The sequence below is a fragment of the Rahnella woolbedingensis genome, from assembly GCF_003602095.1.
GTDB classification, from domain to species: Bacteria; Pseudomonadota; Gammaproteobacteria; order Enterobacterales; family Enterobacteriaceae; genus Rahnella; species Rahnella woolbedingensis.
Genome location: NZ_RAHH01000007.1, coordinates 1 through 115343, shown reverse-complemented (window position 1 = coordinate 115343; position 115343 = coordinate 1). Strand labels below are relative to the sequence as shown.

99 protein-coding genes, 1 tRNA gene and 2 pseudogenes (1 of these 102 running past the window's edge) are annotated in these 115343 nt (G+C 53.3%); 80 read left to right on the top strand and 22 right to left on the bottom strand.

What is annotated here, in order from left to right; translation table 11 throughout:
* From D6C13_RS07440 to D6C13_RS07430, 3 genes are all read right to left on the bottom strand, one after another.
* Positions 1–735 carry the 5' portion of a tyrosine-type recombinase/integrase gene (locus tag D6C13_RS07440; RefSeq protein ID WP_120132157.1) on the bottom strand. It extends 543 nt beyond the left edge of the window, so only the first 735 of its 1278 coding nucleotides appear in the window; the start codon lies at positions 733–735; its stop codon lies off the left edge, out of view.
* 185 nt (positions 736–920) lie between these two features.
* A tRNA-Arg gene (locus D6C13_RS07435) sits at positions 921–995 on the bottom strand.
* A 90-nt stretch (positions 996–1085) separates the two neighbouring features.
* Entirely contained in the window at positions 1086–2003 is a 918-nt protein-coding gene (locus tag D6C13_RS07430) for a formate/nitrite transporter family protein (protein ID WP_120132156.1), read from the bottom strand.
* Positions 2004–2251: 248 nt separating this feature from the next.
* Between D6C13_RS07430 and ccmA the strand changes: the two genes are divergently transcribed.
* The 10 genes from ccmA (at position 2252) to mlaA (ending at position 10277) form a co-directional block, all read left to right on the top strand.
* Entirely contained in the window at positions 2252–2893 is a 642-nt protein-coding gene (gene ccmA, locus D6C13_RS07425; protein WP_120132155.1) for a cytochrome c biogenesis heme-transporting ATPase CcmA, read from the top strand.
* A gap of 21 nt (positions 2894–2914) precedes the next feature.
* Positions 2915–3574 carry a heme exporter protein CcmB gene (gene ccmB, locus D6C13_RS07420; RefSeq protein ID WP_120132154.1) on the top strand — a complete coding sequence of 220 codons (660 nt, stop codon included), beginning with the start codon at positions 2915–2917 and terminating at the stop codon, positions 3572–3574.
* Positions 3575–3778: 204 nt separating this feature from the next.
* Complete coding sequence (locus D6C13_RS07415; protein WP_113877006.1) at positions 3779–4516, top strand: heme ABC transporter permease; 738 nt, start codon at positions 3779–3781, stop codon at positions 4514–4516.
* Complete coding sequence (gene ccmD, locus D6C13_RS07410) at positions 4513–4773, top strand: heme exporter protein CcmD (protein ID WP_120132153.1); 261 nt, start codon at positions 4513–4515, stop codon at positions 4771–4773. Before D6C13_RS07415 ends, ccmD begins: the two co-directional genes overlap by 4 nt.
* The gene (gene ccmE / locus D6C13_RS07405) at positions 4770–5264 is read left to right on the top strand and encodes a cytochrome c maturation protein CcmE (protein ID WP_112287137.1); all 495 of its coding nucleotides are present in this window, start codon (positions 4770–4772) and stop codon (positions 5262–5264) included. Before ccmD ends, ccmE begins: the two co-directional genes overlap by 4 nt.
* Positions 5261–7234 carry a heme lyase CcmF/NrfE family subunit gene (locus D6C13_RS07400; protein ID WP_120132152.1) on the top strand — a complete coding sequence of 658 codons (1974 nt, stop codon included), beginning with the start codon at positions 5261–5263 and terminating at the stop codon, positions 7232–7234. The genes ccmE and D6C13_RS07400 overlap by 4 nt, the downstream gene beginning before the upstream one ends.
* Positions 7231–7782 (top strand): DsbE family thiol:disulfide interchange protein, encoded by a 552-nt coding sequence (locus tag D6C13_RS07395; protein ID WP_095922896.1) that lies wholly within the window; start codon positions 7231–7233, stop codon positions 7780–7782. Before D6C13_RS07400 ends, D6C13_RS07395 begins: the two co-directional genes overlap by 4 nt.
* Positions 7779–8264: a cytochrome c-type biogenesis protein gene (locus D6C13_RS07390; protein ID WP_120132151.1), complete on the top strand. Its 486-nt coding sequence runs from the start codon at positions 7779–7781 to the stop codon at positions 8262–8264. Before D6C13_RS07395 ends, D6C13_RS07390 begins: the two co-directional genes overlap by 4 nt.
* A complete protein-coding gene (gene ccmI, locus D6C13_RS07385) occupies positions 8261–9475 on the top strand; it encodes a c-type cytochrome biogenesis protein CcmI (protein ID WP_120132150.1) in 1215 nt (404 codons plus the stop codon). Before D6C13_RS07390 ends, ccmI begins: the two co-directional genes overlap by 4 nt.
* Before the next feature lie 34 nt (positions 9476–9509).
* On the top strand, positions 9510–10277 hold the full coding sequence (gene mlaA / locus D6C13_RS07380) for a phospholipid-binding lipoprotein MlaA (protein ID WP_120132149.1): 768 nt from the start codon (positions 9510–9512) through the stop codon (positions 10275–10277).
* A 112-nt stretch (positions 10278–10389) separates the two neighbouring features.
* On the opposite strand, the gene fadL is transcribed toward mlaA, so the two are convergent.
* Positions 10390–11667 carry a long-chain fatty acid transporter FadL gene (fadL, locus tag D6C13_RS07375; RefSeq protein ID WP_120132148.1) on the bottom strand — a complete coding sequence of 426 codons (1278 nt, stop codon included), beginning with the start codon at positions 11665–11667 and terminating at the stop codon, positions 10390–10392.
* A gap of 417 nt (positions 11668–12084) precedes the next feature.
* Between fadL and D6C13_RS07370 the strand changes: the two genes are divergently transcribed.
* From D6C13_RS07370 to sixA, 4 genes are all read left to right on the top strand, one after another.
* Positions 12085–12417: a YfcZ/YiiS family protein gene (locus tag D6C13_RS07370; protein ID WP_120132147.1), complete on the top strand. Its 333-nt coding sequence runs from the start codon at positions 12085–12087 to the stop codon at positions 12415–12417.
* Between the two features lie 204 nt (positions 12418–12621).
* Complete coding sequence (gene fadI / locus D6C13_RS07365) at positions 12622–13935, top strand: acetyl-CoA C-acyltransferase FadI (RefSeq protein ID WP_120132146.1); 1314 nt, start codon at positions 12622–12624, stop codon at positions 13933–13935.
* Complete coding sequence (gene fadJ, locus D6C13_RS07360; RefSeq protein ID WP_120132145.1) at positions 13932–16145, top strand: fatty acid oxidation complex subunit alpha FadJ; 2214 nt, start codon at positions 13932–13934, stop codon at positions 16143–16145. The genes fadI and fadJ overlap by 4 nt, the downstream gene beginning before the upstream one ends.
* 416 nt (positions 16146–16561) lie before the next feature.
* Complete coding sequence (gene sixA / locus D6C13_RS07355) at positions 16562–17050, top strand: phosphohistidine phosphatase SixA (protein ID WP_120132144.1); 489 nt, start codon at positions 16562–16564, stop codon at positions 17048–17050.
* A 259-nt stretch (positions 17051–17309) separates the two neighbouring features.
* On the opposite strand, the gene smrB is transcribed toward sixA, so the two are convergent.
* Positions 17310–17849 carry an endonuclease SmrB gene (gene smrB, locus D6C13_RS07350; RefSeq protein WP_120132246.1) on the bottom strand — a complete coding sequence of 180 codons (540 nt, stop codon included), beginning with the start codon at positions 17847–17849 and terminating at the stop codon, positions 17310–17312.
* Positions 17850–18052: 203 nt separating this feature from the next.
* Here smrB and prmB point away from each other — a divergent pair, with 203 nt between their 5' ends.
* From prmB to D6C13_RS07320, 6 genes are all read left to right on the top strand, one after another.
* Positions 18053–18985 carry a 50S ribosomal protein L3 N(5)-glutamine methyltransferase gene (gene prmB / locus D6C13_RS07345; protein WP_120132143.1) on the top strand — a complete coding sequence of 311 codons (933 nt, stop codon included), beginning with the start codon at positions 18053–18055 and terminating at the stop codon, positions 18983–18985.
* Between the two features lie 82 nt (positions 18986–19067).
* Entirely contained in the window at positions 19068–20153 is a 1086-nt protein-coding gene (gene aroC, locus D6C13_RS07340; protein WP_120132142.1) for a chorismate synthase, read from the top strand.
* Positions 20154–20160: 7 nt separating this feature from the next.
* On the top strand, positions 20161–21012 hold the full coding sequence (mepA, locus tag D6C13_RS07335; protein ID WP_167457994.1) for a penicillin-insensitive murein endopeptidase: 852 nt from the start codon (positions 20161–20163) through the stop codon (positions 21010–21012).
* A gap of 45 nt (positions 21013–21057) precedes the next feature.
* Complete coding sequence (locus tag D6C13_RS07330; RefSeq protein ID WP_120132141.1) at positions 21058–21858, top strand: sulfite exporter TauE/SafE family protein; 801 nt, start codon at positions 21058–21060, stop codon at positions 21856–21858.
* Positions 21859–21957: 99 nt separating this feature from the next.
* A complete protein-coding gene (locus D6C13_RS07325; RefSeq protein WP_120132244.1) occupies positions 21958–22515 on the top strand; it encodes an elongation factor P hydroxylase in 558 nt (185 codons plus the stop codon).
* 24 nt (positions 22516–22539) lie between these two features.
* Positions 22540–22818, top strand: a complete 279-nt coding sequence (locus D6C13_RS07320; RefSeq protein WP_120132140.1) for a YfcL family protein — start codon at positions 22540–22542, stop codon at positions 22816–22818.
* A gap of 74 nt (positions 22819–22892) precedes the next feature.
* Here the strand turns inward: D6C13_RS07320 and mnmC are convergent, their stop codons facing one another.
* Positions 22893–24935: a bifunctional tRNA (5-methylaminomethyl-2-thiouridine)(34)-methyltransferase MnmC2/FAD-dependent 5-carboxymethylaminomethyl-2-thiouridine(34) oxidoreductase MnmC1 gene (mnmC, locus tag D6C13_RS07315; RefSeq protein ID WP_120132139.1), complete on the bottom strand. Its 2043-nt coding sequence runs from the start codon at positions 24933–24935 to the stop codon at positions 22893–22895.
* Positions 24936–25104: 169 nt separating this feature from the next.
* Between mnmC and fabB the strand changes: the two genes are divergently transcribed.
* The 4 genes from fabB (at position 25105) to D6C13_RS07295 (ending at position 29801) form a co-directional block, all read left to right on the top strand.
* Complete coding sequence (gene fabB, locus D6C13_RS07310; RefSeq protein WP_095922883.1) at positions 25105–26325, top strand: beta-ketoacyl-ACP synthase I; 1221 nt, start codon at positions 25105–25107, stop codon at positions 26323–26325.
* 132 nt (positions 26326–26457) lie between these two features.
* Positions 26458–26937, top strand: coding sequence for a DUF2946 domain-containing protein (locus tag D6C13_RS07305; protein ID WP_120132138.1), 480 nt, complete (start codon positions 26458–26460; stop codon positions 26935–26937).
* Positions 26938–27022: 85 nt separating this feature from the next.
* Complete coding sequence (locus D6C13_RS07300; RefSeq protein WP_120132137.1) at positions 27023–28498, top strand: PepSY-associated TM helix domain-containing protein; 1476 nt, start codon at positions 27023–27025, stop codon at positions 28496–28498.
* A gap of 175 nt (positions 28499–28673) precedes the next feature.
* A complete protein-coding gene (locus D6C13_RS07295; protein WP_120132136.1) occupies positions 28674–29801 on the top strand; it encodes an SLC13 family permease in 1128 nt (375 codons plus the stop codon).
* Here D6C13_RS07295 and pdxR read toward each other — a convergent pair.
* On the bottom strand, positions 29794–31272 hold the full coding sequence (pdxR, locus tag D6C13_RS07290) for a MocR-like pyridoxine biosynthesis transcription factor PdxR (RefSeq protein ID WP_120132135.1): 1479 nt from the start codon (positions 31270–31272) through the stop codon (positions 29794–29796). The genes D6C13_RS07295 and pdxR overlap by 8 nt on opposite strands.
* A gap of 100 nt (positions 31273–31372) precedes the next feature.
* Between pdxR and D6C13_RS07285 the strand changes: the two genes are divergently transcribed.
* A complete protein-coding gene (locus D6C13_RS07285; RefSeq protein WP_120132134.1) occupies positions 31373–31828 on the top strand; it encodes a rhodanese-like domain-containing protein in 456 nt (151 codons plus the stop codon).
* Positions 31829–31844: 16 nt separating this feature from the next.
* On the opposite strand, the gene flk is transcribed toward D6C13_RS07285, so the two are convergent.
* Both flk and D6C13_RS07275 read right to left on the bottom strand, forming a co-directional pair.
* Positions 31845–32894 carry a flagella biosynthesis regulator Flk gene (gene flk / locus D6C13_RS07280; RefSeq protein ID WP_120132133.1) on the bottom strand — a complete coding sequence of 350 codons (1050 nt, stop codon included), beginning with the start codon at positions 32892–32894 and terminating at the stop codon, positions 31845–31847.
* A 254-nt stretch (positions 32895–33148) separates the two neighbouring features.
* Entirely contained in the window at positions 33149–34045 is an 897-nt protein-coding gene (locus D6C13_RS07275) for a DMT family transporter (protein ID WP_120132132.1), read from the bottom strand.
* A 182-nt stretch (positions 34046–34227) separates the two neighbouring features.
* Here D6C13_RS07275 and D6C13_RS07270 point away from each other — a divergent pair, with 182 nt between their 5' ends.
* From D6C13_RS07270 to hisP, 15 genes are all read left to right on the top strand, one after another.
* Positions 34228–34965 carry an AraC family transcriptional regulator gene (locus D6C13_RS07270; RefSeq protein ID WP_244212649.1) on the top strand — a complete coding sequence of 246 codons (738 nt, stop codon included), beginning with the start codon at positions 34228–34230 and terminating at the stop codon, positions 34963–34965.
* A gap of 100 nt (positions 34966–35065) precedes the next feature.
* Complete coding sequence (pdxB, locus tag D6C13_RS07265; RefSeq protein ID WP_120132130.1) at positions 35066–36193, top strand: 4-phosphoerythronate dehydrogenase PdxB; 1128 nt, start codon at positions 35066–35068, stop codon at positions 36191–36193.
* Positions 36194–36307: 114 nt separating this feature from the next.
* Positions 36308–37318, top strand: a complete 1011-nt coding sequence (locus tag D6C13_RS07260) for an aspartate-semialdehyde dehydrogenase (RefSeq protein WP_120132129.1) — start codon at positions 36308–36310, stop codon at positions 37316–37318.
* Between the two features lie 2 nt (positions 37319–37320).
* A complete protein-coding gene (gene truA / locus D6C13_RS07255; protein WP_120132128.1) occupies positions 37321–38151 on the top strand; it encodes a tRNA pseudouridine(38-40) synthase TruA in 831 nt (276 codons plus the stop codon).
* Between the two features lie 59 nt (positions 38152–38210).
* Positions 38211–38879 (top strand): DedA family protein, encoded by a 669-nt coding sequence (locus D6C13_RS07250; RefSeq protein ID WP_120132127.1) that lies wholly within the window; start codon positions 38211–38213, stop codon positions 38877–38879.
* A 262-nt stretch (positions 38880–39141) separates the two neighbouring features.
* Entirely contained in the window at positions 39142–40056 is a 915-nt protein-coding gene (gene accD / locus D6C13_RS07245; protein WP_120132126.1) for an acetyl-CoA carboxylase, carboxyltransferase subunit beta, read from the top strand.
* 187 nt (positions 40057–40243) lie between these two features.
* A complete protein-coding gene (gene folC, locus D6C13_RS07240; RefSeq protein WP_120132125.1) occupies positions 40244–41530 on the top strand; it encodes a bifunctional tetrahydrofolate synthase/dihydrofolate synthase in 1287 nt (428 codons plus the stop codon).
* A complete protein-coding gene (dedD, locus tag D6C13_RS07235; RefSeq protein WP_120132124.1) occupies positions 41520–42311 on the top strand; it encodes a cell division protein DedD in 792 nt (263 codons plus the stop codon). The genes folC and dedD overlap by 11 nt, the downstream gene beginning before the upstream one ends.
* Before the next feature lie 346 nt (positions 42312–42657).
* Complete coding sequence (gene cvpA / locus D6C13_RS07230; protein ID WP_112288114.1) at positions 42658–43149, top strand: colicin V production protein; 492 nt, start codon at positions 42658–42660, stop codon at positions 43147–43149.
* Positions 43150–43179: 30 nt separating this feature from the next.
* Positions 43180–44697 carry an amidophosphoribosyltransferase gene (purF, locus tag D6C13_RS07225; RefSeq protein WP_120132123.1) on the top strand — a complete coding sequence of 506 codons (1518 nt, stop codon included), beginning with the start codon at positions 43180–43182 and terminating at the stop codon, positions 44695–44697.
* Positions 44698–44826: 129 nt separating this feature from the next.
* Positions 44827–45399 carry a UbiX family flavin prenyltransferase gene (locus D6C13_RS07220; RefSeq protein WP_120132122.1) on the top strand — a complete coding sequence of 191 codons (573 nt, stop codon included), beginning with the start codon at positions 44827–44829 and terminating at the stop codon, positions 45397–45399.
* Positions 45400–45721: 322 nt separating this feature from the next.
* Positions 45722–46504, top strand: a complete 783-nt coding sequence (argT, locus tag D6C13_RS07215; RefSeq protein WP_120132121.1) for a lysine/arginine/ornithine ABC transporter substrate-binding protein ArgT — start codon at positions 45722–45724, stop codon at positions 46502–46504.
* 106 nt (positions 46505–46610) lie between these two features.
* Positions 46611–47297 (top strand): histidine ABC transporter permease HisQ, encoded by a 687-nt coding sequence (locus D6C13_RS07210; protein ID WP_120132120.1) that lies wholly within the window; start codon positions 46611–46613, stop codon positions 47295–47297.
* Positions 47294–48010, top strand: a complete 717-nt coding sequence (locus tag D6C13_RS07205; protein WP_120132119.1) for an ABC transporter permease — start codon at positions 47294–47296, stop codon at positions 48008–48010. Before D6C13_RS07210 ends, D6C13_RS07205 begins: the two co-directional genes overlap by 4 nt.
* Before the next feature lie 29 nt (positions 48011–48039).
* On the top strand, positions 48040–48813 hold the full coding sequence (hisP, locus tag D6C13_RS07200; RefSeq protein ID WP_095922859.1) for a histidine ABC transporter ATP-binding protein HisP: 774 nt from the start codon (positions 48040–48042) through the stop codon (positions 48811–48813).
* Between the two features lie 52 nt (positions 48814–48865).
* Here the strand turns inward: hisP and pepT are convergent, their stop codons facing one another.
* Positions 48866–50098: a peptidase T gene (gene pepT / locus D6C13_RS07195; protein ID WP_120132118.1), complete on the bottom strand. Its 1233-nt coding sequence runs from the start codon at positions 50096–50098 to the stop codon at positions 48866–48868.
* A gap of 158 nt (positions 50099–50256) precedes the next feature.
* On the opposite strand from pepT, the gene D6C13_RS07190 reads away from it, so the two are divergent.
* On the top strand, positions 50257–51852 hold the full coding sequence (locus tag D6C13_RS07190) for an ABC transporter substrate-binding protein (protein WP_120132117.1): 1596 nt from the start codon (positions 50257–50259) through the stop codon (positions 51850–51852).
* A 248-nt stretch (positions 51853–52100) separates the two neighbouring features.
* Here the strand turns inward: D6C13_RS07190 and D6C13_RS07185 are convergent, their stop codons facing one another.
* Together D6C13_RS07185 and yfcG are read right to left on the bottom strand one after the other, a co-directional pair.
* The gene (locus D6C13_RS07185) at positions 52101–52997 is read right to left on the bottom strand and encodes a TIGR01777 family oxidoreductase (RefSeq protein WP_120132116.1); all 897 of its coding nucleotides are present in this window, start codon (positions 52995–52997) and stop codon (positions 52101–52103) included.
* Between the two features lie 151 nt (positions 52998–53148).
* Positions 53149–53775 carry a GSH-dependent disulfide bond oxidoreductase gene (gene yfcG / locus D6C13_RS07180; RefSeq protein WP_120132115.1) on the bottom strand — a complete coding sequence of 209 codons (627 nt, stop codon included), beginning with the start codon at positions 53773–53775 and terminating at the stop codon, positions 53149–53151.
* A 316-nt stretch (positions 53776–54091) separates the two neighbouring features.
* On the opposite strand from yfcG, the gene yfcD reads away from it, so the two are divergent.
* Positions 54092–54706 carry an NUDIX hydrolase YfcD gene (gene yfcD, locus D6C13_RS07175; protein ID WP_120132114.1) on the top strand — a complete coding sequence of 205 codons (615 nt, stop codon included), beginning with the start codon at positions 54092–54094 and terminating at the stop codon, positions 54704–54706.
* A gap of 41 nt (positions 54707–54747) precedes the next feature.
* Here the strand turns inward: yfcD and D6C13_RS07170 are convergent, their stop codons facing one another.
* Entirely contained in the window at positions 54748–55764 is a 1017-nt protein-coding gene (locus tag D6C13_RS07170) for a LacI family DNA-binding transcriptional regulator (protein WP_113877039.1), read from the bottom strand.
* Positions 55765–56117: 353 nt separating this feature from the next.
* Between D6C13_RS07170 and D6C13_RS07165 the strand changes: the two genes are divergently transcribed.
* The 5 genes from D6C13_RS07165 (at position 56118) to D6C13_RS07145 (ending at position 60311) form a co-directional block, all read left to right on the top strand.
* Positions 56118–56561, top strand: coding sequence for a PTS sugar transporter subunit IIA (locus D6C13_RS07165; RefSeq protein WP_120132113.1), 444 nt, complete (start codon positions 56118–56120; stop codon positions 56559–56561).
* A 126-nt stretch (positions 56562–56687) separates the two neighbouring features.
* Positions 56688–56969, top strand: coding sequence for a PTS sugar transporter subunit IIB (locus D6C13_RS07160; RefSeq protein ID WP_120132112.1), 282 nt, complete (start codon positions 56688–56690; stop codon positions 56967–56969).
* Positions 56970–57018: 49 nt separating this feature from the next.
* Positions 57019–58395 (top strand): PTS ascorbate transporter subunit IIC, encoded by a 1377-nt coding sequence (locus D6C13_RS07155; protein ID WP_120132111.1) that lies wholly within the window; start codon positions 57019–57021, stop codon positions 58393–58395.
* Between the two features lie 136 nt (positions 58396–58531).
* A complete protein-coding gene (locus D6C13_RS07150; RefSeq protein WP_120132110.1) occupies positions 58532–59365 on the top strand; it encodes a transketolase in 834 nt (277 codons plus the stop codon).
* Entirely contained in the window at positions 59358–60311 is a 954-nt protein-coding gene (locus D6C13_RS07145; RefSeq protein WP_120132109.1) for a transketolase family protein, read from the top strand. The genes D6C13_RS07150 and D6C13_RS07145 overlap by 8 nt, the downstream gene beginning before the upstream one ends.
* An 87-nt stretch (positions 60312–60398) precedes the next feature.
* Here the strand turns inward: D6C13_RS07145 and pta are convergent, their stop codons facing one another.
* Together pta and ackA are read right to left on the bottom strand one after the other, a co-directional pair.
* Positions 60399–62543 carry a phosphate acetyltransferase gene (gene pta, locus D6C13_RS07140; protein ID WP_208642868.1) on the bottom strand — a complete coding sequence of 715 codons (2145 nt, stop codon included), beginning with the start codon at positions 62541–62543 and terminating at the stop codon, positions 60399–60401.
* 177 nt (positions 62544–62720) lie between these two features.
* The gene (ackA, locus tag D6C13_RS07135) at positions 62721–63923 is read right to left on the bottom strand and encodes an acetate kinase (RefSeq protein ID WP_120132107.1); all 1203 of its coding nucleotides are present in this window, start codon (positions 63921–63923) and stop codon (positions 62721–62723) included.
* Between the two features lie 520 nt (positions 63924–64443).
* On the opposite strand from ackA, the gene yfbV reads away from it, so the two are divergent.
* The 4 genes from yfbV to D6C13_RS07110 all read left to right on the top strand — a co-directional run bounded on the left by yfbV (position 64444) and on the right by D6C13_RS07110 (position 68219).
* Positions 64444–64899 carry a terminus macrodomain insulation protein YfbV gene (gene yfbV, locus D6C13_RS07125; protein ID WP_120132106.1) on the top strand — a complete coding sequence of 152 codons (456 nt, stop codon included), beginning with the start codon at positions 64444–64446 and terminating at the stop codon, positions 64897–64899.
* A 195-nt stretch (positions 64900–65094) separates the two neighbouring features.
* Entirely contained in the window at positions 65095–65589 is a 495-nt protein-coding gene (locus D6C13_RS07120; protein ID WP_120132105.1) for a YfbU family protein, read from the top strand.
* 27 nt (positions 65590–65616) lie between these two features.
* On the top strand, positions 65617–66270 hold the full coding sequence (locus D6C13_RS07115) for a sugar phosphatase (protein WP_120132104.1): 654 nt from the start codon (positions 65617–65619) through the stop codon (positions 66268–66270).
* Between the two features lie 116 nt (positions 66271–66386).
* On the top strand, positions 66387–68219 hold the full coding sequence (locus tag D6C13_RS07110; RefSeq protein WP_120132103.1) for an SLC13 family permease: 1833 nt from the start codon (positions 66387–66389) through the stop codon (positions 68217–68219).
* On the opposite strand, the gene yfbR is transcribed toward D6C13_RS07110, so the two are convergent.
* Positions 68220–68819 carry a 5'-deoxynucleotidase gene (yfbR, locus tag D6C13_RS07105; RefSeq protein ID WP_120132102.1) on the bottom strand — a complete coding sequence of 200 codons (600 nt, stop codon included), beginning with the start codon at positions 68817–68819 and terminating at the stop codon, positions 68220–68222.
* Positions 68820–68929: 110 nt separating this feature from the next.
* Entirely contained in the window at positions 68930–70144 is a 1215-nt protein-coding gene (locus tag D6C13_RS07100) for a pyridoxal phosphate-dependent aminotransferase (RefSeq protein WP_120132101.1), read from the bottom strand.
* Between the two features lie 986 nt (positions 70145–71130).
* Here D6C13_RS07100 and lrhA point away from each other — a divergent pair.
* The 22 genes from lrhA to menE all read left to right on the top strand — a co-directional run bounded on the left by lrhA (position 71131) and on the right by menE (position 96395).
* A complete protein-coding gene (lrhA, locus tag D6C13_RS07095; protein WP_120132100.1) occupies positions 71131–72075 on the top strand; it encodes a transcriptional regulator LrhA in 945 nt (314 codons plus the stop codon).
* Between the two features lie 713 nt (positions 72076–72788).
* Positions 72789–73232 carry an NADH-quinone oxidoreductase subunit A gene (locus D6C13_RS07090; RefSeq protein WP_015696460.1) on the top strand — a complete coding sequence of 148 codons (444 nt, stop codon included), beginning with the start codon at positions 72789–72791 and terminating at the stop codon, positions 73230–73232.
* Between the two features lie 22 nt (positions 73233–73254).
* Complete coding sequence (locus D6C13_RS07085) at positions 73255–73929, top strand: NuoB/complex I 20 kDa subunit family protein (protein ID WP_120132099.1); 675 nt, start codon at positions 73255–73257, stop codon at positions 73927–73929.
* Between the two features lie 70 nt (positions 73930–73999).
* The gene (nuoC, locus tag D6C13_RS07080; protein WP_167457995.1) at positions 74000–75811 is read left to right on the top strand and encodes an NADH-quinone oxidoreductase subunit C/D; all 1812 of its coding nucleotides are present in this window, start codon (positions 74000–74002) and stop codon (positions 75809–75811) included.
* A gap of 2 nt (positions 75812–75813) precedes the next feature.
* On the top strand, positions 75814–76350 hold the full coding sequence (gene nuoE / locus D6C13_RS07075; protein ID WP_229905950.1) for an NADH-quinone oxidoreductase subunit NuoE: 537 nt from the start codon (positions 75814–75816) through the stop codon (positions 76348–76350).
* Entirely contained in the window at positions 76347–77708 is a 1362-nt protein-coding gene (gene nuoF / locus D6C13_RS07070) for an NADH-quinone oxidoreductase subunit NuoF (protein WP_120132098.1), read from the top strand. Before nuoE ends, nuoF begins: the two co-directional genes overlap by 4 nt.
* A gap of 189 nt (positions 77709–77897) precedes the next feature.
* On the top strand, positions 77898–80624 hold the full coding sequence (gene nuoG, locus D6C13_RS07065) for an NADH-quinone oxidoreductase subunit NuoG (RefSeq protein WP_120132097.1): 2727 nt from the start codon (positions 77898–77900) through the stop codon (positions 80622–80624).
* Positions 80621–81598, top strand: coding sequence for an NADH-quinone oxidoreductase subunit NuoH (nuoH, locus tag D6C13_RS07060; protein ID WP_120132096.1), 978 nt, complete (start codon positions 80621–80623; stop codon positions 81596–81598). Before nuoG ends, nuoH begins: the two co-directional genes overlap by 4 nt.
* Positions 81599–81612: 14 nt before the next feature.
* Positions 81613–82155, top strand: a complete 543-nt coding sequence (nuoI, locus tag D6C13_RS07055) for an NADH-quinone oxidoreductase subunit NuoI (RefSeq protein ID WP_120132095.1) — start codon at positions 81613–81615, stop codon at positions 82153–82155.
* 12 nt (positions 82156–82167) lie between these two features.
* Positions 82168–82728, top strand: a complete 561-nt coding sequence (nuoJ, locus tag D6C13_RS07050; protein WP_120132094.1) for an NADH-quinone oxidoreductase subunit J — start codon at positions 82168–82170, stop codon at positions 82726–82728.
* Positions 82725–83027: an NADH-quinone oxidoreductase subunit NuoK gene (nuoK, locus tag D6C13_RS07045; RefSeq protein WP_004936014.1), complete on the top strand. Its 303-nt coding sequence runs from the start codon at positions 82725–82727 to the stop codon at positions 83025–83027. The genes nuoJ and nuoK overlap by 4 nt, the downstream gene beginning before the upstream one ends.
* Positions 83024–84871, top strand: coding sequence for an NADH-quinone oxidoreductase subunit L (gene nuoL / locus D6C13_RS07040; RefSeq protein WP_120132093.1), 1848 nt, complete (start codon positions 83024–83026; stop codon positions 84869–84871). The genes nuoK and nuoL overlap by 4 nt, the downstream gene beginning before the upstream one ends.
* Before the next feature lie 97 nt (positions 84872–84968).
* Positions 84969–86498 carry an NADH-quinone oxidoreductase subunit M gene (nuoM, locus tag D6C13_RS07035; protein ID WP_120132092.1) on the top strand — a complete coding sequence of 510 codons (1530 nt, stop codon included), beginning with the start codon at positions 84969–84971 and terminating at the stop codon, positions 86496–86498.
* A 6-nt stretch (positions 86499–86504) separates the two neighbouring features.
* Entirely contained in the window at positions 86505–87965 is a 1461-nt protein-coding gene (gene nuoN, locus D6C13_RS07030; RefSeq protein WP_120132091.1) for an NADH-quinone oxidoreductase subunit NuoN, read from the top strand.
* A 205-nt stretch (positions 87966–88170) separates the two neighbouring features.
* Complete coding sequence (locus tag D6C13_RS07025; RefSeq protein ID WP_120132090.1) at positions 88171–88686, top strand: DUF1097 domain-containing protein; 516 nt, start codon at positions 88171–88173, stop codon at positions 88684–88686.
* 117 nt (positions 88687–88803) lie between these two features.
* On the top strand, positions 88804–89112 hold the full coding sequence (locus D6C13_RS07020) for a DUF883 family protein (protein ID WP_112289943.1): 309 nt from the start codon (positions 88804–88806) through the stop codon (positions 89110–89112).
* 230 nt (positions 89113–89342) lie between these two features.
* On the top strand, positions 89343–90680 hold the full coding sequence (gene menF / locus D6C13_RS07015; protein WP_120132089.1) for an isochorismate synthase MenF: 1338 nt from the start codon (positions 89343–89345) through the stop codon (positions 90678–90680).
* Between the two features lie 23 nt (positions 90681–90703).
* Positions 90704–92377, top strand: coding sequence for a 2-succinyl-5-enolpyruvyl-6-hydroxy-3-cyclohexene-1-carboxylic-acid synthase (gene menD, locus D6C13_RS07010; RefSeq protein ID WP_120132088.1), 1674 nt, complete (start codon positions 90704–90706; stop codon positions 92375–92377).
* Positions 92374–93171, top strand: a complete 798-nt coding sequence (gene menH / locus D6C13_RS07005) for a 2-succinyl-6-hydroxy-2,4-cyclohexadiene-1-carboxylate synthase (protein WP_120132087.1) — start codon at positions 92374–92376, stop codon at positions 93169–93171. Before menD ends, menH begins: the two co-directional genes overlap by 4 nt.
* Positions 93158–94015, top strand: a complete 858-nt coding sequence (menB, locus tag D6C13_RS07000; RefSeq protein ID WP_120132086.1) for a 1,4-dihydroxy-2-naphthoyl-CoA synthase — start codon at positions 93158–93160, stop codon at positions 94013–94015. The genes menH and menB overlap by 14 nt, the downstream gene beginning before the upstream one ends.
* Positions 94015–95016: an o-succinylbenzoate synthase gene (gene menC, locus D6C13_RS06995; RefSeq protein WP_120132085.1), complete on the top strand. Its 1002-nt coding sequence runs from the start codon at positions 94015–94017 to the stop codon at positions 95014–95016. Before menB ends, menC begins: the two co-directional genes overlap by 1 nt.
* A 5-nt stretch (positions 95017–95021) precedes the next feature.
* Positions 95022–96395 (top strand): o-succinylbenzoate--CoA ligase, encoded by a 1374-nt coding sequence (gene menE, locus D6C13_RS06990; RefSeq protein WP_120132241.1) that lies wholly within the window; start codon positions 95022–95024, stop codon positions 96393–96395.
* A 66-nt stretch (positions 96396–96461) separates the two neighbouring features.
* Here menE and D6C13_RS06985 read toward each other — a convergent pair whose 3' ends face one another.
* The gene (locus D6C13_RS06985; protein ID WP_167457993.1) at positions 96462–97895 is read right to left on the bottom strand and encodes a catalase; all 1434 of its coding nucleotides are present in this window, start codon (positions 97893–97895) and stop codon (positions 96462–96464) included.
* Between the two features lie 322 nt (positions 97896–98217).
* Here D6C13_RS06985 and D6C13_RS06980 point away from each other — a divergent pair, with 322 nt between their 5' ends.
* Positions 98218–98763, top strand: coding sequence for a YfaZ family outer membrane protein (locus D6C13_RS06980; protein WP_120132239.1), 546 nt, complete (start codon positions 98218–98220; stop codon positions 98761–98763).
* A gap of 126 nt (positions 98764–98889) precedes the next feature.
* Entirely contained in the window at positions 98890–100095 is a 1206-nt protein-coding gene (locus D6C13_RS06975) for a nicotinamide mononucleotide deamidase-related protein YfaY (protein WP_120132084.1), read from the top strand.
* 601 nt (positions 100096–100696) lie between these two features.
* On the opposite strand, the gene yfaE is transcribed toward D6C13_RS06975, so the two are convergent.
* The 4 genes from yfaE to ubiG form a co-directional block, all read right to left on the bottom strand.
* The gene (yfaE, locus tag D6C13_RS06970; protein ID WP_120132083.1) at positions 100697–100957 is read right to left on the bottom strand and encodes a class I ribonucleotide reductase maintenance protein YfaE; all 261 of its coding nucleotides are present in this window, start codon (positions 100955–100957) and stop codon (positions 100697–100699) included.
* Complete coding sequence (nrdB, locus tag D6C13_RS06965) at positions 100958–102088, bottom strand: class Ia ribonucleoside-diphosphate reductase subunit beta (protein ID WP_120132082.1); 1131 nt, start codon at positions 102086–102088, stop codon at positions 100958–100960.
* Positions 102089–102160: 72 nt separating this feature from the next.
* Entirely contained in the window at positions 102161–104443 is a 2283-nt protein-coding gene (gene nrdA / locus D6C13_RS06960; protein ID WP_120132081.1) for a class 1a ribonucleoside-diphosphate reductase subunit alpha, read from the bottom strand.
* A 511-nt stretch (positions 104444–104954) separates the two neighbouring features.
* Positions 104955–105686 carry a bifunctional 2-polyprenyl-6-hydroxyphenol methylase/3-demethylubiquinol 3-O-methyltransferase UbiG gene (gene ubiG / locus D6C13_RS06955; protein ID WP_120132080.1) on the bottom strand — a complete coding sequence of 244 codons (732 nt, stop codon included), beginning with the start codon at positions 105684–105686 and terminating at the stop codon, positions 104955–104957.
* Between the two features lie 259 nt (positions 105687–105945).
* Between ubiG and gyrA the strand changes: the two genes are divergently transcribed.
* The 5 genes and pseudogenes from gyrA to D6C13_RS06935 form a co-directional block, all read left to right on the top strand.
* Positions 105946–108597, top strand: coding sequence for a DNA topoisomerase (ATP-hydrolyzing) subunit A (gene gyrA, locus D6C13_RS06950; protein ID WP_120132079.1), 2652 nt, complete (start codon positions 105946–105948; stop codon positions 108595–108597).
* 405 nt (positions 108598–109002) lie between these two features.
* Positions 109003–110253, top strand: a pseudogene (locus D6C13_RS06945) (DUF2169 family type VI secretion system accessory protein).
* On the top strand, positions 110246–114523 hold the full coding sequence (locus tag D6C13_RS06940; RefSeq protein WP_120132078.1) for a PAAR-like domain-containing protein: 4278 nt from the start codon (positions 110246–110248) through the stop codon (positions 114521–114523). Before D6C13_RS06945 ends, D6C13_RS06940 begins: the two are co-directional and overlap by 8 nt.
* Entirely contained in the window at positions 114507–114938 is a 432-nt protein-coding gene (locus D6C13_RS25460; RefSeq protein ID WP_147408174.1) for a hypothetical protein, read from the top strand. Before D6C13_RS06940 ends, D6C13_RS25460 begins: the two co-directional genes overlap by 17 nt.
* A gap of 121 nt (positions 114939–115059) precedes the next feature.
* Positions 115060–115343: pseudogene (locus D6C13_RS06935) on the top strand (transposase); the annotation flags it as partial.

The window sequence follows — 115343 nt, the reverse complement described above, 5'->3', positions numbered from 1 at the left end:
GCTTGAACGTACAAATGTATGTAGAGAAAGTAACACTGCAAGTCTGGTGAGTGGTCTACCTGTATACGTTGCAGTTTTAGCCATCAATTCAGGTAGGCGATCCAGGGCAAGGGCAGGGCGGTGTTTAGTTTTGGGACTCGTTAAAGCACCTTTGAGATCATTAGCTGGATTGTACTCGACAACACCACGCTGAACCGCATAGCGGAAAACGCTACTCATCGTGGTCTTAACTCTCCCCGTCGTAGCACCGATGCCTTGTTCGTTCATGCTGATAAGTAAGGGCAATAGATCTCTTGTTTTTAGGCTGTCGATGGGTTTGCTACCGATAATAGGGAATATGTGGTTCTCCATCTCCCTCAGTATTTTATTGCGGGTGATCTCTTTCCATTCTGGATGGCCCATAGATCCGAAATGCCACTCGCGAGCGATAGTTTCAAATGACGGTGAAGTTGGCTCATTGCTTTCAGCTTTTTTTAGCTCGCGTGGATCTTTACCATCGGCCAGCAGTTGCCTGGCTTCATCTCGACGTTTACGGGCTGCTGCCAGCGGCACATCTGGATAAACACCTAACGCTAATGTCGCTTGCTTGCCGTCGAAACGATAATTCATACGCCAATATTTACCACCAGCTTTTTTTACCAACAAATACAAGCTGCCACCATCGGTTAACTTGTAATCGGCATTCTGTGGTTTGGCATTCTCGATCTGTTTGGGGGAAAGCTCATTTATAGCCATATGTGTACCCCTTGAGAGGCAAAATGATGGTATCTGGATATCGAACTGATGAGTACCATCATTTATACCATCATGACACTGTATTGTCATGAAGAGATATGAAAGCTACTTAACGTATGAATTTGCTGAGAGGCTTGGTATTACTGGGTTTTTGAAGTGAGCTGAAGTGATGTGAAATGACTTAATGGTGTCCCCTACAGGAATCGAACCTGTAACTAGCCCTTAGGAGGGGCTTGTTATATCCGTTTAACTAAGGAGACACGGACGCCTGTGGAAAGCGCCCGCGTAGTATACTCGTTTTTCTCCCAATAATAAGGCGTTAGCCGTCTGTTTGGTCGTTTCGTCGCCAGTCAGGGTTTTGCAGCCTCTTTCTTTGCCGCTTCCATTTCCTCTTTCTTGGCTTTGGCTTTCTTCTGATTACTCATGTCGTTACGGATCTGCGCATGGCTTATCAGCGCGAAGATAAAGGTGCCGCCGAAGATGTTTCCGGCCAGCGTCGGCAGGGCGAATGGCCAGATAAATTCGTACCAGGGGATGGCGCCCGAGAACACCAGATAGAGTACTTCGACCGATCCGACCACGATATGCGTCAGGTCGCCAATCGCCACCATGTACGTCATCAGCATAATCACCCACAGTTTGGCTGCTCCGGCTGAGGGGATCATCCACACCATCGTGGCAATCAGCCAGCCGGATACCATGCCGCCGACGAACATGCCTTCGGGGTCTTTCTCCATGATCTCCAGGCTGATGGTGCGAAACGCCTGGTCGGTGGCGGAATCAAAGAAGGGCACCAGATGAAAGACCAGCGCGGCCAGCCCGCCGCCGATGACGTTACCCGCCAGCACGATGCCCCACAGGCGCAGCAACAGCAGGACGTTTTTGCCGGTCAGTTTTTGCATGACAGGCAATACGGCGGTGACGGTATTTTCAGTAAACAGCTGCTGGCGCGCCATGATGACGATTATGAACCCGACGGTATAACCGATGTTTTCGATGAAGAAACGTTCGGGACTGTCGGGCAGACGGGCGTGCAGAATGCCTTTGGCCATCAGCGAAGCGCTGATCGAAAGCCCGGCTGCAATCGCGGACCACAGCAAAGCCTGTCCGTCACGCTCAAGTTCTTTTTCGCCTTCCATGCGGATGACTTCATGCACTGCCGCCGCTTTCGACGGTAAATTATCTTCTCCGGTTTCGATCTTCTTGCCCTGAGAATGTTCGTCGCTGTCGACATCTTTAATGTCGGAATGTTGTTTTTCTTCGTCCATCTTTATTCCCCAAAAGCCGTTCAAAATGGTGGTAAACAAGGTCTGAGGTAAGCATAGGCGAGGTGTGGAGATTATGATGAGATATACAAAAAAGTTACAAACCATTAACCCCTGAACCCTATGGGACATTTTGCGGATTGTTTGCTGGATTTCAGGGTTTTCAACCCTGTAAACTGTGGGCCCGTAAGCTGCGTCGCGCCTGACGCCTGTGATATGATGCGCGCTTGTGAAAAATGAGAGACATCACCATGTTTGAAGCCCTTAACCTGAGCTGTGTACGCGATGAGCGAACCTTGTTTAGCGGCTTAAGTTTCACGATCGAACCGGGTGAAATGGTGCAAATCGAAGGCCGCAACGGCGCCGGTAAAACCAGTTTACTGCGAATTCTTGCCGGACTGTCCTCCCCGGAAGTCGGTGAGGTCCGCTGGCAGGGCGTGAATACCCGCCGCCAGCGCGACGTTTTCCATCAGCAGCTTCTGTATCTCGGCCATCACCCTGGCGTGAAGTCAGTGCTTACTGCGTATGAAAACCTTGCCTTTTATCTGTCTATCAGCGGGCAGTCCGTAAATGGGACAACCGGTGCTGACGCTATTTATCAGGCGTTAGAAAATGTCGGATTGCTGGGTTATGAAGATGTCACGGTGGCGCAGATGTCCGCCGGTCAGCAGCGGCGTGTCGCGCTGGCGCGTTTATGGCTGAGCGAGGCTCCGCTTTGGATCCTTGATGAGCCGCTGACCGCCATTGATAAGCAGGGTGTTGCCACGCTGATAGAACTGTTTGAACAACACGCGCAGCAGGGCGGAATGGTCTTGCTGACCACGCATCAGGATTTACAGGGCGTTAACCGCGATGTGCGCAAAATTCGTCTGACCAGCGCTGAGCTGGCGTGACGCGAAAGGAAAATAAACGGAATGTTTACTCAGGTTCTGAGCCGCGAGCTGAAAATTGCCTTTCGCAAAAGTGCTGAAATCATCAACCCCCTGTGGTTTTTCCTGATAGTCATCACGCTGTTCCCGCTGGGAATTGGCCCTGAGCCGAAACTGCTGGCGCGAATTGCACCCGGTATCGTCTGGGTGGCGGCGCTGCTGTCTTCTTTGCTGGCGCTGGAAAGGTTGTTCCGCGATGACTATCTCGATGGCACGCTCGAGCAGCTGTTATTGCTGCCTTCGCCGCTGGCACTCACGGTTCTGGGGAAAGTATGTGCTCACTGGGTGGTGACCGGTTTGCCGTTACTTATCCTTTCCCCGCTGATTGCTTTGCTGCTTTCACTGGATTTTGAAACCTGGAAAGCCGTCGCGCTGACGATTTTGCTGGGTACGCCGACGCTGAGTTTTATCGGCGCGATTGGCGTGGCGCTGACTGTCGGGCTGCGCAAGGGCGGCGTGCTGCTCAGTCTGCTGGTGTTGCCGCTCTATATTCCGGTGCTGATTTTTGCCACCGGCGCGATTGATGCGGCGTCAATGTCGATGCCGATTGGCGGCTATCTGGCCATTCTCGGTGCGATGCTGGCGGGGAGTGCGACGTTAACTCCATTCGCCACCGCCGCTGCGCTGCGGGTAAGTATCCACTGACCCGCTAAGCCCTTAACACAGAATTATTTTACGTGTCGTTACAATAGAGAAGAAAAAGCGCAACCTTTGACTAACATCACACTTCTCTATAGTGAACAATAGAGACGCCGATAATAACTGCGGATGATTTCATACTGACCGCATAAGAGCCCGATGAGGCCCACGGCATCACACAGTGACATTTTATAGTGAGCAACGATAACAATGTGGAAATGGTTACATCAACTCGCAAGGCCTGAACGGCTTTACCACGTCTGTGGCCGGTTCATTCCCTGGCTCGGAATTTTGGGTATTGCCTGCCTGCTGATCGGCTGGGTGTGGGGCTTTGGTTATGCACCGCCGGATTATCAGCAAGGTAACAGTTACCGGATTATGTATATCCATGTTCCGGCGGCGATCTGGTCGATGGGCATTTACAGTTCGATGGCGATTGCGGCATTTATCGGCCTGGTGTGGCAGATGAAAATGTCCGATATGGTGGTGTCCGCGATGGCGCCGGTCGGTGCTGTTTTCACTTTTATTGCGCTGGTCACCGGCTCCGCCTGGGGCAAACCGATGTGGGGCACCTGGTGGGTATGGGATGCGCGCCTGACCTCCGAACTGGTGTTACTGTTCCTCTATCTTGGCGTGATTGCCTTATATAACGCCTTCGACGACCGCCGTCTGGCCGGGCGTGCCGCCGGTATTCTGGTGCTGGTTGGCGTGGTGAACATTCCTATCATCCATTACTCCGTACAGTGGTGGAACACGCTGCATCAGGGCTCGACCAACATGCAGCAAACCATCGACCCGAGCATGCGTTATCCGCTGCGCTGGGCGATATTCGGTTACCTCTTCTTCTTTATTACCCTGACACTGATGCGCCTGCGCAACCTGATTCTGGTTCAGGAACGTCTGCGCCCGTGGGTGGCCGGTCTTGTGAATAAGGAGCGCCGCGGATGAGCCCTGCATTTTCCAGCTGGCATGATTTCTTTGCGATGGGCGGCTATGCATTTTATGTCTGGCTGTCGGTCGCGGCGACGCTGATTTCCCTGATTGCGCTGGTGGCGCATACCTTTATTCAGCGTCGTCAGATCCTCGATGAAGTTCGCCGCCGTCAGGCACGCGAAAAGCGTATTAGTCAGTCTCAGTCTAAAAAACAGCAAGGCGCACAGACGTCAGCGCTGGAACCGGACACTTCCCCGGAGAAGTTATTGTGAATCCACGTCGTAAAAAGCGTTTGTCGCTGGCGCTGGTGGTGCTGATTGGCCTTGGTCTGAGCATTTCACTGGTGATGTACGCGCTGCGCTCGAATATTGATTTGTTTTATACACCCAGTGAAATCCTGCAAGGCAAAGGCGAGAACCATGAGATGCCGACGGTCGGCCAGCGCCTGCGTATCGGCGGCATGGTGATGCCCGGTTCGGTGAAGCGTGATCCGAAAAGCCTGCAGGTGAGTTTCAAAATTTATGACGCACGCGGCGCGATTGCTGTTACCTACAACGGCATCCTGCCGGATCTGTTCCGTGAAGGGCAGGGCGTGGTGGCGCAGGGCGTGATGGAGCCGGGAAATGTGGTGAATGCCATTCAGGTTCTGGCGAAACACGACGAAAAATATGTGCCGCCGGAAGTTGCCGACGCCATGAAAGAAAACCACAAAGGGCCGGCTTCGGCTTATGTGGGTAACGATAAAGGAAATGACCGCTCATGATGCCGGAACTGGGAACATTTGCACTCTGTCTGGCATTAGGTCTGGCGGTTTTACTGAGTATTTACCCGCAATGGGGCGCGGCGCGGCAGGATAACCGGATGATGGCGATGGCGCGTCCGTTGTCTTACGGCATGTTTGCCTGCATCGTGCTGGCGTTTGCCATTCTGGTTCATGCTTTTGTGGTGAATGATTTTACGGTCGCGTATGTCGCCAACAACTCCAACACCCATTTGCCGGTGTATTACCGCGTCGCGGCTACCTGGGGCGCGCACGAAGGCTCGCTGCTGCTTTGGGTATTATTGCTCAGTTGCTGGACGCTCGCCGTGGCGCTTTTCAGCCGCCGTATGCCGCAGGATGCGGTGGCGCGCGTGCTGGCCGTCATGGGGATGATCACCGGCGGGTTCCTGCTGTTTATCCTGCTGACGTCTAATCCGTTTATCCGTTCGCTGCCTAATTTCCCGGTAGATGGCAGTGACCTGAATCCGGTGTTGCAGGATATCGGGCTGATTTTCCACCCGCCATTGCTGTATATGGGTTACGTCGGTTTCTCCGTGGCGTTCGCGTTTGCGATTGCATCCCTGATGGCCGGACGACTGGATACCGCGTGGGCGCGCTGGTCACGTCCGTGGACACAGGCCGCGTGGGTGTTTCTGACCATCGGTATCGTGCTCGGATCCGCGTGGGCATATTACGAATTAGGCTGGGGTGGCTGGTGGTTCTGGGATCCGGTTGAGAACGCTTCCTTTATGCCATGGCTGGCCGGTACGGCGCTTATCCATTCGCTGGCCGTGACCGAAAAACGCGGCACCTTTAAAGCCTGGACCGTGCTGCTGGCGATCACCGCCTTCTCGCTGTGTCTGCTGGGGACTTTCCTGGTGCGTTCCGGCGTGCTGGTTTCGGTTCACTCGTTTGCCTCGGATCCGGCGCGCGGCATGTTTATTCTCGCGTATCTGGTGATAGTGATCGGCGGCTCGCTGCTGCTTTATGCCTTTAAGGGCAATTCGGTGCGTGCGCCAAGCCGTCATGAGTTACATTCCCGCGAAAGCTATCTGCTCGGCAACAACGTGCTGCTGGTTGCAGCAATGCTGGTGGTGCTGCTCGGTACGCTGTTGCCGCTCATTCATAAACAGCTCGGGCTGGGCAGTATTTCTATCGGCGAACCGTTCTTCAATACCATGTTTACCTGGCTGATGGCACCGCTGGCGCTGCTGCTAGGGATAGGACCCCTGGTGCGCTGGCGTCGTGATGAACCGAGCAAACTGTGGCGTCGTCTGGGCTTTGCCTTAGTGGTGACGCTGGTGTTGTCGATTCTTCTGCCGTGGTTGTTGCAGGACAAAATTGTCGGCATGACCGTGGTCGGTCTGCTGATGTCGGTGTGGGTGATTGTGCTGACGCTGATGGAACTGCACGAACGCGCCACTCATCGTCACTCGTTCTGGCGCGGTCTGACCAAGCTTTCCCGCAGTCACTGGGGCATGGTGCTCGGTCATCTGGGCGTGGCGGTCACGGTTATCGGCATCGCGTTTAGCCAGAATTACAGCGTTGAACGTGATGTGCGCATGAAGTCCGGCGATACCGTCGATATTCATGATTACCACTTTATCTTCCGCGATGTTCGCGACATCACCGGCCCGAACTATACCGGCGGTGAGGCGAATATTGATGTCACGCAGAACGGCAAAAAAGTCACCACGCTGCATGCTGAAAAACGCTTCTACAGCGTGGCGCGCAGCATGATGACCGAAGCGGCTATCGACGGCAATCTGGCGCGCGACCTGTATGCGGCGCTCGGTGAAGAGATGGACGACGGCTCGTGGGCGGTGCGTTTGTACTACAAACCGTTTGTCCGCTGGATCTGGCTGGGCGGCATCTTTATGGCGGCAGGCGGCGTGCTGTGTATTCTCGATCCACGTTACCGCATGAGCAAAAAACTCAAGAAACAAGGTCTGGCGGAGGCTGAAGAAGCATGAACCGTAAACTCCTCTTTATTCCGCTGATCTTATTCCTGGCGCTGGCGGCAGCATTTTTAGTGCAACTGACGCGCAATGCCAACGGTGACGATCCGACGCTGCTGGAATCGGCGCTGATCGGCAAACCGGTGCCGGTGTTCAAACTGGAATCACTGGCACAGGCCGGAAAAACCTACGATCAGTCCGTGCTGCGCGATGGCAAACCCATGCTGCTTAACGTCTGGGCTACGTGGTGTCCGACCTGTCGCGCTGAACATGATTATCTCAACACGCTGGCGGCGAAGGGCGTGCGCGTTGTGGGCCTGAACTACAAAGATGACCGGCAGAAAGCGGTGAACTGGCTGAATACGCTGGGCAATCCTTACATGCTGAGTCTTTACGATGGCGACGGCATGCTGGGATTAGATCTCGGGGTCTACGGCGCGCCGGAAACGTTCCTGATCGACGGTCAGGGCATTATCCGTTATCGCCATGCCGGTGATTTGAATGAAAAAGTCTGGCAGAACGAAGTGTTACCGCTGTACAAAAAATACGGAGGCAACGCATGAAGCTGATTTCTTCACTGCCTGCGCTGCTGCTGGGCATGATGCTGAGCTTCAGCGTCTTTGCGGCCATTGATACTTATCAGTTTTCCTCTCCGGCTCAGGAGCAGGAATACCGCGATATCACGGCCCAGCTGCGCTGCCCGAAATGCCAGAACACCAATATTGCGGCGTCGGATTCGATTATCGCTGCGGACATGCGCACCAAAGTTTTTCAGCTCCTTCAGCAGGGCCAGAACAAACAGCAAATCGTGGATTACATGGTCGCGCGTTACGGCAACTTTGTGACCTACGAACCGCCGGTTACGCCATCCACCTTTATTTTGTGGCTCGGGCCGGTGCTGGTGGTCATTATCGGTGCAGGCATGATTTTTATGCGTTCGCGCCGTGGCGAAGTGCGTTTGCGAAATACGACCGAAGAAATGTCAGAACAAGAGAGACAGCGCCTGGCGCAGTTACTTAAAGACAGCGACAGGAAAGGATCATGAGTATTTTTTGGCTGTGCATTGTAGTGATGCTGGTGATTGCACTGGCGCTGTTTATTGTGCCGGTTATTCGTGGCGACCGCTCGGAACACACTTCCCGAGATGCACTGAATAAAGCGTTTTATCATCACCGTTTGAGTGAGCTGGAAGAAGACGAAGCGCAGGGCGTGGTGGATGAACGTCCTGCGCATATTCAGGAATTGCAGGAAAACTTACTGACCGATATTCCTGATGGCCAGGCGCCTGCTGCTACCCAACCCATTGGCCGCTGGACGCTGGTGCCCGGTGCGATTTTGCTGGTCATTATTACGCTGGGTTTGTATCTCTACGCCGGTGGTCTGGGGCAGGTGAGCGCATGGAATCAGGTGATGCAGCATATGCCTGATTTACGCCACCGAATTGCCGATGACCACAGTGCGCCGCTGACCGCCACGGATGTGCAGGATTTAGGGCTCGGATTGCGTACCGATTTACAGGCCAATCCGGATAATGTGCAGGACTGGGTGATGCTCGGCCGCGTAGGGATGGCGCTCAATAATGCCGCGACCGCGACGCAGGCCTACGCGCATGCATATCAGCTTGCGCCGAATGATATGTCGGTAAAGCTCGGTTATGCCGAAGTACTGACACGATCGTCTGATCCGCAAGATAACCTTACCGGTGGCAATCTTTTACGCAGTATGCTGGAAAAATCTCAGGGCGATCTGCGTGTGTTAAGTCTGCTGGCCTATAATGAATATGAACAGGGTCATTACCCGCAAGCCATTGGCGCGTGGGAAGTTATGCTGAAGATTCTTCCGGCCAGTGATAAACGTCTTGAGATGGTGCGTGCAAGCATTGCGCAGGCAAAACAGAAAGCCGGTCTTGATCAGGTTAAACTGGCTGTCAACGTTACGCTTTCTTCTGCTGCTCAGCAGAAACTTCCACAGGATGGCACGGTCTTTATTTCGGTGACTGATGGAACCAGTCCGGTGCCGGTTGCGGTTAAAAAGCTGCCGCTGAGCCGCTTCCCGCTGGCGATTACCGTCGATGATAGCAACGCGATGATGCCGGAACGCTTGCTTTCTTCACTGCAGCAATTAAAAGTACGCGTTCGTATTTCACAAAATGGTCTGGCAACACCGGCCACAGGTGACTGGTACGGCGACAGTCCGCTGACTCATTTTGCCGGTAACGGGCAGGTCAGCATTGAGATTAATCAGCAGGTTCCTTAATCAGGAACCGACGATCAAAAACAGGGAGATATCCATGAACTTACGCCTGACTGGGCTGGCGTTTGCGACAGTTTTGCTGGTCGGTTGTGCCGGCACGTCCGGATCATCGGACAGCGAACCAAAAGGACGTTCTGATCCGCTGGAAGGTTTCAACCGTGCAATGTTCGACTTCAACTATAACTATATGGATCCGTACCTTGTGCGGCCTGTTGCCGTCGCATGGCGGGATTACGTGCCACAACCGGCGCGTAACGGGACCAGTAACTTCCTTAGCAACCTCGATGAACCCGCCAGCATGGTCAACTCCTTGCTTAAAGGTGATCCGTACCGTGCAGCGATTCACTTCAACCGCTTCTTCCTGAATACACTTCTCGGGATGGGCGGTCTGATCGACGTGGCCGGTATGGCGAACCCGAAATTGGCGCGCGAAGAAGCGCAGGGCTTCGGCAGTACGCTCGGTCATTACGGTGTCGGTTACGGTCCGTATGTGGTTCTGCCAGGTTACGGCAGCGCGACGGTGCGTGATGAAGGTGGCGACCTGGTGGATGATTTATATCCGATGCTCAGCTATCTGACGTTCTGGATGTCAGCCGGTAAATGGGTGCTGGAAGGCGTCGAAACCCGTGCAGAATTGCTCGATTCCGATGGCCTGATCCGTAACTCCTCTGATCCGTATCTGTTTATCCGTGAAGCTTATTTCCAGCATCACGATTTCCTGGCAAAAGGCGGTCAGCTGACGCCACAGGAAAACCCGAATGCGGCATTGATTCAGGGCGACCTGAAAGATATCGACTCGGAATAACGTTTCATGAGACATAAAAAAAGCGCCTTTCGGCGCTTTTTTCATCTCTGACTTCTGCGAATTCAGTGCATCAGCAGCGGTAATCAGTTCATCAGAAGTGATAGTCAGTTCATCAGAAATTATAGTTAAAGTTCGCGCCGTACAGCATTGCGGTCCCTTTAGCCTGGAATTCATAGTTCGGAACGCCGTTCGCCACTTTCTCGCTGATATTGACGGTCTGACCGTGCATATAGGAGATACCGACGTCAACGGAAGCATCTTTGTTGAAGGCGTAAGTGGTACCGGCGGACACCCAGAAGCGGTCCTGATCCGGGATTGAAATGGTGCGGTTATCTGCCGGAACCGGGCTATCATCGAAGGCAACACCGGTACGGAAGGTCCAGTTCTCATCGTAGTAATACGTGGTACCCAACGCGATGCGGTATGCGTCATGGTAGCCTTCATCTTTCTGGAATAAGGTCTGGCCGTTAGTGCCGGTAGCTTTCAACTCCTGGAACTGGCTCCAGCTGGTATAGGCCAGGCTGTAATGAACCGCCCATTTTGGCGCTACGCGGTTATAACCGGACAATTCCCACATTTCTGGCAGGTTCAGGGTTAACGCGCCCGGAACGGTCTGACCGCCGGTGCCGCCCAGAACCTGAGGAAGGTTGCTGCGGTATTCGCCGTCAAAGTCGACTTTCACTTCTGAACGATAGGTAAAGCCGTAACGGTTGTTATCATCCACTTCATAGAGGATACCCGCGTTCCAGCCATAGCCCCATTCGTTGCCTTTAAGCTTGGCGGCTTCGGTATCTGAAGGAACCTGACCACCGGTTTTCAGTGGTAACAGCTCACCGGCTGTGCGGGTGATTTTTGCTTTCGCGTAGACGGCATCAAAGCCCACACCGAAGCTGAAATTCTGGTTCAAACGGTAAGCAACACTTAAGTTAGTGTTGATTGTCGTCAGATCGGTTTCCCCGCCAATCGGGCCAGCCGGGTAATTATCGTTAAATTCTGTCGCCAGACCGTAGTTAGACGTTGCGGATGCGCCGATCGCCCACTGATCATCCAGCGGCATAATAAAGTGAATATTTGGGACCCACTGGCTTGGTGCGATGTTATTCGCATCTGTACTTGCGCCAGTGACCGGTGATTTGCCGGTGATGTTTACGTCAGGATCGACGTAGATTGCGCCCATAGAAAACGCCGGGCGGTTAAACATGGTCATGGTTGCCGGGTTGCGGCTACCGGACGCTGCTGTGTCAGCGATGGCACCTTCGCCGGAGAAGGAACGGCCTAAACCAGCGGCAGTGTATTCATTTAACTGAAAACCTGCTGCGTATACGTTGGAGGAAACAATTGCCACTGCAGCTGCCAGAGCTGATTTTTTTAACAGGTTTTTCTGGTTCATGACCAAAACCTCAATTTTATGTTTTTTATCAAACAATGTTACATCAAGTAACAATGAGCGCGGGATTGTAGGGTTCGTTAGCAGTCTGACAAATCAGACCAGTGAGCGAAGTATAGGTCTGACCTGTGGTGTAGTTGCAATGATGTTTCATTGATATTTATAAAATGATGCGAGAAATTGGATCCACTTAACAAAAAACCAACAATAAAAGTTCAATTAAGAAACGCTAAAGTGAGAACGATGACTTACTTTTAATCGATTACTTACATATACGTGATCTGGATCACTCCAAAGGCACATATTAAGTAAGTGCTAGTGTGTTGTCAGAACGGTGGCGTAAAATGCAGGCTGGAAATAAAACTTTATTCGCAAACAGGCCAGACGGTGGACGTTGCCGTTGATGCCGAGGAGAAAATTATGTCTGACGTAACCATGTCCTCTAAATCCACCCAACCTCTGCACTCCATCAACAAATGCGGCGCTGAAGAAACTGCGGCTTGCTGCTGTGTTGATGTGGGTACCATCATGGACAACACCGATTGCACCGCTTCTTACAGCCGCGTTTTTGAAAACGAAGCACAGGCCAAAGAAACGCTGGAAGCCCTGACTGAACGCGCACGTGGCGTTGAATCTGAGCCATGCGAAATCAAAAGCCGTATGGAAAAAGTGGATGGCGGCGTTGAGCTGAACATCGATTTCACTTTCAGCTGCCAGGCAGAAACCATGATCTTCCAGCTCGCGCTGCGCTAATCCCTGCTTTGTCAGAAATACCGCTTATCTAAGCGGTATTTTTTTGCCTGAAATTCCTTCCTGCTTCGTTTCTTCTTGTTCTGATTCTAAAAAATTTGCAGTTGCTCTCACTTCATAGCCTTTCGCTTTGCCAAATGTAAATACATAGTTAAAACTGAGTTATCAGGTCTGACCTCTTAAGACCCTATTTCTTCAGGAGCTTGTATGAACAAAGTCATTCCACTGGTCACGCGTGAAGGGGATCGCATTGCGATTGTCGATGGTTTGCGCACGCCATTCGCCAAACAGGCCACCGCCTATCACGGCATCCCCGCTGTGGATCTGGGCAAAATAGTGGTCAGTGAATTACTGGCGAAAAGTGGGATCGACCCGAAGGTCATCGATCAGCTGGTATTCGGTCAGGTGGTGCAGATGCCGGAAGCGCCAAACATTGCACGCGAAATCGTGCTCGGCACCGGTATGAATGTCTCCACTGACGCTTATAGCGTATCGCGTGCCTGCGCCACCAGTTTTCAGGCCGTCGCCAACGTCGCGGAAAGCATTATGAGCGGCACCATCAGCGTAGGCATTGCGGGCGGAGCCGATTCCTCTTCGGTACTGCCGATTGGCGTCAGCAAACGCCTCGCCCGTGCGCTGGTGGATGTCAATAAAGCGCGCACTTTGTCGCAGCGTCTGTCCATTTTCAGCAAACTAAAACTGCGCGACCTGATGCCGGTACCGCCTGCGGTGGCTGAGTATTCCACCGGCCTGCGCATGGGTGATACCGCTGAACAGATGGCGAAAAGCCATAATATTTCCCGCCAGCAGCAGGATGAACTCGCGCACCGTTCGCACACCCTGGCGGCAGAGGCGTGGGAACAGGGCTATCTGAATTCTCAGGTAATGGCCGCACAGATCCCGCCTTACCGTGAAGTGCTGCAAAAAGACAACAACATCCGCCTGAATTCCGAAATCGGGCAATACGCCAAATTGCGTCCGGCATTTGATCGCAAGCATGGCACTGTGACCGCCGCGACCAGCACGCCGCTGACCGACGGCGCGGCAGCGGTATTAATGATGAGTGAATCGCGGGCGCGTGAGCTCGGTCTGGAACCGCTCGGCTACCTGAAAAGTTTTGCGTTTGCCGCCATCGACGTCTGGGAAGACATGCTTCTCGGGCCCGCTTACGCGACGCCGCTGGCGCTGGATCGTGCAGGACTGACGCTGGGGGATTTAGATCTTATCGATATGCACGAAGCGTTCGCGGCGCAGACGCTGGCGAATATCAAAATGTTAGCCAGTGATGAATTTGCCCGCGAAAAACTCGGGCGCAGTCAGGCAGTTGGTGAAATAGACTGGGATAAATTTAACGTTCTGGGCGGTTCTCTGGCCTACGGGCACCCTTTTGCCGCTACCGGCGCGCGAATGATTACGCAGACATTGCACGAATTACGCCGTCGTGGCGGAAAATACGGGCTGACAACGGCCTGTGCCGCCGGTGGTCTGGGCGCAGCGATGATCCTGGAGGCAGCGCAATGAGAGACAATATGGAAAACCCAAACATTCCGGAAATCATTCCGGCAGAACCGGTTTCTGCTTTCTCACTGATGTTTACAGCGGAGCATGTCGGAATTATCACCATCGACGTTCCCGGCGAGAAAGTGAATACCCTAAAGGCTGAATTTGCAGAGCAAATCTGTACCATTTTGCAAAAAACCCAGCAATATCCGAATCTGAAAGGGCTGGTACTGGTTTCCGGCAAATCCGACTCTTTTATTGCGGGTGCGGATATCACCATGATATCGGGCTGCAAGACCGCGGCTGAAGCCAGCAATCTGGCGCAAAAAGGTCAGACGGTGATGTCGCAGATTGCCTCATTTCCAGTCCCCGTCGTTGCTGCCATCCACGGCGCCTGTCTGGGCGGCGGACTTGAGCTGGCGCTGGCGTGCCATTCGCGCGTCTGTTCGCTTGATGACAAAACGCAACTTGGCCTGCCGGAAGTCCAGCTTGGCTTGCTGCCGGGTTCTGGCGGGACGCAGCGTCTGCCGCGCTTAATCGGCGCGACGAAAGCGCTGGATATGATGTTAACCGGTCGGAGCATTCGCGCGAAACAGGCGCTGAGAATGGGGCTGGTAGATGACGCCGTTCCTTATTCTATTTTGCTGCAAACCGCGCTTGAGCGCGTAGCGAAAGGGCGTAAGTCACGTCCGCCGTTACCGTGGCAGGCGCGGCTGGCCGGTGGCCCGCTGGGTAAAAGTGTACTGTTCCATTTTGTACGTAAACAGACGCGGGCCAAAACGCACGGAAATTATCCGGCGACCGAAAAGATTATTGATGTGGTGAAAACCGGTCTCGATCAGGGCAGCGGTAACGGCTATCAGGCCGAAGCCAAAGCCTTTGGTGAACTGGTGATGACGCCGGAATCCGCAGCATTGCGCGGCCTGTTTTTCGCCTCCACCGCGCTGAAAAAAGAAAAGGGTGGCGATGCGCAACCGCTGCCGGTGCGGCGCGTCGGTATTCTGGGTGGCGGGCTGATGGGCGGTGGTATCGCCAACGTGACCGCGACCAAAGCCGGTTTGCCGGTGCGCATCAAAGACATCAATCAGGAAGGCATCCGTCATGCGCTGAAATACAGCTGGGATTTGCTGGAGAAAAAGGTACGCAGCCGCAGGCTGACCCGCAACGAGCAGCAACGGCAGATGATGCTGATTTCCGGCACCACGGATTACAGCGGCTTTGCGCAGATTGATATCGTGGTGGAAGCAGTCTTTGAAGACTTATCGCTCAAACAGTCGATGGTGGCGGAAATCGAGAAAAATGCCGCTCCGCACACTATCTTTGCTTCAAATACCTCTTCACTGCCCATCCATAAGATTGCAGAGCAGGCCAGCCGGCCTGAACAGGTGATCGGCCTGCACTATTTTAGTCCGGTGGATAAAATGCCGCTGGTGGAAGTCATTCCCCATGCGGGAACCAGTGCGCAGACCATTTCGACCACCGTTTCCCTGGCGAAGAAACAGGGGAAAACAGCGATTGTAGTGGGCGACAGCGCCGGATTCTATGTAAACCGCATTCTTGCACCTTATATCAATGAGGCGGCGCGCTGTCTGCTGGCCGGAGAACCTGTCGATCACATCGATAAAGCGCTGGTGAATTTCGGATTCCCGGTCGGGCCGATACAGTTGCTGGATGAGGTCGGTATCGATGTCGGCACGAAAATCAGCCCGATTCTGGTAGAGGCGTTTGGCGAGCGTTTCGCCGCGCCATCAGGTTTTGATGCGGTGCTGAAAGACGATCGTAAAGGGCGTAAGAACGGCAAAGGTTTCTATCTTTACGGGCAAAAAGGCCGCGCGTCGAAACAGAAACAGGTCGATCCCACGATTTACCGGTTGCTGAACGTGACGCCGAAAGCGCAGCTGTCAGAAGAAGACATCGCGCAGCGCTGCGTCATGCTGATGCTTAACGAAGCGGTGCGTTGTCTGGATGAGCAGGTTATCCGCAGTGCGCGGGATGGCGACCTGGGTGCGGTGTTTGGTATCGGCTTCCCGCCATTCAGGGGGGGGCCGTTCCGTTACATCGATACACTCGGTGCAGCGAACATGGTGAAAACGCTGGAACAGCTGGCGCAGCGCTATGGCGAACATTTCAAGCCTTGCGAAGGGCTGGTACGCCGGGCGGAGCAGGGTGAGTATTGTTTTCCGGCAGAAGGTCTGGCAGGCGAAGTAAGCGAAAAGGTCAGCAAAGTGTGACTGCTGTCACTGCTTATTTCTGAGTTTCGCGGGAATCTGGAATAGATCCTGCTTGTGGCCAGCCGAAGGCCTGCGGGATCTTTTTTATGGTGGGACTGACTTTGTACAGAAACGATCCCAACCGGTTGATCTACAACCCGAGTGGTTAAATAATCGCCTGAGCAGTTTACAAGCAGTAAGTGTTGGTGTAAAAAACAGCGTTTTCTTTACGTGAACTTTCAGGCAAAATGCCCGACCGCTGATACTTACCATGCAAAGCATGTGGGCACAGCCGGTTAAGTGGATGTACTGCCTTACAGCTATCTTGTAATGAGAAAGGTCATTTGAAACATGATGAAAAACAGCTGGGCAATGGGTAATACAGCACGCACGGCGTTTCTGTATAGCGCTATTTTTGTTAACAAAAGCGGTGCAATATGCAAGTTGTAATTATGCGTCACGGTGATGCAGTTCTCGAAGCTGCAAGCGATTCAGTTCGCCCGTTAAGCGAATGCGGATGTGACGAATCAGTACATATGGCGGCCTGGCTTAATGGCCGTGGTGTCAAAATTGATCGCGTTCTGGTCAGTCCGTACCTGCGTGCGCAGCAGACGCTTGAAAAAGTTCGCCAGTGTCTGTCTCTGCCTGAAAACGTAGATATTGATGTTCTCAAGGAACTGACGCCGGGCGGTGATCCTGCTCTGGTCGCCAGTGAGCTGCAACATCTGGCGCTGACCGGCGTCAGCGCTGTGCTGGTGGTATCCCATCTGCCACTGGTCGGTTATCTGGTTGCAGAACTGTGTCCGGGCGTTTGTCCGCCGATGTTTGCCACCTCAGCCATGGCCAGCGTCGAGCTGAACGGTGAAACCGGGCAAGGCACTTTTGACTGGCAGTTCAGCCCGTGCCAGGTGATGGCCAAAGTATAATCCCTGTCATACTTCGCATTGCAGATGCGTTGGCTGCGATAAATTACCCGAATCGCTTACCTGAGTAAGCTTATCGGGATCATTTTTCTTGCCGCGTTACTCAGCCTGCGGCTTCGCCCCTGAAGGGGCCGCTGCAAGCAGGTTTAGTCCTGCAATTCGAATTTTTTAGGGGATCTGTTCTGAGACAGACAGCTCAGCGACAGACAAAAGAAAGGCACAGCTCCGGCTGTGCCTTTCTCGTTTCTGAAATCGGGTGGGTTCAGCTGATTTTGTCGTCCAGTTCCACCAGCACCAGCAGGGCAGCGGTGCCGCCGAGTTCTTTCGGTGCCTGATGGAAGGCTTCGACGTCAGGATGCTGCGCCAGCCATAAAGGCGTTTGTTGCTTGAGAATATGTTTGCCGTGACCGTGCATGACGCAGGCGCAATGCACATGCTCGCGGCGGCAGGCGGCGATCAGCGCGCCCAGTTCCTGTTTGGCTTCTTTCTGTGTTAACCCGTGTAAATCGAGAAACAGCTCGGGTGAATAATCCCCGCGGCGTAATTTTTTCAATTCAAAATGGCTGACATCAGGGCGGATATGCCTGACCGGTCCCTCTTCCTGCAACATCGGCTGGAATTCATCAGAAAAATAATAACTCGCGTCCACCTGCTCCTGAATCAGCTTTTTAGGTGATAACTCTGCCACCTTTTTTCGCCGGGGGCGGTGCGTAATTGTATCGTTTTTCAGGCGCTTGACGCCCGGTACAGCCTCGCGGAATAACGCGGTTTCTTCCGGGCTGAGCAGGTGCTTTTTCTTCATCATTTCATCGTCATTTTCGCTCAATAAACACAGTGTACCTTCCGCCGCCCTGCGGTTTAAAGAAAACTCAGGGTTAAATTCTTCGAGACTTCGCGCAAGTGCGTTGACTAGCTGCTGATTTGTGGCGGGCTTCGTGGCAAACTATGCGGCAAATAATGGGTTAAACGTCTGTTAAAAACCCGTGCACTGCCTGGAGAATAAAATTGGACAAAATTTTCGTCGACGAAGCCGTCAGTGAACTGCATACCATTCAGGATATGCTGCGCTGGACCGTCAGCCGCCTGAACGCGGCCAATGTCTATTACGGTCACGGCACCGATAACCCGTGGGACGAAGCAGTGCAGCTGGTTTTGCCAAGCGTGTTTTTGCCGCTGGACATTCCTGAGGATATGCACACCGCGCGTCTGACTTCCAGCGAGCGCCACCTCATCGTTGAGCGCGTGATCCGCCGCGTCAACGAACGTGTTCCGGTCGCCTATCTGACCAACAAAGCCTGGTTCTGCGACATGGAGTTTTATGTCGATGAGCGCGTTCTGGTGCCACGTTCGCCGATTGGTGAGCTTATCAACAACCGCTTCGAAGGGATTTTGCAGGATAAGCCGCAGCACATTCTCGATATGTGTACCGGCAGTGGCTGTATCGCTATTGCCTGTGCTTACGCATTCCCTGAAACCGAAGTGGATGCGGTAGACATTTCTGCCGATGCGCTGGCCGTGGCCGAGCGCAATATCGACACGCACGGCATCGAAAACTGGGTGACGCCAATCCGCTCCGACCTGTTCCGCGAATTGCCTGCGTTGCAGTACGACCTGATCGTGACGAATCCGCCGTATGTCGATGAAGAAGACATGTCTGACCTGCCGCAGGAATATCGCCACGAGCCGGTTCTGGGTCTGGCTTCCGGCAGCGATGGTCTGAAACTGACCCGTCGCATTCTGGCCTGTGCGCCGGATTACCTGACCGATAACGGTGTGCTGATCTGCGAAGTAGGCAACAGTATGGTGCATCTGATGGATCAATATCCTGAGATCCCGTTCACCTGGCTTGAATTTGAAAACGGCGGCGACGGTGTCTTTATGCTAACTAAACAGCAGCTGGTCGATTGCGCCGAAGAATTCCGCGCATACCGCGACTGATTTACCCGTCATCGCTGACAATCATGACCGGTGCTATGCCGGTCATTCAAAAATCACTCTACATAATGGTTAAGGAGCCGTGATGGCAGGGAACAGTATTGGGCAGTTTTTCCGCGTCACTACTTTTGGCGAATCCCACGGTGTGGCACTGGGCTGTATTATTGACGGCGTGCCGCCGGGCATTGCGCTGACCGAAGCAGACCTGCAACATGACCTCGACCGTCGTCGTCCGGGCACGTCGCGCTATACCACTCAACGCCGCGAAGCCGACGAAGTGAAAATTCTCTCCGGCGTCTTTGAAGGCGTGACCACCGGCACCAGCATCGGTCTGATTATCCAGAACACCGACCAGCGTTCGCAGGATTACAGCGCAATCAAAGACGTATTCCGTCCGGGACATGCCGATTACACCTACGAGCAAAAATACGGCGTGCGCGATTACCGTGGTGGTGGCCGTTCTTCTGCCCGTGAAACCGCGATGCGCGTAGCCGCTGGCGCAGTTGCCAAGAAATACCTGCTGGAAAAATTCGGCGTGAAAGTGCGTGGTTATATGTCCCAGATGGGCGATATCACCTGCGAACTGAAAGACTGGGATCTGGTCGAAACCAACCCGTTCTTCTGCCCGGATGAAAGCAAACTGGAAGTGCTGGACGAACTGATGCGCGCGCTGAAAAAAGAAGGCGATTCGATTGGTGCCAAAATCACTGTCGTGGCAGATCACGTGCCGGTTGGTCTTGGTGAACCGGTGTTTGACCGTCTGGATGCCGACCTGGCGCACGCGCTGATGAGCATTAACGCGGTCAAAGGTGTGGAAATTGGCGACGGCTTTGCGGTTGTTACCAAACGCGGCAGCGAAAATCGTGACGAAATCACCCCGAACGGTTTCGAAAGTAACCATGCGGGCGGCATTCTCGGCGGGATCAGCAGCGGGCAGCCGGTTGTAGCCCATCTGGCGCTGAAACCCACTTCCAGCATCACCGTTCCGGGACGCACTATCAACCGTGAAGGCGAGCAGGTCGAGATGATCACCAAAGGCCGTCATGATCCCTGCGTCGGGATCCGCGCCGTGCCGATTGCCGAAGCGATGATGGCGATCGTGCTGATGGATCACTTATTGCGTCAGCGCGCCCAGAACGGCGACGTCAATTCTTCCGTACCACGCTGGTAAGCCACAGATGAAAACCTTACGCACAAATCCGGCGATAAAAGCCGTCTGCGGCAGTCTTCTGGCGCTGGCGCTTTGCGCACCTGCTCTGGCGGCAACGCCATGGCAGAAAATCACCCAGCCCATCTCGGGCACGCCTGAAGCCATCGGCAGCTATGCCAACGGTTGTCAGGTGGGCGCTCAGCCATTGCCGCTGAACTCACCGGATTATCAGGTGATGCGCACCGATCAGCGTCGTTATTTCGGGCAGCCGGATTTACTGGCATTTATCTCCCGTCTTGGCACTCAGGCGCAGCAAAAAGGTCTGGGCACCATGCTGGTCGGTGATATGGCGATGCCCGCCGGTGGTCGTTTCAGCAGCGGTCATGCCAGCCATCAGTCAGGGCTGGATGTGGATATCTGGCTGCAACTGCCACGCCAGCGCTGGAGCGAGCAGATGCTGCTAAAACCACAGCCTATCGACCTGGTGAGTGCGAACGGTAAATCCATAGTGCCGAGCCAGTGGCAGCCGCGTATCGAAACGCTGATCAAAATGGCCGCGCAGGATAAAGAAGTCGTGCGAATTTTTGTCAATCCGGCCATCAAGCAACAGCTTTGCCTGGATGCGGGAACGGATCGCGAATGGCTGCATAAAGTGCGTCCGTGGTTTGGTCATCGCGCACATATGCACGTTCGTCTGCGTTGTCCGGTCGGTAATCTCGAGTGTGAAAATCAGGCACCGCCGCCTCCGGGTGATGGTTGTGGCGCTGAGCTGCAAAGCTGGTTCCTGCCGCCGAAACCGGGCAGCGGAACCTCTGTGAAAAAAGCGCCGCCTCCGTTGCCGCCGTCTTGTCAGGCGTTGTTGGATAAACACGTTCTTTAACAGGTTTCACTCACTCTTCGCCACGCATAGCGAGCTGACAGAAAAATGGACTGGTTGATTGTTGCCCCGTGGGTTTTGGTTGTTTTATTTTTCGTTGCACTGTTTGCCGGTTTCATTGATTCCATCGCAGGTGGCGGCGGGCTGATCAGCCTGCCAGCGCTGCTCGCGGCGGGGGTTCCGCCAGCACAGGCGATTGCGACCAATAAATTGTCGTCGATTGGCGGATCCTTTTCGGCCAGCCTGTACTTTGTGCGGCGTGGTGTGGTGGATCTTAACGATCAAAAGCTCAATATCGCCTGTACCTTTATCGGTTCGGTGATTGGCGCGATCCTTATCCAGCACATGCGCGCAGATATGCTGCGTCAGGTGTTGCCGCTGCTGATCATCTGCATCGGTTTATATTTTTTACTGACGCCGAGACTGGGTGAAAGTGACCGGGCAAGACGTTTAAATGCGTTGCCGTATGCGCTGGTGGGCGGCGGTTGCGTCGGTTTCTATGACGGCTTTTTCGGTCCCGGTGCAGGGTCTTTCTACGCGCTGGCTTTCGTGACGTTATGCGGGTTTAACCTGGCAAAAGCCACGGCACATGCGAAAGTCCTGAATTTCACCTCAAACCTGGGTGGCCTGATCTTCTTTATACTGGGCGGCAAAGTGATTTGGGTGCTGGGATTTGTCATGGCGGCCGGGCAATTTATCGGCGCGCGACTTGGCGCACGCATGGTGCTGACCAAAGGCCAGAAGATGATCCGCCCGATGGTGGTCGCTGTTTCTGTGGTGATGAGCTGCAAACTGATTTATGACAATCATGGTGCCGAAATCCATCAATGGTTAAGCCTGCATTTATAATCTCAGGAGCAGCAAAATGCTTGCCTGAGGTCATGAAATCGGGTGTTTAAACAAGGGTATATTGTCGCCCTTTCTCACTTACTGAGTTTCACAGCTTTTATGTCTGATTCGACTGCAACACATAACTATCATCAATTGATCGACATCTTTGATTCCTGTTTCTTTGAGGAATTCAACGTTCGCCTTGTGAAAGGCGACGACGAACCGATCTATCTGCCTGCTGATGAACAAGAGCCGTTTAACCGCATTGTGTTCGCACACGGTTATTACGCCAGCGGCATGCATGAGATTTCCCACTGGTGCGTGGCCGGTGCTGAACGCCATAAGCGGGTGGATTTCGGCTACTGGTACTGCCCGGACGGTCGTGACGCACAAACGCAAAGTGAATTTGAGAAAGTGGAAATCAAACCGCAATCTTACGAATGGTTGTTCTGCGCAGCGGCAGGCTTTAATTTCAACGTCAGCTGCGACAATCTGAGCGGCGATTGCGAGCCGGATCGCGTGGGTTTCCAGAACAAAGTGCGAGAAGAAGTACTGCGTATGCTGGAGCAGGGCATTCCGGAAAGACCGGCGCGCTTTATTAAAGCGTTACAATCATTTTACAATACGGCTCCTTTGACGCCTGCAGATTTCCCTGCCTTGCAGCCGGTCGAATAAGCACTGAACACGAGAGGAAGAGTAATGATCGCAGAATTTGAAACGCGGATTTTAACGCTGATCGACGACATGGTCGAAAGCGCCAGCGACGATGAGTTATTTGCCAGTGGCTATCTGCGAGGCCACCTGACCGTCGCCGTGGCAGAAGCGGAAGAAAATGGTGAGCACACCGCCGAAGCACTGAAAATCCGTGTTCAGGAGGGTTTGAATAAAGCTATTCAGGCCGGTGAGCTTTCACCGCGCGATCAGGCTTTAGTGCAGGGGATGTGGGAAAATCTGTACCAGGCTTCCCTGCCAAAATAATCTCTGTTTCAGTAAAAAAAAGCGCAGCGACGGTTTCACCGGCTGCGCTTTTTTATTGCCTGAGGAAGGGCGGATTAATGCGATTCGACCGGACGGCCTTTCAGCAGTTTTCTGACCCACATGCGGTTCGGATTGAGTGCCGCCAGCGTTTCACTGTCCAGAGGTATTGGCTCACCGGCAATCTGCGCGGCCAGAATTTCTGCACCGAGCGGCGCGGAGCTCAGCCCGCGTGAACCGAGCGCACCAAACAGGAACAGATTTTCGTAATGCGGTGCCGCAGCGACCGGGCGGTGACGCTGAATATCCAGATCCAGCTTTTTATAGCTTTCCAGCAGCGCGTCGTAATCAGACACAGAGCCTATCATCGGCAGGTGATCCCGCGTTGCACAACGCACACCGTTGCGCGCTTGGCATTCACTGACATCCACGTCATGCGGCCATTGCTGCTCCGGCAGGCAGTTGATCAGGCGCTGGCGGTTTTCCTGCTGATCGTCGTCACGATAATCCGTACATTTATCTGCGCGGTGATAGCTTGCGCCAATGCAATGATGCTGGTTTTGCACACTGACCGGCGTCATATAACCGTCGTAGCACAGCACCTGTTTCAGCTTGCTCAGCGCCGGTGTGGTGGGAATATGAGAAACCTGACCGCTGACCGCGTAAACCGGCAATTTTTCAGTCTGGCTGAAATCCGTAATATCCGCGCCGTTCGCCAGTACTACCGCCTGATGACGGGCCGTATGGTCATCGGCAAAGGTCAGTGTCCATTGTGAATCTGCGTCAAAATCTAATGCAGTCACGCGCTGGCGATAATGCACCGTTAACCCCTGTGCTTCGCCCAGATTAATCAGCGATGCGGTCAGTTCTGCCGGGCACAGCCATGCACCGAGCGGATAGGTCACGCCGCCGCTGCCGCACGGTAATCCGCATAACGCTTCCACATCTTCTTCACTCAGTCCTTTTGCCAGTTCTTCCGGCCAGCCACTGCTGAGTATGCCGTCGATTTTGCCCTGGCTTTTTTCGTCATAGCCGAGCTGCGTTACGCCGCTCCAGCCGTGATCGAAAGGAACACCCAGTTTTTCAAGCTGTGCATACTGACGGCGGGCGAAAGTGAAGGCGTGCGCGAAAAAGTGTTCCAGCGTGTCGCCACGGCCATTGAGCAGCGGATACACCGCGCCCTGACGGTTACCGGAAGCGCCGAGCGCCGGTTTTTCATCAGCACAGTACAGCGTCACCGAATAGCCACGGCGAAGCAGCGCGAGGGATAATACAGCGCTGGCGACACCGCCGCCTGACACCGCAAATTCTGTGGCATTTTTCGCCGCCGGACGCACATACCACGGCGCGGGATGAGGTACGTCAATTCCTGCTGGCCTTTCTGCTGGTATAAAGCCAGCCAACATATGTCGTTTTTCGCCGAACCCCGGCACTTTACCGATGTCGAAACCGGCATCCTGCAATCCACGGCGCACGAAACCGGCCACCGTAAATGTCGCAAAGGTACCTTGCGGACGGGTCATTTTTGCCATGGAACGGAATAACTCTTCGGTCCACATGTCGGGGTTTTTGGAAGGCGCGAAGCCATCAAGAAACCAGGCATCGACCTGCTGATTCATACTGGTGTCACATGCCGGAAGCAGGGTAGTCACATCGCCGAACCACAGGTCGAGCGTGATGCGCCCGCCCGCCAGTAACAGGCGATGGCAGCCGGAAAAGGCCATCGGCCATTGCTCGCAAAGTTGCTCTGAATACGCAGCAAGTTCGGGCCATTGCTTATGCGCTGTTGCGAGATCCCGGGCGGACAGCGGGAATTTTTCGTAGCTGATGAAATGCAGGCGTTGCAGCGTGGCATCAGGGCTTTCGGCGTGAAACGCATCGAAGGCCTGCCACAGCGACAAAAAGTTCAAACCGGTGCCAAAGCCGGTCTCCGCGATAATACACAGCGGACGAGGGTGGGCGGCAAAACGCGCCGGAAAATGGTTGCCATTGAGAAATACATGACGGGTTTCCAGCAGGCCGCTCTGATTGGAAAAATAGACGTCATCAAAATGTCGGGAAACAGGTGTACCCTGTTCGTTCCAGCTTAATTCAGCGGGCGTGATCGGGTTATGGCTCACGTGAAACTCTCTCAGTTCAAGGCGATGCCGGAGTTTAACGCTGCGCCTGACCCTGCGCAAATTTACCACGATTTACATAAGGAATTGCTGATCGGACTTGTTCGGCGTACAACTGTACGCTAGAGTGCGTGACGAAATCCCAAATGGTGAATAGTACAAGAGGTATTAAATGAAACGTGCAGTGATTACTGGCCTGGGTATCATCTCGAGCATCGGTAACAACAAGCAGGAAGTTCTTGCATCTCTGCAGGAAGGTCGCTCTGGGATCACTTTCTCGCAAGAGCTGAAAGATGCCGGGATGCGTAGTCACGTCTGGGGTGATGTCAAATTAGACACCGCAGGCCTTATCGATCGTAAGATTGTGCGTTTCATGAGTGATGCTTCGATCTACGCTTACCTTTCCATGCAACAGGCGATTGAAGACTCCGGTCTGACCCCTGAAATGGTTTCCAACGAACGTACCGGCCTGATTGCCGGTTCCGGCGGCGGTTCTCCACGCAACCAGGTTGCGGGTTCTGACGGTATGCGTGCCAAAGGCCTGCGCGGCGTGGGTCCTTACATGGTGACCAAAGCGATGGCATCCGGCGTTTCTGCCTGCCTCGCCACTCCGTTTAAAATTCGCGGTGTTAACTATTCCATCAGTTCTGCCTGCGCCACCTCTGCACACTGCATCGGTAACGCGGTAGAAATGATCCAACTGGGCAAACAGGACGTTGTGTTTGCAGGCGGCGGTGAAGAACTGTGCTGGGAAATGGCGTGTGAATTCGACGCGATGGGCGCACTGTCCACCAGCTACAACGAAACGCCAGACAAAGCTTCCCGTACCTACGACAAAGCGCGCGACGGTTTCGTTATCGCAGGCGGCGGCGGTATGGTTGTTGTGGAAGAGCTGGAACATGCTCTGGCACGTGGCGCACACATCTACGCAGAAATCGTTGGCTACGGCGCAACGTCTGACGGCGCAGACATGGTAGCGCCATCTGGCGAAGGCGCAGTGCGTTGCATGAAAATGGCAATGAACGGCGTGGATACCCCAATCGATTACGTAAACGTGCACGGAACTTCTACTCCGGTCGGCGACGTGAAAGAACTGGGCGCTATCCGTGAAGTGTTCGGCGATAAAACTCCGGCGCTGTCTTCTACCAAAGCCATGACCGGTCACTCCCTGGGTGCCGCAGGCGTTCAGGAAGCCATCTACACCTTGCTGATGGCTGAACACGGCTTCATCGCGCCAAGCATCAACATCGAAAACCTCGATGAGCAGGCAGAAGGCATGGACATCATCACTAAACCGACTCAGCGCGAGCTGACGACGGTGATGTCCAACAGCTTCGGCTTCGGTGGCACCAACGCCACGCTGGTAATGCGTAAGCTGAAAAACGACAAATAATTCCCGTCGTTAAATCTTTATCCAAAAGCCCGTTTAATACGGGCTTTTTTGCGTCTGTCATTTATCCCTTCTGTTCTATTTCAACATTTCAGGTACAATTTCGCCGCTTCTTATTTTCACCTTGTTGACATAATGCTCTCACTCAGACACATCCATCATCGACATCTGCATGTTCCGGCCTGGCTCGGAATTGTGGCGATCCTGATGTTGTTTATTGCGCCGGTGATTTCTAAATCGCTGGTGGCTGAGGGTGCGCAGCATATGATGATGCCCGGCATGATGATGTCCGATATGGACATGCCGGACGCAGAGATGGCGGGTATGGAGTTGTCAGGCCATCACGCATCATCGATGGAACATTGTCAGAAGCAAACCTGTAAATCAGCGCCGCAGGATGCTGTGAAAGCCATGCTTTCCGGTGACATGAGCGATGCTGCGTGCGGTTATTGCGTGCTGCTGGTGCACTTACCGATGCTCGATTTACAGGCGATGCCAATGCAGTGGTCGCTGGATTTTTCCAGCCGTACCCCTCCGCGCGCTGTCATACAACGTCTGATCCCTTCACTGTTCTTCACGGATTCCCAACCCCGCGCACCGCCTGTTTTTCTGTAACTGCCTCTGAATCATATTTTTCAAGTTAACCGCGATTGTTATCGCTGTTGACGGCGTGCTATTTGAAATTCAGGAAATCAGCTTTATGAATCAACCTGCAAACCTGCCAGCCAGCGCGGGTAAAAAACTGCCTGCACAGGCAGCCTTTCTGGCATTGCTGCGCCGTGTGCATTTCTATATCGGTCTGTTCGTCGGCCCGTTCATTTTTGTCGCGGCACTCACCGGCACGTTATATGTGCTGACCCCCCAGTTCGAAAATTATCTCTATGCCGATGCGTTATTTACCTCGTCAAAAGGCGAAGCGCAGCCGCTTTCGCGACAGATTGATGCGGCGCTAAACGTTACCGGTCAGGATAAACAGATTTACGCGGTCCGACCGGCACCATCAGCGGGGGAAACTACGCGGGTAATGTTTTCAGACCCGCACCTCGGGGCATCCAAAAGCCGCGCAATTTTCATCGATCCGGTAACGCTGGCGGTGAAAGGTGACATGACGGTGTATGGCACCAGCGGCATTTTGCCTTTCCGCACCTGGCTGGATGATTTGCATCGCGGCCTGTTGCTGGGCGATGCGGGGCGTGTTTACAGCGAACTCGCCGCGTCATGGCTTTGGGTGGCGGCGCTTGGCGGCGTCATCCTCTGGCTGACCAGCCGCAAATCCCGTACGCCGCGCAAAGTAATTGAGAACATTGAGAAACAGCAGCGCAGTCGCCGCTGGCACAGCACGCTCGGCCTGATATTGCTGGCCGGATTGCTGTTCTTCTCGGCGACCGGTCTGACCTGGTCGCAATGGGCGGGCGACAATATTGGCGTGTTACGTGCTTATATGGGCTGGATGACGCCGGCGGTGAAGACCAATCTAGACCCGCTGGCAGAGGCGGTGCCGGCCGACGAACATGCAGAACATCATGCGCAGATGGCTGATATGCCAGATATGCCGGAAATGGACATGTCCGAACACGCGATGCCTGCTGCTCCGCAGGCCGCCACGGTTTCAGCTTCGGCATTTGATGCCGTGGTTCAGGCTGCGCGTGAATCGGGTATAGAGGCACATAAAATCGAAATTCGTCCGGCTTATACCACTGGTAAAGCCTGGACGGTGACCGAAGTCGACCGCAGTTGGCCGACGCAGGTGGATGCCGTGTCCGTTGACCCCGGCTCATTGCAGATTGTCGATCACGTGCGTTTTGCTGATTTCCCGCTGCTGGCTAAACTGACGCGCTGGGGCGTGGATGCACATATGGGGATCCTGTTCGGCGTCTGGAATCAGGCCATTCTGGTAATTTTTGGTACCGGGCTTTGCGTGATGATTGCCTGGGGATATCGCCTGTGGTGGCTGCGCAGAACTGTCAGCAGTGACGGTAATAATCCGGCCGTCACCCTGCTGCAAACCTGGAAATCCGTGCCGTTCAGCCTGCAATGCCCGATTTTTGTCATCACCCTCGGGCTGGCGATTTCATTGCCGGTGATGGGCGCGAGTCTGGTGATTTTCCTGCTGATTGATGTGTTCCGCTGGCAGAAAAACAGACGTGCAGTGAAAGTCGTTTCTGCGGTCAGTTAACCCTGCACAGAAGTGACATGAAATAATTTATTTGCGGGACGTTTCGCAACGTGATGACGGGGCTCTGTATGAGCCTCGTTTTTTTTGCGCGATGCCTCGGGGAAAACACTTTTGCAGTGGCAGAGGTTCGATTCTTCGGGTAACGTCAGCGCATCTTATTCAGCGAAGAATAAACATGTTGATAGCGGCGTTAGGCACGGTAGGTAAACCCTTTTTACGTGACAAATTTCTGCACCTTTTGGTTCTGCTGGGCGTCATTCTGACGCTGTTTCAGCCTGCAAAAATCACCCAATTTCCGCAGTTTGTTGACTGGGACACTATCGTCACGCTGCTGGGATTACTGATGCTGACCAAAGGCGTTGAAGTCAGTGGCTATTTTGATTTTGTTGGCCGCAAGATGATTAACGCCATCGATAATGAACGCAGGCTGGCGCTGTTTCTGGTGATGGCGGCGGCGGTGCTTTCCACGTTTATGACTAACGACGTGGCGCTGTTCATCGTTATTCCGCTGACGATCACGCTGAAAAAACTGACGTCACTGCCGGTGACGAGACTGATCATATTTGAAGCGCTGGCGGTGAATGCCGGTTCACTGCTCACGCCCATCGGCAACCCGCAGAACATCCTGCTGTGGAATAAGTCAGGTTTGTCGTTTTTGCATTTCATCGGGCAGATGGCACCGCTGGCGTTAATCACGCTGGTCGCGCTGCTGGTGGTTACCTGGTTTTGTTTCCCCTCGCACAGCCTGAAAAAGCTGGAAAGCAATCAGGGCTATCCGTTCCAGAAACGCTTACTGGTTTGCTGCGTGGCGCTGTATGCGGTGTTTATCGCCTGTGTGGATCTGGAGCTGGCGCTGTATGGCTTACTGGCGGTGATTTTGTGTTTCCTGCTGCTGGCGCGGGACGTATTGCTGCGCATCGACTGGCCGCTGATCCTGGTATTCATCGTGATGTTTATCGATGTGCGCCTGATTGTGGGCTTACCGGCTTTACAGCCCGCGTTCGCACAGATTCAAGGTTTGCCGGATTACGGACATTATCTGCTCAGCATCGGACTTTCTCAGGTGATCAGCAACGTACCGGCGACAATTCTGATGATCAACTATCTGCCTTCCGGCGCGTTGCTGGCTTACGCCGTGAATGCCGGCGGTTTCGGCCTGGCGATTGGATCGCTGGCAAATCTGATCGCGCTGCGCATGGCGAATGACAAAAAGATCTGGCTCAGATTTCATTATTACTCCTTCCCGTTTCTGCTGTTCAGTGGCGTGGCGGGCTGGCTGCTGCTGGCGCTGTTCGCTAAATAGCGGATATCTTCAGCGGGGCCAGACGGTTCACGGCAGCGGTGATTTCAGCAGGCGTTAATGCCGAGAACCCCAGCAACCAGCCGTCCTGATGCTGGCCGGAATTGCCGAGAAATAACGGTGAAAGGCGCGGGGTTTCAATGCCAGCCTGTGCGGCGAGCGTGCTGAAATATTGCTCCTGTCCGGCAGGAAGGTGAGCGGCAAGCTGTAATCCACCAGCAGCCACTTGCGGAGTGAGCCACTCAATTTTCTGTCTGATTTGCAAAAGCAGGTGGTCGCGGCGGCTGTGGTAAAGCTGTCGGGATAAACGCAGGTGTGAGGCGAAATGTCCGGCCTGCATGAATTCAGCGGTAACGGCCTGCATCAGCTGTGAAGAATGACCATCACTGACTGTGCGCAGTGTGACCATCGGCGTGACGAGGGCGGGCGGTAATACCATGTAGGCCAGCCGTAAAGACGGGAATAACACTTTCGAAAAAGTGCCGAGATAAATGACCTGCTGATGTTTATCCAGCCCCTGCATGGCAGGCAGCGGTCGCCCGTCATAATGCAGTTCGCTGTCGTAATCGTCTTCGACTATCCAGCAGCCGTGACGCTTTGCATAGTCGAGCAGATGCAGACGGCGTGGCAAACTCAGGCTGACACCGGTCGGATAATGATGCGAAGGCGTCAGATATATCAGGCGCGGCACAGGTAAATCGGGCTCCGGCGCCATTCCTTCCCCATCCACCGGAACAGCGCAAATGTCGGCTCCGGCACTGGCAAAAGCGTTTCGTGCGCCTAAATAACCGGGCTGTTCAATCCAGACGGTATCTTCAGGGTCGACAAGCAGCATTGCCAGCAACTGAAGCGCCTGCTGCGAACTGGTCGTAATGAGGATTTGTTCCGGGCTGCACAGTACGCCTCTGGATTGCTGCAAGTAGCTGGCAACCGCTTCGCGCAGAGGCCGATATCCCTGCGGATCGCCATATCCCAGCAATTTTTCGCCCTGAATCCGCAGTTGCCTGCTGGTGATCTGTTTCCAGATTTTCAGCGGGAAAGCACGCAGGTCAGGGGAACCTGCGGCGAACGCCACCGGTGACAGAGGATCGCGGCATCCGCCAGTGGTGACCATTTTTTGTCCCCGTGCGGACAGTCTTGAAAGCCCCGCCTGGGGGGTTTTATTGCTGCGCGATACGCTGGCGTGCGGCAACGAAGTGCTGACGAAAGTGCCTCTGCCGGTCTGTCGCTGCAAATATCCCTCGGCTTCGACCTGAGCATAAGCGGCTTCTACCGTGACGCGTGACAATTTGAGGTCGTTTGCCAGAATCCGGGAAGAGGGCAGTCTTTCCCCGCTCGCGAGTGCACCGGTCATCATTGCCTGTCGCAACGCCGCACACAGTCTGTCCCGTAAACCTGTGGAGGATCCTGAGGCAGTGGCCGCCGTGTTTTCGAAAAGCGTAATCAGTGCTGATGGCCGAAGTTGCGCTGGCATAATGGGTCTTAGGGTTGGCAGATAATTGGCATTAATCATAAGACCAAAAACAGCGATGATGGAACTGTTTTCAGTCACGTCACTTTATGAGGAAGCGTTTATGCAACAAGAGTCTTATGTTTTGGGATTTACCCCCCCGTCACCGGAAATCAGCGCTGCGTATCTGCTGTCGAAACTGAGTTTTTACACCGATGCCGCTGATGTCGCTGCGGATTTACAAAACGCTGTCAGCGGGATTGTGGTTATTGATACCCGTTCTGCTGAACATTATGCGCGCGGTCATGTACCGGGCTCGGTCAGTTTTCCACATAAACAGATGACGGCAGAAAGTACCCGTGAACTCAGTAAAGAGGTGGTGTATGTGACGTACTGCGATGGGATCGGATGCAACGGTTCGACGCAGGGCGCGTACAAACTGGCGAAACTGGGATTCAGGGTGAAGGAAATGATTGGCGGGCTGGACTTTTGGATCCGCGATCAGCACCCGCTGGCTGTGGGTGAAGAACGCGGAAACTATGCAAAAGCGCTGGCACCGGATGATTGTGGCTGCGCCTGATGTTTTGCTGCTGCGTTTAAAACAAGATCCACAGCAGAATAACGACGACCACGAACGCGATAAATAAGAGCGGTTTGCCGCCAATCGCCTGCATGGAAGGCGGCAGCATGGCGATCAGCGGATTCATGATCGGTTGCGGATCGGTGCGCGATACGGTCGTGAATACATCGTCAGTTTCATCCGCACGTGGTGAACGATCCACCCGCTGGCTGAACAGGACTCCGATCAGGTCACTGACCTGTGCCTGATTCAGCGGTGTGGATAACGTTGCGCTAAAGCGGTTGTCGGCATATTCGGTCAGTAGGTGAATTTCATGCGTACTGGCCGGTTGCTTGAGTACGCTGAGCAGCGTGGTCAGCGTCGGCGCCGTAGTTTGCTGGCTGAGTGAGGCTTTCACCTGCAAAAACTGACTCAGCAGCTGGAAATGCTTGGCCGGAATAGGCTCGCCGACTTTAACGCCCACCAGCGTAAACAGCGTCTGCCAGACTTTAACCGGCGCTTCGCCCGTCGCTGCGCTCAGACGTGTGACCAGTTGCTGCAAACTGTTGTGCTCGGCAGGCAGTAGAGGACGATCGGTGACCGGGGTCTGCTGGGGTAGCGGAATATTCATCTGACGGGTCTGGATCAGATCCAGCACCTGTTGCAGCTGCGGATGCGTTAGCTGGCTTAGTACGGTATGCCCGAAATTCTGGCGGATAAAATCACTGACCGCCTGACGGTTATTGCCCTGCGGCAACAGCTCGGTCAGTTGCAACATCAGCTGGCGAGACGCGTGGCTGTCCTGCGCCTGAGTCAGTTTTCCCTGTAACAGGGCTTCCGCCTGCGGGAACTGCTGCGAGGTGATTTCCGCACCATGCGGCAGCGAAAGTTCATGGCGCAGGCTAGCCCAGATTTCAGCAGATTTGACCGGCATCAGTGCCATCAGTTTGACGATCAGTTTTTCCAGCGTCGTGCGCTGTACCGGGGTTAAGGGCAGCTCAGCGCCTGGTTTTGCAGGAACGGTCTGACCCTGAGGTTGTGTTCTGTTGTCGCCAACCGGCATACCCGGGCCGCTCAAAGGTTGCATATCACCGTCCTTCGCTGGAAATTTAAAACGTCACTTTTACTCGAGTGAAAAGTAACAAGTACGGCGCAGTGCGCGGAAGCGCCTCATCATACCTGCAAAGTGTTTTTACCGACACCGCGAATAGCAGGCTGATAAAGATTCTTCAGGATATTGTTTCCTGAAACGGCAGATATAAACGTCTGGTGGGGCGCGAAAGCAAAAAGCAGGAAAGTCGCCACCCTCTTTTGGGAGGATGGCTGACCGCAATAGCGGATTTATTTTTGTTCCACAGAGGCAGGGCGGGAGTACAACGGTTTACGTAAACGCTGCGCAAGAATGACACCGGCAAGCGTGATGCCGCCGCCGATCAGGTGATAGCTGTGCAGCTGTTCATGCAGGAACAGTACGGCGATCACCGCAGTGAAAATTGGCGAAAGGTTCATGAAAATAGACGCTTTATTGGCACCCAGGCGAATAACGCCCTGGATCCACAAATAGGGCGCAATAATTGAAGCCGGGATCCCGGCGAAAATCACCAGCGGGATATTGTGCGCGTTCAGGCTGACATCACCGGCCATCAGGAAGTTCGGCAGCAGCAGTAATACGCCGAAAATGATCTGCACATATAAAGATTGCCAGTTTGGCAGCGGGATCGCCCAGCGCTTGGTTAACACGCCGTACAACGCATAAGACGCGGATGCCGCGAACATCATCAGTTCTCCCTTGCCGATGCCGTGCTGCAACAGTTGCGAAGGATCGCCCGCACTCACCAGCCACAGTAAGCCGCCGAGTGAAACAATACTGCCGAGCGCCACGCCCACGGTCGGCACGATGCTCAGCACCACCAGACCAATTAGCACGGTCAGCAGCGGGATCAGTGAATTGAGGATCCCCATAAACAGCGCGCTGACGCTGTGCGCCGCGTAATACGCCAGACTCTGATACAGCACCATGCCCAGCAGGCCGAGGATCAGCAGTTTCCACCAGTATTGTTTTACCGCTTGCAGGTTACGCAGCAGGCCCGGCAGCACAAAAGGAGTGAGCGACACTAAAGCCAGCAGCCAGCGGTAGAATGAGATGGCCGCCGGATCGATCGCGGAAGCCGAGGCTTTACTCACCACCGCATTCAGCGACCAGATGAGTACAGCAAAGAGAGGAAACAGCGCATTCATTGATTATTATCCCTAAGTAAATCGTCACGCTAGTGTACGGTTGTCTTATTTCTTAGATATAACGATAATCAGACAATGCATCGTGTAATTCAGACAACCCGCGCGTGGCTCACAGACAAAAGGTTTTTATGCTTCCTCCCCGCTCAGCGCCTCCCCGTTATTATCCGCCGGTCCCCGGGAAGATGCCGCTCACGCTGCTTTTTCGTGGCGAGATTGTGGAAGGGAATTCCGAATATGTGCGCCATTCACACCCGTGGAGCCAGATCATCTGTGTGAAATCTGGCGTTCTCGCCATGCTGGTGGCCGGGCAGCGTTATCTGGCGCCGCGTGAATTTGCTATCTGGGTGCCTGCCGGAGTGGAGCATTCAAGCTATAACCGCAAGACCACGCGGTTTTGCGCCATCGATATCGCGCCGGAACTCGATACAGATTTGCCCGCAGAGCCTTGCCTGCTGACGCCGACGGCCATTTTTAATGCGATTGCCGATGACTGTTTCTCACGAAATATGACAGAGCCGCAGACAGAAGCGGATCTGCGGATGTGTCGCGTTTTGCTGGATCAAATCAGTCTGGCACCGAGACAGAATACTTATCTGCCGACGTCTGAAAATAAACTGCTGGCGCCGGTTCTGAATGCGCTGGAGAAAAATCCGGCGGATAATACGTCGCTGGCGCAATGGGCAAAGCAGGTTTACACCACAGAACGAACTCTCTCGCGGCGTTGCCAGCAGGAGCTGGGAATGAGTTTTGCCCAGTGGCGTCAGCGGTTGCGTTTTCTGCATTCGATTTCCCTGCTCGAGCAGGGTAAAACGGTGCACGACGTTGCGCTCGATCTCGGTTACAGCTCGTCTTCAGCGTTTATCGCCATGTTCCAGCAGATTTCAGGAACCACGCCGCAGCGTTTTCGTAACGACAGGTAAAGCTGTGCCCTGAAAGTTGGGATCTGACTTCGTATCGTGGCAAAATCAATGCCCTCTTTATTTTCTATTCTTTCTTTAGGCCATGCTGCCGGAGACAAACGTGAAAATCCTGGTTGATGAAAATATGCCGTATGCCGTCGAGCTTTTTAGCCGACTGGGGAACGTGCAGGCCGTTCCTGGCCGTCCAATCCCGCAAGATGCCCTGAATGATGCTGATGCGCTGATGGTGCGTTCTGTGACGAAAGTGAACGAAAGTTTGCTGGCGGGAAAACCGGTGAAATTTGTGGGAACCGCCACGGCGGGCACCGATCACGTTGATGATGCCTGGCTGGCCAGCGCCGGGATCGGTTTCTCTGCGGCGCCTGGCTGTAACGCTATTGCCGTTGTGGAATATGTTTTCTCATCCTTGCTGATCCTTGCCCAGCGCGATGGTTTCCAGCTGCGCGACAAAACGGTGGGGATTATCGGCGTCGGCAATGTGGGCTCACGCCTGAATGCCCGCCTCGAAGCGCTGGGTGTCCGCACGTTACTGTGCGATCCGCCGCGTGCCGACCGTGGCGATGCCGGAGAGTTCTGGCCGCTGGAAAAACTGGTCGCTGAAGCGGATATCCTCACTTTCCACACGCCGCTGAATATGTCCGGCCCTTACGCGACGCATCATCTGGTGGATGCCGGTTTGCTGGCACGTCTTCCGGCTGACCGGATCCTTGTCAACGCCTGTCGCGGCGAAGTGGTGGATAACGCCGCGCTGCTGGACGCGCTGGACGGCAGTAAAAAACTGACGGCCGTGCTTGATGTCTGGGAGCCGGAACCTGATTTGTCGCTGGCGTTGCTGGATAAAGTCGCCATCGGCACCGCGCATATCGCCGGTTACAGCCTGGAAGGCAAAGCGCGCGGTACAACGCAGGTGTTTGAAGCCTTCAGCCAGTTTATCGGTCAGCCCCAAACGGTGCCGCTGGAATCCTTACTTCCTGCGCCGGAATTTGCCGAAGTGACGCTGAGTGGCGCGCTGAGCGAACCCAAACTGCTGCGTCTTATTCACTTAGTGTATGATGTGCGCCGCGATGACCGGCCTTTGCGCCGTGTCGCCGGGAAGCCGGGCGAATTCGATAAGCTGCGTAAGTTCTATGAAGAACGTCGTGAGTGGTCATCTTTACGGGTTATCTGTGACGATGCAGCAACCGCTGATGTGCTGAAAAAGCTGGGTTTCAACAGCCAGTTAGGTTGAGTTAAGCCTGCCTTAAGCTTCTTCGCCTACAGTGGTGCGATAACTATTTGAAAGCCGGGCGGTGATGTTCATCGCCCTTTGTATTTTGTACTTTTATTTCTGGAGAATACCAACATGTCTGATGGCTGGAATATTGCGCTGCTTGGCGCAACGGGCGCAGTCGGTGATGCGTTACTGGAATTATTGGCAGATCGTCAGTTTCCGGTTGGTGAGCTCTTCCCGCTGGCCAGCGAACGCAGCGCCGGTCAGACCGTCCGTTTTAACGGCAAAAGCCTGCGCGTGCAGCTGGCATCAGAATTCGACTGGTCGCAGGTACAGCTGGCGTTCTTCGTTGCCGGTGCCGAGGCCTCTGCGCTGTACGCTGAAGAAGCGGCAAATCAGGGCTGTCTGGTGATTGACAGCAGCGGCCTGTTCTCGCTGGAACACGATATTCCTTTAGTGGTGCCGGGTGTGAATCCGGACGCGCTGTCCCATTACCGCAACCGCAACATCGTTGCCGTGGCGGACAGCCTGACCAGTCAGTTGCTGACCGCTATCAAACCGCTGACCGAACAGGCCGGTTTGTCCCGTCTGCACGTGACCTCTTTGCTGTCTGTTTCTGCGCTGGGCAAAGCCGCTGTTGACGATCTGGCCGGTCAGAGTGCGCGTCTGCTGAACGGTATTCCGGCAGAAGAAGGTATTTTCAGCAAGCAGCTGGCTTTCAACCTATTACCGCTGGTCAGCGATGAAGAGGGCAGCGTGCGTCAGGAACGTCGTCTGGTTGATCAGGTTCGCAAAGTGTTGCAGGACGAGGGGCTGCCGATTTCCGTCAGCTGTGTGCAGTCGCCGGTATTCTATGGCCACGCTCAGGTGGTACATCTCGAAGGTCTGCGTCCGCTTTCAGCAGAAGAAGCACGCACTGAACTTGAGCGCATTGATGACATTAATCTCAGCGATGAAGATGACTTCCCGACGCAAGTCAGCGACGCCTCCGGCAACGCGAATCTGAGCATCGGCTGTATCCGTAATGACTACGGTATTCCTGAGTTACTGCAATTCTGGTCAGTGGCTGACAACGTTCGTTTCGGCGGCGCGCTGATGGCGGTGGAAACCGCAGAGAAGCTGATTAACGAGTACTGGTACTGATTATGTCCGAAGAAGTTATCGCTGACGTCAGTGCGGCTCCGATCGCCGGACGTGTAGCGTTAGGCGTTGAATATAACGGCAGCGCGTATTTTGGCTGGCAACGCCAGAATGACGCCGCCAGTGTGCAGGAATGTCTGGAAAAAGCGCTGAGCCGCGTGGCCAACTCGCCAATTGTTGTGCTGTGCGCCGGGCGTACTGACGCCGGTGTCAGCGCGACCGGACAAGTGGTGCATTTTGATACGCCGGTTCTGCGTAAAGATGCGGCGTGGACGATGGGCGTCAATACCCATCTGCCTAAAGATATCGCTGTGCGCTGGTGCGCGAACGTGAGCGAGGATTTCCACGCACGTTTCAGCGCCACCGCCCGCCGGTATCGCTACGTTATTTACAATAACCGCTACCGTTCAGCGATTTTGCACACCGGCGTGACGCATGTGCATATGCCGCTGGATGTGGAAAAAATGCAGCTGGCCGGACAGGCGTTACTGGGCGAAAACGACTTCACGTCTTTCCGTGCGTCTCAGTGCCAGTCGCGTACGCCGTGGCGTTATGTCATGCATCTCAACGTCAGCCGCCACGGTCATTACGTGGTGGTGGATATTAAAGCTAACGCCTTTGTGCATCATATGGTGCGCAATATTGTCGGCAGCCTGGTGGAGATTGGTGCAGGCAATCAGCCGGTAAGCTGGATGTCCGAGTTGCTGGCGGCGAAAGACCGTAATCTCGCTGCGGCGACCGGCAAGTCCGAAGGTTTGTATCTGGTATCTGTTGATTATCCTGAGAAATTTTTATTACCTCAGGTGAGTATGGGGCCACTGTTCCTGGAAGATTAAGGAACACTTTTAACGATTGCTAAAACAGCGTTTTTGACCAGGAAGAGGTGGAGTATCTAATGGGCTTTATTCACTTTGTCATTGATTTCATTTTGCATATCGATGTGCATTTAGCAGAACTGGTTGCGCAGTATGGCATCTGGGTTTACGGAATTTTGTTCCTGATTTTATTCTGCGAAACCGGTCTGGTCGTCACACCGTTCCTGCCGGGTGATTCGCTGCTGTTTGTGGCGGGGGCGCTGGCGGCATTGCCGGGCAATGATCTCAATGTTCATGTTATGGTCGCACTGATGGCCGTTGCGGCGATCGTCGGTGACGCCGTGAACTACACTATCGGACGGGTATTTGGTGAACGTCTGTTCAGTAATCCGGACTCTAAGATTTTCCGTCGTAGTTATTTAGACAAGACGCATAAGTTTTACGAGAAACATGGCGGCAAAACGATTATTCTTGCGCGCTTCGTGCCGATCGTCCGCACGTTTGCGCCGTTCGTGGCCGGTATGGGGCATATGTCCTACCGTCATTTCGCTGCGTATAACGTGATTGGTGCGCTGGTTTGGGTGCTGTTATTTACCTATGCTGGCTACATTTTCGGCGATCTGCCGATTGTTCAGGAAAATCTGAAATTACTGATCGTCGCGATCATCGTGGTTTCCATCCTGCCGGGTGTGATTGAAATCTGGCGGCACAAACGCGCAGCGGCGAAAGAAAAGCGTCAGCAGGATTAATTCCCGACGTTTTTTATGCGTGCGCTTTAAAATTTAAGGCATTAAACCAGAGGGTAAGACCAGTTTTTTATCCACAGTGTCTGGCCGTTATGGTTTAATGAGCGACAATTTATGGTCTGTTCCTGCGAACAACCCTTCTGTGGCGCGGTGTGTGAGGTTTTTCATCACCCCGCGTACAGGCGAATGTGGGTAGGTTTCAGGGGACTTGTTACAGCATGAACAGCGGACTGGCTTCGGCCGGGTTCAAACAGAAAGGTTATCGATGAGCTGGATTGAACGAATTCTTAGTAAGAGCACTGACTCGCAAACCCGTAAGGCAAGCATCCCTGAGGGCGTCTGGACTAAATGCGACAGCTGCGGACAGGTTCTTTACCGCGCCGAGCTTGAGCGCAACCTCATGGTGTGCCCTAAGTGCGACCACCATATGCGCCTTACCGCGCGTATGCGTCTGGCCACTTTCATGGACGAGGGTAGTGAGGTTGAATTAGGCAGCGAGCTTGAGCCTAAAGATATTCTGAAGTTTAAAGATTCCAAGAAATACAAAGATCGTCTGGTGGCTGCTCAGAAAGAAACCAACGAAAAAGATGCACTGATCGTCATGAAAGGCACCCTGTACGGTATGCCAATTGTGGTGGCGTCTTTTGAATTTGCTTTCATGGGCGGTTCAATGGCTTCTGTTGTCGGTGCGCGTTTCGTACGTGCGGTTGAACAGGCGCTGGAAGATAACTGCCCGCTGGTGTGTTTCTCTGCCAGTGGCGGCGCTCGTATGCAGGAAGCGCTGATGTCGCTGATGCAGATGGCCAAAACCAGTGCAGCATTGGCGAAATTACAGGAACGCGGCCTGCCGTACATTTCTGTACTGACTGACCCGACCATGGGCGGTGTTTCTGCCAGTCTGGCTATGTTGGGTGACATCAACGTCGCTGAGCCGAAAGCGCTGATCGGTTTCGCCGGTCCACGTGTTATCGAGCAAACCGTACGTGAAAAACTGCCGCCGGGCTTCCAGCGCAGTGAGTTCCTCATCGAAAAAGGTGCGATTGATATGATCGTACGTCGTCCGGATATGCGCGCCAAACTGGGCAGCGTTCTGGCGAAACTGACCGGGCAACCGGAGCCGAACGTGGTTGACGTCCATGTTCCTGTCAACGGTTCAGCCGCTGACAACCAGGACGCCTGATCTAACAGGGTAAAAGCCGGTCAGTGAGTCGGGCGGCCATCTGTTGTTGTGCCGCCCGCTGTTTTTCTGCAAAACAGGCAGCCCGTGCTTTTACTCTGTCGGTGAATTCTGACAAAGAGGGCATTGCCTGCTGTCACAGTCTGGTGATGTAGTGTCGAAGTGAACCTGATAAGGTTGAACGGGACTCATGCAAAATCAACTTATTCCCCAAGCCACGTCGCCTTTGGCCACGTGGCTTTATTATCTCGAACATCTCCATTCTCAGGCCATAGAGCTTGGCCTTGACCGGGTCAGAGCGGTTGCCGATAAACTCGATTTACTGACCCCTGCGCCACGTGTTTTCACCGTCGCCGGAACCAACGGCAAAGGCACGACCTGCGCAACACTTGAATCTGTTCTGATGGCTGCCGGATACCGTGTGGGTGTCTACAGTTCCCCGCATCTGGTGCGTTATACCGAGCGTGTGCGTATTCAGGGTGAAGAGTTGCCCGAATCAGCGCACTGCGAATCTTTTGCGGTACTCGAAGCCGGGCGGGGCGATATTTCGCTGACCTATTTCGAATACGGCACGTTGTCAGCGTTGCACTTGTTCAAACAGGCTAAGCTGGATGTGGTGATCCTTGAGGTCGGGCTGGGCGGGCGTCTGGACGCGACAAATATTGTTGATGCCAGCGTGTCTGTTGTCACCAGTATCGCACTCGATCACACTGACTGGCTGGGTTCTGACCGTGAGAGCATTGGCCGCGAAAAGGCCGGTATTTTCCGTGCAGGTAAACCTGCAGTGGTGGGTGAGCCGGATATGCCGCAATCCATTGCTGACGTTGCACAGGAAAAACAGTCTGATTTATACCGCCGCGATGTGAACTGGCATTTTTCTGCTGATGCAGGATACTGGCGCTGGGCAGCGCTCGACGCGGGCAAAGAAGTGAATGTTCTGGAAGCGTTGTCGTTGCCTAATGTGCCGCTGGCCAATGCGGCCACCGCGCTGGCAGCACTGCATTATTCCGGTCTGAATGTTCCTGAAGCCGCGCTGCGCAGTGGTTTGCAGCGTGCCGCTTTGCCGGGGCGTTTTCAGACGGTGAGTGAATCGCCGCGTCTGATCCTTGATGTCGCGCACAACCCGCATGCCGCAGCCTATCTGGCCGGACGCCTGGCGGAGCAGCCACGTAATGGCGGCAAAGTACGCGCTGTCGTTGGAATGTTGAAAGACAAAGATATTGCCGGTACGCTGGCTTGTCTGTCGCCTCAGGTCGATGAATGGTATTGCGCGCCGCTGGAAGGCCCGCGCGGTGCCAGCGTTGCCGAACTGACGGTACATTTACCACAGGCACGCCCATTTGATGATGTGGAGTCTGCCTGGAAACAGGCTATGCAGGAGGCGGCTCCACAGGATATTGTGATTGTCTGCGGTTCGTTTCATACCGTAGCTCACGTAATGGATGCTTTAGACACGGGGAAAACCAGTGGCAAGTAAGTTTCAAAATCGTCTGGTCGGGACCATCATTCTGGTGGCGCTGGGCGTCATCATTTTGCCCGGTTTACTCGACGGCAAGAAAAAGCATTACGAAGACGAATTTGCGTCGATCCCATTGGTGCCAAAACCGGGTGATGTTGAGGAACAAGATTCAGTGCCTCCGGTCACGCAATCGCTGCCTGCTCAGCCACCGGAAGGTGCAGATCAGTCCATGACGGGCGGGCAGAATGCTGACAGTTCTGCCAACAACACCAACGCAGCGAATCATGGCAATGTGGCACCTGGCAATACCACGGTGGAATCACCACCGCCGGTAACGACGATGCCTGAGCAGAAAAAACCGGTGCAGACCACGCCGGTCAAACCTGTGCAGCAAAAGCCTAAACCGATTGAACCGAAACCGATGGTGGAAGCCAAACCGACGGTGAAACCTAAACCGGTCGAGCAGCCGAAGCCGGTTGAACAGCCTAAAGCCGTTGCCGAGCAGCCAAAACCTGTTGAGCAACCTAAACCTGCGCCACAAGAGAAAGCGCCGGCAGGGCAGTCTTATGTTGTGCAACTGGGGGCGCTGAAGAACGCCGCGAAAGCCAATGAAATTGTGGCGAATCTGCGGTTGTCTGGTTTCCGCGCATACACTGTGCCAGCCACACCGGTTCAGGGGCAGATCACGCGTCTGTACGTCGGGCCGGATGCGTCGAAGCAGAAACTTGAAGCGTCACTTCCGCAACTGCAACAGCTGAGCGGATTGGGCGGGCAGGTTCGGGCATATTCTGCTCACTGATTTTATTCCTCCCCGTGCGAAGGGGGAGGCGGGGAGGGGGTTAGCAGGCAACTTCAGATTCAGAGTTGCCATTAATACCCCACCCCAGCCCTCCCCTTCGCAGGGGAGGGCGCTGATAAAACATAAAAAATTCCAAGGAGGGCACAAGCGATTTGTGCCCTTTTTCTATAAGATCCTCTGGTTGGGTTTTTATAGGTTTATGCTGCGATTGAGGTTTTTTTAATCGCTATTATTAATTTGTCTGACCGGCAGATTTCCTCTACGCAAACGTTTTCTTTTTCTGTTAGAATTCGCCGCGAACTGGATGCCGGGGTAGACGCGACTAGATTAGACACTGGAATAGTTAATGGTCTGGATTGATTACGTCATCATTGCGGTTATCGGATTTTCTGCTTTAGTCAGTTTGATCCGTGGCTTTGTTCGCGAGGCTTTATCGCTGGTAACCTGGGCTTGCGCCTTCTTTGTTGCCAGCCATTATTACCCTTATCTCGCCATCTACTTCACGCGTTTCGAAGATGAGTTAGTTCGAAACGGGATCGCAATTGCCATCTTGTTCATCGCGACGTTGATCGTAGGTGCAATTGTCAACTATGTGATCAGTTCGCTGGTGGAAAAAACCGGGTTGTCCGGCACTGACAGGGTGTTAGGTGTGTGCTTCGGCGCACTGCGCGGGGTGTTAATTGTCTCTGCGATGCTGTTCTTCCTGGATACCTTCACCAGTTTTTCACAAAGTGAAGACTGGAAACAATCTCAGTTGATCCCACAATTCAGTTATATCATCAGGTGGTTCTTTGACTACCTGCAGAGCACGTCGAGTTTCTTGCCAAAACATATTTAGTTCTGGCAGCGCTGAAGAGGAAAAGACAACATGTGCGGTATTGTCGGTATCGCCGGTTTCATGCCGGTAAACCAGTCGATTTATGACGCGTTAACGGTGTTACAACACCGTGGGCAGGATGCCGCAGGCATCGTCACCATTGATGCCAATAATAACTTCCGTTTACGGAAAGCGAATGGCCTGGTGAAGGATGTTTTCGAAGCCCGCCATATGCAACGCTTACAGGGCAACATGGGTATTGGCCATGTGCGCTACCCAACGGCTGGCAGTTCCAGCGCTTCAGAAGCTCAACCTTTTTACGTCAACTCTCCGTTCGGCATCACCCTTGCTCACAACGGTAACCTGACCAATGCTCACGAATTGCGAAGCAACCTGTTCGAAGGCCAGCGTCGCCATGTGAACACCACATCCGATTCAGAGATCCTGCTCAATATCCTGGCGAGTGAACTGGACCGTTTCCAGCATTACCCGCTGGAAGCCGATAACATTTTCGCTGCGGTTGCTGCGGTGAATCTGAAAATTCGTGGCGCTTATGCGTGTGTGGCGATGATCATCGGTCACGGCATGCTGGCGTTCCGTGACCCGCACGGTATCCGTCCGCTGGTTATCGGTAAGCGCACGCTGCAAGATGGCCGCAATGAGTACATGGTGGCGTCTGAGAGTGTGGCACTCGACACATTAGGCTTTGAGTTCCTGCGTGACGTCGCGCCGGGCGAAGCGGTGTATATCACCGAAAAAGGCCAGCTCTACACCCGCATGTGTGCTGAGAATCCACAGTACAATCCGTGCCTGTTCGAGTACGTGTATTTCGCGCGTCCTGACTCCTTTATCGACAAGATTTCCGTCTACAGCGCCCGTGTCCGTATGGGTGAAAAGCTGGGTGCGAAGATTGCCCGTGAATGGGAAGATCTGGATATCGACGTGGTTATTCCTATCCCGGAAACTTCCTGCGATATCGCGCTGGAAATCGCCCGGATTCTGAATAAACCGTACCGTCAGGGTTTTGTGAAAAACCGCTACGTGGGCCGTACCTTTATCATGCCGGGTCAGCAGGAACGTCGTAAATCAGTACGCCGTAAACTGAACGCCAATCGCGCTGAATTCCGTGATAAAAATGTGCTGCTGGTGGATGACTCCATCGTGCGCGGTACCACCTCTCAGCAGATTGTTGAGATGGCGCGTGAAGCGGGTGCGAGACGTGTTTATCTGGCGTCTGCTGCGCCGGAAATTCGTTTCCCGAACGTGTACGGTATCGATATGCCAAGCGCCAATGAACTGATTGCGCATGGCCGTGAAGTCAGCGAAATCAATCAGATGATTGGTGCTGATGCGTTAATCTTCCAGGATCTGAGCGACCTTATCGCCGCAGTGAAAGAAGACAATACGGATATCGAGAAATTCGAATGCTCAGTCTTCGACGGTGTTTACGTCACTAAAGACGTTGACCAGAACTATCTGGAATACCTCGAAGCCCTGCGTAACGACGACGCTCAGGCGTTGCGTGGCCAGCAGGAAGCGGAAAACCTCGAGATGCACAACGAAGGCTGATTAGCCGGTTGCTGACATCCGCCTAAGCGCGCTCCTCCGGTGAACTCCGGGCGGGCGCGTTTTTTTATGTCCGGATTTATGTCAGTATTGGCAGCATCGGGTCCGGTAACCTTCTCTAAGGCAGTGTTCATGAAACGACTTATCGTCGGTATTTCAGGCGCCAGCGGCGCAATTTATGGTGTCAGGCTTTTGCAGGTTTTGCAGAGCGTACCTGATATCGAAACCCATCTGGTGATGAGCAATGCCGCCCGCCAGACGCTGACCCTGGAAACGGATCTGACGCTGCGCGACGTTCAGGCACTGGCGGATGTCGTACATGATTCCCGCGATATTGCTGCCAGCATTTCTTCCGGCTCTTTCAAAACAGCGGGTATGGTGATTTTACCCTGCTCGGTCAAAACGCTTTCCGGCATTGTGAACAGCTATACCGATGGCCTGCTGACCCGCGCGGCGGACGTGGTGCTGAAAGAGAGCCGCCGTCTGGTATTGTGCGTGCGTGAAACGCCGCTGCATCTGGGCCATCTGCGCCTCATGACGCAGGCTGCTGAGCTTGGTGCCATCATTATGCCGCCGGTTCCGGCGTTTTATCACCGCCCGGCGACGGTAGACGATATCATCGATCAGACGGTCAACCGCGTTATCGATCAGTTTGATATTGAGCTGCCCGAGGACTTATTTGTTCGATGGCAGGGCAGTCGCTAATCTTTCTTCTCCCAATCCGCACTCATTTCGCGCAGTTCGGTTACATTGCACCAACAATGATCACAATTTGATTCATTAAGGTGCAGTGTTCGACGCCCCTTCAGCTATTCTTCCTTCAGACCTTTGAAAACTTTCATTATCCCGATGCTTTTTTGACCGGTTTTCGTTCTCACACAGCAGAAAATCGTTGTACTGAGAAACGGCACGAAAAGTGCATGAGAAAATCTGGCAAAAAGCCATTTGCATCGTTCAGCAAACTATAAAAAGACGTTCATTCACGCACACACAACCACAACAGATGAATAATCACTGAGGCTAATGTATGAAAAAGTTGTTCAAGGTTCTTCCGCTGGTTCTGGTCTTAGCCAGTGCGGGTAGTGCATTTGCTGCCGCGCCTAAAGCAATTAATATCGGTACTGATCCGACTTACGCCCCATTTGAATCTAAAGACTCCAGCGGCAAGCTGGTTGGCTTTGATATCGACCTGGCTAACGAGATGTGTAAACGTGCAGAAATCAAATGTACGTACGTTGAAAGCGATTTCGATGCGCTGATCCCATCCCTGAAAGCCAAGAAAATTGATGCGATAATTTCCTCGTTATCCATCACTGAAAAACGTCAGTTGGAAATTGATTTCACAGAAAAACTCTACGCCGCTAACGCCCGTCTGATCGCACCTAAAGGTTCTAAAATTCTGCCCACTCTGGACGCGCTGAAAGGCAAAAACGTCGGTGTGTTGCAAGGTTCTACTCAGGAAGCCTATGCCAACGCACAGTGGCAGCCAAAAGGTATCAACGTGGTGGCTTACCAGAACCAGGATCTGATTTATGCGGATCTGGCTTCCGGCCGTCTGGACGCGGCATTCCAGGATGAAGTGGCTGGCAGCGAAGGCTTCCTGAAACAGTCAGCGGGTAAAGACTATGCGTTTGCGGGCCCGTCAGTGAAAGATGATAAATTCTTCGGCGTGGGCACCGGTATGGGTCTGCGTAAGAATGAAACTGACCTGAAAGACGCGCTGAACAAGGCGTTTGACAGCATGCGTAAAGACGGTACTTACGACAAGCTAGCGAAAAAATATTTCGACTTTGACGTTTACGGCGGCTGATTCGCGCTGTGAGTTGTGCCAAGGGGAGCGGTGCGCCGCTCCCTGCGGTTCTGACGCAGGCCATCCTCAGGCCTGTGGCGGGATCTTCTGAAGACAGGAAAAAACCATGCTGTATGGGTATTCCCAGGTAATTATCCAGGGCACGTTGGTGACACTGGAGCTGGCGATTTCGTCAGTTATTTTAGCGCTGGTGATAGGGCTTATCGGGGCTGGTGGGAAATTGTCGAAGAGCCGGGTGATTTCCGGTTTTTTTGGATGCTATACCACCCTTATCCGCGGCGTACCTGATCTGGTTTTGATGTTATTGATTTTTTACGGATTGCAGATTGCCCTCAACAGCCTCACCGAATCCATCGGCATGACGCAGATTGATATCGATCCTATGAGCGCCGGTATCATTACGCTGGGCTTTATTTACGGTGCCTATTTCACGGAAACCTTCCGTGGTGCGTTTATGGCCGTTCCCCGCGGGCAAATCGAAGCGGCGACCGCCTTCGGTTTCAGCGGCTCACAAATTTTCCGTCGAATTTTATTCCCGGCCATGATGCGTTTTGCTCTGCCCGGTATTGCCAACAACTGGCAGGTTATTCTCAAAGCCACCGCGCTGGTGTCATTGCTCGGCCTGAATGATGTGGTTAAAGCCACGCAGCTTGCGGGCAAAGGCACGTATCAGCCGTTCTACTTTGCGATAGTGGCGGGTGTGGTTTATCTGATTTTCACCACGCTGTCGAACGGCGTGCTGGTGTGGCTTGATCGCCGTTATTCGCTGGGTGTGAAGAGGGCTGATCTATGATCGAAATTTTACAACAGTACGGTATGTCCTTGCTCTACAGCGACGGCTACCGTTTTACCGGTCTGGCGATCACCCTGTGGTTACTGATCAGCTCCGTGGTGATCGGCGGGCTGCTGGCGGTGCCGATGGCGGTGGGGCGCGTATCGTCCAACAAATTCCTGCGCTATCCGATCTGGCTGTATACCTATATTTTTCGCGGTACGCCGCTGTATGTGCAGTTGCTGGTGTTTTACTCCGGGATGTACAGTCTGGAAATCGTGCGTGGTACAGACTTCCTGAACGCCTTCTTTCGCAGTGGGCTGAACTGTACGATTTTGGCGCTGACGCTCAATACCTGTGCGTACACCACCGAGATTTTTGCCGGTGCGATCCGCTCCGTTCCGCACGGTGAAATTGAAGCGGCCAATGCTTACGGATTCTCACGTTTTAAGCTGTATACCTGCATTATTTTGCCGTCGGCATTACGCACGGCGCTGCCGGCTTACAGCAATGAAGTCATTCTGATGCTGCACTCCACCGCGCTGGCATTTACCGCCACCGTGCCGGACGTGCTGAAAATCGCCCGCGACATCAACTCGGCCACGTATCAGCCGTTTTATGCTTTCGGGATTGCAGCCGTGATTTATCTTTGTGTTTCTTTTGTCCTGATTGGTCTGTTCCGCAAGGCGGAAAAACGTTGGCTGGCGCATGTTAAGCCACAGTCAAGCCACTGATAAAAATAACCATTGCGGATATAAACATTATGCCAGAAAACAAATTAGCGGTTCTCGATCTCCACAAGCGCTATGGCGACCACGAGGTGCTGAAAGGCGTTTCATTGTCGGCCAATGCGGGAGATGTGATCAGTATTATCGGTTCATCAGGTTCCGGGAAAAGTACTTTCCTGCGCTGTATTAATTTCCTTGAGAAACCAAGCGAAGGGTCGATCAGCGTCAATAATCAGGATATCCGTATGGTGCGCGACACCGACGGTCAACTGAAAGTGTTTGATAAAAAACAGCTGCAACTGCTGCGTACCAAACTGACGATGGTCTTTCAGCATTTCAATTTGTGGAGCCACATGACGGTGCTGGAAAACGTCATGGAAGCACCAGTGCAGGTGCTGGGGCTGAGCAAAGCAGAAGCGCGCGAACGTGCGGTGAAGTATCTCGACAAAGTGGGCATCGACGCCCGCGCACAGGGTAAATACCCGGTGAATTTATCAGGTGGTCAGCAACAACGTGTGTCTATTGCCCGCGCGCTGGCGATGGAACCGGAAGTGCTGCTGTTTGACGAGCCGACTTCTGCGCTCGATCCTGAACTGGTCGGCGAAGTGCTACGCATTATGCAAAAGCTGGCGGAAGAGGGGAAAACTATGGTAGTGGTGACGCATGAAATGGAGTTTGCCCGTCATGTCTCCAGCCACGTTATTTTCCTGCATCAGGGCGTGATTGAAGAGCAGGGTGACCCGTCCGAAGTCTTCGGCAGCCCGAAAAGCGCCCGCCTGCAACAGTTCCTGTCAGGTGCGCTGAAGTGATTGAAACTCCTCCCCTTCGCACGGGGAGGAGCAAGACAAAGAGCGAGTCAAATCAACCCTTCGCCGCCAGCAGGCACAACTGAACGGTCAGTTCGTAGGATTTCACAAAGGAATTCACCGGCAGGAACTCAAATTTCGAGTGGAAGTTATGTGCGCCGGTAAAGTAGTTCGGCGTCAGTAAACCTTTGGCTGACAGCGCTGCACCGTCGGTGCCCCCGCGCATCGGGATCACTTTAGGCTCCACGCCAATCTCTTTCAGACCGGCAAAGATCAAGTCAATTGCCCGGCGGTCTTCCCCTATGGCGCTGCTGATATTGCTGTAGGTATCGCTGATTTCCACAGATACTTTTGCCGTCGGATACTGCGCGGCGATCTCCTTCGCGACATCCTGAATTTTTTGCTTACGTGCCGCAAAACTGGCGCTGTCGAAATCGCGGATGGAGGCTTTCAGTTCTGCGCCTTGCTGTGAAGCGCTCATGCCGTTGAACCAGACATAACCTTCACGGCCTTCGGTATTTTCAGGCGTTTCTGCACGATCAAAATGACTGATGAAATCCTGTGCCATCAGCAGCGGATTCACCAGCACGCCTTTGGCCGACATCGGATGCGCGGTCACGCCGGTAAAGGTGATTTCAGCCGCCGCCGCGTTGAAGTTTTCATACACCACTTCACCCAGTTCACAGCAGTCGATGGTATAAGCAAAATCCACATCGAAACGGGCGAGATCCAGTGCTTTCGCGCCGCGCAGGCCGATCTCTTCATCCGGCACAAACGCCACCACGATATCGCCGTATTCCTGATCAGCGGTCAGGTTTTCCAGCAATGTCATCACGACAGTCACCGCCGCTTTATTATCGGCACCCAGCACGCTGGTGCCGTCGCTGAAAATAATGTCTTCGCCTTTATAAGGCAGGATTTCAGGGCGTTCGGCAGGGCGCAGCCAGATATCCTTTTCAATATTCAGGCACACATCTTCGCCGGTAAACTGCAGCGTCTGCGGATGGATATCCGGGCGCAGGCCGACATCCACGGTATCAATATGCGTGATGAAACCGATGCGCGGGCCACCTTTTTTGGTGCCCGGCTTCACTGCGGTCACGGTCGCGTATTCATCAATCTGAATGTTTTCCAGCCCCAGATGATGTAACTCATCGGCCAGTAAACGCGCCATATCATGCTGGCCCGGTGTGCTTGGCAGGGTGGTCGCGCTGGCATCACTTTGTGATGTTACAAAGAGATAGCGGTAGAAACGTTCGGTAAGCTGCTTGGCAATTGTTGTCGACATTTTAACCTCTGAATGTGCGCAGATAGGGTTCCCTGTTATAAGATTTTCATATATAACAAAGTATTACTATGTGTTACCCAGATGTTAATCTGTTTTTGCTTTAGGTTCCACGCTGAAGAAGCTCCAAACACTCTCCGGACAGGGAAAAAGGGAAAATAATGAAACACAACATATTAAAAATAAGCACAGGTTTACTGGCGCTGGCCATCACCGGCGGCGTTTCTGCCAAAACACTGGTGTATTGCTCTGAAGGTTCGCCCGAGCAATTCAACCCGCAACTTTACACTTCTGGTACCTCTGTGGATGCCAGCGCTGCACCGATTTATAACCGTCTGGTGGATTTCAAAATCGGCACGACGGAGCTTATCCCAAGCCTGGCGGAAAGCTGGGATGTCAGTGCGGACGGTAAAACCTATACCTTCCACCTGCGCAAGGGCGTGAAATTTCAGAGCAACAAACTGTTCAAACCCAGCCGCGATTTCAATACTGATGACGTTATCTTCTCGTTCATGCGCCAGAAAGATGAAAATAACCCGTACCATAAAGTTTCAGGCGGCACATATCTGAACTTCGACAGCCTGAAAATGGGCGACCTGATCGGCAGCATCGATAAGGTGGATGACTATACGGTCCGCTTCAATCTGACCCGCCCGGAAGCGCCTTTTGTGGCCGATCTGGCCTGGTATTTTGCATCTATCCTCTCGGCCGAATATGCCGACCAGATGCTCAAAGCCGGAACACCGGAAAAAGTCGATCAGGATCCGGTCGGTACCGGGCCATTCGAACTGATGCAATACCAGAAAGATACGCGTCTGCTGTACAAAGCCTTCCCGGAGTACTGGCAGGGCAAATCCAAAATTGATCGTCTGGTGTATTCCATCACGCCGGATGCCTCGATGCGTCTTGCTAAACTCGAGAAAAATGAGTGCCAGGTGATGCCTTTCCCAAATCCGGCTGACCTTGAGCGTATGCGTGCCAACAAAGATATCAATCTGATGAGCAAGGCTGGCCTGAACACCGGTTTCCTTTCGTTCAATACGCAGAAAGCGCCGCTGGATAACGTGAAAGTGCGTCAGGCGCTGACCATGGCGATCAACAAACCGCAAATTATTGAAGCGGTTTTCCACGGCACGGGAACCGTCGCCAAAACGCTGCTGCCGACCGGTGTCTGGAGCTACAACGAGAAACTGGTGGATTACGATTATTCGCCTGAAAAAGCCAAAGCACTGCTGGCGGAAGCCGGTATGCCGAATGGTTTTGAGATCGATTTGTGGGCAATGCCGGTTCAGCGTCCGTATAACCCGAACGCCCGTCGTATGGCGGAAATGATTCAGGCGGACTGGGCGAAAATCGGCGTCAAAGCGCACATCGTCAGTTACGAATGGGGCGAATACCAGACCCGTATCCGTAACGGCGAGCACATGGCAGCACTGATGGGCTGGACCACCGCGAACGGTGACCCGGATAACTTCTTCGGCCCGCTGTTTACCTGTAATGCTGCGAAGGGCGGTTCAAACTCAGCGAAATGGTGTTATGCGCCGTTCGATAAACTGATCACCGAAGCGAAAGAAACCACCGATCATGCCAAACGCGTCGCGCTTTACGAACAGGCCCAGCAGATGATGCACGATCAGGCCCCGGCAGTGATGATCGCCCACTCCACCATTTTCGAACCCGTTCGCAAAGAAGTGACCGGCTATGAAGTGGATCCGTTTGGGAAACATGTGTTTTATCAGGCGGATGTGAAGGAGTAAATCCTGAACGGGGTTTGCACTTGAATTGTGAAAGTTTCGGTTTCTCAATAGCAGTTCTCACTCGGGCTATTTCGTCGAAACCGAGCAGAGGGGAAAGCTTTTCCCCTCTGCACTCCCCTGGCTTTTTCACTGCGCGCTGCCGCAGGAATGAAGGACATGTTCCGGCGCAGAAAGTCAAGTGATCTCAGTGAGTAAGAAACCGAAACATCCCCAATCTGGTTGAGCAGGGTTAAGGGCAGCAAGACCCTTTACCCCAGCAAGTCCTCCAGCGCTTCCTTCAACTCCTGATGCTTAAATATAAATCCTGCCGCTTCCAGCCTGCGCGGTACGGCCCGCTGGCCGCCCAGCACCAGCACGGCGGATTCACCCATCAGCAGGCGAACCACTGGCGCAGGTGCGCGCATGAAGGCCGGGCGGTGGAGGACTTCACCGAGCAGGGCGCTGAATTGTTCGTTACGTGCCGGATATGGCGACACCATATTGAACGGGCCGGAGAGTGTTTCGTGGGCGAGCAGGAACAAGATCCCGTCAACCATGTCGTCGATATGGATCCATGGCATGTATTGCTGACCATCGCCGATCGGGCCGCCGAGACCGGCGCGGAAGGGCAGCACGATTTTTGCCAGCGCGCCGCCTTTTTCGGCCAGTACGATCCCGGTTCGCAGCAAACAGACCCGCGTGGCCGGACTTTGTGCGGACAGTGCCAGTGCCTCCCAGCGGGCGCACAGTTGCCAGGTAAATTGCTTGTTCGGCGGCTCATCTTCAGGGACCAGCGCCTGGCCCTGATCGCCGTAATAACCCACCGCCGAACCGGAAATGAATACCGAAGGGGGCGTCTGACTGGCATTAATCAGCGTCGCCAGCTTTTCAGTGAGCTGCCAGCGACTTTCACACAACAGGGCTTTGTGCTCTTTCGTCCAGCGCTTATCCGCGATGGGTTCACCGGCAAGGTTGATGACGGCGTCGAAGCCGTCGAGTGTGGTTTTGCCTTCCAGTGTTTCCCAGATCTGAACCTGCGAACCTAGCAGTTTTGCCGCACGCTCAGGGGCGCGGCTCAGCGCGGTAATCTGATGAGATTGTTCAAGAAGCCGCCCGGTGAGTTTGCGACCGATGAGGCCGGTGGCGCCGGTGATTAAGATCTTCATATCGTGATCCTTAACTGTCTGAATTCGCGGATGAACTGTTTCTAATCATAGATGAGTCATCGTCATTAACTCGCGATATAGAGCACAATTAAGTGTTTTTATTTTGCGCAAGGGAAAACACCTCCGGCAAAGTCCGCAGGTGTCGGGAGGATTATGCCTGTGCTAACGCGTAGGCTTTTTGCGTCGCCGGACGGCTTTTCACCCGCTCACACCAGTTACGTACGGCCGGATATTCAGCCAGATCAATTCGCTGGCGTTCATGCGCCACCACCCACGGGTAAGTGGCAATATCGGCAATGCTGTAATTCTCGCCTGCGATATAGGCATTTTTCTCCAGCTGACGGTTCAGCACTGCATATAAACGCCGGGTTTCCTGCAGGAACCGTTCGATGGCATAAGGTACGGGTTGCGGGGCGAAGTGGTTAAAATGATGATTCTGTCCGAGCATCGGGCCAAATCCCGCAACCTGCCAGGTCAGCCATTCCAGCGTAAGCGTCCGTTCGCGCAGTTCCGGACTGAGGAATTTGCCGGTTTTTTCTGCCAGATACTGCAAAATTGCGCCAGACTCAAAGACACTGATCGGCGCGCCGCCATCCACGGGCTGATGATCGACAATCGCCGGGATTTTATTGTTGGGCGAAATAGCGAGGAATTCAGGCCTGAATTGCTCTCCGGCGCTCATATCGATGCGATACAGCCGATATGGCAGGCCACTCTCTTCAAGGAAAAGAGAAATTTTATGGCCGTTGGGCGTGGGTGCGTAATAGAGATCGATCATAGTGCCTCCTGCGTGGTGGTAATCAGACTCCGCGACTTGCGGGGCGGGATGCGTCAATGGTGAATTGATAATCACAAGCTTTTTATCATGACTTATAGGTTATCATAATGCATATGAATGACCGTCTATGTCAGAGTTGTCTGATGGCGAACTTTGTGGGCTAACATAGCTTTTACGGTGCAGGAACGCATCCATAGCTATTGAAGCGACCCAGCAGACCCAGATAGAATCTCCGGACATTATCGACGTGTTGCAAAATCACAGCGCACAGACTTATTGCGCACAGACCAGCGCTTAAAAGAGAAGGTTCCAGCGGATGTCAGAACAAGAGCAAAACATCAGTACGGATGAGTGGGTTGATATCGTCAACGAAGATAACGAAGTCATAGCCCAGGCCAGCCGACAACAAATGCGCGCTCAGGTCCTGCGTCACCGTGCCAGCTATATCGTGGTTCACGATGGCATGGGAAATATTTTGATCCAGCGCCGCACTGAAACCAAAGATTTCTACCCGGGCTGGCTGGACGCAACAGCCGGTGGCGTAGTGCAAAGCGGTGAAAATATCCTCGATTCTGCGCGTCGTGAAGCAGAAGAAGAATTAGGGATTGCCGGTGTGCCTTTTGCCGAGCACGGTCAGTTCTATTTCGAAGAAGAGAACAAATGCCGCGTCTGGGGTGCCTTGTTCAGCTGCGTATCCCACGGTCCGTTCGCTCTGCAGGAAGAAGAAATTGATGCTGTACGCTGGATGACGCCGGAGGAGATCACTGCCCGCTGTGATGAATTCACGCCAGATTCACTTAAAGCCCTGTCATTGTGGATGACGCGCAATAATGAGAAAGAACACGGCAAGCCTCTGACGCGTGAAGCGGCAGCACCGGCGGCTGATGGTGTGACAGGTGGTGAAGATTCGTCGACAGAAGACGATATCTGATAAGCAACTCGCGGGCGATACACTATCGCCCGTTGTTTTTTCTAGCAGCTGTCGCGCTTACACAATGACGATGCAATCGTCACCTCTTCCCATTCCTCGTCATTAATCCTCGCCAGTAACGCCTGTGCCGCGCGCACGCCGATTTCTTTATGCGGAATAGCAATGGTGGTCAGCGGTGGCTGACAGACTTTGCTGACGTCTGAATTGCCAAAACCGACCACAGCCAGATCGTCCGGCACTTTGATTCTTCTGCGCTGGCATTCGTACAGCGCGCCGCAGGCCAGATCGTCAGACACACACACCAGTGCGTCGAGTTCAGGCCAGGCCAGCAGGAATTCAGGCAGTTGCTGAGCTCCGGTAGAAAAGCAGGCAGGCTCCGCGGCGTTAATCACCCGGTGCGGCGACATATGCGCTTTCAGCATCGCTTTACGCCAGCCCTGCAAATGTTGCTGGAAAATCCACTGTTCCTGATTGGCGCAAAGCATGCCGATATTCTGATAACCCTTTGCCACCACGGTCTGCGTCAGCTGAAACATCGCTTCGACGTAATCAATACCGATATTCATATCGATGGGCGAATCGGTCAGCGCGCCGATTTCCAGCACCGGAATGGTCAGATTATCCAGCCATTGCCGGACATTTGCGGAATGCTCGACGGAAAGCAAAATAGCCGCCGCCAGATTGTAGGACAGCAGCGTTTCCAGCAGCTTTTCCTCACGCTCCATGCGGTGCTGGGATTCGGCCAGCATGATCTGATATCCCGCCGGTTGCAGCACTTTCTGTAAGCCCGCAAACATCTCCGCACAACCGGATTCAGACAGGCTGGGCACAATCATCGCAATGGTATTGGACGAGGCGGAAGCCAGCGAACTTGCGGCCTGATTTGGCAGATAACCCAGCTGGCTGACGGCTTCTTCGATTTTCTCCCGCAGCTTGTCGGAAACCTGCTCCGGCGTTCGCAATGCGCGGGAAACAGTCATGCTGCCCACGCCAGCCAGCTGCGCGACATCCGCCAGCGTGACTCTTCCGGTACTGCGTCTTTTCTTGTTAATGGACATTCACGATCCTGACCTTAACTGCGCATCTTGCGCACAATGTATACCTACAGGCATAACGAAAAAAGCGGGCCGCAGCAGGACCGGCATAACGGGAACTACGGCAGAATTCGGTAAATTATCGGCAATTTCCAGACAAAGTATACCGTTATTTGTGCAAACCGCTGGCCGTTGATACCGCCGTGTGATTATTTTTGATAGCGCTATCACAGATCTCAATGATAGAAGCTTGGTAGCGCTATCTTTGTGAGATGTATCACGGATGTTAACGCTACCGCTGAAGTAGAGTCTGGATCGTTGGTGCGGTCTGGGGGAAATTTGACCGGCCATCTTCAAAAATAAAACGGAGCATCACTATGCTGAAAGATTGGCTGACCTCTGAACGAATTCAGATCAGAACGGATATCACGGACTGGCGGGAGGCAGTGGAAGTGAGCGCTGAGCCACTGCTGAAAGAAGGGACAATTACCCCGGATTACCTGACGGCGATTTTTGCGCAGCGGGAAAAACTGGGGCCGTATTTTGTTCTGGCACCGGGCATCGCAATGCCGCACGCCAGACCGGAAGAGGGAGCAAATGGACTGGGATTATCGCTGCTGACCTTACCGCCGGGGGTGAAATTTAATTCAGAGGATAACGATCCGGTATATACCGTCGTCATGTTATCCGCGCCCGATAAGCACAGTCATATTGAGCTGATTTCTGAACTGGCTGAATTATTTTCCAGCGATGAAGATATGCAAAAAATCCATCAGGCTAAAACCATCCATGAAATACAGGAAGTGATTTCCCGCTATTAATTTGAGTTAATACCGCACAAGGGAAGTTAACTTCAGTCAGGGAATTATAAATAATCAGAGGCCAGAATACGGGCAACTGATACGCAGGCTTACACTTTCAAAACAGATAATGAACAGGTGAATAAAATGAAAATTATGGCGATTTGCGGTTCCGGTTTAGGCAGCAGCTTTATGGTCGAAATAAACATTAAAAAAGTGCTGAAGAAATTGAATATTCAGGCGGATGTTCAGCACTCCGATTTGTCTTCTGCCATTCCCGGTGAAGCCGACCTGTTCGTGATGGCGAAAGACATCGCCGCCAGTGCCAGCATCCCGGATAATCAGTTAGTGGTGATCACTAACATTATCGATATTAATGAACTTGAAACCAAACTGATTGCGCATTTTGAAAAACACCCAGTGTCCTGACGGCACTGAATAACCCTACAAATAAAACAAATAGACAAACGAGGTGGATATGTTTATCCAGGAAACGCTCAAGTTTGTGGTTGATATATTAAAAGTGCCTTCCGTACTGGTGGGGCTCATCGCATTAATCGGCCTGGTGGCACAGAAGAAAAATTTTTCTGATGTGGTCAAAGGCACGGTTAAAACAATACTGGGATTTTTAGTATTGGGCGGGGGTGCCACGGTATTAGTGGGCTCTCTTAATCCTTTAGGCGGGATGTTTGAACACGCCTTTAATATCCAGGGCATTATTCCAAATAACGAAGCCATTGTTTCCATTGCGCTGGAGAAATTCGGTGCGCCGACCGCCTTAATTATGGCGTTTGGTATGGTGGCAAACCTGATTGTGGCGCGTTTCACCCGACTGAAATATGTCTTCCTGACCGGGCATCACACGTTCTATATGGCCTGTATGATCAGCGTCATTCTGACGGTGGCTGGTTTCGAAGGCGTTGCTCTGGTCTTCACCGGCTCACTGACGCTCGGTCTTATCATGGCGTTCTTCCCGGCGCTGGCGCAGCGTTATATGCGTAAAATCACCGGCAGCGACGACGTGGCGTTCGGCCATTTCGGCACCATCGGTTACGTTTTATCAGGCTGGATCGGCAGTAAAGTCGGCAAAGGTTCACGTTCTACGGAAGAGATGAATCTGCCGAAAAACCTGAGTTTCCTGCGCGACAGTTCCATTTCTATCTCCCTCACCATGATCATCATTTATCTGATTATGGCGGTGTTCGCCGGTCAGGTCTTTGTTGAAGCGACTTACAGCGCGGGCCAGAACTATCTGGTGTACGCCATCATCATGGCCATTACTTTCGCGGCGGGTGTGTTCATCATTCTGCAGGGTGTGCGTCTGATCCTGGCGGAAATCGTTCCGGCATTCGTCGGCTTCTCTGAAAAACTGGTGCCTAACGCCCGTCCGGCGCTGGACTGCCCGGTGGTTTATCCGTACGCACCGAATGCCGTGCTGATTGGTTTCCTGTTCAGCTTCCTCGGTGGTCTGGTCGGTTTGTTCCTGTTAGGACAAATGCATCTGGTGCTGATCCTGCCGGGCGTGGTGCCGCACTTCTTCACCGGTGCGACCGCGGGTGTCTTCGGTAATGCGACTGGCGGACGTCGCGGTGCGATGGTCGGTGCGTTTGCTAACGGCGTGCTGATTACCTTCCTGCCGGTTCTGTTGTTACCGGTACTTGGTGCGCTGGGCTTTGCCAACGCGACGTTCTCCGACGCGGACTTCGGCGTTATCGGCATCCTGCTGGGTAATCTGGCGCGCTTCATGTCGAAGGAAGGCATCATGGCGCTGATTGTCGGTATCTTCGCGGTGCTGGTCGCCTGGAACTATCTTGGCAAAAAACCAGTGGCTGAGAACGAAGTCACCGAGAAGTAATTCCCTGCATTTAACCTTTTTTTAGCTAATACGGTTATCAACTAATACGTTTTTTAACTCCATCCGGGAAACACTGTCCTGCCTGTTAGCAATAACAGGCCAGGATAAGTGCTCACTAAAATAAGGACCAATGAAGATGAAAGATGTCCAGGAGGTTCGTGATCTGGCCCGCCATATCCGCATCGAGACGCTGAAAATGCTGACCGGTCTGGGATTCGGGCACTATGGCGGCAGCATGTCAGTGGTGGAAACGCTGGCGGTATTGTATGGCGATGTGATGCGCATCGACCCGAGAAAACCAGACTGGCAGGATCGCGATTATTTCGTGCTGTCCAAAGGCCATGCGGGACCGGCGCTGTACGCGACGCTGGCGCTGAAAGGCTATTTTCCGGTCAGTGAATTGCAAACGCTGAACCAGAATGGCACCCGGTTGCCGAGCCATCCGGACAGGCTGCGCACGACCGGTGTCGATGCCACTACCGGTTCGCTCGGGCAGGGCGTTTCCATCGCCGCAGGCATGGCGCTTTCCCACAAACTGGCCGGTCGCACCAACCGTGTATTCTGCATTCTTGGTGACGGTGAGCTTAACGAAGGCCAGTGCTGGGAAGCCTTCCAGTTTATTGCGCACCATAATTTGCACAACCTGACATTGTTCATCGACTACAACAAGCAACAGCTCGACGGCACGCTGGATGAAGTAATCAAACCCTTCGATCTGGCCGGAAAATTCAGTGCGTTTGGCTTCGATGTGCAGACCATCAAAGGGGATGACATTGTGGCGATAAGCGAGGCGGTGACGCCGGTTCGTCACGCCGAGGAGCGTCCGCTGGTGGTGATCCTCGACAGTATCAAAGGGCAGGGCGTGAAGTATCTCGAGCAGTTGGCGAATTCGCACCATCTGCGTTTAACGCCGGATGTGAAACTGGAAATCGAAAACGCTATCGCAAAGCTGGAGGCCACCCATGTTTGAAGTCTCGCTGGAATTACAAAAAGACGCGGTGGAAATGCGTAAGGTCTACGCCAACACCGTGCGTGAAAAGATTGTAGAGAACACGCCGATCATTGCGCTGGAAGCGGATCTGATGAGTTCGATGGCAATGGACGGTGTGCATAAAGATCATCCCGACCATGTGATTAACTGCGGCATTATGGAAGCCAACGTTATCGGTGTGGCTGCGGGCTTATCGCTGACCGGCCGCGTGCCGTTTGTACATACTTTTACCGCGTTTGCCAGCCGCCGCTGTTTCGATCAGCTGTTTATGTCGCTGGATTACCAGAAAAATAACGTGAAGATTATCGCCTCTGATGCGGGCGTCAGCGCCTGTCATAACGGAGGAACGCATATGTCATTCGAAGATATGGGCATTGTGCGCGGGCTGGCGAATTCCGTGGTGATGGAAGTGACGGATGCGGTGATGTTCCGCAACATCCTGTTGCAGCTGATGGATTTAAAAGGTTTTTACTGGGTGCGAACCATCCGCAAACAGGCCACCCGGGTTTATCAGGAAGGTTCTACATTCACTATCGGCAAAGCCAATGTATTGCGCGACGGAACCGACGTGACCCTGATTGCCAACGGCATTATGGTTGCCGAAGCCCTGAAAGCGGCAGAAATGCTGGAACGTGAAGGCGTGAGTGCGGCGGTCATCGACATGTTTACCCTCAAGCCGATTGATAAAGACATCATCATTAAATACGCCGCAAAAACCGGCAAAATTGTGACCTGTGAAAACCACAGTATTCATAACGGACTGGGCTCGGCGGTCGCGGAAGTGCTGGTGGAGAATCAGCCGGTGCCGATGCGCCGCGTTGGTGTCAAAGAACGTTATGGTCAGGTAGGGACGCAGGAGTTCTTGCAGCAGGAATATGGCCTGACGGCTGAACATATTCTGGAAGCCGCAAAAACTTTGCTCTGAATTTATCGAAAGAATATGACCAAAAAAAACGCCGGACATTATGCCCGGCGTTTTGCGTTCAGTAGCTTTCAGTTTATAAGTTGCGGCTTATTTAGCCGCAACCGCTGCTTCTGCCTGAGCAGACTGAATCGCCGTCAGTGCCACGGTGTAAACAATATCGTCTACCAGTGCGCCACGGGACAGGTCGTTAACCGGTTTACGCATACCCTGCAGCATCGGCCCGATAGAGACCAGATCCGCAGAACGCTGTACCGCTTTATAGGTGGTGTTACCGGTGTTCAGATCCGGGAAGATGAACACGGTGGCTTTACCCGCAACCGGCGAGTTTGGCGCTTTAGATTGTGCAACGTCAGCCATGATCGCGGCGTCGTATTGCAGCGGACCATCGATAATCAAATCCGGACGTTTTTCCTGTGCCAGACGGGTTGCTTCACGCACTTTCTCAACGTCGCTACCTGCGCCGGAGTTACCGGTTGAGTAGGAGATCATCGCAACGCGGGGTTCGATACCGAATGCTGCTGCGGAATCCGCAGACTGAATCGCGATCTCAGACAGCTGTTCAGCGGTGGGATCCGGGTTGATCGCGCAGTCACCATAAACCAGAACCTGGTCAGGCAGCAGCATGAAGAACACAGAAGAAACCAGTGAGCTGCCCGGTGCGGTTTTGATCAACTGCAACGGTGGACGGATGGTGTTGGCAGTGGTGTGAACCGCGCCGGAAACCAGACCGTCAACGTTACCTTGTTCCAGCATCAGGGTGCCCAGCACCACGTTGTCTTCCAGCTGTTCGCGGGCAACGACTTCGGTCATGCCTTTGCTTTTACGCAGCTCAACCAGACGTGCCACGTATTCTTCGCGCACAACAACCGGATCCACGATTTCGATGCCTTTACCCAGAGTCACGCCCTGAGCGGCGGCAACGCGTTTGATCTCGTCAGGATTACCCAACAGAACACATTCCGCGATACCACGTTCAGCGCACAGCGCAGCCGCTTTCACGGTGCGTGGCTCGTCGCCTTCCGGCAGAACGATGCGTTTACCGGCTTTACGGGCCAGTTCGGTCAGCTGATAACGGAAGGCTGGCGGAGACAGACGGCGTGAACGCTCGGAGTGCGCGCTCAGGGAATCGATCCAGTCAGCATTGATGTGAGAAGCCACGTACTGTTGCAGTTTCTCTACACGCTGATGGTCATCCGCCGGGACTTCCAGGTTGAAGCTTTGCAGGCTCAGGGACGTCTGCCAGGTGTTGGTTTCAACCATAAAGACGGGCAGACCAGTCTGGAAAGCACGTTCGCACAGGCTGTTGATGCGCTCATCAATTTCATAGCCGCCGGTCAGCAGGATCGCGCCGATTTCTACGCCATTCATTGCGGCCAGACAGGCTGAAACCAGCACGTCCGGACGGTCAGCGGAGGTCACCAGCAGGGAACCCGGACGGAAGTGCTCCAGCATATGAGGAATGCTGCGGGCGCAGAAAGTCACGGATTTCACACGGCGGGTTTTGACGTCGCCTTCGTTGATGATGCGGGCATTCAGGTGCTTGGCCATGTCGATTGCACGGGTGGCAATCAGCTCGAAGCTCCACGGAATGCAACCCAGAACCGGCAGCGGGCTGTTGGCGAACAGCTGAGTCGGGTCGATGTTTGCCACGCTGGCTTTATTGGAATCATCAAAGATTTCAGACAGGTCAGGACGTGTACGACCTTGATCGTCAACCGGTGCATTCAGTTTGTTGATGATAACGCCGGTGATGTTTTTGTTTTTGCTGCCGCCGAAGCTGGAACGGGCCAGTTCGATACGTTCTTTCAACTGCGCCGGAGAATCATTGCCCAGCGCCAGAACGAAGACGATTTCAGCGTTCAGGGTTTTAGCGATTTCGTAGTTCAGCGCATTGGCGAACTGGTGTTTGCGGGTAGGCACTAAACCTTCCACCAGCACCACTTCTGCGTCTTTGGTATTTTCGTGGTAACGCGCGATGATTTCTTCCATCAGCACGTCCTGCTGGTTGGAGCTCAGCAGCGTTTCAACGTGACTCATCTTCAGCGGTTCCGCTGCTGTCACGGTGGAGTTAGCACGAATGATCGTGGTGGTCTGGTCAGGGGCATCTCCACCAGTACGCGGTTGAGCGATTGGCTTGAAGATGCTCAGGCTGACGCCTTTTTGTTCCATGGCACGGATCACACCGAGGCTGACGCTGGTAAGACCAACGCTGGTGCCTGTTGGGATCAACATAATTGTACGGGACACGGCTAAACCTCTTTATCGGTTGCCAGGCAAGGACATTCGCAGGTTTGTGCAGAGGGGATAATGATCAGCATAAGCGCGATGATTATCCTGCGCGGTGCGTTCAAACGGGCGGCGTTTGCCTATGGGTGAAAAATTGCCCGCATTACGCGGGCAGTCTCAGAATTATGCAGTCAGACGCGCGGCGTCTTGTGCAATCACCAGCTCTTCGTTGGTCGGGATGACCAGAGCGGTGCGGGTGCCTTCTTTGTTGATGGCACCGGATTTGCCGAAGCGTGCAGCCAGGTTGCGTTCGTGGTCAACTTCAAAGCCCAGCAGGCCCAGTTTGTCCAGAGACAGTTCGCGAACCATTGCTGCGTTTTCGCCGATACCGCCGGTGAAGACGATAGCGTCCAGACGGCCTTCCATCAGTGAAGTATAAGCACCGATGTATTTCGCCAGACGGTGGCAGAACACGTCCATTGCGCGTTTAGCATCTGCTTTAGTCGTGTAGTTGTCTTCAACATAACGGCAGTCGCTGGTCACTTCAGTCAGACCCAGCAGGCCAGATTCTTTGGTCAGCATTTTGTTGATTTGATCAACGCTCATGCCCAGGGAATCGTGCAGGTGGAAGATGATTGCCGGATCGATATCACCGCTGCGGGTACCCATCACCAGACCTTCCAGCGGGGTCAGACCCATGGAAGTATCGACACATTTACCGTTACGGATGGCACTGACAGAACCGCCGTTGCCCAGGTGACAAGTGATCAGGTTCACTTCTTCCACAGGTTTGTTCAGCATTTTCGCGGCTTCCTGAGTCACGTAGAAGTGACTGGTGCCGTGTGCGCCGTAACGACGGATGTGGTGATCTTTATACAGGCTGTACGGCAGGGCGTAGAGGTAAGACTCTTCCGGCATGGTCTGATGGAAAGCGGTGTCGAAAACGGCAACGTTTTTATCAGCCAGTTTAGGGAAAGATTTCAGCGCTTCATCGATACCGATCAGGTGGGCCGGGTTATGCAGCGGCGCAAACGGGATAGATTCTTTGATACCTTCGATGACCGCGTCGTTGATCAGCATGGATTTGGTCAGCTTTTCGCCGCCATGAACGATGCGGTGGCCGATTGCAACCAGCTCTGCGGACAGCTCAGGTTTTTGGCTCAGAATGTTGTTAACGATGTATTTCAGTGCTTCGCTGTGTGCGGCACCCGCACCTAAAGCGGCTTCTTCTTTGCCACCGTCCATTTTCCATTTAATGCGTGCTTCTGGCAGATGGAAACATTCGGCTAAACCTGAAATGTGCTCTTCGCCGTTTGCTGCATCAATGATGGCAAACTTAAGGGAAGAACTACCACAGTTAAGAACCAGTACAAGCTTACTCGACATGGAAGTACCTATTTATTTGTTGGTGCTGTTTAAGAAAAACAATACACGTGGTTAATAAATCGTCAATCTGACATCAAGCGTAGCGCATAATGGCGGTGACAATTATGATTAACATCATGCCGGAGAGCCAAAACCGGCATGACGATGAAAAAGCTGGAGAATCGCCGGGCTCTGTTTTTCGAAGCCCTCTGATAACAGAGAAATAATCTGTGCACGGGCACAAAGTGTCCCGGTTATGCGTCTTCAGGATGTTACTAATCAGTAAAAACACTAACAAAAAATACAATAACTAATTACAAAATCACCCTGAGCAAGGCACTATGCTTAATATAGGGAGCAAACATTGCAATTTACCGTTTGCACCCCAACTTTATTGTGATGCCGTTACCTGAAAGGGTTGCGAGGCTGCGATAGAATACCGACAGTGTCTGTAAAAACAAAATATATTTTATCGTGGTAAACTCCAGTTTATGTTTTACAACTATTTTTTAAATTTTATGCATGAAGTTGAGGTGCAAATATGACGAGTAAGCCAACAGGCTCCGTAAGCTGGTTCCAGATCTTCCAGCGCGGACAGCACTACATGAAGACATGGCCGTCTGATAAGCGCCTGGCTCCGATGTTTCCAGAGAATCGCATCTCCACGGCCACCCGTTTTGCTGTGCGTATTATGCCGCCAATAGCCGTCTTCACCCTGACGTGGCAAATCGCCCTCGGTGGACAGCTCGGGCTGGCGGTGGCCACGGCGATTTTTGCCTGTAGTTTGCCAATGCAGGGATTATGGTGGCTCGGTCGCCGTTCGGTGACGCCGTTGCCGCCAGGTTTACTCGGCTGGTTCCATGACGTGCGCAATAAACTGGCTGAAGCAGGGCAGGCGCTGGCACCGATTGAAGGAACCCCGACCTATCAGTCTTTAGCTGACGTGTTAAAACGCGCGTTCAAGCAACTCGATAAAACATTTTTAGACGATCTGTAAGCCTGATTTCCTCACTGACCCTGTCAGCCATCATCTATAGTCTTTCATGAGTTGCATGACACCGGAGGAAAGTCTCCTCCGGTGATTATTTCAGATGAGATCCCGATTCAAATCAAAGAATGGTGTGCTTGCGATTTCGCATAACTTTGCGCTATGCCATGCTTTGCTCATAATGCAGACATGAGGATTTTCACGATGGAAATGACTAACGCTCAACGCCTGATTTTGTCGAATCAATACAAAATGATGACCATGCTGGATCCCGATAACGCAGAACGTTATCGCCGGTTACAGACGGTAATTGAACGCGGTTTTGGTTTGCAAATGCGCGAGCTGGACAGAGATTTCGGCGAATTGCCGGAAGAAACCTGTCGCACAGTGATTAATATTATGGAAATGCACCATGCCATGCAGGTGTCGTGGGGCAATCTGAAAGACACGCAGGATTTGGATCGCCGTCGTATCGATTTCCTGGGTTTCGATGCCGCCACTGAATCCCGTTATTTAAGCTATGTTCGCTTTATGGTGAACACCGAAGGACGTTACACTGACTTCGATGCTGGCACGCATGGCTTTAACTCACAGACCAAAATGTGGGATAAATACCAGCGTATGCTGGCGGTGTGGCAATCGTGCCCGCGTCAGTACCATCTGAGTGCGGTAGAGATCGCGCAAATTATTAATGCTTGATGTGAAATAACCAAAGGGGAATTGCCTGTGGAGTGCAAAGGTTTCTTGTTCGACCTTGATGGGACGTTAGTGGATTCATTACCGGCAGTTGAGCGTTCATGGATTAACTGGGCGCTCAGTTGGGGAGTTAATCCTCAGGATGTTCTGGCGTTCATTCACGGCAAACAGGCGATTACTTCCTTACGTCATTTCATGGAGGGCGAGAGCGAAGAAACGATTCAGAAGGAGTTTCTTAAGCTGGAACAAATCGAAGCGACGGACACCGAAGGTGTGACCGCACTTCCCGGCGCGCATTTGCTGTTAAGCGAACTCAATCGTCAGAACATCCCCTGGGCGATTGTGACTTCAGGTTCAATGCCTGTCGCCAGCGCCCGCCATAAAGCGGCGCATCTGCCTGAGCCTGAAGTGTTTATTACTGCGGAGCAGGTGAAACACGGTAAACCGCAACCTGATGCCTATTTACTTGGCGCTGAACGTTTAGGTCTGGCGCCGGAAGATTGTGTCGTTGTTGAAGACGCCGCAGCGGGTGTGATGGCCGGTCTGGCAGCGGGCTGCAAAGTCATTGCTGTTAACGCACCTGATGACACACCGGGAATTGAAAACGTGGATTTCGACCTGTCGACGCTGGAAATTTTGCTGGTCAGCAGTTCCGGTGAAGGTGTAAAAGTCAGCCTGCGCTAATTCTGTTGCTGATTAAAAATACAGATTCATTGATATAGACCTCGCCTGTGCGAGGTTTTTTTATGCCATTCTGATACCCGTCCAGCCTCGCAATCTCAACGCAAACGGAGTGTGTTTTGACCGGTGAATTACTTTGGGTAGTCACGTTACTCGTTATTGCTATGGTGTTGTTCGCACGTAATACCTTGCGAATGGATATCGTGGCGTTGCTGGTGATCATCGCTTTCGTCCTGAGCGGCACGCTGAACATCAATGAAGCACTGGCCGGATTCAGTGATCCCAACGTGATTCTGATTGCCGCCCTGTTTGTCGTCGGACACGGTCTGGTGAGAACCGGCGTGGCCTATCAGGTCGGTGACTGGCTGATGAAAGTCGCCGGTAACAGCGAAACTCGCATGCTGGTTTTGCTGATGCTCACGGTGGCCGGTCTCGGAGCTTTCATGAGTTCCACCGGCGTGGTCGCGATTTTCATTCCTGTTGTCATCAGCGTTTCTGCCCGCATGAAAACCTCTCCCGCCCGCCTGATGATGCCACTGAGTTTTGCCGGTTTGATCAGCGGCATGATGACGCTGGTGGCGACACCGCCCAATATGGTGGTCAACAGTGAGCTGTTGCGTGAAGGATTCGATGGTTTTGGTTTCTTCGGCGTCACACCGGTCGGGCTGGTCGTGTTGATCATGGGCGTCGGCTACATGCTGATCGCCCGTCGCTGGCTCTCATCCGATAATGCGTTACAGGATAAACAGCGCTGGAAACGGCGGACTTTTCGCGATTTGATCCGCGACTATCGCCTGACCGGTCGGGCGCGGAGGGTGACTGTGCGCCCCGGCTCTCCGCTGGTCGGACGAACACTCGATGATTTACACCTTCGCTCGCGTTATGGCGCAAATGTGGTGGGTATCGAGCGCTGGCGTAAGTTTCGCCGTGTGATGGTCAGCGCCACGGGGAATACCGAACTCTTTGCCCGCGACGTTTTACTGCTCGATATGTCTGATTCTGGCATAACATTCCGGCAGTTTTGTACCGATGAAATGCTGGAGCCGATGGTATTGCGCGGGGAATACTTCTCTGATCAGTCACGTGACGTCGGTATGGCCGAAGTGTCATTAATCCCTGATTCTGAATTACTGGGTAAGACTTTGCGTGATGTGGCATTCCGCTCAGCCTACGGTCTGAACGTGGTGGGCATCCGCCGTCAGGGTCAAGCGCTCGAAGGCAGACTGGTGGATGAAGAATTACAGCTCGGTGATATGTTGCTGGTGATTGGCGACTGGAAACTTATTCGCCAGCTTCAGCAACAGATGCATGATTTCATCGTGCTGAATCTTCCCGCCGAAGTGGACGAAGTTGCGCCTGCGCTGAGCCAGGCTCCGCATGCGCTGTTTTGTCTGGCGCTGATGGTAGCGCTGATGCTCACTGACGACGTGCCCAATGCTATTGCTGCCATTATCGCCTGTATCCTGATGGGGAAATTTCGCTGCATCACGATGGAAGGCGCATACAAAGCCATTCACTGGCCAAGCCTGTTGCTGATTATCGGGATGATGCCGTTTGCGCTGGCATTGCAAAAAACAGGCGGTGTGGCACTGATTGTGAAGGGGCTAATGGAGGTCAGCGGCGGTCACGGTCCATATATGATGCTGCTGAGTTTATTCATTCTCTGCGCGGGCATCGGGCTGTTTATTTCTAATACGGCCACTGCGGTGCTGATGGCGCCGATTGCTATTGCAGCGGCGCATCAGATGGGCGTTTCACCTTACCCGTTCACCATGATCATCGCGATTGCCGCGTCTGCTGCCTTCATGACACCGGTGTCGTCACCGGTGAACACGCTGGTGATGGTGCCGGGTAACTATAAATTCGGCGACTTTATCCGCATCGGTGTCCCGTTCACATTGCTGGTGATGGTCGTCAGCGTTTTTCTGGTGCCGGTACTTTTCCCGTTCTGATCAGAGCGGGGAATCGAGGCTGATTTCATCCAGTGACAGGCTGAAGCTCGGAACAAAGACTTGCATAAAATAGTCCATTTCCGGACTTTGTCTGTCTGCCAGTGTCTTCTCGATGCGGGCTTTTGCCAGCGTGAATTCATTATTCCCTGCGGACAATTCTTCCAGGCATTTCAGGTAGGCGCAAAGCGCATCCGCCTGTTTGACCGTCAGCTTTTCCTCATCAGTGTAATAATGCTCGTCGATCAGCGGGCGGAAATCTTCCTGCAATTCCTTCGGCAGCATTTCAATCAGTTTTTGCTGAGCAATTTTCTCGATCTTTTTGTATTCATGAGCAATTTGCGGATTGTAATACTTGATAGGCGTCGGCATATCACCGGTCAGCACTTCACTGGCGTCGTGGTACATCGCGAGCAGGGCAACGCGTTCAGCACTCAGATTGCCGTTAAATTTACGGTTCTTAATCACGGCTAACGCATGTGCCACAAAGGCAACCTGCAGGCTGTGCTCAGAGACATTCTCTGTACGGACATTGCGCATCAGCGGCCAGCGGCTGATCAGTTTGAGGCGGGAAAGATGGGCGAAAAAATGACTCTGATTCATAGCACTCTCAATAACAACGGTGAATGAGCGTCCATTGTGAGCAGTGCGGGGCAGTGATGTAAATAGGCGAAAGAGAAAAGGGCGCAGCCGTTGATGCTGCGCCCTGAAGATTACTGGCGGTAGGTCTCGAGGAAGCGGCCGAGTTTGTTAACGGCCATTTCCAGTTCGTCTACGCGTGGCAGCGTGACGATGCGGACGTGATCCGGATACGGCCAGTTAAATGCCGAGCCCTGAACCAGCAGAACCTTTTGCTGTAACAGCAGGTCGAGCACCATTTTTTGGTCGTCATGGATGTTAAAACGCTTGGCATCAATGCGCGGGAACATATACAGCGCGCCTTTCGGTTTCACGCAGGATACCCCAGGGATTTGATTGATCAGTTCCCATGCGCGGTCACGCTGCTCAACCAGACGTCCGCCCGGCTGAATAAACTCGCTGATGCTCTGGTATCCGCCCAACGCGGTCTGAATGGCATGTTGCATCGGCACGTTGGCACACAGACGCATCGAGGCCAGCATTTCCAGACCTTCGATATAGCCTTTCGCATGTTTCTTCGGCCCGTTCAGAACCATCCAGCCCTGACGGAAACCGGCAACGCGGTAAGTTTTCGACAAACCGTTAAAAGTGACGGTCAGCAGATCCGGTGCCAGTGAAGCGATAGAGATATGCTGGGCTTCGTCATACAGTATTTTGTCGTAAATTTCGTCAGCGAAGATGATCAGGTTGTGTTCGCGGGCGATGTCCACAATCTGCATCAGCAATTCTTTGCTGTAGACCGCACCCGTCGGGTTGTTCGGGTTAATGATCACAATGCCACGGGTGCGTGGGGTGATTTTGTCACGAATATCGGCGATGTCCGGGAACCAGTCTGCACCTTCGTCACACAGGTAATGCACCGCATTACCGCCGGAAAGTGAAACAGCCGCTGTCCACAACGGATAATCCGGTGCTGGCACCAGCATTTCATCACCCGTGTTCAGTAATGCCTGCATAGACTGAACGATCAGCTCAGAAACTCCGTTGCCGATATAGATATCTTCAACCGTGATGTCCCGCATGTCGCGTGCCTGATAATGCTGCATGATCGCTTTGCGTGCAGAAAACAGACCCTTGGAATCACAGTAGCCCTGCGCCGTAGGCAGGTTACGGATGACGTCGACCAGAATTTCGTCCGGTGCTTCAAATCCGAATGGCGCGGGGTTGCCGATGTTCAGTTTAAGAACTTTATTGCCTTCTTCTTCAAGGCGTTTTGCTTCTTTAAGCACCGGGCCGCGAATGTCATAACAGACGTTGTCCAGTTTGTGGGATTTTTCAATCGGGGACATGTAAATGAGAGCCTTTTGCAGTAAAGCCTGTTCTTCCCTGGCGACGAGCGGCCGCAGAGCAGTGCGAATGGCACAATTTACTCCCCGACAGAGGGCATGAGAAGGGCTATGCACCGTTTTGGTGAAAAACAGCAATAAAGTCAGCTGAGGTGGGTTTTTAACAAAGTAATCGAATCACTGAATAGTGTTTAATTCTTCATATCTCGTATTTTGTGTTTTTATATTTTGTAAAAGTACGCTTTATGACCAATAAATTCACTGTTTTTGCTGACCCCTTTACCCCGGCTAGGCAATTTCCTGCGTGCAAATTTTGAACAGAACATCATGAAAACTTACCAAAGCTCGACAAATTCTGAAAAAAAATCGGGCAGAATCGTTTTATTGATAACAGTTCTTAACAATAATTAGTTTTATTTCGTTAATGTTTAATAATTAATGCTGGTTAGATGATCATGTACTAAATGAAATCCGAATCCTATTTCTTTAAAGTCTATAAATGCTTTAGAAGCATATAATTTAATTCCTCAGCATAAACAAATTTTCAAGAAACGAGAAAAATCTTAACCTTACATTAACTATCCTGCAGGGGATAAATCAGTTATTGGCGTGACTCGATGAATTTGTTGAATTATATTTTCACTGGCCGTTTTTATTAATTAATTTAGCTTATGTTTTGATGGCGTGGCGTCGCACGAATTTTCGACGCTTGCAGACAGAAGGCGCGTGCAGGCGGGGTAGGGCAGGCTTCATCGGGACAGACTCTATTAATTAAGATGCTCTAATCATTTAGCCTTTAGGTAGATTTGTTGTGCGCAAAGTTTATGCCCGGATGCTTAGAATGACGAAAAATTTTATGCACAAATATTTCTCAATTTAGGTTATCAAATGAGTGAGTATCCGTCATATCTGGTATTCTGCTTCTTGCGGGTACTTTGACGCACCATCAGGGTAGCTTGTTATTAGATTCTATAAAGTGAAGAAAAACTATGACAATTGCAAATCGTCCAATCCTCAATCTCGACCTTGACCTGTTGAGGACATTTGTAGCTGTTGCTGATTTAAATACGTTCGCTGCGGCTGCTGCTGCTGTGTGTCGTACTCAGTCGGCGGTAAGCCAACAAATGCAACGTCTAGAACAACTCGTTGGAAAAGAACTGTTTGCCAGACATGGACGTAATAAATTATTAACCGAACATGGTATTCAGTTATTGGGGTACGCACGCAAAATCCTTCGTTTCAATGATGAAGCCTGCACCTCTTTGATGTACAGCAATGTTCAGGGCGGGATAACGATTGGTGCGTCAGACGATACCGCTGACACCATTTTACCTTTCCTGCTCAGCCGTGTGACATCTATCTATCCTAAGTTGTCGATTGATGTCCGCGTTAAACGCAGTCCTTTCATGTTATCGATGCTTGAAAGTGAAGAAGTGGATTTGGCCATCACCACGATGACCAATACCGACCATCCACATATTGTTCTGCGTACTTCGCCAACGCTTTGGTACTGTTCAGCGGATTTTGCTTATCCTTCCGGGGACAGCGTGCCACTGGTAGTGCTTGATGAACCCAGCCCTTATCGTTTAATGGCGACTGAGTATCTTAATCAGGCGGGGATCCCGTGGCGCATTGCCTATGTGGCTTCTACATTGTCGGCCATTCGTGCGGCGGTGCGGGCCGGGTTGGGTGTGACTGCGCGACCTATCGAAATGATGAGTCCGGAGTTACGTGTTCTGGGTGAACAGGATGGTTTACCAAGGCTGCCTGACACGCAATATGTGCTGTACAAAAATGCGCGTTGTGAAAATGAACTGGCCATGGCGATTTTCAATGCCGTTGAGCAGGGGAATGATCCTTATTCGCTGAGTTCTTATGGTCCGCGTCCTGTAGTGGATGATGATCAGGAGTTCCTGGCAGATTCCCAAAACTAAGATTTCCCCCAGCTTTACCTTCCGCTTCCGATTACCGGGGCGGGGGTAAAGTCTTCTACCTCTTTTGAGGTGCAAGAGTTATACTTTTGGTGCTTCCGTTTACTATCTCCCGTAAAGCTCGCCTTTTTTGTTCTTATCGTTTCCCGTTCCTTATAAAACCTCTTACCCTCAGCACTCCGTAATCACAATCTCGCGACTAACTGGCGAAAAAATCAGCACTTTTCAAGGTTAAAAAAAAGCATCAAATTTTTCCGTAAATCGCTGGTCATTTTTTGAAAATCAACAAAACTTGTTAAAAGTGTGTCTTTTTATCTATCAAAATTGACAGATCTCTGACACAGATCAAAAAAATAACCCTATTAAGAGAGTGGAAGCGGTGGCTATTCCTGCGACAATAGGAAAGTTCGAAAGATGTCATAACTCCCATCACAGGCGCATGCTTTATCACAGTATTTTACTGACACGATTTAGCTTAAGTACCGGCGCATGATATGTTAATTAAATGCTAAGCATGTAAACTAATGTGGAGATACCTTTGTCAAAGTTGACAAAAGGTTATAGAAAAGGGTAAAAAGCCCACAACAAATCACTGGCTTAATGCCTTGTTGAGCCGTGAACTGTGTGGTTTTTAATCCTTCCCTTGAATCGATGTGGTGCGCAAGCTGCCGACCTTACAGAGCAGATGCCAAAGTGCCACTTTTGATGAGTAAGCAATGAGTATGTCAACAGCCACTGAAGTCATCGCTCAACACTGGGCGTTCGCCGTTTTTCTTATCGTCGCAATGGGGCTTTGCTGCCTGATGTTACTGGGCGCCGCGTTTCTCGGCGGGAGAGCCAGAGCGCGTTACAAAAACACGCCTTTTGAATCAGGTATCGCCTCTGTCGGCACTGCCCGACTACGTCTGTCCGCCAAGTTCTATCTGGTCGCCATGTTTTTCGTCATTTTCGACGTTGAAGCCTTGTATCTCTATGCATGGTCAACATCTATTCGCGAAAGCGGCTGGACCGGATTTGTTGAAGCCACCATTTTCATTTTGGTACTGCTGGCTGGTTTGTTCTATCTGGTGCGTATTGGCGCGCTCGACTGGACACCAACACGTTCGAAAGGACCTGTTAAACCAAGCCCGGCTATTAATACCAACAGTCACCCTCAGTAAGCAGTCATAGAGAGGCATTAAGATGGACTATACGCTCACCCGCGTAGACCCGGACGGTGAGAACGACCGTTACCCCCTGCAGTCTCAGGAGGTCGTCGGCGATCCTCTTCAGGAACAGGTTAAACGCAGCGTCTTCATGGGAAATCTCCAGGAATCCCTGCATGGCATGGTGAACTGGGGTCGTAAAAATTCCCTTTGGCCGTATAACTTCGGCCTTTCATGCTGTTACGTGGAAATGGTGACGTCATTCACTGCGGTGCATGACGTTGCGCGTTTTGGCGCAGAAGTTTTACGTGCGTCACCACGTCAGGCTGACTTTATGGTGGTAGCGGGAACCTGCTTCACCAAAATGGCTCCGGTTATTCAGCGTTTGTACGATCAGATGCTGGAACCAAAATGGGTCATTTCGATGGGTGCCTGTGCGAATTCCGGCGGTATGTACGATATTTATTCTGTCGTTCAGGGCGTGGATAAATTCCTGCCTGTCGATGTGTACATCCCGGGATGTCCGCCGCGTCCGGAAGCCTATATGCAGGCCCTGTTACTGCTGCAGGAATCCATCGGCAAAGAACGTCGCCCATTGTCATGGGTTGTTGGCGATCAGGGTGTTTACCGCGCGAATATGCAGTCTGAAAAAGAGCGTAAACGTGCTGAGCGTATTGCAGTGACAAATCTGCGTTCGCCGGACGAGATTTAACACTGCGGTCTGAGAGTCAACCCTGAGGGGTGATGAGTCCCCCTTAAGGCATAAATGACCATTTAGTGTGGTGAAAAAAAATATGACAGATTTGACGACGCAAGATTCAGCCCTGCCAGCATGGCATACCCGAGATCATCTCGATGATCCGGTTATCGGCGAACTGCGTAACCGTTTTGGGCCAGAGGCCTTTACTGTTCAGGCGACCCGTACGGGAATTCCCGTGGTGTGGTTCAAGCGTGAACAGTTACTGGAAGCGATTACCTTTTTACGAAAACAGCCAAAACCTTACGTCATGCTTTTCGATTTGCATGGCTTTGATGAGCGTTTACGTACCCACCGCGACGGTTTACCGGCCGCGGATTTTTCCGTTTTCTATCACCTGATCTCGGTGGAGCGTAACCGCGACATCATGATCAAGGTGGCATTGTCAGAAAACGATCTCCATGTTCCGACCATCACCAAAGTGTTCCCAAACGCTAACTGGTATGAGCGCGAAACGTGGGAAATGTTCGGTATTACCTTCGATGGCCACCCGCACCTGACGCGCATCATGATGCCGCAGACCTGGGAAGGGCACCCGCTGCGTAAAGACTATCCGGCACGCGCCACCGAGTTCGATCCTTATGAGCTGACCAAGCAAAAAGAAGAACTCGAAATGGAATCGCTGACCTTCAAGCCTGAAGACTGGGGCATGAAGCGTGGTACCGAAAACGAGGACTTCATGTTCCTCAACCTCGGTCCTAACCACCCGTCTGCGCACGGTGCATTCCGTATCATCTTGCAGCTCGATGGCGAAGAAATTGTCGACTGCGTTCCGGACGTCGGTTACCACCACCGTGGTGCTGAGAAAATGGGCGAGCGCCAGTCATGGCACAGCTACATTCCTTACACTGACCGTATCGAATACCTCGGCGGTTGTGTTAACGAAATGCCTTACGTGCTGGCCGTTGAAAAACTCGCCGGTATCGTGACGCCGGATCGCGTTAACACCATCCGTGTCATGTTGTCCGAACTGTTCCGTATCAATAGCCATCTGCTGTACATCTCTACGTTTATTCAGGACGTGGGCGCGATGACTCCGGTGTTCTTCGCCTTTACCGATCGTCAGAAAATCTACGATCTGGTTGAAGCGATCACCGGTTTCCGTATGCACCCGGCCTGGTTCCGTATTGGTGGCGTCGCACACGACCTGCCGAAAGGCTGGGATCGTCTGCTGCGTGAGTTCCTTGACTGGATGCCAGCTCGTCTGGATTCCTACGTCAAAGCGGCGCTGAAAAACACCATTCTGATTGGCCGTTCCAAAGGCGTGGCTGCGTATAACGCAGACGACGCACTGGCCTGGGGCACCACCGGTGCTGGCCTGCGCGCAACGGGTATCCCGTTCGACGTACGTAAATGGCGTCCATACTCCGGCTACGAAAACTTCGACTTTGAAATCCCAACCGGTGATGGCGTCAGTGACTGCTATTCCCGCGTGATGCTCAAAGTAGAAGAACTGCGTCAGAGCCTGCGCATTTTGGAACAGTGCTACAAAAACATGCCGGAAGGCCCGTTCAAGGCGGATCACCCGCTGACCACGCCGCCACCGAAAGAGCGCACGCTGCAACATATCGAAACCCTGATCACGCACTTCCTGCAAGTGTCGTGGGGTCCGGTTATGCCTGCGCAAGAATCTTTCCAGATGGTTGAAGCAACCAAAGGGATCAACAGCTACTACCTGACCAGTGACGGCAGCACCATGAGCTACCGCACCCGTGTCCGTACGCCAAGCTTCCCGCATTTGCAGCAGATCCCGTCCGTAATCCGTGGCAGCCTGGTATCCGACCTGATCGTGTATCTGGGCAGTATCGATTTTGTAATGTCAGATGTGGACCGCTAACGATGACAGATATCAATAAAGACTCAGAAGTTCAGTACATCAACGTCAGCGAGCCAGTCGCGCCGCCGGTGTTCGTGCTGAGCGATGCTGAACGCGAAGCGATTGAGCACGAAAAACATCACTACGAAGATGCCCGCGCGGCCTCTATCGAAGCGTTGAAAATCGTGCAAAAGGCGCGTGGCTGGGTGCCTGATGGCGCTATCTACGCTATCTCCGATGTTCTGGGCATTCCAGCCAGCGACGTTGAAGGTGTGGCGACATTCTACAGCCAGATCTTCCGTCAGCCGGTGGGCCGCCATGTGATCCGTTACTGTGACAGCGTGGTGTGCCACATCACCGGTTATCAGGGGATCCAGGCTGCTCTGGAACAACAGTTGCACATCAAGCCGGGCGAAACGACCGAAGACGGACGCTTTACCCTGCTGCCGACCTGCTGCCTCGGTAACTGTGACAAAGGCCCGTCAATGATGATTGACGAGGACACGCACAGCCACCTGACGCCAGAAGCTATCGGCCAGCTACTGGAGCGCTACGCATGACCTACATTCCAAGACACATCGAACGCACGCCGGAGATGCACCCGCTGACCTGGCGTATGCGTGATGACCAGCAGCCTGTCTGGATTGACGAATACCGCAGCAAAAACGGTTACGTCGGTGCAGAGAAAGCCCTTAAGGGCATGGCTCAGGAAGAAATCGTTAATCTGGTAAAAGACGCTGGCCTGAAAGGGCGCGGCGGCGCAGGTTTTTCCACTGGTCTGAAGTGGAGCCTGATGCCAAAAGACGAAAGCATGAATATCCGCTATCTGCTGTGTAACGCCGATGAGATGGAACCGGGTACCTATAAAGACCGCCTGCTGATGGAGCAAATGCCGCACCTGCTGGTGGAAGGCATGTTGATCTCTGCATTCGCGCTGAAATCTTACCGGGGTTACATCTTCCTGCGTGGCGAATACATCGAAGCGGCTGTGAATCTGCGTCGTGCGATTGCAGAAGCTACCGAAGCGGGTCTGCTGGGTAAAAACATTCTCGGTACCGGTTTTGATTTTGAGCTGATTGTTCACACCGGTGCCGGGCGTTACATCTGCGGTGAAGAAACGGCGCTGATTAACTCGCTGGAAGGCCGCCGTGCTAACCCGCGTTCCAAACCACCGTTCCCGGCGTCTGCCGGTGCCTGGGGTAAACCGACATGCGTTAACAACGTCGAAACCCTGTGTAACGTGCCAGCGATCCTTGAGCATGGCGTGGACTGGTACAAAGGTATTTCCGCAGGCAAAAGTGAAGATGCCGGTACTAAACTGATGGGTTTTTCCGGCCGGGTGAAAAATCCGGGCGTCTGGGAGCTGCCGTTTGGGACTACCGCACGTGAAATTCTTGAAGACTATGCCGGTGGCATGCGCGATGGCCTGAAGTTTAAAGCCTGGCAGCCGGGCGGGGCAGGGACTGACTTCCTGACTGCCGATCATCTGGACCTGCCGATGGACTTTGCCAGCATTGGTAAAGCCGGCAGCCGTCTGGGGACTGCGCTGGCAATGGCTGTAGATCACGAAATCGGCATGGTTCCGCTGGTGCGTAATCTGGAAGAATTCTTCGCCCGCGAATCTTGTGGCTGGTGTACGCCGTGCCGCGATGGTTTGCCGTGGAGTGTGAAAATTCTTCGTGCGCTGGAGCGTGGTGAAGGCCAGCCGGGAGATATCGAAACTCTCGAACAGCTTTGCCGCCAGCTTGGCCCGGGCAAAACCTTCTGCGCACATGCGCCGGGTGCCGTGGAGCCATTGCAGAGTGCGATTAAATATTTCCGGGAAGAGTTCGAGGCGGGCATCGCCAAACAGCATTACAGCAACGCGCGGGCGATTGGCGGGATTCAGCCAAACAACCTGCTGAAACAGCGTTGGTAGCAGGCAGCTATAGCCCGAAGTATTTCGCCATACAGCTAGGCAGCAAGCGGGGGAATCCCCCGGAGCTTACACCGGTAAGCGACTGGGGTAAGCACGCGCTGCTAACAACGCTGTAGGGTGAAAGACGAAGGGATACAGAATTTTTGATTAATGCCCGCCGTAGGTGGGCCACGTGGAAGCATGCTGACTATGGCTACGATTCATGTAGACGGCAAAGAATACGACGTAGACGGAGCGGACAACCTGTTACAGGCTTGCCTCTCTCTCGGCCTCGATATTCCTTATTTTTGCTGGCATCCGGCGCTGGGAAGCGTCGGCGCTTGCCGCCAATGTGCGGTTAAGCAATACCAAAACGCGGAAGACACGCGCGGTCGTCTGGTGATGTCATGTATGACACCAGCGTCTGATGGCACCTTCATTTCCATCGACGACTCTGAAGCGAAAGAATTCCGTGAAAGCGTCGTGGAATGGCTGATGACCAACCACCCGCACGACTGTCCGGTGTGTGAGGAAGGCGGTAACTGTCACCTGCAGGATATGACAGTCATGACCGGCCACAGTATGCGCCGTTACCGCTTCACCAAACGTACCCATAACAATCAGGATCTCGGCCCGTTCATTTCTCATGAAATGAACCGCTGTATCGCCTGTTATCGCTGTGTCCGTTACTACAAGGATTACGCGGACGGCACTGATCTGGGTGTTTATGGCGCACACGACAACGTCTATTTCGGTCGCCCGGAAGATGGCCCGCTGGAAAGCGAGTTCTCCGGTAACCTGGTAGAAGTGTGTCCGACCGGCGTATTCACCGATAAAACGCACTCCGAACGCTATAACCGTAAATGGGACATGCAGTTTGCGCCAAGCATCTGTCAGCAATGTTCTGTTGGCTGTAACACCAGCCCGGGTGAGCGTTACGGCGAACTGCGTCGTATCGAAAACCGTTATAACGGTACCGTAAACCATTACTTCCTGTGCGACCGCGGTCGTTTCGGTTATGGCTACGTGAACCTGAAAGATCGTCCGAAGAAACCATTGCAGCTGCGTGGTAACGACTGGATCGAACTTAACGCTGAACAGGCGATGCAGGGCGCGGCAGACATTATCCGTCAGGCGAAGAAAACCATCGGTATCGGTTCTCCGCGCGCGAGTCTGGAAAGCAACTTTGCGTTGCGTGAACTGGTCGGCGCCGAAAACTTCTATACCGGTATCAACGCGGCAGAGCAGGGTCGTCTGCAACTGATGCTGAACATTCTGCGTAACAGCGGTGTTCACACACCGGCGCTGCGTGAAATCGAAGACTATGACGCCGTTCTGGTGCTGGGCGAAGATTTGACTCAGACCGGCGCACGTATCGCGCTGTCTGTCCGTCAGGCCGTTAAAGGCAAAGCCCGCGCGATGGCTGCGGCTCAGCGCGTTGCCGACTGGCAGATCGCAGCAGTGCAGAACATTGGTCAGCATGCGAAACATCCGCTGTTCATCACCAACGTGGACAACACTAAACTCGACGATATCGCGGCTTACAATTACCGTGCACCGGTCGATGAGCAGGCCCGTTTCGGCTTTGCTATCGCCCATGCGCTGGATAATTCTGCTCCTGCGGTGAGCGATTTAGCGGATGGCCTGAACAAGAAAATCGACGTGATCGTGCAGGCACTGACCGGCGCGCGCAAGCCGCTGATCATCACCGGTACTAACGCCGGATCTGACGCCATCATCGAAGCGGCCGCGAATATCGCGAAAGCGCTGAAAGTGGCGGGCAGCGATGTCGGTATTACGTTCGTGGCTTCTGCGGCTAACAGCATCGGTCTTTCGATGATTGGTGGCGGCACACTTGATGAAGCACTTGAGTTGCTGACCCGTGGCGAAGCAGACAGCGCGATCGTGATGGAAAATGACCTTTACCGTCAGGCGCCTGAAGCGAAAATTGATGCGGCATTAGCCAGTGTGCAGAACCTGCTGGTCGTAGACCATCAGCGCACGCGCATTATGGATAAAGCCAGCCTGATCCTGCCTGCTGCAAGTTTTGCAGAAAGCGACGGTACGCTGGTGAATCAGGAAGGCCGCGCACAGCGCTTCTTCCAGGTTTACGATCCGGCTTATTACGACACCACAGTTTCCATGCTGGAAAGCTGGCGCTGGATGCACTCGCTGCATTCCACCATTAACAGCCGCCATGTTGACTGGACTCAGCTTGATCACGTTATAGAAGCCTGCGTTGAAGCACTGCCACAGCTGAAAGGCATGATAGAAGCTGCGCCAAACGCCAGCTTCCGTATTCGTGGTCAGAAACTGGCGCGTTCACCGAACCGTTCCAGCGGCCGTACCGCCATGCGCGCGAACATCAGCGTCCATGAACCGCGTCAGCCGCAAGATAAAGACACGATGTTTGCCTTCTCAATGGAAGGGAACAACAGCCCGACAGCCAACCGCAATCAGGTGCCATTCGCCTGGGCGCCGGGCTGGAACTCACCGCAAGCCTGGAACAAATTCCAGAGCGAAGTTGGCGGCAGTCTGCGCCACGGTGATCCGGGTGTGCGTCTGATTGAAGCAGGTGAGGGGACTCTCGATTACTTCACCGGTATTCCGGCTGCCTTTACGGTGCAGAGCGATAACTGGCGTGTAGCGCCTTACTATCACCTGTTCGGCAGTGAAGAAATGACACAGCGCTCGAAGGTTATCCAGCAACGTATGCCAGAAGCCTACGTGATGGTGAATCCGGCAGATGCCGCGCAGTTAGGGGTTAACGCGGGTTCTCAGGTGGAATTCACCTGTGCCGGTCAGACTCTGAAATTGCCGGTTCGTCTGAGTGAAACATTGAGTCAGGGCCAGGTTGGCCTGCCGCTGGGCTTACCGGGAATTCCTCCGGTGCTGGTTGGCGCAACGGTTGAAAATCTGCGGGAGGCAGCACAATGAGCTGGTTTACACCTGTAGTGATCGATTCGTTGATCGCCATTCTGAAAGCTGTCGTGATCCTGCTGGTCGTGGTGACCTGCGGGGCCTTCATGAGCTTCGGCGAGCGCCGCTTGCTGGGCCTGTTCCAGAACCGTTACGGACCAAACCGTGTCGGCTGGGGCGGTTCCCTGCAGCTGGTCGCTGACATGATCAAGATGTTCTTCAAGGAAGACTGGGTACCCAGATTCACCGACAAAGCCATCTTTACGCTGGCACCGATGATTGCGTTTACGTCCCTGCTGATCTCCTTTGCGATTGTTCCGGTCAGCCCGACCTGGTTCGCCGCAGACCTGAACATCGGTATTTTGTTCTTCCTGATGATGGCCGGTCTGACAGTCTATGCAGTGTTGTTCGCTGGCTGGTCCAGTAACAACAAATACTCGCTGCTGGGTGCTATGCGTGCATCTGCTCAGACGCTGAGCTACGAAGTGTTCCTCGGCTTATCGCTGATGGGTGTTGTAGCGCAGGCGGGTTCTTTCAATCTGCAAGACATCGTCAACTCTCAGGCACATGTGTGGAACATCATCCCGCAGTTCTTTGGCTTTGTGACCTTTGCGATTGCCGGCGTGGCTGTTTGTCACCGTCACCCGTTTGACCAGCCGGAAGCCGAGCAGGAACTGGCCGATGGTTATCACATTGAATATTCCGGGATGAAATTCGGTCTGTTCTTCGTGGGCGAATACATCGGTATCGTGACCGTCTCTGCGCTGATCGTCACCTTGTTCTTCGGTGGCTGGCAGGGGCCGTTCCTGTATCCGGTGATCTGGTTTGCATTGAAAACGGCGTTCTTCATGGTGATGTTCATTTTGATCCGTGCTGCTTTACCGCGTCCCCGCTACGACCAGGTGATGTCATTTGGCTGGAAAGTTTGCCTGCCACTGACCTTGCTTAATCTGCTGGCGACCGCTGCGGTCATCTTGTACAACGCGCAATAAGGGGTGATGAAACCATGACATTGAAAGACATAGTGGTCGGGTTCGGTACCCAGGTTCGCAGCTTGTGGATGATAGGCTTGCATGCCTTCGCCAAGCGCGAAACCCAGATGTACCCTGAAGTTCCGGTCAATCCTCCTCCGCGTTACCGTGGCCGTATCGTGCTGACGCGCGATCCGGACGGTGAAGAGCGCTGCGTTGCCTGTAACCTGTGTGCGGTAGCGTGTCCGGTAGGCTGTATTTCTCTGCAAAAAGCAGAAATGAAAGATGGCCGCTGGTATCCGGAATTCTTCCGTATCAACTTCTCACGCTGCATTTTCTGCGGTTTGTGTGAAGAAGCTTGCCCGACAACAGCGATTCAGCTGACGCCGGACTTTGAAATGGGTGAATTCAAGCGCCAGGATCTGGTGTACGAAAAAGAAGATCTGTTGATTTCTGGGCCGGGTAAATATCCGGAATATAACTTCTACCGGATGTCCGGTATGGCCGTTGACGGTAAGCCGAAAGGCGAAGCTGAAAACGAAGCCAAACCGATCAACGTCAAAGGTCTGTTGCCTTAAGGAGCCGCAAGCATGGAATTTGCATTTTATATTGCAGCCCTGGTGGCCGTGTTGGCGACATTGCGTGTAATCACGCATACCAACCCGGTTCATGCACTGCTGTATCTGATCGTCTCTTTACTGGCGATTGCTGCGGTCTTCTTCTCGCTCGGCGCGTACTTCGCCGGTGCCCTGGAGATCATCGTTTACGCCGGCGCCATTATGGTGCTGTTTGTGTTCGTGGTGATGATGCTGAACCTTGGCAACGTCGAAGAACAGGAACGCGCCTGGCTCAAGCCTGCCACCTGGATCGGACCTTCGGTTCTTTCAGTCATCCTGCTGGTGGTGATGATCATGTCAATTCTTGGCGTGCATGACCACGGCATTAAAGGTGACATGGTTGATGCGAAAGCTGTCGGTATCGCGCTGTTCGGGCCTTACGTTCTGGCAGTTGAACTGGCGTCAATGTTGCTGCTGGCCGGTCTGGTCGTAGCATTCCATATTGGCCGCGAACACAAACCGGGTGAAGTCTTTGGTGACACACCGGTCACGACCGAAATGGCAACGAAAAGAAAAACGGAGGAGAGAGCATGATCCCTCTACAACATGGTCTTATTCTGGCCGCGATCCTCTTTGTTTTGGGGCTTACCGGGCTGCTGGTTCGTCGTAATTTGCTGTTTATGCTGATCAGTCTTGAAGTGATGATTAACGCGGCAGCGCTGGCGTTTATCGTGGCGGGAAGCTACTGGGGTCAGGCAGACGGGCAGGTGATGTACATTCTGGCCATCAGCCTGGCTGCGGCGGAGGCCAGTATTGGTCTGGCGTTGCTGCTGCAGCTGTATCGCCGTCGCCACACTCTCAATATTGATACTGTCAGTGAGATGCGCGGATGAACTTACTCTATTTAACTATTCTGTTCCCGCTGATTGGCTTCCTGTTACTGGCCTTTTCACGCGGTCGCTGGTCTGAAAACACATCGGCTACTATTGGCGTGGGTTCCATTGGTCTGGCAGCAGTAACCACTATTTACGTGGGCATCAATTTCCTCAGCCAGAAAGCGGCGGGCGTGGAAGTCTTTAACCAGCATCTGTGGAACTGGATGCAGGTCGGTGACTTCGGTATTCCTGTCACACTGACCCTCGACGGCTTGTCGATGACCATGCTGTCTGTGGTGACCGGCGTCGGTTTCTTCATCCACATGTTCGCTTCCTGGTACATGCGCGGTGAAGAAGGCTATTCACGTTTCTTCGCCTACACCAACCTGTTTATCGCCAGCATGGTGGTTCTGGTACTGGCAGACAACTTGCTGCTGATGTACCTCGGTTGGGAAGGCGTGGGTCTGTGCAGTTACCTGCTGATTGGTTTCTACTACACCCATCCGGCTAACGGCGCGGCAGCGATGAAAGCGTTCATCGTGACCCGTGTCGGTGACGTGTTCCTGGCATTCGCGCTGTTCATCTTGTACCGCGAACTGGGCACACTGAACATCCGTGAACTGATGATCCTGGCACCGCAGAAACTGGCAGTGGGCGACACGACGATCACCTGGGCGACCCTGATGTTACTGGGTGGCGCAGTCGGTAAATCCGCACAGCTTCCGCTTCAAACCTGGCTGGCAGACGCCATGGCCGGTCCGACGCCGGTTTCCGCGCTGATCCACGCCGCGACCATGGTCACCGCCGGTGTTTATCTGATTGCACGTACTCACGGCCTGTTCCTGATGGCACCTGAGATCCTGCATCTGGTGGGCATTATCGGTGCGGTCACGCTGGTTCTGGCAGGTTTTGCTGCGCTGGTGCAAACCGACATCAAACGTGTTCTCGCGTACTCGACCATGAGCCAGATAGGTTACATGTTCCTGGCGCTGGGCGTTCAGGCGTGGGATGCCGCTATCTTCCACCTGATGACGCACGCATTCTTCAAAGCACTGTTATTCCTTTCTTCCGGTTCGGTCATTTTGGCCTGCCACCACGAACAGAATATCTTCAAAATGGGTGGGTTACGTAAGTCCATTCCTCTTGTCTATATCTGCTTCCTGGTCGGTGGCGCGGCGCTGTCCGCCTTGCCAATCATCACTGCGGGCTTCTTCAGTAAAGATGAAATCCTTGCGGGTGCGCTGGCTAACGGCCACCTGAATCTGATGATTGCCGGTCTGGTCGGTGCGTTTATGACCTCGCTGTACACCTTCCGCATGATCTTCATCGTCTTCCACGGCGAAGAGAAAATCAAAGCACATGCGGGTAAAGGCATTACTCACCACCTGCCGCTGCTGGTGTTACTGGTTCTGTCCACCTTCATTGGCGCGATGATTGTTCCGCCACTGAAAGGCGTGCTGCCGGATACCACTGAGCTGGCGCATGGCCACGTGTTGACGCTGGAAATCACATCAGGCGTGATTGCCATTGCTGGCATTCTGCTGGCGGCGGCCCTGTATCTGGGTAAACGCTCGCTAGTCAACAGCATTGCGAAAAGCGCACCAGGCCGTTTCTTCACGACCTGGTGGTTCCATGCCTGGGGCTTCGACTGGCTGTACGACATGATTTTCGTGAAACCTTATCTGCTGGTCGCGAAAATCCTGCAACGTGATCCGCTGAACTCAATGATGAATCTGCCTGCGCTGTTTGCCCGTTTGGGTAACCGTGGTCTGACTCTTAGCGAAAACGGTCAGGTACGCTGGTACGTCGCGTCAATGGGGCTCGGTGCAGTCGTCGTTCTGGCGCTGCTGCTGGTGATTTAAGCCTGCATTACGGGTGTAGTTATCAATGCCGGTCTGTTCGTGTAACGGACCGGCAAGTGAAATAGCCTTCGGGCATAAAAGAAGGGAACGACACGCCATGCTATTACCTTGGCTAATATTTATCCCCTTTATCGGCGGGCTGCTGTGCTGGCAGACTGAGCGCTTTGGGAGCAAAGTACCGCGCTGGATCGCGTTAATTGCGATGGGGCTGACGCTGGCTCTTTCCGTGCAATTGTGGTTGCAGGGAGGATATTCATTAACGACGCCTGCGGGTATTCCACAGTGGCAATCCGAGTTTTCGGTGCCGTGGATCCCTCGTTTTGGCATCAGCTTCCATTTGGCGCTGGACGGTTTGTCCCTGCTGATGGTGGTTCTGACCGGCCTGCTGGGTGTTCTGGCGATCCTCTGTTCATGGCGTGAAATCCAGAAGTATCAGGGTTTCTTCCACCTGAACTTACTGTGGATCCTCGGCGGCGTAATCGGCGTGTTCCTCGCCATCGACATGTTCCTGTTCTTCTTCTTCTGGGAAATGATGCTGGTGCCGATGTACTTCCTGATTGCCTTGTGGGGACACAAAGCGTCAGACGGTAAAACCCGTATCAGCGCAGCAACCAAATTCTTCATCTATACACAGTCCAGCGGTCTGGTGATGTTGATTGCCATCCTCGGTCTGGTGTTTGTGCATTACAACGCCACCGGTGTATGGACGTTCAACTACGCTGACCTGCTGAAAACACCAATGTCTCACGGTGTTGAATATCTGCTGATGCTCGGTTTCTTCATCGCCTTCGCGGTGAAAATGCCGGTTGTGCCATTGCACGGTTGGTTGCCAGATGCACACAGTCAGGCACCGACCGCCGGTTCCGTCGACTTAGCCGGTATCTTGCTGAAAACCGCGGCCTATGGGATGTTGCGTTTCTGTCTGCCACTGTTCCCTGAAGCGTCTCACCAGTTTGCCCCGATTGCTATGTGGCTGGGTGTGATTGGTATCTTCTACGGCGCGTGGATGGCGTTCTCCCAGACTGACATTAAGCGTCTGATTGCATACACTTCCGTTTCGCACATGGGCTTCGTGCTGATTGCCATCTACACCGGCAGCCAGCTGGCGTACCAGGGCGCAGTGATTCAGATGATTGCACACGGTCTGTCTGCAGCCGGTATGTTTATCATCTGTGGTCAGCTGTACGAACGTCTGCATACCCGTGATATGCGCCAGATGGGCGGACTGTGGGGACGCATAAAATACCTGCCAGCATTGTCACTGTTCTTCGCCGTCGCCACCTTAGGGATGCCGGGTACCGGTAACTTTGTAGGTGAAATCCAGATCCTGTTTGGCAGCTTCCCGGTTGTGCCGGTGATCGCTGTTATCTCGACCTTCGGTCTGGTGTTTGCCTCGGTGTATTCTCTGGCGATGGTGCAGCGCGCTTTCTTTGGCAAAGCAAAATCTGACGAACCGTTGCCGGGCATGACCGCACGCGAACTGTCGATCATCTTGTTACTTATTGTATTGCTGGTGGCGCTGGGCTTCTACCCGCAGCCAATTCTGGATACTTCAAGTGCCGCGATGAGCAACATTCAGCACTGGTTCGGGTCATCAGTTTCAACTATTTCAACGACAAGGCCGTAACTCGCCATGACATTTACACTTCAAAATCTGATCGCACTATTACCGCTGATGATCGTCGGATTGACGGTGGTGGTGGTGATGCTGTCCATTGCGTGGCGACGCGACCATTTTCTTAATGCCACACTGACAGTCATCGGGCTGAACGTTGCCTTACTTTCCCTTTACTACGTCGCGCAGGTCGGCCCGCAGGACGTCACGCCGCTGCTGCGCGTTGACGGTTACTCGATGTTCTACATCGGGCTGGTGCTGCTGGCCAGTCTGGCGACCAGTACGTTTGCTTACCCATGGCTGGCCGGTTATCCGGACAACCGCGAAGAGTTCTACCTGTTAGTTCTCATTGCAGCAATGGGCGGCATTCTGCTGGCGTGCTCTAACCATCTGGCGTCAATGTTCCTTGGGATCGAGCTGATCTCACTGCCATTGTTTGGCCTGATTGGTTACGCCTACCGCCAGAAACGCTCGCTGGAAGCGGCTATCAAATACATGCTGCTGTCCGCTGCCGCGTCATCTTTCCTGCTGTTTGGTATGGCGCTGCTGTACGCACAGTCCGGTGATTTGTCCTTTGCGTCTCTGGGCAAAAATTTGGGCGACGGCGTGATGCTGCACCAGCCGCTGCTGATGGCGGGTCTGGGGATGATGATTGTCGGTCTGGGCTTCAAACTGTCTTTGGTTCCGTTCCACCTGTGGACGCCAGACGTGTATCAGGGCGCACCTGCACCGGTTTCGACTTTCCTGGCAACCGCCAGCAAAATCGCAATCTTCGCGGTGGTGATGCGTTTGTTCCTGTACGCGCCGGTAGCTGACAGCGAATCGATTCGTATCGTGCTGTCGATTATCGCCTTCTGCTCGATTCTGGTCGGTAACCTGATGGCGATCAGCCAGAGCAACATTAAACGCCTGCTCGGTTACTCTTCCATTGCTCACCTCGGTTATCTGCTGGTGGCGCTGATTGCCGTTCAGACGCATCAGTTGTCGATGGAAACCGTTGGTGTGTATCTGGCCGGTTACCTGTTCAGCAGCCTCGGCGCCTTCGGTGTGGTCAGCCTGATGTCCAGCCCGTACAAAGGTCCGGATGCAGAATCGCTGTTCTCCTACCGTGGTCTGTTCTGGCATAAGCCAATCCTGTCTGCGGTAATGACCGTGATGATGCTGTCACTGGCCGGTATCCCGATGACGCTGGGCTTTATCGGTAAGTTCTACGTGATTGCGACCGGTGTGACCGCGCATCTGTGGTGGCTGACCGGTGCTGTAGTGGTGGGTTCTGCGATTGGCCTTTACTACTACCTGCGCGTGACGGTGAGCTTGTATCTGAGTGCGCCTGAAACGCTGGTGCGTGATACGCCAAACAACTGGGCGCTCACGGCGGGTGGTGTGGTTGTACTGATTTCCGCGATTCTGGTGCTGTTGCTGGGTATCTTCCCGCAACCGCTGATTTCGCTGGTGCAGATGGCGCAACCGCTGCTCTGATAAAGTCTGCAAACACAGCCTGAAAAACTCACGAAGCCGCTCACCTGAGCGGCTTTTTTAATCGTATTGGTATATAAGTGTGATTCAAATCACATTTATATGTACGTTCAGCAAAATATTACATTCGTTTTGTGATCTTACCCATTCCATTATTCCTGCCAATGCGTACACTGCGCGCTTGTTCAAATTCGTATGGATTTACACCATGAATGTTTTAGTGATGATTGCCATAACCACCGGCGTCCTCTCCGGCATCTGGGGATGGGTGGCTATCAGCCTTGGCCTGATAAGCTGGGCGGGATTCCTCGGATGCACGGCGTATTTCGCCTGTCCGCAGGGTGGATTGCGTGGATTGCTTATCAGCACGCTGACCTGTCTGAGCGGCGTATTCTGGGCGGTGGTGATCATCGCGGGCAGCGCCATGCGCCCCGAATGGAGCATTCTGGGTTATATGCTGACCGGCGTAGTCGCATTCCTGATGTGCATTCAGGCGTGGCAACAGTGGCTGGCCTTTGTGCCGGGTACATTTATCGGTGCCTGTGCGACCTTTGCCGCGCAGGGTGACTGGCGTCAGGTGGTGGTGTCATTGCTGGTCGGGCTGGTGTTTGGTTACGCGATGAAAAACAGCGGATTATGGCTGGCGAAACAGCGTGAAAAACAGCTGGATGGGGCTAAAAAAGCGGCTATTTTTACGGATATCAAAGGGTCAGAAGGTTCTTAAAACCCCGTTTTTACGACAGTTTTCTGATGATCTGTCGGGCAATTAAGGCGGAACTGCGCTAGGGTTAATGGCAGCATAAGTTTTTATAAGACCCGAACACATCATAAGGAGATAACCATGGCTGACCAATTTGAGACACAGCAGAATTCGTTAGATGACGATTTGCGTATGCTGACTGAAACTCTGGAAGAAGTGCTGAAATCTTCCGGTGATAAAGCGGATGAGAAATACGTGCAGATTAAAGCACGTGCTGAAAACGCACTGAAAGATATCAAATCCCGTATTGATCCTTCCGCCCGTTCTTATTGTAAGAAAGCCCGTCACGTCGCTGAACAGACGGACAGCTATGTGCGCGAAAATCCGTGGCATGGCGTGGGTGTCGGTGCCGCCGTCGGCCTGGTTGTAGGCTTGCTGCTGCGTCGCTAATAGCATTTCTTCAGGGGCAGCGTGCGCTGCTCCTGCTCTACGCATTTGATAACTCCTTTGTCTGCTCCTATACTCCTTCTTAGCTAACTGCACTCACTTCAGCTTGATCTGTCGCATATTTTCATTTTTCGTATCGCCGCATAATTCATCCGTAATTGATCCAACCCGTTTTTTGATCCAGAAGGGTATTTCTGCCCGTCACTAAACATCCGGTATGGCCCGAGGTAGCGGTGAAACAAATATCAGCAATCATTGAGCAGCTCGATGCAACGCTTGCAGGCGAATGGCCTGATACAGCGGGGATCCGGCAGTTCAGTTATTCTCTGCAAAAACAGCCAGACACCGGCCTGCTGGAATGGTTGTCTGCGCAACCCTGCTACCCGAAATTCTACTGGCAACAGCGTGACGGCAATGAAGAAGCTGCCGTTTGTGGCGATGCTTACGCTTTTGGCGATACCGCACAGGCGCAGGCCTTCATCCGTGAGCATCAGGATGTGCCTGATCTGCATATCTGGGGGCTGAACGCTTTCAACGGTGCCGACAATTCTGCTTTTGCGGCCAACGCACTCTTTCTCCCGCGCATCGAACTTTGCCGTCAGGGCACCCGCTACTGGCTACGCTGTACGCTTTTCAGTCCCCGCTCCTTACGTGAGGAAGCGCGCCGCACCCGTTTGTTCCTGCGATCCCTGGTCGCCAGTCAGGCTTTACCGCCGATCGCCTCCCGCGTATTACAGCACCAGCATTTACCGGCGCAGCCACAGTGGAACCAGCTGATTACCCGCGCACTGAACTGTATTGAAGAGCAGCAATTCGACAAAGTGGTGCTGGCACGCAAAACCACGCTGACCCTCAGTCAGCCGCTGAATGCCTGCGCATTTCTGGCCGCCAGCCGGGCGGTGAATCATCATTGTTATCACTTTATGCTGGCGTTCACGCCGCAACAGGCATTTCTGGGTTCCAGTCCGGAACGCCTGTTCCTGCGCAGCCACGACGAGCTTTATACCGAAGCGCTGGCAGGTACCGTCGCCAATGATCCGGATGATGATAAAGCACAGGATCTCGGTAACTGGTTGCTAAACGATGGCAAAAATCAGCGTGAAAACCTGCTGGTGGTGGATGACATTTGCCAGCGTTTGCAGGGCGGGGCGCAATCGCTCGATATCATGCCTGCTGAGATTTTACGTCTGCGCAAAGTACAGCATCTTCGCCGCAGTATTCATGGTGAACTGACAGAATCTGATGACGCCGGTTGTCTGCAACGCCTGCAACCTACGGCGGCTGTCGCCGGATTGCCGCGTCAGGCGGCCCGTGAATTTATCGCCGAATATGAACCTTTTGACCGCGAATGGTACGCCGGTTCTGCCGGTTACATTAGTGCTGAACAGACTGAGTTTACCGTCGCGCTGCGCTCTGCCGCGGTGAAAGGGCATCATCTGGAACTCTACGCCGGTGCCGGAATTGTCGCCGGTTCTGACGCTGCGCAGGAATGGCAGGAAATCGAAAACAAAGCCGCAGGTTTGCGTACTTTGCTGGAAGAGCACTACACGCCTGCCGTTCAGGCCGGATAATCCTTTGCCGGAGTGAGTTGACCATGTCTGTTGCCGTTTTTAACCGCCGCTGGGCGACGCTGCTCCTCGAAACCCTGACCCGCCATCAGGTGCAACACGTTTGTATTGCGCCAGGTTCACGCTCTACGCCGCTGACGCTCGCCGCAGCCGCGCATCCGCACCTTATCTGCCATACCCATTTTGATGAACGCGGCCTCGGCCATCTGGCGCTCGGTCTGGCAAAAGCCAGCGGACAGCGCGTGGCGATCATTGTTACCTCAGGCACTGCGGTAGCCAATCTTTATCCGTCGCTGATCGAAGCCGGGCTGACCGGTGAAAAGCTGGTACTGCTCACCGCCGACCGCCCGCCGGAACTCATCGACTGCGGTGCCAATCAGGCCATCCGCCAGACCGGCATGTTCGCCGGTCATCCGGTACAGACGCTGGATTTGCCGCGTCCGACACCGGAAATCAGCGCCCGCTGGCTGGTCTCTGCGCTGGATAATACGCTGGCGCAGCAGACGCACGGCGCGGTGCATATTAACTGTCCGTTCGCCGAACCGCTTTATGGCGAAGACAGCGGTGAACATCAGGACTGGCTGGAACAGCTGGGCGACTGGTGGCAGGGGCATCAGCCCTGGCTGAATTACCCGCCGGTTGAGCATACAAACGTACAGCCAGACTGGTTTTCATGGCGGCAAAAGCGCGGCGTGATTATTGCGGGACGCATATCCGCACAGGAAAGTGAGTCAGTCGCCCGCTGGGCAGAACAACTTGGCTGGCCGCTGCTCACTGACGTTCAGGCATCTACCGGTAATCCGCTTTCCTGTGCCGATTTATGGCTGGCCTCACCGCAGGCGCAAGCCGTGCTGGCACGCACTCAGCTGGTTATTCAGTTTGGTGGCGGCCTGACCGGTAAACGTTTACTGCAATGGCAGGCGGCGTGCGAACCCGACGAATACTGGCTGATTGATACGCTGCCCGGCCGACAGGATCCGGCGCAGCACCGGGGTCGTCGTATTCAGGCGGATGTCACAGGCTGGTTGCAGGCACATCCGGCGCAGCCGCAGCCTGACTGGGCGGAAGAGCTTGTGTCCTGTTCACAACGCGCCAGAGATGCGGTGAAAACGCATCTTGAAGGGACTTTTGGAGAGGCCGCCGCCGCATGGCAGATTCCGGCATTATTGCCCCCGCACGGTCAGTTATTCCTTGGCAACAGCCTGATTGTCCGGCTGGTGGATGCGTTTGCAAAACTGCCTGCCGGTTATCCCGTTTTCGCCAATCGCGGTGCCAGCGGTATTGATGGTCTGCTTTCCACCGCCGCGGGCGTGCAGCGCGCGACCTGCAAACCGACGCTGGTGCTGCTCGGTGATATCTCCGCGCTTTATGATTTAAATGCGCTGGCGCTGATGCGTCAGTGCTCTGCGCCGACGGTTATTATGGTGGTGAACAACAATGGCGGGCAGATTTTTTCGCTGTTGCCGACGCCGGAAGCCGAGCGCCAGCGGTTTTACTGTATGCCGCAGAATGTCAGTTTCAGTCATGCGGCGGCAATGTTTGGTCTCGATTATGCCTGTCCGGCATCAATGTCTGCGCTACAGGAGGCAGTGACCGAATGCTGGCAGCATGGCGGTGTGAAACTCATTGAACTGAGAGTCAGCGAGACGCACGGAGCAGAATGCCTGCGTGCGCTGGTCCGCGAGGTCAGTGCATCATGACGCTGGCCTGTACTTCTTTAAATGCCGGAGTCACAGGCCGCCCGTGGCTGGTTTTCCTCCACGGTCTGCTGGGCAGCGCGGCGGACTGGCAGCCTTTACAGGCGTCCCTCGCCAGCTGGCCTTGTCTGTTTATCGATTTACCGGGGCACGGGCGTTCAGCGTCTTTAACCGCCGCCGGTTTTGCGGATGTCAGTCAACTGCTGACGGAGACTTTGCATCAGCAGGGGATCACATCCTACTGGCTTATTGGCTATTCGCTCGGCGGACGCATCAGCCTGTATCACGCCTGTCAGGGGGACAGCAGCGGATTGCAGGGCGTGCTGGTCGAAGGTGCGCATCCGGGGCTGACCTGTCAGGCCGAACGCGCGCAACGCCGTCATCACGATCAGCAATGGGCGACGCGTTTTTTGCAACTGCCGTGGAAACAGGCGCTTGCCAGCTGGTACCGTCAGCCGGTGTTTTCCAGCCTGACCGACGAACAGCGTCAGCAACTGATTTTGCTGCGTGAAAACAATAATCCTCATACGGTCGCCGCGATGCTTACGGCGACATCGCTGTCGGTGCAGCCCGATTTGCGCGGGGAACTGCATAAGCTTTCGCTGCCGCTTGTCTGGCTGTGCGGCAGTCATGACACCAAATTTATCCATCTCGCGCAGCATTCCGGTTTCGGACTGCGCACTGTCGCCAATGCCGGGCATAACGCCCACCGTGAAAATCCGGCGGAATTTGTCCGTCAGGCGCTGGCATTGATTACTTCACCTGTCTTAAAGGACGTTGCACATGATTTATCCTGATGAAAAAGAACTTTACGCGCCGGTCGAATGGCGTGACTGCACCGGTGAGTTTGAAGATATCCGTTATCACAAATCCACCGATGGCATCGCTAAAATCACCATCAACCGTCCTCAGGTGCGTAATGCATTCCGCCCGCTGACGGTGAAGGAAATGATCCGCGCCCTTGATGATGCCCGCAACGACGAAGGTATCGGTGTGATCGTGCTGACCGGTGAAGGCGAAAAAGCCTTCTGCGCCGGTGGCGACCAGAAAGTCCGTGGCGACTACGGCGGCTATCAGGATGCCAGCGGTGTGCATCACCTGAACGTACTGGATTTCCAGCGCCAGATCCGCACCTGTCCTAAGCCGGTTGTCGCGATGGTGGCCGGTTATTCCATCGGCGGCGGCCACGTGCTGCATATGATGTGCGATCTGACCATTGCGGCAGATAACGCCATCTTTGGCCAGACCGGCCCGAAAGTCGGATCCTTCGACGGCGGCTGGGGCGCATCTTATATGGCGCGCATCGTCGGGCAGAAAAAAGCCCGCGAAATCTGGTTCCTGTGCCGTCAGTATGATGCCAAAGCTGCGCTGGAAATGGGGCTGGTGAACACCGTGGTTCCGCTGGCAGAACTGGAAAAAGAAACCGTACGCTGGTGTCGTGAGATGCTGGAAAACAGCCCGATGGCGCTGCGTTGTCTGAAAGCCGCTCTGAATGCCGATTGTGACGGTCAGGCGGGTCTTCAGGAACTGGCGGGTAACGCCACTATGCTGTTCTACATGACCGACGAAGGTCAGGAAGGCCGTAACGCGTTTAACGAAAAACGTCAGCCGGACTTCAGCAAATTTAAGCGTAATCCCTAATGCGCCGCGCCACGGTGTACCGGTACAGCCTGCCGATGGAAGCTGGCGTGGTGCTGCGCAATCAGCGTCTGAAAACCCGCGACGGGCTGCTGGTTTCATTGTGGCAGGATGATAAAACCGGCTGGGGTGAGATTGCGCCGCTGCCCGGTTTTAGTCAGGAGGATTTGCCCCAGGCGCAGGAAGCTGTTCAACATGCGTTGAGTCAGTGGATGCAGGGCGCTTCCCTGGCCGCTCTCGCCTCGGCATTCAGCACGTTGCCTTCGGTGGCGTTCGGACTGAGCTGTGCCGATGCAGAACTGCGCGATGAACTGCCGCAGGTGCTGAGTACGCGCTGTGCGCCTTTGTGCCACGGCGATCCGAACGAACTTTATGCACGACTCGGAGGATTGCCCGCAGATGCGCATGGCCGGAAAGTCGCGAAAGTAAAAGTCGGACTCTACGAGTCGGTCGGTGATGGGCTGAACGTCAGCATGCTGCTGGAAGCTTTGCCGGATTTGCATCTGCGCCTCGACGCTAACCGCAGCTGGTCGCCGGTAAAAGCCGAAGGATTTGCCCGCCACGTCCCGCCGGAACTGCGATCCCGTATCACGTTTATCGAAGAACCCTGTCTGACCCGCGAACAGTCCCGTGACTTTGCCCGTCTGACCGGTATCGCGATTGCCTGGGATGAAAGCGTGCGCGAAGCCGGTTTTACCGTGCAGGCTGAGCCGGGTGTGGCAGCGATTATCATTAAACCCACGCTCACCGGCAGTCTGATGCGTTGCCGTCAGCTGATAGCCCAGGCGCACGCCGCCGGACTGGAAGCGGTGATCAGCTCATCGATTGAATCCAGTCTGGGGCTGACCCAGCTGGCACGTATCGCGCAGTGGCTGACGCCGGATGCCGTTCCCGGTCTGGATACGCTGGATCTGATGCAGGCGCAGCTGGTTCGCCGCTGGCCGGATTCGCCATTACCTCTGACCGATGTTTCCGCGCTGGAGATTGTATGGCAGAGCCAATAGACAGTATGGCAGAGCCAATTATGACGGACTGGCCGTGGCGTCAGTGGTCTGCCCAGACTCCTTTTGCGGTGGCGCTTAAAGCCGGGGACGTCAGCTGGTGCTGGTGTGATTTACAGCATCGTGTTGATTCGCTGGCCGCCGGATTTATTGCTCAGGGCGTGACAGAAGGCGCCGGCGTGGTGCTGCGCAGTAAAAATAATCTGGATGCGCTGCTGAGTTATCTGGCGCTGTTGCAGACCGGCGCGCGCTTATTGCCGCTCAATCCGCAACTTCCTCAGGCGTTATGCGACGAACTGCTTTCTCAGCTCGATATTGATTTTATGCTAGACCTCGCTGAACCGGCACTTAGTCTGAACATCCCCGCGCTCACGCTGCAAAATGCCTGGTCTGTCAGCGCCGTCGCGTGGCAGCCGGATCGCATTGCAACGCTGACGCTGACCTCCGGCTCTTCGGGGTTACCTAAAGCGGCTGCGCATACCCTCGCCGCCCATCTGGCCAGTGCGGCGGGCGTGCTCGGGCTTATCCCTTTCACACAGAACCACAGCTGGCTGCTCTCTTTACCGCAATTCCATGTTTCCGGACAGGGCATCATCTGGCGCTGGCTGCTTGCCGGAGCGACGCTGGTGCTGGCCGATGGACAACCCTTTGAAGCGGCATTGCAGGAATGCAGCCATGCCTCACTGGTGCCGACCCAGCTCTGGCGTCTGCTCAAAAGCCCGTCGCTGCCAGAAAAATTGAAAGATGTGTTGCTCGGTGGCGCGCAGATCCCGCCGGAATTGACCGCACAGGCGGAAAGCGCGGGGATCCGCTGCTGGTGCGGATACGGCATGACTGAAACGGCGTCTACCGTGACCGCAAAGCGTGCCGATGGATCTGCGGGCGTCGGGCTGCCGCTCAGCGGGAAAGACATCAACATCGTCAGTCAGGAAGTGCTGATCCGCAGCGACAGTCTGGCCTGTGGTTACTGGAAAAAGGGTGCGCTGACGCCGGTAGTCAGTACTGACGGCTGGTTACATACCCGTGACCGGGGAGAATGGCGTGATGGCGAACTGCTGATCGCCGGACGGCTGGATAATCTCTTTTTCAGCGGCGGGGAAGGGATACAGCCTGAAGATATCGAGAAAGTGCTGGTGAGTCATCCGCAGGTTTCTCAGGCGTTTGTCGTGCCGGTAGAAGATGAGCAGTTTGGTCATCGTCCCGTCGCTGTTCTCGAAGCGCAGGTCGGACTGCTGTATGAGGAACTTAATCTCTGGCTGAGCAGCAAGATCCCGCGTTTTCAGTTGCCGGTGGCCTATCACCCGTTGCCCGAAATGCTCGCTCAGGGCGGGATTAAAATCTCGCGTGCCAGCGTCCGTCAATGGATAGACAGGCTTTCGTAACGCCTGCTTGTGAAAACAAAAAAGGGCCGCACATAGCGGCCCTCGTCATTTCTGAAAGTCAGAAAATCAGTCTTTCAGGGCTTTCTCAACGCCAGCGCCATAGGCCGGGCAGACCTTATAGAACAGCGCCACCTGACGTGCCTGCGTGTCTGGCGACGCATGTTTCAGCTCACTGGCAATACGTGCAAACATACGCTGATGTTCGGCTTCAGACAGCAGATTGAACAGTAAACGCGGCTGGGTGAAGTAATCGTCATCTTCACGGTGATTCCAGTGGTCGGCCGCGCCTTCAATGCTCAGTGGCGGTTCGCTGTAATCAGGTTGTTCCTGGAACAAACCGGCATTATTCGGTTCATACGTTACGCCGTTGCCGCTGTTGCCATCCACACGCATTGCGCCGTCACGATGATAATTATGGAACGGGCATTTTGGTGCGTTAACCGGGATCTGATGATGGTTCACGCCCAGACGATAGCGGTGCGCATCACCATAGGAGAACAGACGTCCCTGCAACATGCGATCCGGCGAGAAACCGATGCCCGGCACCACGTTAGCCGGGCTCATTGCCACCTGTTCCACTTCGGCAAAGTAGTTTTCCGGATTACGGTTCAGCTCGAATTCACCCACTTCAATCAGCGGATAATCGCTGTGCAGCCAGACTTTGGTCAGGTCAAACGGGTTGTACGGCAGTTTTGAGGCATCCGCTTCCGGCATGATTTGCACGAACAGTTTCCAGCGCGGGAAATCACCGCGTTCAATCGCTTCGTATAGGTCACGCTGGGAGCTTTCACGGTCGGTGCCCACCAGTTTTTCGGCTTCATCATCCATCAGGTTTTCAATACCCTGCTGGCAGCGGAAGTGGAATTTCACCCAGAAGCGTTCGTTTTCTGCATTGATAAAGCTGAAGGTATGGCTGCCGAAACCGTGGATATGACGGTAAGACGTTGGCAGACCGCGATCGCTGACGTCGATGGTCAGCTGATGCAGGGCTTCCGGCAGATGAGAGAAGAAGTCCCATTTATAGGCAGGATTGCGCAGATTGGTGCGCGGGTCACGTTTAACCACGTGGTTCAGGTCAGGGAATTTCAGCGGGTCGCGCAGATAAAATACTGGCGTATTGTTACCGACTAAATCCCAGTTGCCTTCTTCAGTGTAAAACTTCATCGAGAAACCGCGGATATCACGTTCTGCATCCGCCGCGCCGCGCTCACCGGCCACCGTTGAGAAACGGATAAACATGTCAGTTTGTTTACCGATTTCTGAGAAGATCTTCGCGCGGGTATAGGAGGTAATATCGTGGGTCACAGTAAACGTACCGTGAGCGCCGGAACCTTTCGCGTGCATACGACGCTCAGGGATCACTTCCCGGTCGAAATGCGCTAATTTCTCAAGAAACCACACGTCCTGCAAAAGCAACGGTCCGCGGCGACCCGCAGTAATAACGTTATTATTATCGACGACGGGCGCGCCAGCGGCGGTGGTTAATCCTTTCTTAGTCATAATAATTTCCTTCAATTATGGATTTTGAAACGTACGTGCGAGGGAAAAAACGAATCTATTTATGTCCTTATCAGCGGGTTGCTTCCCTAAGTCAAACTTACTCTACTGCATTAGTAATAAACCCTATATTGATCATGGGCAAATAGGTGGGAGTTATTAATTCAACGGGAAAACTTCATTTCATCAATGAAAACGATGTTTCTTACAATTTTCACTCATGAGATGAATGTTTAAAGTTCCAAAAAGTTGTTACAGCAGAGTAAATTGCTTTAGACTTCGTGCGGAAGATTTAATGTCGTTTAGCTATTATTTGGGAAAAATAATGAAAAAGATCCTTGTCGCTGGCGCAGCCGCCAGCCTGATGTTTGCCGCCGCTTCTGCAAATGCAATCAGTGTTAACGGTGAAGTTGGCGAACACTACACACACCTGGGCGTGGGCTTTGGTACCACTTCTCCGGGGCTGGCGCTGAGCGGTGAATGGACTCATAACGACGACGACGGCGATGTGGCTGGCCTGGGTTTAGGTTACAACATACCTTTAGGCCCGTTCATGGCGACCATTGGCGGTAAAGGCTTATATACCAATCCGAAAGATGGCGACGAAGGTTATGCTGCCGCGCTCGGCGGTGGTCTGCAATTGCCAGTTGCAAAAATATTCAGCCTGTACGGTGAGTATTACTATTCTCCGGACTCCCTCTCCAGCGGAATTGGCAGCTACACAGAAGCTAACGCGGGCGTGCGTCTGACCGCAATCCCGCTGGTTACCGTGAGCGTGGGTTACCGCTACATGTCCATGGACGGTAAAGACGGCAACCGCGACAACGTGGTGGCAGACGGCGCGTATCTGGGCGGCGCCATCAATTTCTGATTCTGTCAGAAACAACATCTCAAGGCTCGCATTCGTGCGGGCCTTTTTGTTTTCTGCTCCGGGGAGATTGTTTTTCTGCCCCAGCCTTTCTACAGTGGAATGACAAAAAACCAGAAGGAGAACGGGATGCTTAGGGTTGAGATGCTGAGTACGGGTGATGAAGTGCTGCACGGCCAGATTGTGGATACCAATTCGGCGTGGCTGGCGAATTATCTGTTCGAACAAGGTTTACCGATGACCAGTCGTGAAACCGTGGGCGACAGTCTGGATGCGCTGGTAGCGGTTCTTGAAGAACGCAGTCATATCGCCGATGTGCTGATTGTGAACGGCGGTCTGGGTCCAACGACTGACGATTTAAGTGCGCTGGCAGCGGCGAAAGCCTGTGGGGTGGAACTGGTAGAAGATGCCGGATGGATTGAAACCATGCAGGCGTTTTTCAACGAGCGCGGTCGTCCTATGGCCGAATCCAACCGCAAACAGGCGCAGATCCCGGCCAATGCCGAACTGCTGGATAATCCGGTTGGCACCGCCTGCGGATTTAGCGTGAAGCTCAACCGCTGTCAGATTTTCTTCACTCCAGGTGTGCCTTCAGAATTTAAAGTGATGGTGGAAAAGCAGATCGTTCCGCGTCTGCATAAACAATTCCCGGCTCTGGAAGCGCCGTTGTGCCTGCGCCTGACCACTTTTGGTCGTGGTGAAAGTGATCTCGCGACTGAGCTGGATAAACTTGAACTGCCGGAAGGCGTGGTGATGGGCTACCGTTCTTCATCGCCGATTATCGAGCTGAAAGTTACCGGCCCGCGCTCTGAGGAAGCCGCGATGCACAAAGCGTTTGAGCGCGTGCGTGAAGTGGCGGGGGAGAGCACGATTTTCGAAGGACCGGGCAGTCTTCCGGATCGCCTGGCAGAGCGTCTGCTGGCGCAGGATATGCGTCTGGCGGTCAGTGAAAGTTTCACCGGTGGCTTACTGAACTGGCGTCTGCAAAGCGCAGGCGTTCCGCTGGTCAGCGGCGAATTATTGCCTCAGGGCGATGAAGCCTCGCCGGAGAAATCTCTCGAAGGCTTGCTGGCACGTGCGCAGAATCTGGCCGAAACCACCGGCGCGCAGCTGGCGCTGGCGGTTGGGGCATTATCAGGTGAACAACTCAGTCTGGCGCTGCACACGCCTTCAGGAACCAGCGGGTTAACCATCCGCTATACCGCGACGCGGCACGGGTTGACGTTAAGACAGGAGACTATCGCGATGGTGGGGATGGATATGTTGCGGCGGTATCTGAACGGGTGGGATCCGGTAGCGGAATATCCCTGGCTGGATCGGGTAGCTAAGGTTTAGCTTTTACAAAAGCCAAGTCAACACCTTGGGTTTGCCGCCCAAACCGGCCTTAAGAGGCGCCTATCGCCGCGCCTCTTAAGAATCTCCGGCTCTTCTACTGCGCGCTCCGCTCGCTGGCTATGTTTCAGTTACCGCAGTGACAGGCTGGAAATCTTGCCGCAGCGCGGTGCCTTCATTTCGGGATTGCAGCCTTTGGTCTGCAACCTCTCATTCAGCAAGCTTTCTGAAACGCCCGTACGATCTTAAATTCAAAAGCAGACTGTTTGCCTCTTTTAAAAAAGTTGATTGGCGTGATCAAAATTCAGCTGAACGGAGCGGCTTCGAGACCATCGGCTCGAAGACCGAGAGAAGGCAGTGCGAAGCACCTGGATTTGCGCCACTCACTATTGCGCCGGAACATGTCCGTCGTACCTGCGACAGCGCGCAGTGAAAGAGCCCGGGGTTCTTAGGGGTGGCGGCGATAAGCCACCCCTAAGGCCAGTGTGGGTGGCAACCCACGGTGTTGATCTTAAGGTCAGTTTGGGCTGCGAGCCCAATGTCTTGATGTTGAAGGCTAAAAGCTAAAAGCTAAAGGCTAAAGGCAGGCATGGGCAGCAGCCCACTAAAACTCAATCTCAATATCCCCAACCGGCATGCAACAGCACGGCAAAATCTCACCGTCAGAGATGAAAGCTAAAGGTTTATCACTGTACTCAACGGTGCCGTTGATAAGTTTCATCCGGCACGATCCGCAATAACCTTCCCGGCACTGGTATTCCACTTCAACCTGATGATGTTCAAACACTTCCAGCAAGTTCCGGTGTTCTGACTTACAGGCCAGTTGCTGGCCGTTTGCCGAAAGTGTGATAGTTCTTTCCGCCATTTACAGCTCGAAATCACTCAGATCGTCGGCGTGAACTTCAGAGTCAATCTGACCGACCAAATAGGAGCTGACTTCCACTTCCTGCGGCGCAACCTGCACGTTGTCGGATACCAGCCAGGCGTTGATCCACGGGATTGGGTTAGAGCGGGTTTTGAACGGCGCGTCCAGACCCACGGCCTGCATACGGATGTTAGTGATGTACTCAACGTACTGGCACAAAATATCTTTGTTCAGGCCGATCATCGAACCGTCTTTGAACAGATATTCTGCCCAGTCTTTCTCCTGCTGTGCTGCGAGCACGAACAAATCGTGACATTCCTGCTGGCATTCTTTGGCGATTTCCACCATTTCAGGGTCGTCCTGGCCTGAACGCAGCAGGTTCAGCGCGTGCTGGGTACCGGTCAGATGCAACGCTTCATCACGGGCGATCATCTTGATGATTTTCGCGTTGCCTTCCATCAGTTCACGTTCGGCGAACGCAAATGAACAGGCGAAGCTGACGTAGAAGCGCACGGCTTCCAGCGCGTTCACGCTCATCAGACAGATGTAGAGTTTTTTCTTCAGCTCACGCAGATTAACCACGACAGTTTTGCCGTTCACCTGATGCGTGCCTTCGCCCAGCAGATGGTAGTAGCTGGTCATCTCAATCAGCGTGTCGTAATAACCGGAGATGTCTTTCGCGCGCTTGAGGATTTCTTCGTTGGTGACGATATCGTCAAACACAATCGCCGGATCGTTCACGATGTTGCGGATGATATGCGTGTATGAGCGCGAGTGGATAGTCTCTGAAAACGCCCAGGTTTCGACCCAGGTTTCCAGTTCCGGAATTGAGATCAGCGGCAGCAGCGCCACGTTCGGGCTGCGACCCTGGATGGAATCGAGCAGCGTCTGATATTTAAGGTTGCTCAGGAAGATGTGCTTTTCGTGATCCGGCAACGCCTGGAAATCGATACGGTCGCGGGAAACGTCGATCTCTTCCGGACGCCAGAAGAAGGACAGCTGTTTTTCGATCAGTTTTTCAAAGATTTCATGCTTCTGCTGGTCGAAACGCGCAACGTTAACCGACTGGCCAAAGAACATTGGCTCAAGAAGCTGATCGTTTTTATTCTGGGAAAAAGTACTGTAGGCCATAACTTCCTCGAAATTCTCGGCAAAAACCCCCTGACGGGGGTTTTGAATAATATGTTTAATTAAAACAGACGATTAGATTTTGCAGGCACCGCTTTCGCAGTCGTCAGCCACTTCGGCTTTCATGTCTTCCTGTACATCGTCAGCACCGTCACGGGTGTTCTGATAGTACAGAGTTTTCACGCCAAATTTGTAGGCAGTCAGCAAGTCTTTCAACAATTGCTTCATCGGCACTTTGCTGTTCGGGAAGCGCGAAGGGTCGTAGTTGGTATTAGACGAAATCGCCTGGTCGATGAATTTCTGCATCACGCCAACCAGTTGCAGGTAACCGTCGTTGTTGGGCATATCCCACAGCAGTTCGTACTGATCTTTCAGACGCTCATACTCAGGCACCACCTGACGCAGGATCCCGTCTTTCGACGCTTTGATACTGATGTGACCGCGTGGTGGCTCAATGCCGTTGGTGGCATTGGAGATCTGCGAAGACGTCTCAGAAGGCATCAGTGCGGAAAGCGTGGAGTTACGCAGACCGTGCGTTTTGATGTTTTCACGTAGCGTATCCCAGTCCAGATGCAGCGGCTCGTTGCAAATTGCATCCAGGTCTTTCTTGTACGTATCCACCGGCATGATGCCTTTGGAATAGGTGGTTTCGTTGAACCACTGACACGCGCCTTGCTCTTTCGCCAGTTCGTTCGAGGCTTTCAGCAGGTAATATTGAATGGCTTCGAAGGTTTTGTGCGTCAGGTTGTTCGCGCTGCCATCGGAATAACGCACGCCGTTTTTCGCCAGATAGTAAGCGTAGTTAATGACGCCAATACCCAGAGTACGGCGACCCATCGCACCACGTTTAGCGGCTTTGATCGGATAATCCTGATAATCGAGCAGGGCGTCGAGGGCACGAACTGCCAGCACAGCCAGTTCTTCCAGGTCGTCAAGGCTTTCGATAGCGCCGAGGTTGAAGGCAGACAGCGTACACAGCGCGATTTCGCCGTTTTCGTCGTTCACATCGTCCAGCGGTTTGGTTGGCAGCGCGATTTCCAGACACAGGTTGGACTGGCGAACTGGCGCAATAGCCGGATCAAACGGGCTGTGGGTGTTGCAGTGGTCGACGTGCTGAATATAGATACGCCCGGTTGATGCACGTTCCTGCATCATCAGGGAGAACAGTTCAACCGCTTTCACTTTCTGCTTACGGATGCTGGCGTCCTGCTCGTATTTCTCATACAGGCGCTCGAACTCTTCCTGATCGGCAAAGAACGCATCGTACAAGCCAGGGACGTCAGACGGGCTGAACAGCGTAATGTCGCCGCCTTTTACCAGACGCTGATACATCAGTTTGTTGATCTGCACGCCGTAGTCCATATGACGGACGCGGTTGCCTTCAACACCACGGTTGTTTTTCAGAACCAGCAGGCTTTCGACTTCCAGATGCCACATCGGGTAGAACAGCGTTGCTGCACCGCCACGAACGCCGCCCTGAGAACAGGATTTCACGGCGGTCTGGAAGTGTTTGTAGAACGGGATACAACCGGTGTGGAACGCTTCGCCGCCGCGGATCGGGCTACCCAGCGCACGGATGCGACCGGCGTTGATGCCGATACCGGCACGTTGGGAAACGTATTTCACGATGGCGCTGGACGTGGCATTGATAGAATCCAGGCTGTCGCCACATTCGATCAGAACACAAGAACTGAACTGACGGGTCGGAGTACGCACGCCGGACATAATCGGCGTAGGCAAAGAAATTTTGAAGGTAGAAATCGCGTCGTAGAAACGTTTGATGTAATCCAGACGGGTTTCGCGCGGGTAGCCGGAGAACAGGCAGGCCGCGACCAGAATGTAGAGGAACTGCGCACTTTCGTAGATATCGCCGGTCACACGGTTCTGTGCCAGATACTTCCCTTCCAGCTGCTTCACCGCGGCGTAAGAGAAATTCATGTCGCGCCAGTGGTCAATAAAACTGTCCATCAGCTCGAACTCTTCAGCCGTGTAGTCTTCCAGCAGATGTTTATCGTATTTACCCATTTCAACCATACGCGTGACCTGGTCGATCAGTTTTGGTGGTTCAAACTGGCCATAGGCTTTTTTACGCAGATGGAAGATAGCCAGACGTGCAGCCAGATATTGGTAATCCGGTGCATCTTTCGAGATCAGGTCAGCCGCTGCTTTGATAATGGTTTCATGAATATCAGCGGTTTTGATCCCGTCATAGAACTGGATGTGTGAACGAAGTTCTACTTGAGAAACTGATACGTTTTGAAGACCTTCCGCTGCCCAGTCAATGACACGGTGGATTTTATCAAGGTTGATGCGTTCTGTGCGGCCATCACGTTTAGTTACAAGCAGACTTTGGTTCATTCGGGGCGATACCTCAAAGGTTTATAAAGGGTCTGAACTATCCACGCCAAACGCGCGCGGCAGCACAAGGTGTCCCTAGTGTGCTGGTCAGGATATAAACACAATATATTGTGGGTTTGTTATTTTCTGATGACAAGATAGTGACTGAATGGCCCTTTTGCAAGTGAACAAAATGGCCTGTTTTGTGGATAAGTTGGGGAGAATTTTCTGAGCCCAGCCTGAAGAGTCCGCCATTGCTGGCGCGGTAAACCTGTCAATATCTGAGATACGATTTTCTTATATTTTTAATAAAGGTGATCGACTGCCGGTTTATTAAACGTTAGAAAAAAACGCTATATTGATCTGAATAACTATTCTAAAAAAACATGTTGCGACGACCGAGGTGACCAACGCCCTAAAAACTAAGGTTTAAGTAAAATTCAGGGCAGGGAGGTCAGGACAAACTTTGAGAGTTTCAGCCCGGAAAGCATCTTCCGGGCTTGACGACAGAGAGGTTTTAACGCAACAGCGTTCAGGCTTTATCTTCTGCCTGAGTGTGGATCATGTAATTGACGTCGACGTTCGGGCCCAGTTTGAAATGGTCAGTCAGCGGGTTGTAGTGCAGCCCCATAATGTGACGCTCGAACAGCGATGTGCGGTCAATCATGCCCAGCAATTCAGAAGGCTTGATGAATTTTTTAATGTCGTGTGTGCCTTTTGGCACCATCTTCAGCACATATTCTGCGCCGAAAATCGCCATCAGCCAGGCTTTGTTGTTGCGGTTGATGGTGGAGAAGAACACATGACCGCCGGGTTTCACCAGACGCGCACAGGCGGCGACGACAGAAGCCGGATCCGGTACGTGCTCAAGCATTTCCATGCAGGTGACGACATCATATTGTTGCGGGTGTGCCTGGGCATGCGCCTCAACAGTTTCCTGCACGTATTCGACTTTCACACCACTTTCCAGCGCATGTAAACGCGCGACCTGCAACGGCTCGCCGCCCATGTCCAGCCCTGTCACCGTTGCGCCTGCCACCGCCATGCTCTCACTCAAAATGCCGCCGCCACAGCCGACGTCGAGGACATTCTTACCGAACAGGCCATCGGCGCGTTCGAGAATGTAGTTCAGACGCAACGGGTTGATACGGTGTAGCGGTTTGAATTCACCTTCCAGATCCCACCAGCGTGAGGCGACGGCCTCAAATTTGGCGATTTCTTCATGGTCGATGTTTTGCGGTATGGCGGACGGTGTGGTTGTCATGAGCGTGTGGAACTCCTTATTTCCTGATAAGCGGATTATACATATTCCGTCTGGTTTGGTTCAGTTTTGTCGTTATGGTTAAGGTTTGTACGAAATGAACGGGTTTGCGCAAAGGTTTGAATCACGTTGGATAATAGTACGCAAAAGGGGGCGGTTGTTTTCCACGTTTCTCTGGTTTGTGGTATAGTTTTACACCTTTGCGCTATATATGCCTACGTGGGCAGCGGCCATGAATAATCAGTAGAGGGATAGCAGCTCCATGAGCGACCTTGCCAGAGAAATCACACCGATTAACATCGAAGAAGAGCTGAAAAACTCTTATTTGGATTATGCGATGTCCGTTATTGTCGGACGTGCGTTGCCAGATGTGCGCGATGGTTTGAAACCGGTGCACCGCCGCGTACTTTTCGCAATGAATGTCCTCGGTAACGACTGGAATAAAGCCTATAAAAAATCGGCCCGTGTGGTCGGTGACGTTATCGGTAAATATCACCCGCACGGTGATACCGCGGTTTATGACACCATCGTTCGTATGGCTCAGCCTTTCTCACTTCGCTATATGCTGGTGGACGGGCAGGGTAACTTCGGTTCAGTGGATGGCGACTCAGCAGCCGCCATGCGTTACACCGAAATCCGCATGTCAAAAATTGCTCACGAATTGCTGGCAGATTTAGAAAAAGAAACTGTCGATTTCGTGCCAAACTATGACGGCACAGAACAAATTCCTTCTGTTATGCCAACGCGCATTCCTAACCTGCTGGTTAACGGCTCGTCAGGCATCGCGGTGGGTATGGCGACGAACATTCCCCCGCATAACCTCACCGAGGTTATCAATGGTTGTCTGGCGTTCATTGAAGATGAAAACATCAGCATTGAAGGGCTGATGGAACACATCCCGGGGCCAGACTTCCCGACAGCGGCAATCATCAACGGTCGTCGTGGTATCGAAGAAGCTTACCGTACCGGCCGTGGCAAGATTTATATCCGTGCCCGCGCTGAAGTGGAAGCGGATGCGAAAACCGGCCGCGAAACCATCATTGTTCACGAGATCCCGTATCAGGTGAACAAAGCCCGTCTGATCGAAAAGATCGCCGAGCTGGTGAAAGAAAAACGCGTTGAAGGTATCAGTGCGCTGCGTGATGAGTCTGATAAAGACGGCATGCGTATCGTCATTGAAATCAAACGTGACGCCGTGGGTGAAGTGGTTCTGAACAACCTGTATTCCCTGACGCAGTTGCAGACTTCTTTCGGTATCAACATGGTGGCACTGCACCAGGGTCAGCCGAAAATTCTCGGTCTGAAAGAAATCCTGTCTGCGTTCGTTCGCCACCGCCGTGAAGTCGTCACACGCCGTACTATCTTCGAACTGCGCAAAGCGCGTGACCGTGCTCATATCCTCGAAGCACTGGCGATCGCGCTGGCAAATATCGATCCGATCATTGAACTGATCCGTGCTGCACCGACGCCGGCTGAAGCGAAAGCGGGCCTGGTCGCGCGTTCATGGGATCTGGGCAACGTTTCTGCCATGCTGGCAAGCGCCGGTGATGACGCCGCGCGTCCGGAATGGCTGGAATCACAGTTTGGTATTCACGACGGCAAATACTTCCTGACTGAACAACAGGCGCAGGCCATTTTGGATCTGCGCTTGCAGAAACTGACCGGTCTTGAGCACGAAAAACTGCTGGATGAATACAAAGAGCTGCTGGTGCAAATCGCCGAGCTGCTGTTCATCCTGTCCAACCCTGACCGTCTGATGGAAGTCATTCGTGAAGAACTGGAAGCGATCCGCGATCAGTACAACGATCCGCGTCGTACCGAAATCACTGCTAATACGTCTGATATCAACATCGAAGACCTGATCAATCAGGAAGATGTTGTAGTGACCCTGTCGCATCAGGGCTACGTGAAATATCAGCCTCTGACCGATTACGAAGCGCAGCGTCGCGGCGGTAAAGGTAAGTCAGCAGCACGTATTAAAGAAGAAGACTTCATCGACCGTCTGCTGGTGGCGAACACCCATGACACCATTCTGATGTTCTCAAGTCGCGGACGTTTGTACTGGATGAAAGTCTATCAGTTGCCGGAAGCCAGCCGCGGTGCCCGTGGTCGTCCTATCGTCAACCTGCTGCCGCTTGAGCCAAACGAACGTATTACCGCCATTCTGCCAGTACGCGAGTACGAAGAAGGCCGCCATGTGTTCATGGCAACCGCCAGCGGTACCGTTAAGAAAACTGCACTGACCGATTTCAGCCGTCCGCGCAGCGCCGGCATCATTGCCATCAACCTCAACGAGGGTGATGAGCTGATTGGTGTTGACCTGACTGATGGTAAAGATGAAGTCATGCTGTTCTCTGCCGCCGGTAAAGTGGTGCGCTTCTCTGAAGAAGCGGTCCGCTCAATGGGCCGTACGGCGACGGGCGTTCGCGGTATCCGTCTGGGCGAAGGCGACAGCGTGGTGTCCCTGATTATCCCACGCGGTGACGGTTGTATTCTGACTGTGACTGAAAACGGCTTCGGTAAACGTACTGAATCTGCCGAATATCCAACCAAATCCCGCGCAACGCAGGGCGTTATCTCGATCAAAGTGAGCGAGCGTAACGGACCAGTGATTGGCGCGATCCAGGTTGATGAAGCGGATCAGATCATGATGATCACCGACGCCGGTACGCTGGTGCGTACCCGTGTTTCTGAAGTGAGTACTGTTGGCCGTAACACCCAGGGTGTGACGCTTATCCGTACCGCAGACGATGAGCACGTGGTCGGCCTGCAACGTGTTGCAGAACCGGTAGAAGATGAAGAGCTGGATGGCGTAGCCACCGAAGCGGGCGAACTGGAAGCGGCACAAGCAGCCGACCTGCCAGACGACGCAGAAAGTGAAGACGATCAGCCAGCTGACGACGAAGAAGAATAAGTTTTCTTAGTTTGAGAACCCAAAGTAATTGGAATTGCATTAAGGCAGCAAGCGAGTGAATCCCGATGAGCTGACGTTGGTCAGTGATTCGGGTGAAAAAGTGAAGCTAACGCAAAGGCAATTTCAAGTATGAAGGGTAAAGGGCATAACATGGCAACGTGTTATGCCTTTTTTATTTACTCTCCTTAATAGCGTCTGATATTCAGCTCATAAATAATAATAACCCTCATTATATAACGGGCTGTTTTAATGTTTGCGGTATTTGCATAATTAGTGCTATTTATTCTCTGCTTATGTCATTCGCTCTCCTGAAATGGATTAAATCCTTTTACTATTAACATCATTTTCTATGGCGTTAATAAAGCTTCATCTTTTTAAGATGAATGTTTAAGGAAGAAGCCACAAATGGAATTTCGTAATCTGACGCCCTTTGCGGCGATGCAATTCCGGATGCTTGATCGGGAAGATAATGAAAACTACGTTATCGTGATGAAGGTGGGTTACCGCCTGGAGTCGGATGGCCGCGGAGGCTATCGCGTCAGGGTGCGGGACGATGATGCAGTAAGGCTCTGCGCTCAGGATGAGTATCAGGGCGCAGTAAATAAATCCTCAGTTATCGAAGAAAGCGATCTCTCACCGTTTAAACCTGCCTGCGATGTCATTATTAATGGAACGGCTTGCGCAAAGGAATTAGCACCTGTAGTAAGTAAAAACGTTAATGTGATTATTAATAATGCCAGCGGTGTTCCTCTTTTAGAAAAACAATTAAACATTACCGGAAAATGTTATTTCCAAAAAAATGAAATAACGAACTCATGGTCAATAACGCAGCCTGAACCATTTATTCATCAGCCGGTTATTTGGGAGGCGGCATTCGGCGGCGAGTGCAGAATTGATGAAAAGGAAGACGGTGCTGATTCTGTTCCCAAAGCCGACCGTCTGACTGATATTCAGAAAGTCGGTCATCCGGATTCAGAACATGCACCGCTGGCGCATAAGGTCTGCTAGGGTAATCCGCTTGGTAAAGGATTTATTACCGCCTGGTACGCGCGGGTGAAACGCCCTGACCGGTATCCTGCACCGCAAATCACCGATCCCCGTTATCCGATAACCGCTGCGGATTTCGCCTCAATGATCAGCGGTAATGCAGACTTATCGGCACCGCAATTCCAGCCTGCCGGATTAGGTTTTACCGGGCGCGCCTGGCAACCGCGCCTGAGCAAAGCAGGCACTTACGACGATGTATGGCTGAAAGAAAGACATCCCAATCTTCCTCATGATTTTGATTTTCACTACTGGAACGCTGCGCCGGCTGACCAGCAAATACCCTATCCCAGGTTACCGCTGTCTGTGGCGTTGCAGGGTTTTTCCCCTGAGGGCGAAATACGTTTCTCTCTCCCCGGCCACGAGGCGTTCGTTCTGCTGCGCATGAATGACGGAATGCTGCTTCCCCACGCAATGAATCTCGACACGCTACACGTCGACGCCGACAAACTCGAAGTCACACTTTGCTGGCGTTTTCTGCTGCCCGTAGCCGCGCCGGTTCGGGTAATTGAAGCGCGATACGAAACTGAACCTGAAAAACTGCTGGAAAAGCTGTTCGGTTTTTCAATGCCAGCAGGGACAAACAACAAGGAGGTGCCCGCTCATGGCTGAGAATTATATGGCGCGTAAAGACGGGCGGTGGATGGTGGTCTGCCTGTCCCCGGATGTCTGTAAAACCCCGATGGGCCCCTCTACGCCGCCCATTCCTTATCAGGTAACCGCAAGCCTGGGCAATGCGGTGCAGGAGGTTAAAAAGGTCAAAGCCAATGGTTGTCCGGTCGTCGTACTGGACCAAAGTTTTATCCCCACCACCCAAGGGGATGAACCCGGCGTCGCGAAAGGCATAAAAAGCGGTACCGTGGGTGACAAATGCGAGCCGATGGAACACAGCCAGACCGTAAGTGTGGGCGGTAAACCTATACTGCGCCACGGCGATAAATTCTGGATGAATGATAAAAACACCACCGGAATAATCGTCGGTCAGCCGCCAACTCCCAATATTGCGGTGGACGAAATCAGCTCAGCAGTGGAAAAGGAAACCTCAGAAGAAAAGGAATCTGACGATAGGAATAAGGGGACGCTACCTGACAGTGTATGGTTCGGTGCATTTCTGGCGGCTGGTGCGCTTCGAAACGGCAGTCCAGAGTCTTATGAAGTCATTGCACAATCAGCTGGCCCGAATACGTTGAAAGGTTTTCAGAAGGCCATGGAGAATGATTATGTTTTTATGGCTGCAGCTATTGTTATCGGTGGTGCGGTCAGTGGTAAAAAAAAGAAAAAATCTGGCAGGGTGGTTACCAAAGAAAACTCTGTTCCTTCTGCTAACTCCTATCCGCCACGTCCTGCCAGTTTTAGCGACGGTGGCAAGGTCAAATTTAAAACCGACGGCGACGGTAAAGCCTCCACCAGCAAACACGATGACCCTACGGTTTCTGACAATAAAGAGGGCAATTTCAGCGATACATGCAGTGTCAAAGGCGAACCTGTTGACGTTGCGACCGGCGATTTTTTGCAAAATCTGCAAGTTATTGACCTGCCCGGTACGCTGCCACTCAGGCTAAACCGGGTTTATCGTTCCCGCGCATCCGCCAGCGGCGTTTTCGGTAATAAGTGGGCGGATAACTGGTCCCATTCATTGTTGCTTGATGATAAAGAAATCCATTTCACCACCGAAGAAGGTTCGGCGCTCAGTTACTATTCCTCCGCTGAAAAAGATCGGGTTGAGGGGATAAACCTGCACCAGGCCCATCTGCGTCTTTCCGGTTCCCGCAGCGGTAGCCTGTTTGTCTTCAATCTACGGACGCAACAGACGCTGTGTTTCGACCCGCAGCCTGGCAATCGTCGCCGGCTTTCCTCCTTGCGCGACCGCGCTGGCAATCATATCAACTTTGCTTATCAGAACGATCATCTGACCGCCCTGATGCACAGCGACGGCTACCGTGTCGAGCTGGAATGGCGAGACGAGAAACTCACCAAAATCTTAAGGGTGGACGGCCTTGAACGCCGTTGGCTGGCAAAGTGCCATTACACTGAAGCCGGCCTGCTCGCCGATTGCGACACTTTTCAGTTCACGCATCTGTATCACGAGTACGACACGCGCGGCTTCATGACCCGCTGGCGTGACACGGATAAAACCGACGTCAGCGTTCAATATGATGCCAAAGGCCGCGTAACCAGCACGCAGGCGGAAGGCGGTTATTACCGTGATCGCTTCATCTACGACGACGCTAATCGCACCACCACGTATCTCGACAGCGAAGGCGGCAGAACGCTTTTTGAGTACAACGTTTTCGGGCTGGTCACAAGTGAAACAGATCCGCTTGGGCGCGTCACGCAAACGCGCTGGGACCGGGGCAATAAAGTCAGTGAAACCGACCCGCTCGGCCGGCAAACCCGTTACCGCCACAATCCGCAAGGGCTGATCACTCACGTCTACCGCGCGGGCGGCGACGTCACGCAATATCATTACGATGAACACGGGCTGGTTATCCGCCTGACCCAACCCGACGGCGGCGAGTGGTTATTCACCCGTAATGCGCAGGGAAAAACGCTCAGCCAGACCGATCCGCAGGGGCGGGTTGAGCATTTTGAATACAGTCAGCAAGGGCTGCTGACTGCGGATATCCGGCCTGATGGCGCAACGCAGCGCTACGTCTGGAATGCGTCACACCAGCTTAGCCAGATGATTGCCCCGGATGAGGCGACAACCCACTTATCTCAGGACATTTTTGGGCGCCTGCAAAGCGCCACCGATGCACTGGGGCAGACCACCCGCTATACCCTTAGCGAGGAGCACGCGGGTTTGCAGGGCAGCGTGACAGCCGTTCATTTGCCCGATGGGGTGACGCAGCGAACGAGCTACGACGGGGAAAGGCGTCCGGCCACCGTAACCGACGGCGAAGGGAAAACGACGAGTTACACCTACGGCGCGTTCGATTTGCTGCACACACTGACCCGGCCGGACGGCCATCAGCTCCATTTTGCCTACGATTCGCTGACCCGGCTGAATCAGGTGACTAACGCCACCGGCGACATCTGGCATTACGAGCGCGACGCCGCCGGGCAGTTGGCTCGCGAAACTGATTTCACCGGTCGCGTCACCGACTACCGTTATGACGCAGCCGGACGTCGGATCCTGGCGCGTCATGCCGATAGTCGCGTGGTGCGCTGGCAGTGGTCGGTGCGCGATGAGTTATTGCGCGAAGACATCTGGCAGGAAGAGGCAAAACAGTCTTCGCTGCTCGCCACCACGGTCTATGCGTACGACCCTCAGGGCCGGCTCATTCTGGCGCAAACTGATGATGCGACGGTGGAGTTTGAGTACAACGCCGCAGGTGATGTGACGTGCGAACGCCTTAACGGGCGTGAAGTGGTGCATCAACACGACGAACAAACGCGCCGGCCGGTTTCCCGCAGCACGGCTACCGGCAAACTTGCTTACGAGTACGACGTCAGCGGCAGGCTGACCCGCTTGCAGGCGGGGGATTTTGCACCGTTGCAGATGGAATACGACAAACTGGGACGCGAGAACCAGCGTCATACTGCGGCGGGATTTATACAGTCTCAGGGGTATTCCCCGACGGGGATGCTGGAGGCACAAACGGCAGGCCGGAACTCTGCAATAAACCGTCGCTGGGCGTACGACGGCGCCTATAACGTGAAGCGCATCGACGATAGCCGCTGGGGGACGTCGTACTATCACGTCAACAGTAACGATCAGATAGTTCATGCCGAACAAAAAGGCACCCGGCCTCTGCTGGAGCTGTTCCAGTACGACGCCGCTTTAAACATTATCGGGCATCAGCAGCGCCGGGGTGATGATGATGTTCCGCCGGAGCGGAGCAATCAGACGCGACAGGCAGGCCGGGTTATCCGCCGTGGCAACGGGGAATACCGTTACGACAGCGTCGGAAGGCTGGCGGAAAAGCGCACCGAAATACCGGGATATCGCCCGCAGGTGTGGCGCTACCGCTGGGACGCCAACAGCCAGATGCGCGGCCTTGTCACCCCGGACGGCGAGCAGTGGCACTACCGCTATGACGCTTTTGGTCGGCGGATAAGTAAGCGACGTCAGGAGACCACGCGAAGCAAACTGGCGGGTTATGATTATTTATGGAGCGGCGATCAGCTTATCGAAGAGACGCCGGTTTATGCCGACGGCACCCCGGCGTATGAAGAAAGCATTCACTGGCTGTATGAACCGGGGGCATTAACGCCCGCCGCACGCCGTGAAAAAGGCCAGCTGCATTATGTGGTCAGCGACCACATGGGGACGCCGCGTGAATTACTGACGGAGAAAGGGGATGTCGCCTGGGCCAGCCGGCTGAGCACGTGGGGAGACGCCACCCGCTACCGACCGGCGGCCAACGATGATAAACTGAGCTGTAACCTGCGCTTCGCCGGACAATACGCCGACGAAGAATCGGGATTGCATTACAACCGCCATCGTTACTATGATAGCGAGACAGGGCAATACCTGATCCCGGACCCGATAGGGCTGGCTGGGGGGATTAATCCTTACGGGTATGTGCATAACCCGCTGGGGTGGGTTGATCCGCTGGGGCTGGCTGGGAAGGATTGTTGTGAAACAAGGAAAAATTCAGCAGGAAATGACGTTATTCGGCGTTATGTAAGTAGTCAGGATGATTTACTTGCTGAAGCGGAAAAGGCTGCGGGGGGTAATCTTGATTCGTTTGATAATTACAAACCTGATTGGTATCAAAGCAGCGACGGAAAACGAAAAATAGAATGGAATCCTTATGGACATGCTAATACTAATGAAGGTCCTCACGTGACTATACGAGACTATGATGGGAGACGTTACCCTGTTAAGGACAAAATATTTATTGAGGGCAGAGATGTATATGATGGGAAATTCTAACTTTCGGATACTAAATTGGGATGAGTCCAGTAGAGTATTAAAAAATGTGATTGGATGTGAACCAAGGCAGTTGGCAAATATTAGTCACTCTGAAAAAAATAAACCATTATATTGTAAGAGAATCAATGGCTGGCAGCATTTTAACGATGAGGGGGTTTTTGCTATTATAAATGGATCTCTGTATCTGGAATCTGATGTGTATATAATTTGTGATATATCATACTCCCAATGTAAAGGAGTTTTTCATCTAAAGTCATCAGAAGTTTCTGCGTATGTTTCTAACTATTATGATACTTTCGGTGAATATCTTTTTGAAGATGATGTGTATTTTATTTTTCCCAAAAATAAGAAATTACTAGTTTACCAGTACGAAGGTTATCATATGCTGTATTCATTACCTCTTACTCATCTATAAGTAGCAACAATGACATCCTGAATGGCTTTGTTGAATAAATCGAACTTTTGGCCGTAGTCAGGATCAGATCACCACGCTCCTAATCCTGCAGCGATATCACGTGGCAAAATAAAAGTTCAAAATCACCAACTGGGCTACCTACAGCAAGGCACTCATCAATCGGGGCTCACCGACATTCTGGCTTGATGAGTCGGCCATTCAGGCCTGATATGTCGGGCCCAACACGTCTTCACGTGGTCGTCCGCAACGTTATTCTCAGCTCGCTATTACCACCGTACTGATGCTCAAACGCATCTTTCGCCTCACGCTGCGCGCCGCGCAGGGATTTATTGATTCCATTTTTACCCTGATGAAGCTTCCACTCCGGTGCCCAGATTACTCCTGCGTCAGCAGACGGGCCAGGTC

Excerpts from the sequence above, each read along its gene's own strand:
- D6C13_RS07430 (WP_120132156.1), bottom strand. The coding sequence starts at position 2,003 with ATGGACGAAGAAAAACAACATTCCGACATTAAAGATGTCGACAGCGAC.
- ccmA (WP_120132155.1), top strand. The coding sequence starts at position 2,252 with ATGTTTGAAGCCCTTAACCTGAGCTGTGTACGCGATGAGCGAACCTTG.
- ccmB (WP_120132154.1), top strand. The coding sequence starts at position 2,915 with ATGTTTACTCAGGTTCTGAGCCGCGAGCTGAAAATTGCCTTTCGCAAA.
- D6C13_RS07415 (WP_113877006.1), top strand. The coding sequence starts at position 3,779 with ATGTGGAAATGGTTACATCAACTCGCAAGGCCTGAACGGCTTTACCAC.
- ccmD (WP_120132153.1), top strand. The coding sequence starts at position 4,513 with ATGAGCCCTGCATTTTCCAGCTGGCATGATTTCTTTGCGATGGGCGGC.
- D6C13_RS07400 (WP_120132152.1), top strand. The coding sequence starts at position 5,261 with ATGATGCCGGAACTGGGAACATTTGCACTCTGTCTGGCATTAGGTCTG.
- D6C13_RS07395 (WP_095922896.1), top strand. The coding sequence starts at position 7,231 with ATGAACCGTAAACTCCTCTTTATTCCGCTGATCTTATTCCTGGCGCTG.
- D6C13_RS07390 (WP_120132151.1), top strand. The coding sequence starts at position 7,779 with ATGAAGCTGATTTCTTCACTGCCTGCGCTGCTGCTGGGCATGATGCTG.
- ccmI (WP_120132150.1), top strand. The coding sequence starts at position 8,261 with ATGAGTATTTTTTGGCTGTGCATTGTAGTGATGCTGGTGATTGCACTG.
- mlaA (WP_120132149.1), top strand. The coding sequence starts at position 9,510 with ATGAACTTACGCCTGACTGGGCTGGCGTTTGCGACAGTTTTGCTGGTC.
- fadL (WP_120132148.1), bottom strand. The coding sequence starts at position 11,667 with ATGAACCAGAAAAACCTGTTAAAAAAATCAGCTCTGGCAGCTGCAGTG.
- D6C13_RS07370 (WP_120132147.1), top strand. The coding sequence starts at position 12,085 with ATGTCTGACGTAACCATGTCCTCTAAATCCACCCAACCTCTGCACTCC.
- fadI (WP_120132146.1), top strand. The coding sequence starts at position 12,622 with ATGAACAAAGTCATTCCACTGGTCACGCGTGAAGGGGATCGCATTGCG.
- fadJ (WP_120132145.1), top strand. The coding sequence starts at position 13,932 with ATGAGAGACAATATGGAAAACCCAAACATTCCGGAAATCATTCCGGCA.
- sixA (WP_120132144.1), top strand. The coding sequence starts at position 16,562 with ATGCAAGTTGTAATTATGCGTCACGGTGATGCAGTTCTCGAAGCTGCA.
- smrB (WP_120132246.1), bottom strand. The coding sequence starts at position 17,849 with ATGAAGAAAAAGCACCTGCTCAGCCCGGAAGAAACCGCGTTATTCCGC.
- aroC (WP_120132142.1), top strand. The coding sequence starts at position 19,068 with ATGGCAGGGAACAGTATTGGGCAGTTTTTCCGCGTCACTACTTTTGGC.
- mepA (WP_167457994.1), top strand. The coding sequence starts at position 20,161 with ATGAAAACCTTACGCACAAATCCGGCGATAAAAGCCGTCTGCGGCAGT.
- D6C13_RS07330 (WP_120132141.1), top strand. The coding sequence starts at position 21,058 with ATGGACTGGTTGATTGTTGCCCCGTGGGTTTTGGTTGTTTTATTTTTC.
- D6C13_RS07325 (WP_120132244.1), top strand. The coding sequence starts at position 21,958 with ATGTCTGATTCGACTGCAACACATAACTATCATCAATTGATCGACATC.
- D6C13_RS07320 (WP_120132140.1), top strand. The coding sequence starts at position 22,540 with ATGATCGCAGAATTTGAAACGCGGATTTTAACGCTGATCGACGACATG.
- fabB (WP_095922883.1), top strand. The coding sequence starts at position 25,105 with ATGAAACGTGCAGTGATTACTGGCCTGGGTATCATCTCGAGCATCGGT.
- D6C13_RS07305 (WP_120132138.1), top strand. The coding sequence starts at position 26,458 with ATGCTCTCACTCAGACACATCCATCATCGACATCTGCATGTTCCGGCC.
- D6C13_RS07300 (WP_120132137.1), top strand. The coding sequence starts at position 27,023 with ATGAATCAACCTGCAAACCTGCCAGCCAGCGCGGGTAAAAAACTGCCT.
- D6C13_RS07295 (WP_120132136.1), top strand. The coding sequence starts at position 28,674 with ATGTTGATAGCGGCGTTAGGCACGGTAGGTAAACCCTTTTTACGTGAC.
- pdxR (WP_120132135.1), bottom strand. The coding sequence starts at position 31,272 with ATGCCAGCGCAACTTCGGCCATCAGCACTGATTACGCTTTTCGAAAAC.
- D6C13_RS07285 (WP_120132134.1), top strand. The coding sequence starts at position 31,373 with ATGCAACAAGAGTCTTATGTTTTGGGATTTACCCCCCCGTCACCGGAA.
- flk (WP_120132133.1), bottom strand. The coding sequence starts at position 32,894 with ATGCAACCTTTGAGCGGCCCGGGTATGCCGGTTGGCGACAACAGAACA.
- D6C13_RS07275 (WP_120132132.1), bottom strand. The coding sequence starts at position 34,045 with ATGAATGCGCTGTTTCCTCTCTTTGCTGTACTCATCTGGTCGCTGAAT.
- D6C13_RS07270 (WP_244212649.1), top strand. The coding sequence starts at position 34,228 with ATGCCGCTCACGCTGCTTTTTCGTGGCGAGATTGTGGAAGGGAATTCC.
- D6C13_RS07260 (WP_120132129.1), top strand. The coding sequence starts at position 36,308 with ATGTCTGATGGCTGGAATATTGCGCTGCTTGGCGCAACGGGCGCAGTC.
- truA (WP_120132128.1), top strand. The coding sequence starts at position 37,321 with ATGTCCGAAGAAGTTATCGCTGACGTCAGTGCGGCTCCGATCGCCGGA.
- D6C13_RS07250 (WP_120132127.1), top strand. The coding sequence starts at position 38,211 with ATGGGCTTTATTCACTTTGTCATTGATTTCATTTTGCATATCGATGTG.
- accD (WP_120132126.1), top strand. The coding sequence starts at position 39,142 with ATGAGCTGGATTGAACGAATTCTTAGTAAGAGCACTGACTCGCAAACC.
- folC (WP_120132125.1), top strand. The coding sequence starts at position 40,244 with ATGCAAAATCAACTTATTCCCCAAGCCACGTCGCCTTTGGCCACGTGG.
- cvpA (WP_112288114.1), top strand. The coding sequence starts at position 42,658 with ATGGTCTGGATTGATTACGTCATCATTGCGGTTATCGGATTTTCTGCT.
- purF (WP_120132123.1), top strand. The coding sequence starts at position 43,180 with ATGTGCGGTATTGTCGGTATCGCCGGTTTCATGCCGGTAAACCAGTCG.
- D6C13_RS07220 (WP_120132122.1), top strand. The coding sequence starts at position 44,827 with ATGAAACGACTTATCGTCGGTATTTCAGGCGCCAGCGGCGCAATTTAT.
- argT (WP_120132121.1), top strand. The coding sequence starts at position 45,722 with ATGAAAAAGTTGTTCAAGGTTCTTCCGCTGGTTCTGGTCTTAGCCAGT.
- D6C13_RS07210 (WP_120132120.1), top strand. The coding sequence starts at position 46,611 with ATGCTGTATGGGTATTCCCAGGTAATTATCCAGGGCACGTTGGTGACA.
- D6C13_RS07205 (WP_120132119.1), top strand. The coding sequence starts at position 47,294 with ATGATCGAAATTTTACAACAGTACGGTATGTCCTTGCTCTACAGCGAC.
- hisP (WP_095922859.1), top strand. The coding sequence starts at position 48,040 with ATGCCAGAAAACAAATTAGCGGTTCTCGATCTCCACAAGCGCTATGGC.
- pepT (WP_120132118.1), bottom strand. The coding sequence starts at position 50,098 with ATGTCGACAACAATTGCCAAGCAGCTTACCGAACGTTTCTACCGCTAT.
- D6C13_RS07190 (WP_120132117.1), top strand. The coding sequence starts at position 50,257 with ATGAAACACAACATATTAAAAATAAGCACAGGTTTACTGGCGCTGGCC.
- D6C13_RS07185 (WP_120132116.1), bottom strand. The coding sequence starts at position 52,997 with ATGAAGATCTTAATCACCGGCGCCACCGGCCTCATCGGTCGCAAACTC.
- yfcG (WP_120132115.1), bottom strand. The coding sequence starts at position 53,775 with ATGATCGATCTCTATTACGCACCCACGCCCAACGGCCATAAAATTTCT.
- yfcD (WP_120132114.1), top strand. The coding sequence starts at position 54,092 with ATGTCAGAACAAGAGCAAAACATCAGTACGGATGAGTGGGTTGATATC.
- D6C13_RS07170 (WP_113877039.1), bottom strand. The coding sequence starts at position 55,764 with ATGTCCATTAACAAGAAAAGACGCAGTACCGGAAGAGTCACGCTGGCG.
- D6C13_RS07165 (WP_120132113.1), top strand. The coding sequence starts at position 56,118 with ATGCTGAAAGATTGGCTGACCTCTGAACGAATTCAGATCAGAACGGAT.
- D6C13_RS07160 (WP_120132112.1), top strand. The coding sequence starts at position 56,688 with ATGAAAATTATGGCGATTTGCGGTTCCGGTTTAGGCAGCAGCTTTATG.
- D6C13_RS07155 (WP_120132111.1), top strand. The coding sequence starts at position 57,019 with ATGTTTATCCAGGAAACGCTCAAGTTTGTGGTTGATATATTAAAAGTG.
- D6C13_RS07150 (WP_120132110.1), top strand. The coding sequence starts at position 58,532 with ATGAAAGATGTCCAGGAGGTTCGTGATCTGGCCCGCCATATCCGCATC.
- D6C13_RS07145 (WP_120132109.1), top strand. The coding sequence starts at position 59,358 with ATGTTTGAAGTCTCGCTGGAATTACAAAAAGACGCGGTGGAAATGCGT.
- pta (WP_208642868.1), bottom strand. The coding sequence starts at position 62,543 with ATGTTGATCCCAACAGGCACCAGCGTTGGTCTTACCAGCGTCAGCCTC.
- ackA (WP_120132107.1), bottom strand. The coding sequence starts at position 63,923 with ATGTCGAGTAAGCTTGTACTGGTTCTTAACTGTGGTAGTTCTTCCCTT.
- yfbV (WP_120132106.1), top strand. The coding sequence starts at position 64,444 with ATGACGAGTAAGCCAACAGGCTCCGTAAGCTGGTTCCAGATCTTCCAG.
- D6C13_RS07120 (WP_120132105.1), top strand. The coding sequence starts at position 65,095 with ATGGAAATGACTAACGCTCAACGCCTGATTTTGTCGAATCAATACAAA.
- yfbR (WP_120132102.1), bottom strand. The coding sequence starts at position 68,819 with ATGAATCAGAGTCATTTTTTCGCCCATCTTTCCCGCCTCAAACTGATC.
- D6C13_RS07100 (WP_120132101.1), bottom strand. The coding sequence starts at position 70,144 with ATGTCCCCGATTGAAAAATCCCACAAACTGGACAACGTCTGTTATGAC.
- lrhA (WP_120132100.1), top strand. The coding sequence starts at position 71,131 with ATGACAATTGCAAATCGTCCAATCCTCAATCTCGACCTTGACCTGTTG.
- D6C13_RS07090 (WP_015696460.1), top strand. The coding sequence starts at position 72,789 with ATGAGTATGTCAACAGCCACTGAAGTCATCGCTCAACACTGGGCGTTC.
- D6C13_RS07085 (WP_120132099.1), top strand. The coding sequence starts at position 73,255 with ATGGACTATACGCTCACCCGCGTAGACCCGGACGGTGAGAACGACCGT.
- nuoE (WP_229905950.1), top strand. The coding sequence starts at position 75,814 with ATGACAGATATCAATAAAGACTCAGAAGTTCAGTACATCAACGTCAGC.
- nuoF (WP_120132098.1), top strand. The coding sequence starts at position 76,347 with ATGACCTACATTCCAAGACACATCGAACGCACGCCGGAGATGCACCCG.
- nuoG (WP_120132097.1), top strand. The coding sequence starts at position 77,898 with ATGGCTACGATTCATGTAGACGGCAAAGAATACGACGTAGACGGAGCG.
- nuoH (WP_120132096.1), top strand. The coding sequence starts at position 80,621 with ATGAGCTGGTTTACACCTGTAGTGATCGATTCGTTGATCGCCATTCTG.
- nuoI (WP_120132095.1), top strand. The coding sequence starts at position 81,613 with ATGACATTGAAAGACATAGTGGTCGGGTTCGGTACCCAGGTTCGCAGC.
- nuoJ (WP_120132094.1), top strand. The coding sequence starts at position 82,168 with ATGGAATTTGCATTTTATATTGCAGCCCTGGTGGCCGTGTTGGCGACA.
- nuoK (WP_004936014.1), top strand. The coding sequence starts at position 82,725 with ATGATCCCTCTACAACATGGTCTTATTCTGGCCGCGATCCTCTTTGTT.
- nuoL (WP_120132093.1), top strand. The coding sequence starts at position 83,024 with ATGAACTTACTCTATTTAACTATTCTGTTCCCGCTGATTGGCTTCCTG.
- nuoM (WP_120132092.1), top strand. The coding sequence starts at position 84,969 with ATGCTATTACCTTGGCTAATATTTATCCCCTTTATCGGCGGGCTGCTG.
- nuoN (WP_120132091.1), top strand. The coding sequence starts at position 86,505 with ATGACATTTACACTTCAAAATCTGATCGCACTATTACCGCTGATGATC.
- D6C13_RS07025 (WP_120132090.1), top strand. The coding sequence starts at position 88,171 with ATGAATGTTTTAGTGATGATTGCCATAACCACCGGCGTCCTCTCCGGC.
- D6C13_RS07020 (WP_112289943.1), top strand. The coding sequence starts at position 88,804 with ATGGCTGACCAATTTGAGACACAGCAGAATTCGTTAGATGACGATTTG.
- menD (WP_120132088.1), top strand. The coding sequence starts at position 90,704 with ATGTCTGTTGCCGTTTTTAACCGCCGCTGGGCGACGCTGCTCCTCGAA.
- menH (WP_120132087.1), top strand. The coding sequence starts at position 92,374 with ATGACGCTGGCCTGTACTTCTTTAAATGCCGGAGTCACAGGCCGCCCG.
- menB (WP_120132086.1), top strand. The coding sequence starts at position 93,158 with ATGATTTATCCTGATGAAAAAGAACTTTACGCGCCGGTCGAATGGCGT.
- menC (WP_120132085.1), top strand. The coding sequence starts at position 94,015 with ATGCGCCGCGCCACGGTGTACCGGTACAGCCTGCCGATGGAAGCTGGC.
- menE (WP_120132241.1), top strand. The coding sequence starts at position 95,022 with ATGGCAGAGCCAATTATGACGGACTGGCCGTGGCGTCAGTGGTCTGCC.
- D6C13_RS06985 (WP_167457993.1), bottom strand. The coding sequence starts at position 97,895 with ATGACTAAGAAAGGATTAACCACCGCCGCTGGCGCGCCCGTCGTCGAT.
- D6C13_RS06980 (WP_120132239.1), top strand. The coding sequence starts at position 98,218 with ATGAAAAAGATCCTTGTCGCTGGCGCAGCCGCCAGCCTGATGTTTGCC.
- D6C13_RS06975 (WP_120132084.1), top strand. The coding sequence starts at position 98,890 with ATGCTTAGGGTTGAGATGCTGAGTACGGGTGATGAAGTGCTGCACGGC.
- yfaE (WP_120132083.1), bottom strand. The coding sequence starts at position 100,957 with ATGGCGGAAAGAACTATCACACTTTCGGCAAACGGCCAGCAACTGGCC.
- nrdB (WP_120132082.1), bottom strand. The coding sequence starts at position 102,088 with ATGGCCTACAGTACTTTTTCCCAGAATAAAAACGATCAGCTTCTTGAG.
- nrdA (WP_120132081.1), bottom strand. The coding sequence starts at position 104,443 with ATGAACCAAAGTCTGCTTGTAACTAAACGTGATGGCCGCACAGAACGC.
- ubiG (WP_120132080.1), bottom strand. The coding sequence starts at position 105,686 with ATGACAACCACACCGTCCGCCATACCGCAAAACATCGACCATGAAGAA.
- gyrA (WP_120132079.1), top strand. The coding sequence starts at position 105,946 with ATGAGCGACCTTGCCAGAGAAATCACACCGATTAACATCGAAGAAGAG.
- D6C13_RS06940 (WP_120132078.1), top strand. The coding sequence starts at position 110,246 with ATGGCTGAGAATTATATGGCGCGTAAAGACGGGCGGTGGATGGTGGTC.
- D6C13_RS25460 (WP_147408174.1), top strand. The coding sequence starts at position 114,507 with ATGATGGGAAATTCTAACTTTCGGATACTAAATTGGGATGAGTCCAGT.